Annotated in this window: 101 protein-coding genes and 2 tRNA genes (2 of these 103 cut by a window edge); 37 read left to right on the top strand and 66 right to left on the bottom strand. The window is 69.2% G+C overall.

What is annotated here, in order from left to right:
* The 4 genes from ABIE21_RS09205 to ABIE21_RS09220 form a co-directional block, all read left to right on the top strand.
* Positions 1–731: the 3' portion of a DNA cytosine methyltransferase gene (locus tag ABIE21_RS09205; RefSeq protein ID WP_354024527.1), read on the top strand. It extends 301 nt beyond the left edge of the window; the window shows 731 of its 1,032 coding nt (coding positions 302–1,032); its start codon lies beyond the left edge, outside the window; it ends in the stop codon at positions 729–731.
* A gap of 215 nt (positions 732–946) precedes the next feature.
* Positions 947–1,726, top strand: coding sequence for a CPBP family intramembrane glutamic endopeptidase (locus ABIE21_RS09210; RefSeq protein WP_354024528.1), 780 nt, complete (start codon positions 947–949; stop codon positions 1,724–1,726).
* A gap of 10 nt (positions 1,727–1,736) precedes the next feature.
* Positions 1,737–2,414 carry a hypothetical protein gene (locus tag ABIE21_RS09215; protein WP_354024529.1) on the top strand — a complete coding sequence of 226 codons (678 nt, stop codon included), beginning with the start codon at positions 1,737–1,739 and terminating at the stop codon, positions 2,412–2,414.
* On the top strand, positions 2,414–2,809 hold the full coding sequence (locus ABIE21_RS09220; protein WP_354024530.1) for a TIGR03618 family F420-dependent PPOX class oxidoreductase: 396 nt from the start codon (positions 2,414–2,416) through the stop codon (positions 2,807–2,809). The genes ABIE21_RS09215 and ABIE21_RS09220 overlap by 1 nt, the downstream gene beginning before the upstream one ends.
* Position 2,810: 1 nt before the next feature.
* Here the strand turns inward: ABIE21_RS09220 and ABIE21_RS09225 are convergent, their stop codons facing one another.
* From ABIE21_RS09225 to ABIE21_RS09245, 5 genes are all read right to left on the bottom strand, one after another.
* Positions 2,811–4,316 (bottom strand): alpha-N-arabinofuranosidase, encoded by a 1,506-nt coding sequence (locus ABIE21_RS09225; protein ID WP_354024531.1) that lies wholly within the window; start codon positions 4,314–4,316, stop codon positions 2,811–2,813.
* Between the two features lie 46 nt (positions 4,317–4,362).
* Positions 4,363–5,271, bottom strand: coding sequence for a carbohydrate ABC transporter permease (locus ABIE21_RS09230; RefSeq protein ID WP_354024532.1), 909 nt, complete (start codon positions 5,269–5,271; stop codon positions 4,363–4,365).
* Positions 5,271–6,194: a carbohydrate ABC transporter permease gene (locus ABIE21_RS09235; protein ID WP_354024533.1), complete on the bottom strand. Its 924-nt coding sequence runs from the start codon at positions 6,192–6,194 to the stop codon at positions 5,271–5,273. Before ABIE21_RS09235 ends, ABIE21_RS09230 begins: the two co-directional genes overlap by 1 nt.
* A 62-nt stretch (positions 6,195–6,256) precedes the next feature.
* Positions 6,257–7,609, bottom strand: a complete 1,353-nt coding sequence (locus ABIE21_RS09240) for an ABC transporter substrate-binding protein (RefSeq protein WP_354024534.1) — start codon at positions 7,607–7,609, stop codon at positions 6,257–6,259.
* Positions 7,610–7,887: 278 nt separating this feature from the next.
* Positions 7,888–8,907 (bottom strand): LacI family DNA-binding transcriptional regulator, encoded by a 1,020-nt coding sequence (locus tag ABIE21_RS09245; RefSeq protein ID WP_354024535.1) that lies wholly within the window; start codon positions 8,905–8,907, stop codon positions 7,888–7,890.
* 125 nt (positions 8,908–9,032) lie between these two features.
* Between ABIE21_RS09245 and ABIE21_RS09250 the strand changes: the two genes are divergently transcribed.
* On the top strand, positions 9,033–9,926 hold the full coding sequence (locus ABIE21_RS09250) for a DUF808 domain-containing protein (RefSeq protein WP_354024536.1): 894 nt from the start codon (positions 9,033–9,035) through the stop codon (positions 9,924–9,926).
* A gap of 75 nt (positions 9,927–10,001) precedes the next feature.
* Here the strand turns inward: ABIE21_RS09250 and ABIE21_RS09255 are convergent, their stop codons facing one another.
* Positions 10,002–12,461, bottom strand: a complete 2,460-nt coding sequence (locus ABIE21_RS09255) for a phosphoketolase family protein (protein WP_354024537.1) — start codon at positions 12,459–12,461, stop codon at positions 10,002–10,004.
* 95 nt (positions 12,462–12,556) lie between these two features.
* Positions 12,557–13,273 (bottom strand): hypothetical protein, encoded by a 717-nt coding sequence (locus ABIE21_RS09260; protein WP_354024538.1) that lies wholly within the window; start codon positions 13,271–13,273, stop codon positions 12,557–12,559.
* A 125-nt stretch (positions 13,274–13,398) separates the two neighbouring features.
* On the opposite strand from ABIE21_RS09260, the gene ABIE21_RS09265 reads away from it, so the two are divergent.
* The gene (locus ABIE21_RS09265; RefSeq protein ID WP_354024539.1) at positions 13,399–14,454 is read left to right on the top strand and encodes a 2,3-butanediol dehydrogenase; all 1,056 of its coding nucleotides are present in this window, start codon (positions 13,399–13,401) and stop codon (positions 14,452–14,454) included.
* Here ABIE21_RS09265 and ABIE21_RS09270 read toward each other — a convergent pair.
* From ABIE21_RS09270 to ABIE21_RS09340, 15 genes are all read right to left on the bottom strand, one after another.
* On the bottom strand, positions 14,451–15,395 hold the full coding sequence (locus ABIE21_RS09270) for a hypothetical protein (RefSeq protein ID WP_354024540.1): 945 nt from the start codon (positions 15,393–15,395) through the stop codon (positions 14,451–14,453). The genes ABIE21_RS09265 and ABIE21_RS09270 overlap by 4 nt on opposite strands.
* Before the next feature lie 73 nt (positions 15,396–15,468).
* A complete protein-coding gene (locus ABIE21_RS09275; protein ID WP_354024541.1) occupies positions 15,469–16,353 on the bottom strand; it encodes a hypothetical protein in 885 nt (294 codons plus the stop codon).
* A gap of 322 nt (positions 16,354–16,675) precedes the next feature.
* Positions 16,676–17,341: a pentapeptide repeat-containing protein gene (locus tag ABIE21_RS09280; protein WP_354024542.1), complete on the bottom strand. Its 666-nt coding sequence runs from the start codon at positions 17,339–17,341 to the stop codon at positions 16,676–16,678.
* A gap of 101 nt (positions 17,342–17,442) precedes the next feature.
* Positions 17,443–21,084: a transcription-repair coupling factor gene (gene mfd / locus ABIE21_RS09285; protein ID WP_354024543.1), complete on the bottom strand. Its 3,642-nt coding sequence runs from the start codon at positions 21,082–21,084 to the stop codon at positions 17,443–17,445.
* Between the two features lie 76 nt (positions 21,085–21,160).
* Positions 21,161–22,105 carry an NAD-dependent epimerase/dehydratase family protein gene (locus ABIE21_RS09290; RefSeq protein WP_354024544.1) on the bottom strand — a complete coding sequence of 315 codons (945 nt, stop codon included), beginning with the start codon at positions 22,103–22,105 and terminating at the stop codon, positions 21,161–21,163.
* Positions 22,106–22,319: 214 nt separating this feature from the next.
* On the bottom strand, positions 22,320–22,913 hold the full coding sequence (gene pth / locus ABIE21_RS09295; protein WP_354025147.1) for an aminoacyl-tRNA hydrolase: 594 nt from the start codon (positions 22,911–22,913) through the stop codon (positions 22,320–22,322).
* A 14-nt stretch (positions 22,914–22,927) separates the two neighbouring features.
* Positions 22,928–23,539: a 50S ribosomal protein L25/general stress protein Ctc gene (locus ABIE21_RS09300; RefSeq protein ID WP_354024545.1), complete on the bottom strand. Its 612-nt coding sequence runs from the start codon at positions 23,537–23,539 to the stop codon at positions 22,928–22,930.
* A gap of 180 nt (positions 23,540–23,719) precedes the next feature.
* A complete protein-coding gene (manD, locus tag ABIE21_RS09305) occupies positions 23,720–24,958 on the bottom strand; it encodes a D-mannonate dehydratase ManD (protein WP_354024546.1) in 1,239 nt (412 codons plus the stop codon).
* A gap of 41 nt (positions 24,959–24,999) precedes the next feature.
* A complete protein-coding gene (locus ABIE21_RS09310; RefSeq protein WP_354024547.1) occupies positions 25,000–25,950 on the bottom strand; it encodes a sugar kinase in 951 nt (316 codons plus the stop codon).
* A 1-nt stretch (position 25,951) separates the two neighbouring features.
* Positions 25,952–26,590 carry a bifunctional 4-hydroxy-2-oxoglutarate aldolase/2-dehydro-3-deoxy-phosphogluconate aldolase gene (locus tag ABIE21_RS09315; RefSeq protein WP_354024548.1) on the bottom strand — a complete coding sequence of 213 codons (639 nt, stop codon included), beginning with the start codon at positions 26,588–26,590 and terminating at the stop codon, positions 25,952–25,954.
* Positions 26,591–26,598: 8 nt separating this feature from the next.
* A complete protein-coding gene (gene dgoD / locus ABIE21_RS09320; protein ID WP_354024549.1) occupies positions 26,599–27,744 on the bottom strand; it encodes a galactonate dehydratase in 1,146 nt (381 codons plus the stop codon).
* Entirely contained in the window at positions 27,734–28,258 is a 525-nt protein-coding gene (locus ABIE21_RS09325; protein WP_354024550.1) for a gluconokinase, read from the bottom strand. Before ABIE21_RS09325 ends, dgoD begins: the two co-directional genes overlap by 11 nt.
* A gap of 5 nt (positions 28,259–28,263) precedes the next feature.
* Complete coding sequence (locus tag ABIE21_RS09330) at positions 28,264–29,136, bottom strand: carbohydrate ABC transporter permease (RefSeq protein WP_354024551.1); 873 nt, start codon at positions 29,134–29,136, stop codon at positions 28,264–28,266.
* Entirely contained in the window at positions 29,133–30,056 is a 924-nt protein-coding gene (locus tag ABIE21_RS09335) for a carbohydrate ABC transporter permease (protein WP_354024552.1), read from the bottom strand. The genes ABIE21_RS09330 and ABIE21_RS09335 overlap by 4 nt, the downstream gene beginning before the upstream one ends.
* Positions 30,057–30,136: 80 nt before the next feature.
* A complete protein-coding gene (locus ABIE21_RS09340) occupies positions 30,137–31,432 on the bottom strand; it encodes an ABC transporter substrate-binding protein (RefSeq protein WP_354024553.1) in 1,296 nt (431 codons plus the stop codon).
* Between the two features lie 135 nt (positions 31,433–31,567).
* Here ABIE21_RS09340 and ABIE21_RS09345 point away from each other — a divergent pair, with 135 nt between their 5' ends.
* Both ABIE21_RS09345 and gndA read left to right on the top strand, forming a co-directional pair.
* A complete protein-coding gene (locus ABIE21_RS09345; RefSeq protein WP_354024554.1) occupies positions 31,568–32,356 on the top strand; it encodes a FadR/GntR family transcriptional regulator in 789 nt (262 codons plus the stop codon).
* Between the two features lie 104 nt (positions 32,357–32,460).
* Entirely contained in the window at positions 32,461–33,918 is a 1,458-nt protein-coding gene (gene gndA, locus ABIE21_RS09350; protein WP_354024555.1) for an NADP-dependent phosphogluconate dehydrogenase, read from the top strand.
* A 10-nt stretch (positions 33,919–33,928) separates the two neighbouring features.
* On the opposite strand, the gene ABIE21_RS09355 is transcribed toward gndA, so the two are convergent.
* Complete coding sequence (locus tag ABIE21_RS09355) at positions 33,929–35,389, bottom strand: CoA transferase (RefSeq protein ID WP_354024556.1); 1,461 nt, start codon at positions 35,387–35,389, stop codon at positions 33,929–33,931.
* A gap of 56 nt (positions 35,390–35,445) precedes the next feature.
* On the opposite strand from ABIE21_RS09355, the gene ABIE21_RS09360 reads away from it, so the two are divergent.
* Complete coding sequence (locus ABIE21_RS09360) at positions 35,446–35,811, top strand: hypothetical protein (protein WP_354024557.1); 366 nt, start codon at positions 35,446–35,448, stop codon at positions 35,809–35,811.
* Between the two features lie 202 nt (positions 35,812–36,013).
* Here ABIE21_RS09360 and ABIE21_RS09365 read toward each other — a convergent pair whose 3' ends face one another.
* The 3 genes from ABIE21_RS09365 to ABIE21_RS09375 form a co-directional block, all read right to left on the bottom strand.
* Entirely contained in the window at positions 36,014–37,021 is a 1,008-nt protein-coding gene (locus ABIE21_RS09365) for a ribose-phosphate diphosphokinase (RefSeq protein ID WP_436232325.1), read from the bottom strand.
* Positions 37,022–37,054: 33 nt separating this feature from the next.
* On the bottom strand, positions 37,055–38,488 hold the full coding sequence (gene glmU / locus ABIE21_RS09370; RefSeq protein ID WP_354024558.1) for a bifunctional UDP-N-acetylglucosamine diphosphorylase/glucosamine-1-phosphate N-acetyltransferase GlmU: 1,434 nt from the start codon (positions 38,486–38,488) through the stop codon (positions 37,055–37,057).
* A 170-nt stretch (positions 38,489–38,658) separates the two neighbouring features.
* Positions 38,659–38,730 (bottom strand) — tRNA-Gln (locus ABIE21_RS09375).
* A gap of 91 nt (positions 38,731–38,821) precedes the next feature.
* On the opposite strand from ABIE21_RS09375, the gene ABIE21_RS09380 reads away from it, so the two are divergent.
* Positions 38,822–39,313 (top strand): MarR family winged helix-turn-helix transcriptional regulator, encoded by a 492-nt coding sequence (locus tag ABIE21_RS09380; RefSeq protein ID WP_354024559.1) that lies wholly within the window; start codon positions 38,822–38,824, stop codon positions 39,311–39,313.
* A gap of 84 nt (positions 39,314–39,397) precedes the next feature.
* Here the strand turns inward: ABIE21_RS09380 and ABIE21_RS09385 are convergent, their stop codons facing one another.
* On the bottom strand, positions 39,398–41,200 hold the full coding sequence (locus ABIE21_RS09385; protein WP_354024560.1) for an ABC-F family ATP-binding cassette domain-containing protein: 1,803 nt from the start codon (positions 41,198–41,200) through the stop codon (positions 39,398–39,400).
* A 53-nt stretch (positions 41,201–41,253) separates the two neighbouring features.
* Between ABIE21_RS09385 and ABIE21_RS09390 the strand changes: the two genes are divergently transcribed.
* Positions 41,254–41,820: a molybdenum cofactor biosysynthesis protein gene (locus ABIE21_RS09390; protein WP_354024561.1), complete on the top strand. Its 567-nt coding sequence runs from the start codon at positions 41,254–41,256 to the stop codon at positions 41,818–41,820.
* Between the two features lie 210 nt (positions 41,821–42,030).
* Here the strand turns inward: ABIE21_RS09390 and ABIE21_RS09395 are convergent, their stop codons facing one another.
* Complete coding sequence (locus ABIE21_RS09395; protein ID WP_354024562.1) at positions 42,031–42,981, bottom strand: hypothetical protein; 951 nt, start codon at positions 42,979–42,981, stop codon at positions 42,031–42,033.
* 232 nt (positions 42,982–43,213) lie between these two features.
* Here ABIE21_RS09395 and ABIE21_RS09400 point away from each other — a divergent pair, with 232 nt between their 5' ends.
* The 4 genes from ABIE21_RS09400 (at position 43,214) to ABIE21_RS09415 (ending at position 46,307) form a co-directional block, all read left to right on the top strand.
* The gene (locus ABIE21_RS09400) at positions 43,214–44,260 is read left to right on the top strand and encodes an NAD-dependent epimerase/dehydratase family protein (RefSeq protein WP_354024563.1); all 1,047 of its coding nucleotides are present in this window, start codon (positions 43,214–43,216) and stop codon (positions 44,258–44,260) included.
* Positions 44,261–44,271: 11 nt separating this feature from the next.
* A complete protein-coding gene (locus tag ABIE21_RS09405) occupies positions 44,272–44,961 on the top strand; it encodes a glycosyltransferase family 2 protein (RefSeq protein ID WP_354024564.1) in 690 nt (229 codons plus the stop codon).
* Positions 44,962–45,054: 93 nt separating this feature from the next.
* Positions 45,055–45,639, top strand: a complete 585-nt coding sequence (locus ABIE21_RS09410; protein ID WP_354024565.1) for a TIGR04282 family arsenosugar biosynthesis glycosyltransferase — start codon at positions 45,055–45,057, stop codon at positions 45,637–45,639.
* On the top strand, positions 45,636–46,307 hold the full coding sequence (locus tag ABIE21_RS09415) for a class I SAM-dependent methyltransferase (RefSeq protein WP_354024566.1): 672 nt from the start codon (positions 45,636–45,638) through the stop codon (positions 46,305–46,307). Before ABIE21_RS09410 ends, ABIE21_RS09415 begins: the two co-directional genes overlap by 4 nt.
* Before the next feature lie 55 nt (positions 46,308–46,362).
* Here ABIE21_RS09415 and ABIE21_RS09420 read toward each other — a convergent pair whose 3' ends face one another.
* Entirely contained in the window at positions 46,363–46,818 is a 456-nt protein-coding gene (locus tag ABIE21_RS09420; protein ID WP_354024567.1) for a hypothetical protein, read from the bottom strand.
* Positions 46,818–48,110: a molybdopterin-dependent oxidoreductase gene (locus ABIE21_RS09425; protein ID WP_354024568.1), complete on the bottom strand. Its 1,293-nt coding sequence runs from the start codon at positions 48,108–48,110 to the stop codon at positions 46,818–46,820. The genes ABIE21_RS09420 and ABIE21_RS09425 overlap by 1 nt, the downstream gene beginning before the upstream one ends.
* A gap of 92 nt (positions 48,111–48,202) precedes the next feature.
* Here ABIE21_RS09425 and ABIE21_RS09430 point away from each other — a divergent pair, with 92 nt between their 5' ends.
* From ABIE21_RS09430 to ABIE21_RS09440, 3 genes are all read left to right on the top strand, one after another.
* Positions 48,203–49,585 carry a glycosyltransferase family 87 protein gene (locus ABIE21_RS09430; RefSeq protein WP_354024569.1) on the top strand — a complete coding sequence of 461 codons (1,383 nt, stop codon included), beginning with the start codon at positions 48,203–48,205 and terminating at the stop codon, positions 49,583–49,585.
* A gap of 87 nt (positions 49,586–49,672) precedes the next feature.
* Positions 49,673–50,365 (top strand): hypothetical protein, encoded by a 693-nt coding sequence (locus tag ABIE21_RS09435; protein ID WP_354024570.1) that lies wholly within the window; start codon positions 49,673–49,675, stop codon positions 50,363–50,365.
* 112 nt (positions 50,366–50,477) lie between these two features.
* Positions 50,478–51,992: a glycosyltransferase family 39 protein gene (locus tag ABIE21_RS09440; RefSeq protein WP_354024571.1), complete on the top strand. Its 1,515-nt coding sequence runs from the start codon at positions 50,478–50,480 to the stop codon at positions 51,990–51,992.
* A 77-nt stretch (positions 51,993–52,069) separates the two neighbouring features.
* On the opposite strand, the gene ABIE21_RS09445 is transcribed toward ABIE21_RS09440, so the two are convergent.
* The 7 genes from ABIE21_RS09445 to rsmI all read right to left on the bottom strand — a co-directional run bounded on the left by ABIE21_RS09445 (position 52,070) and on the right by rsmI (position 60,044).
* A complete protein-coding gene (locus ABIE21_RS09445; protein WP_354024572.1) occupies positions 52,070–52,651 on the bottom strand; it encodes a hypothetical protein in 582 nt (193 codons plus the stop codon).
* 540 nt (positions 52,652–53,191) lie between these two features.
* On the bottom strand, positions 53,192–54,751 hold the full coding sequence (locus tag ABIE21_RS09450) for a molybdopterin-dependent oxidoreductase (protein ID WP_354024573.1): 1,560 nt from the start codon (positions 54,749–54,751) through the stop codon (positions 53,192–53,194).
* 25 nt (positions 54,752–54,776) lie between these two features.
* Positions 54,777–55,712, bottom strand: a complete 936-nt coding sequence (locus tag ABIE21_RS09455; protein WP_354024574.1) for a 4-(cytidine 5'-diphospho)-2-C-methyl-D-erythritol kinase — start codon at positions 55,710–55,712, stop codon at positions 54,777–54,779.
* 86 nt (positions 55,713–55,798) lie between these two features.
* Complete coding sequence (gene rsmA, locus ABIE21_RS09460; protein WP_354024575.1) at positions 55,799–56,635, bottom strand: 16S rRNA (adenine(1518)-N(6)/adenine(1519)-N(6))-dimethyltransferase RsmA; 837 nt, start codon at positions 56,633–56,635, stop codon at positions 55,799–55,801.
* The gene (locus ABIE21_RS09465; protein WP_354024576.1) at positions 56,635–57,591 is read right to left on the bottom strand and encodes a TatD family hydrolase; all 957 of its coding nucleotides are present in this window, start codon (positions 57,589–57,591) and stop codon (positions 56,635–56,637) included. Before ABIE21_RS09465 ends, rsmA begins: the two co-directional genes overlap by 1 nt.
* 16 nt (positions 57,592–57,607) lie before the next feature.
* Positions 57,608–59,197 carry a methionine--tRNA ligase gene (gene metG, locus ABIE21_RS09470; protein WP_354024577.1) on the bottom strand — a complete coding sequence of 530 codons (1,590 nt, stop codon included), beginning with the start codon at positions 59,195–59,197 and terminating at the stop codon, positions 57,608–57,610.
* A gap of 37 nt (positions 59,198–59,234) precedes the next feature.
* A complete protein-coding gene (gene rsmI, locus ABIE21_RS09475; RefSeq protein ID WP_354024578.1) occupies positions 59,235–60,044 on the bottom strand; it encodes a 16S rRNA (cytidine(1402)-2'-O)-methyltransferase in 810 nt (269 codons plus the stop codon).
* Positions 60,045–60,082: 38 nt separating this feature from the next.
* Here rsmI and ABIE21_RS09480 point away from each other — a divergent pair, with 38 nt between their 5' ends.
* Both ABIE21_RS09480 and ABIE21_RS09485 read left to right on the top strand, forming a co-directional pair.
* Positions 60,083–61,738, top strand: coding sequence for a dolichyl-phosphate-mannose--protein mannosyltransferase (locus ABIE21_RS09480; RefSeq protein ID WP_354024579.1), 1,656 nt, complete (start codon positions 60,083–60,085; stop codon positions 61,736–61,738).
* Positions 61,739–61,872: 134 nt separating this feature from the next.
* Positions 61,873–63,930 (top strand): hypothetical protein, encoded by a 2,058-nt coding sequence (locus ABIE21_RS09485; RefSeq protein WP_354024580.1) that lies wholly within the window; start codon positions 61,873–61,875, stop codon positions 63,928–63,930.
* A gap of 110 nt (positions 63,931–64,040) precedes the next feature.
* On the opposite strand, the gene ABIE21_RS09490 is transcribed toward ABIE21_RS09485, so the two are convergent.
* Positions 64,041–66,011 (bottom strand): thioredoxin domain-containing protein, encoded by a 1,971-nt coding sequence (locus ABIE21_RS09490; protein ID WP_436232326.1) that lies wholly within the window; start codon positions 66,009–66,011, stop codon positions 64,041–64,043.
* Between ABIE21_RS09490 and ABIE21_RS09495 the strand changes: the two genes are divergently transcribed.
* On the top strand, positions 65,989–66,753 hold the full coding sequence (locus ABIE21_RS09495) for an MBL fold metallo-hydrolase (protein WP_354024582.1): 765 nt from the start codon (positions 65,989–65,991) through the stop codon (positions 66,751–66,753). The two genes, ABIE21_RS09490 and ABIE21_RS09495, sit on opposite strands and share 23 nt — an antisense overlap.
* A 10-nt stretch (positions 66,754–66,763) precedes the next feature.
* Here the strand turns inward: ABIE21_RS09495 and ABIE21_RS09500 are convergent, their stop codons facing one another.
* The 8 genes from ABIE21_RS09500 to ABIE21_RS09535 form a co-directional block, all read right to left on the bottom strand.
* Complete coding sequence (locus ABIE21_RS09500; RefSeq protein WP_354024583.1) at positions 66,764–67,423, bottom strand: methionine ABC transporter permease; 660 nt, start codon at positions 67,421–67,423, stop codon at positions 66,764–66,766.
* Positions 67,423–68,451 carry a methionine ABC transporter ATP-binding protein gene (locus ABIE21_RS09505; protein ID WP_354024584.1) on the bottom strand — a complete coding sequence of 343 codons (1,029 nt, stop codon included), beginning with the start codon at positions 68,449–68,451 and terminating at the stop codon, positions 67,423–67,425. Before ABIE21_RS09505 ends, ABIE21_RS09500 begins: the two co-directional genes overlap by 1 nt.
* A gap of 69 nt (positions 68,452–68,520) precedes the next feature.
* Positions 68,521–69,492, bottom strand: coding sequence for a MetQ/NlpA family ABC transporter substrate-binding protein (locus tag ABIE21_RS09510; RefSeq protein WP_354024585.1), 972 nt, complete (start codon positions 69,490–69,492; stop codon positions 68,521–68,523).
* Between the two features lie 117 nt (positions 69,493–69,609).
* Positions 69,610–70,431: an aldo/keto reductase gene (locus tag ABIE21_RS09515; RefSeq protein ID WP_354024586.1), complete on the bottom strand. Its 822-nt coding sequence runs from the start codon at positions 70,429–70,431 to the stop codon at positions 69,610–69,612.
* Entirely contained in the window at positions 70,428–71,552 is a 1,125-nt protein-coding gene (locus ABIE21_RS09520) for a bifunctional 2-methylcitrate synthase/citrate synthase (protein ID WP_354024587.1), read from the bottom strand. The genes ABIE21_RS09515 and ABIE21_RS09520 overlap by 4 nt, the downstream gene beginning before the upstream one ends.
* A gap of 66 nt (positions 71,553–71,618) precedes the next feature.
* Entirely contained in the window at positions 71,619–72,527 is a 909-nt protein-coding gene (gene prpB / locus ABIE21_RS09525; RefSeq protein ID WP_354024588.1) for a methylisocitrate lyase, read from the bottom strand.
* Positions 72,527–74,035, bottom strand: coding sequence for an MmgE/PrpD family protein (locus tag ABIE21_RS09530; RefSeq protein ID WP_354024589.1), 1,509 nt, complete (start codon positions 74,033–74,035; stop codon positions 72,527–72,529). The genes prpB and ABIE21_RS09530 overlap by 1 nt, the downstream gene beginning before the upstream one ends.
* Positions 74,032–74,679 carry a GntR family transcriptional regulator gene (locus ABIE21_RS09535; protein ID WP_354024590.1) on the bottom strand — a complete coding sequence of 216 codons (648 nt, stop codon included), beginning with the start codon at positions 74,677–74,679 and terminating at the stop codon, positions 74,032–74,034. The genes ABIE21_RS09530 and ABIE21_RS09535 overlap by 4 nt, the downstream gene beginning before the upstream one ends.
* Positions 74,680–74,811: 132 nt before the next feature.
* On the opposite strand from ABIE21_RS09535, the gene ABIE21_RS09540 reads away from it, so the two are divergent.
* Entirely contained in the window at positions 74,812–75,654 is an 843-nt protein-coding gene (locus ABIE21_RS09540) for an MBL fold metallo-hydrolase (protein ID WP_354024591.1), read from the top strand.
* A 386-nt stretch (positions 75,655–76,040) separates the two neighbouring features.
* Here the strand turns inward: ABIE21_RS09540 and ABIE21_RS09545 are convergent, their stop codons facing one another.
* On the bottom strand, positions 76,041–78,050 hold the full coding sequence (locus ABIE21_RS09545; RefSeq protein WP_354024592.1) for an FAD/NAD(P)-binding protein: 2,010 nt from the start codon (positions 78,048–78,050) through the stop codon (positions 76,041–76,043).
* Between the two features lie 163 nt (positions 78,051–78,213).
* Between ABIE21_RS09545 and ABIE21_RS09550 the strand changes: the two genes are divergently transcribed.
* From ABIE21_RS09550 to mtnB, 9 genes are all read left to right on the top strand, one after another.
* Positions 78,214–79,365, top strand: coding sequence for an LLM class flavin-dependent oxidoreductase (locus ABIE21_RS09550; protein ID WP_354024593.1), 1,152 nt, complete (start codon positions 78,214–78,216; stop codon positions 79,363–79,365).
* Entirely contained in the window at positions 79,352–79,924 is a 573-nt protein-coding gene (locus ABIE21_RS09555) for a GNAT family N-acetyltransferase (protein WP_354024594.1), read from the top strand. Before ABIE21_RS09550 ends, ABIE21_RS09555 begins: the two co-directional genes overlap by 14 nt.
* Positions 79,921–80,982 carry an amino acid ABC transporter permease gene (locus tag ABIE21_RS09560; protein WP_354024595.1) on the top strand — a complete coding sequence of 354 codons (1,062 nt, stop codon included), beginning with the start codon at positions 79,921–79,923 and terminating at the stop codon, positions 80,980–80,982. The genes ABIE21_RS09555 and ABIE21_RS09560 overlap by 4 nt, the downstream gene beginning before the upstream one ends.
* Positions 80,979–81,761: an amino acid ABC transporter ATP-binding protein gene (locus ABIE21_RS09565; protein WP_354024596.1), complete on the top strand. Its 783-nt coding sequence runs from the start codon at positions 80,979–80,981 to the stop codon at positions 81,759–81,761. The genes ABIE21_RS09560 and ABIE21_RS09565 overlap by 4 nt, the downstream gene beginning before the upstream one ends.
* A gap of 26 nt (positions 81,762–81,787) precedes the next feature.
* Entirely contained in the window at positions 81,788–82,780 is a 993-nt protein-coding gene (locus ABIE21_RS09570) for an ABC transporter substrate-binding protein (RefSeq protein ID WP_354024597.1), read from the top strand.
* A 195-nt stretch (positions 82,781–82,975) separates the two neighbouring features.
* Positions 82,976–84,028, top strand: coding sequence for a hypothetical protein (locus ABIE21_RS09575; RefSeq protein ID WP_354024598.1), 1,053 nt, complete (start codon positions 82,976–82,978; stop codon positions 84,026–84,028).
* Positions 84,025–85,260 carry a phosphotransferase gene (locus ABIE21_RS09580; protein WP_354024599.1) on the top strand — a complete coding sequence of 412 codons (1,236 nt, stop codon included), beginning with the start codon at positions 84,025–84,027 and terminating at the stop codon, positions 85,258–85,260. The genes ABIE21_RS09575 and ABIE21_RS09580 overlap by 4 nt, the downstream gene beginning before the upstream one ends.
* A complete protein-coding gene (gene mtnC / locus ABIE21_RS09585) occupies positions 85,257–85,973 on the top strand; it encodes an acireductone synthase (protein WP_354024600.1) in 717 nt (238 codons plus the stop codon). The genes ABIE21_RS09580 and mtnC overlap by 4 nt, the downstream gene beginning before the upstream one ends.
* Positions 85,970–86,638 (top strand): methylthioribulose 1-phosphate dehydratase, encoded by a 669-nt coding sequence (gene mtnB / locus ABIE21_RS09590; RefSeq protein ID WP_354024601.1) that lies wholly within the window; start codon positions 85,970–85,972, stop codon positions 86,636–86,638. The genes mtnC and mtnB overlap by 4 nt, the downstream gene beginning before the upstream one ends.
* Here mtnB and ABIE21_RS09595 read toward each other — a convergent pair.
* From ABIE21_RS09595 to ABIE21_RS09605, 3 genes are read right to left on the bottom strand one after another with little or no spacing between them, the layout of a single operon-like run.
* On the bottom strand, positions 86,635–87,723 hold the full coding sequence (locus ABIE21_RS09595; RefSeq protein ID WP_354024602.1) for an ABC transporter permease: 1,089 nt from the start codon (positions 87,721–87,723) through the stop codon (positions 86,635–86,637). The two genes, mtnB and ABIE21_RS09595, sit on opposite strands and share 4 nt — an antisense overlap.
* Entirely contained in the window at positions 87,720–89,339 is a 1,620-nt protein-coding gene (locus ABIE21_RS09600; protein WP_354024603.1) for a sugar ABC transporter ATP-binding protein, read from the bottom strand. The genes ABIE21_RS09595 and ABIE21_RS09600 overlap by 4 nt, the downstream gene beginning before the upstream one ends.
* The gene (locus ABIE21_RS09605; protein ID WP_354024604.1) at positions 89,336–90,463 is read right to left on the bottom strand and encodes a substrate-binding domain-containing protein; all 1,128 of its coding nucleotides are present in this window, start codon (positions 90,461–90,463) and stop codon (positions 89,336–89,338) included. Before ABIE21_RS09605 ends, ABIE21_RS09600 begins: the two co-directional genes overlap by 4 nt.
* Positions 90,464–90,565: 102 nt before the next feature.
* Between ABIE21_RS09605 and ABIE21_RS09610 the strand changes: the two genes are divergently transcribed.
* Entirely contained in the window at positions 90,566–91,141 is a 576-nt protein-coding gene (locus tag ABIE21_RS09610) for a 1,2-dihydroxy-3-keto-5-methylthiopentene dioxygenase (RefSeq protein WP_354024605.1), read from the top strand.
* 59 nt (positions 91,142–91,200) lie between these two features.
* Here the strand turns inward: ABIE21_RS09610 and ABIE21_RS09615 are convergent, their stop codons facing one another.
* From ABIE21_RS09615 to ABIE21_RS09650, 8 genes are all read right to left on the bottom strand, one after another.
* A complete protein-coding gene (locus tag ABIE21_RS09615; protein WP_354024606.1) occupies positions 91,201–92,334 on the bottom strand; it encodes an FAD-dependent oxidoreductase in 1,134 nt (377 codons plus the stop codon).
* Positions 92,331–92,639, bottom strand: a complete 309-nt coding sequence (locus tag ABIE21_RS09620) for a rhodanese-like domain-containing protein (RefSeq protein ID WP_354024607.1) — start codon at positions 92,637–92,639, stop codon at positions 92,331–92,333. Before ABIE21_RS09620 ends, ABIE21_RS09615 begins: the two co-directional genes overlap by 4 nt.
* A 27-nt stretch (positions 92,640–92,666) precedes the next feature.
* Entirely contained in the window at positions 92,667–93,239 is a 573-nt protein-coding gene (gene msuE, locus ABIE21_RS09625; protein ID WP_354024608.1) for an FMN reductase, read from the bottom strand.
* Between the two features lie 19 nt (positions 93,240–93,258).
* Positions 93,259–94,701 (bottom strand): NtaA/DmoA family FMN-dependent monooxygenase, encoded by a 1,443-nt coding sequence (locus ABIE21_RS09630; protein ID WP_354024609.1) that lies wholly within the window; start codon positions 94,699–94,701, stop codon positions 93,259–93,261.
* An 87-nt stretch (positions 94,702–94,788) separates the two neighbouring features.
* Positions 94,789–95,541 (bottom strand): ABC transporter permease, encoded by a 753-nt coding sequence (locus ABIE21_RS09635; RefSeq protein ID WP_354024610.1) that lies wholly within the window; start codon positions 95,539–95,541, stop codon positions 94,789–94,791.
* Positions 95,541–96,431 (bottom strand): ABC transporter ATP-binding protein, encoded by an 891-nt coding sequence (locus ABIE21_RS09640; protein ID WP_354024611.1) that lies wholly within the window; start codon positions 96,429–96,431, stop codon positions 95,541–95,543. Before ABIE21_RS09640 ends, ABIE21_RS09635 begins: the two co-directional genes overlap by 1 nt.
* Positions 96,428–96,724: a transcriptional regulator gene (locus tag ABIE21_RS09645; RefSeq protein WP_354024612.1), complete on the bottom strand. Its 297-nt coding sequence runs from the start codon at positions 96,722–96,724 to the stop codon at positions 96,428–96,430. The genes ABIE21_RS09640 and ABIE21_RS09645 overlap by 4 nt, the downstream gene beginning before the upstream one ends.
* The gene (locus ABIE21_RS09650) at positions 96,717–97,439 is read right to left on the bottom strand and encodes a hypothetical protein (protein ID WP_354024613.1); all 723 of its coding nucleotides are present in this window, start codon (positions 97,437–97,439) and stop codon (positions 96,717–96,719) included. The genes ABIE21_RS09645 and ABIE21_RS09650 overlap by 8 nt, the downstream gene beginning before the upstream one ends.
* A gap of 100 nt (positions 97,440–97,539) precedes the next feature.
* Between ABIE21_RS09650 and hrpA the strand changes: the two genes are divergently transcribed.
* From hrpA to ABIE21_RS09665, 3 genes are all read left to right on the top strand, one after another.
* Positions 97,540–101,415, top strand: coding sequence for an ATP-dependent RNA helicase HrpA (hrpA, locus tag ABIE21_RS09655; RefSeq protein ID WP_354024614.1), 3,876 nt, complete (start codon positions 97,540–97,542; stop codon positions 101,413–101,415).
* 222 nt (positions 101,416–101,637) lie between these two features.
* The gene (locus ABIE21_RS09660) at positions 101,638–102,135 is read left to right on the top strand and encodes a GNAT family N-acetyltransferase (RefSeq protein ID WP_354024615.1); all 498 of its coding nucleotides are present in this window, start codon (positions 101,638–101,640) and stop codon (positions 102,133–102,135) included.
* 36 nt (positions 102,136–102,171) lie between these two features.
* Positions 102,172–102,603, top strand: coding sequence for a hypothetical protein (locus ABIE21_RS09665; RefSeq protein WP_354024616.1), 432 nt, complete (start codon positions 102,172–102,174; stop codon positions 102,601–102,603).
* On the opposite strand, the gene ABIE21_RS09670 is transcribed toward ABIE21_RS09665, so the two are convergent.
* The 4 genes from ABIE21_RS09670 to ABIE21_RS09685 all read right to left on the bottom strand — a co-directional run bounded on the left by ABIE21_RS09670 (position 102,596) and on the right by ABIE21_RS09685 (position 108,032).
* Positions 102,596–104,050, bottom strand: coding sequence for an aromatic amino acid lyase (locus ABIE21_RS09670; RefSeq protein ID WP_354024617.1), 1,455 nt, complete (start codon positions 104,048–104,050; stop codon positions 102,596–102,598). The two genes, ABIE21_RS09665 and ABIE21_RS09670, sit on opposite strands and share 8 nt — an antisense overlap.
* A 2-nt stretch (positions 104,051–104,052) precedes the next feature.
* Positions 104,053–105,354, bottom strand: coding sequence for an NtaA/DmoA family FMN-dependent monooxygenase (locus ABIE21_RS09675; RefSeq protein WP_354024618.1), 1,302 nt, complete (start codon positions 105,352–105,354; stop codon positions 104,053–104,055).
* Complete coding sequence (locus ABIE21_RS09680; RefSeq protein WP_354024619.1) at positions 105,354–106,394, bottom strand: PLP-dependent cysteine synthase family protein; 1,041 nt, start codon at positions 106,392–106,394, stop codon at positions 105,354–105,356. The genes ABIE21_RS09675 and ABIE21_RS09680 overlap by 1 nt, the downstream gene beginning before the upstream one ends.
* Positions 106,395–106,466: 72 nt before the next feature.
* The gene (locus ABIE21_RS09685) at positions 106,467–108,032 is read right to left on the bottom strand and encodes a long-chain-fatty-acid--CoA ligase (RefSeq protein ID WP_354024620.1); all 1,566 of its coding nucleotides are present in this window, start codon (positions 108,030–108,032) and stop codon (positions 106,467–106,469) included.
* Between the two features lie 107 nt (positions 108,033–108,139).
* Between ABIE21_RS09685 and ABIE21_RS09690 the strand changes: the two genes are divergently transcribed.
* Together ABIE21_RS09690 and ABIE21_RS09695 are read left to right on the top strand one after the other, a co-directional pair.
* A complete protein-coding gene (locus tag ABIE21_RS09690; RefSeq protein ID WP_354024621.1) occupies positions 108,140–109,294 on the top strand; it encodes a thiolase family protein in 1,155 nt (384 codons plus the stop codon).
* A gap of 95 nt (positions 109,295–109,389) precedes the next feature.
* Positions 109,390–109,464, top strand: a tRNA-Met gene (locus ABIE21_RS09695).
* Here the strand turns inward: ABIE21_RS09695 and ABIE21_RS09700 are convergent.
* From ABIE21_RS09700 to ABIE21_RS09715, 4 genes are all read right to left on the bottom strand, one after another.
* On the bottom strand, positions 109,465–110,478 hold the full coding sequence (locus tag ABIE21_RS09700) for a PHP domain-containing protein (protein ID WP_354025149.1): 1,014 nt from the start codon (positions 110,476–110,478) through the stop codon (positions 109,465–109,467).
* 2 nt (positions 110,479–110,480) lie between these two features.
* The gene (locus tag ABIE21_RS09705) at positions 110,481–110,798 is read right to left on the bottom strand and encodes a hypothetical protein (RefSeq protein ID WP_354024622.1); all 318 of its coding nucleotides are present in this window, start codon (positions 110,796–110,798) and stop codon (positions 110,481–110,483) included.
* Between the two features lie 114 nt (positions 110,799–110,912).
* A complete protein-coding gene (locus tag ABIE21_RS09710; protein WP_354024623.1) occupies positions 110,913–111,914 on the bottom strand; it encodes a ribonucleotide-diphosphate reductase subunit beta in 1,002 nt (333 codons plus the stop codon).
* Positions 111,915–111,997: 83 nt separating this feature from the next.
* Positions 111,998–113,710 carry the 3' portion of a ribonucleoside-diphosphate reductase subunit alpha gene (locus ABIE21_RS09715; RefSeq protein ID WP_354024624.1) on the bottom strand. 738 nt of this gene lie beyond the right edge of the window, so the window shows 1,713 of its 2,451 coding nt (coding positions 739–2,451); the start codon falls outside the window, past its right edge; the stop codon is at positions 111,998–112,000.

Here is a 113,710-nt window from a genome sequence, read left to right on the forward strand (position 1 = left end):
GAAAAGATGACGAGCGCGATCTGTTTCCAGAGGCGCTTCGCCTGGTGCGTGAGTCACGTCCAGCCGCCGTCTTGCTCGAAAATGTTAAGGGCCTCGCCTCAGCTCGTTTCGAGCCGTATCGTCGATCGATACTCGAAGAGTTGGATACTTTGGGTTATGACGCGGACTGGAAGCTAATCGAGTCAGCCTCGTATGGGGTCCCTCAGCTGCGGCCACGATTTATTCTTGTTGCCTTGAAACGTAGGCACTTCAAGAACTTCACGTGGGGAGTTCACGACGGCCGGATAACAACTGTCGGAGAAGCTCTTCATCCCTACATGGCAGCCGAGGGATGGTCCGGTGCCGATGCATGGGCGGCGCGCGCCAACCGTGTGGCCCCCACGATAGTGGGCGGGAGCAAGAAGCACGGTGGCGCGGATCTGGGCCCCACGCGAGCGAAGGCCGCTTGGCTGGCGCTCGGCGTTGACGGCAAGGGCATCGCGGACAATGCTCCCAACGCAGAAACTCCATTCGACCACGTCCCCCGCCTCACTATGCGCATGGCAGCAACGGTTCAGGGCTTCTCCCCCGATTGGCAATTCGCGGGTTTGAAGACAGCGACGTACAGGCAAATCGGGAACGCCTTTCCTCCACCGGTCGCCGAGGCCATCGGACTTAGAATTCAGCGAGCCTTGGTCGGCGCGGGCGATATCGGGAAAAGCCCGATGCACAGGATTTCCGCGATCGGTTGATGACCGATACCTTGCTACGACGCTGTCACGCATCGGCATCGTCCCGCGTGAAACAAAAACCATTTCCCTTGTTTTGACGGCGACCCTTAGTAAAGGGTTCGTTTTCACTCGCACGGCGCAGGCTAGCGACAGCTTCGGCACCTTTCAGTTACACGCGTCAGACTAGTCATGTGCTCTCACCCCACTCCGCGCTGACTCCCTACATCTTGGGCGTTGTGCTCGCGCTGCTGCTCGCCTTCATGGTGTTCAACGCCGTGCGCAAAGATCGCCGCGAGTACCGCGACTTCAAGCGACTGCGCTCCACGAAGCGGCGGCAGAAGATGTTCCGCAAGTGGGTGCGCCAGTCGTTCCTCAACTTTGGCGGCGCGGCCGTGGTCGTGTTGCTGCTGACGTGGCAGTATGTTCCACTGTTCCTCGACGCGGTGAACGAGTGGGGCTTCGTGGCGGATGCCCGCAGGGCGTTCGCCGAGAGCGGCTGGCTGGGGCCGGCGATCGTCGCGGCTTTTGTAGTTCTTCTCGCGGGCGGCGCGGTGCTCGGCATCGTGCTCGCCCGCAGTGAGACCGAAGTTCCGGCGATCGGTGACGTCCAGGCGCTTCTCCCCCGCAACCGCGCGGAGCTGAAGTATGGAGCGGCCCTGGCGATCAACGCGGGGGTGGTCGAGGAGCTGCTGTTCCGCCTGGCGCTGCCAGTGTTGATCTTCGCGGTCACCGGAAGCACCATTGCGGCGGTCGTCGCCAGCATCCTGATCTTCGGGATGCTGCACGTGTACCAAGGGGCCGCGGGCATTATCGGCGCGGTGATCATGGGCGCCGCGTTTATGACGATCTACCTGGCGACCGGGAGCATTGTCGTGGCGATCGTGGTGCACGCGCTGTTCGACCTGCGGTCGTTGGTGCTGATTCCGGTCGTGGTGTTCAAGGTGCACAAGGAGCTGGGCAGCGGAGCGCCGCGGCGAACAGCGACGAAGGTAGATGTGCCGCCGCTGGTTGCGTAGGTTGACTGGCATGCACTTCGCAGACATCGACCCGAAAGACATCCCGCCGCCTCCGACTGTCGATGAAGTGGCAGGCCTGTTCAGCGTCCCGATGATGTCGTTCGTCGCGCAGCCCTCGCTGCAGGAGCTGGCAGTCGGCACGACCGGGTCGTCGTTGAACGGGGGCGAGACGACCCTCGATTCCGTGTCTCTCACCTACACGCTCTGGCTAAATCCACTCGATCGCAACGATCCGGTGAACCTCGCCGACCTCAGCGACTCGGAACGTGAAGCGCTCGACGCCCCTCCCGTTCGGCCACTCCCCGACTGGATGATGGAGCGGCGTGAACTGATGCGGTACCCCATGCTGTGGGAGGCCGTCTTGACCACTCGCAAGTCCGACGCCGAGTGGCAGACTCCCGAGTCGACGCTCGTCAGGCACGTCAACCATGTGTTGATGAACGCATTCCGCGAACAGCGGGTGGTCGGCGGCATCCCGGGCGAGCTCGACTCCCCCGTCACCGAACGGCACATTCAGCGCGTCACCCTGCCGGTCGATGGAGTCGATGTGCCCTCCATGCAGATCGACTCCGACCCCAACGTCTATGCCGTCGGAGCCGACCTGGGCGATCGAATACTCACCGCGGTCGTCTCGCGCGACCACCTGTCGAGCGTCACCATGGCGTTCGTGACTCGCGGCCTGGCCTGATGGCGAAAGACGAACTTAGCGCTGAAGCAGCTTCCCGCGCTTCGGAGGCTCGGATCGGCTGGTTGACCACCCTTCGGCCCGACGGGTCGCCGCACACGACCCCGGTCTGGTTCGTCTTCGACGAAGAGTCCATCTGGATCGCGACGGGCCGCCGCAACGTCAAAGCGGCCAACGTGCGTGCCGACCCGCGGGTCAGCATCGCCGTCGACGGGTCGGCCGACGCGCCGCTCGTCGCCCAGGGCAACGCCGAGTCGATGGATGTCGCGGCGACGAGCCGCGCGGTCGTTGCAGCATTCGCCGAGAAGTACGACGGATGGGACATCGGCGACGAGTCGGTCGATGGCCCGCGGGTTGTTGTGAAGGTGACGGTGTCGCGGTGGTTGCTCGCTGGGTGAGCTATGCCAGGCGCAGCGCCGTCCAGGAGACCGGGGGCAGCTCGATCGTCAGGGTTCCGTTGGTGATGTCGGCCGTGGTGATCGTTCGGAGAGAGACCCGCGAAGGATCAGACACCGTGTTCGCCGCGTGGATGTCGTCGTCGAAGATGCTCACTGCCTCGACCACAGACACGTCGCCTAGAGCGGCGATGTCGAGCGTGACGGTCGACGCGTCCGTTGTGCTGCGGTTCACGAGGAACACCGATGTGCCCTCCGAGTCGGTGGTAACCGCGGCATCCACGATCTTCACCGTCCCGTAGGCGCTGGTCTCGTAGGTGTCCGACACCAGGCGCGAGGTGAGCGCGGTGGCGCCGGCGAGACGAGAGGTCACGGCGAACGGGAAGAAGGTGGTCTGCTTCCAGACGGCGCCGCCCGGCTCGGTCATGATGGGCGCGATCACGTTCACCAGCTGGGCGAGGCTCGCCGAGCTGACGCGGTCGGCGTGGTTGAGCAGCGAGATGAGCAGGCTGCCGACCACGACCGCGTCGACGACCGTGTACGAGTCCTCGAGCAGGCGCGGGGCCTTGGGCCAGGTGCCGACGCCGGTGACCGCGTCCTGCTCCTGGTAGCGGTTGATGTCCCACACGTTCCACTCGTCGAACGAGATGTTGATGGTCTTGTCGCTCTTGCGGGCGGCCTTCACACTGTCGGCGGTGGCGACGACCTCTTCGATCATCTGGTCCATGTCGTAGCCGGCGGCGAGGAAGCTGCCGAGGTCGATGTTGTTCTCGGCCCAGTAGGCGTGGCACGAGATCAGGTCGATGTCGTCGTAGGTGTGCTCGAGCACGGTGCGCTCCCACGCGCCGAAGGTGGGCATGGTGCGGTTCGAGCTGCCGCAGACGACGAGCTCGAGGCCGTCGTCGAGCTGGCGCATGGCCTTGGCGGTCATCGAGGCGAGCTTGCCGTAGTCGTCGGCGTTGCGGTGGCCGAGCTGCCACGGGCCGTCCATCTCGTTGCCGAGGCACCACATCTTCACGGCGAGCGGCTCGACCTGGCCGTTGGCGACGCGCTGGTCGCTGAGCGTCGACCCCGAGGGGACGTTCGTGTACTCCAGCAGGTCGAGCGCCTCCTCGACGCCGCGCGTGCCGAGGTTCACGGCGAGCATCAGCTCGCTCTCGGCCTTGCGCAGCCAGCTGGCGAACTCGTGCAGCCCCACCTCGTTGGTCTCGGTCGAGTGCCAGGCCAGGTCGAGGCGCGTGGGGCGCTGCTCGCGCGGGCCGACGCTGTCTTCCCATTTGAAGCCGGAGACGAAGTTGCCTCCGGGATAGCGGATGGTGCTCACCCCGAGCTCACGCACCAGCTCGAGCACGTCGCCGCGGAACCCTTCCTCGTCGGCGGTCGGGTGCCCCGGCTCGTAGATCCCGTCGTAGACGGCCCGGCCCAGGTGCTCGACGAACGATCCGAACAGTCGGCGGTCGACGGCGCCGATTGCGAAGTTGGGGTTGATGGTCAGGCTGGCCTTGGGCATGGTTCTCTTTCGATCTGTGACGAGTGAAGCGGGAGAGTTCTGAGGGCTACTTGAGGCTGCCAATGGCGAGTCCACCCTGCCAGTACTTCTGCAGGGAGAGGAACGCGATGATCAGCGGGATGATCGAGATGAGCGACCCGACGATGATCAGCGTCCAGAGCGACGGCCCTCCGCCGCCGCCGTTGTTCTGCGAGGCGAGCCCCTGCCACAGCCCGATGCCCACCGTGATCGGGTAGAGCTGGCTGTTCGAGAGCATCGCGAGCGGCAGGAAGTAGTTGTTCCACGTGCCGACCACCGAGAGCAGCAGCACGGTCACGACCGCGGGCCGCATGAGCGGCAGCGCCACCTGGAAGAACGAGCGGAACTCCCCCGCGCCGTCCATCCGCGCCGCGTCGAGCAGCTCGTCGGGCACGGCCTCCGCCGCGTAGACGCGCATCAGGTAGACGCCGAACGGGCTGAGCAGCGAGGGCAGGATGACCGCCCAGATCGTGTCGGTGAGCCCGAGCTCGGAGAACAGCACGAACGTGGGGATGACGAGCGCGGTGAGCGGCACCATGACCGAGCCGAGCAGGATCGCGAACGACAGGTCGCGGCCGCGGAAGTTGTATTTCGCGAAGCCGTAGCCCGCGAGCACGGCGAGCACCGTCGCGCCGAGGCCGCCGAGGAACGCGTAGAGGGCGGAGTTGCCGATCCAGCGCAGGTAGATGCCGTCGTTGTAGGTGACGAGGTTCGACAGGTTCGTGAAGAGGTTGAACTCTCCCGAGAACCAGAGCGCGCTGTCTCCGCTGAACAGGCTCGGGGCGTCCTTCGTGCTGGCGACGAACAAGAACCAGAGCGGCACGAGGAAGTAGACGACGAGGATGCCGAGAAACACGTAGGTGAGGATGTTGCGGGGTTTGCGAGTGCGTCGCCCCGAGTCATCCGTAAGCCTGCCGGTGATCCGTGTTGTTGTCATTAGAGGACGCTCCCGCGCTTGCGTGTGACGAAGAGGAAGATGTAGACGCCCACGAACACGATGGCTCCGAGCGAGAACGAGATCGCCGACGCGTAGTTGAACTGCGCGTACTTGAAGGCGAGGTTGAAGGCGTAGATGTTCGGGGTGAAGTCCGGGGTTATCGTGCCGTTCGCCACCGGACCGAGCACCTGCGGTTCGGTGAAGAACTGCAGCGTGCCGATGAGCGCGAAGACCAGGATCAGCACGAGCGCCGAACGCACCATCGGGATCTTGATGCGCAACGCCACCTGCCACGCGTTGGCACCGTCGATCTTCGCCGCCTCGTAGATGGTGGGGTCGATGCCCCGCAGCGCCGCGTAGATGATGATCATGTAGTAGCCGGCCCACTGCCAGGTGACCACGTTCATGAGCCCGTAGAAGATGTTGTCGGGGCTGAGCAGGAACGGCGCATCCGCCCCGAAGAGCTGCTCGAGCGGGCCGAAGCTGGGGCTGTAGAGGAAGCCCCACATGAGGGCGCCGATCACGGCCGGCACGGCGTAGGGCAGGAAGATCATGAGTCGGGCGAAGCGCGCGAACCGGTTGGTGAGGTTGTCGAGCACGAGCGCCGCGGCGAGCGATACGAGCATCTGCACCGGGATGAGCACGATCGAGAACCGCACCACGAACCAGACGCCCTTGAGGAACGACGGGTCGGTGAACGCGCGGATGTAGTTGTTGACGCCCGCGAACGCCGTGCCGGTGGCGAGGCCCTTCGAGAACAGGCTGAGGTAGAACGCGTAGACGAGCGGCGTCACCAGGAACACCACGAACACGACGCCGAACGGTGCCACGAACAGCCAGCCGGTGCGCGAGTGCTGCCGCTCCCTCGCCGTTCTCTTGCGGGTGGCGGGCTTCGTCGCCGGCGCCGTTGCTACGTCTGCCATTTTTCGATCCTTTAGATCAGTGGATGTCGCGGCCCCGGGTCACCCCGGAGCCGCGACAGCGCTTACTCGACGGTGAAGCCCTGCTCCTGGGCGTACTTCACGATGATGTCCTGCAGGTCGGTCGCCGCCTGAGCGCCTCCGACGTCGCCGGCGCTGATCTTCACGAGCTGCGCCTGCAGCTGCGCGTAGTAGTAGACGCTGAACGGGCTGTAGGTCGTGCCCTCGTAGGCGTCGGCCGCGGGCACGTACACGTCGCGGTTGGCCGTCTGCCCGCCGAAGAACTCGACCTCGTTGTTCACGAACTCGTCAGACGTGAGCACGTCTTTGTTGAGCGGGAAGATGGTCTGCGTCTTCCAACCGTCGGTGAGCGAGGGCTCGTCGGCGTAGAGCTCGATGGCGACCTTCGCCGCGAGCTCCTTGTCGCCGGCCTGGCTGGTCACCGCGAGCGTCGATCCGCCCCAGTTGACCGAGACGGGGTTGTCGACGTCCCACTGCGGAAGCGGTGCGACCGCGAACAGGCCCGCGTCGTCGCCCTGGCCGACGCCGGCGCCGGTGAGGTAGCCGGGCGCCCAGGCCGCCGAGACGTAGGTGGCGTACTTGCCGCCGACGACGCCGGAGATGTAGTCGGTGGTGAACTGGTCTTCGGTGCCGATGAGGCCCTTCTCGACGAGTCCGGCCCAGTAGTCCATGACCTTCTGAACCTCGGGGCTGTCGAGGTTGATCGAGATCTTCTGCGGGTCGGCGAGGTCGTACTCGAACGGCACTGCGCCGTTCTGCTGCATGAGAGCGGTGAGCGCGGCGGGCACGTTGCTGCCGAGGTTGCCGAAGAAGGGGCCGCCGGCGTCCTTCACGGTCTGGGCCGCTGCCTCGTACTCCTCCCACGTGGTGGGCGGGGTGATGCCGAACTGCTCGAAGATGTCCTTGCGGTAGATCATGGCCATCGGGCCGCCGTCGATCGGGATCGCATAGACGGCGTCGCCCTGCGACACGTCGCCCCATGCGCCCTCGGCGAAGTTGCCCTTCACGTCGTTGGCGCCGTACTCGCTGATGTCGACGAGCGCCTCCTGGATCTCGAAGCCGGTGAGCTGGTCGGTCTCGAGCATGACCACGTCGGGCGCGCCCTTGCCGGCCGAGACCGCGGTCTGCAGCTTGGCGTACTCGTCGGCGCCCTGGCCGGCGACGGTCCAGCAGACCTGCACGTCTTCGTGGGAGTTGTTGAAGTTGTCGACCACGGTCGCCATGTTCGGGTACCAGGCCCACACCGAGACGACGGGCGCGTCGGCGTTGACGATCTTGTTGGTGCAGTTGGTGGGCTTGGCGTTGGTGGTGCCGCCTTCGCCGCCGCCGCTGCAGGCGGCCAGGCTGGCGACGATGGCCACCGCGGACAGGCCCGCGATGAGTGCTTTCTTCTTCACTGTGATTCCTCTCGGTTGTGCATGGGACTTCGTTGTCATGAGGGGTGGATCAGCGTCGCGCGCGAGCGAGACGACAGGCTGCCGCGGATGCGGCCGAGGGGAGGAAGAGTCGGGATGCGGGTGCGGCGAACGGGCACGAAAGCATCGGAATCCTCCTCGATTCGACTGGCCGGTGTCATTTTCTGCCGGCGTTTACAACGTTGTATATAACGTTGTAGAAGACATCTTGCAGAGCGGATGCGGCCCGTGTCAAGCAGATCCGATCAATCGGGCCGAGATCAGGCCACTACGGCTGTCGACTCGCGCTCGACGAGCGCGAAAGCGGCCAGATGCTCGCGCGGCTCGATCACGGTGCCGGGGTTGGCGATGCGCTCGACGAGGAAGCGCACGGCCACCTCGGCGATCTCGTCTTTTCCCGGGTCGATCGTCGAGAGCGTCGGCAGGGTGTACCGGGTCTCGTCGATGTCGTCGTAGCCGATCACGGCCACGTCGTGCGGAATGCGCAGCCCGGCCTCCTGCATCACGCGCATCGCGCCGAGGGCCATCGAGTCGTTGAAGGCGACCACGCCGTCGAACTCGACGCCCGACTCGAGCAGCAGGCGCATCGCCTGCGCGCCTCCCGAGCGGAACCAGCCGCCGACCTCGGCGACGAGCCGGTCGTCGTACTCGATGCCCGCGTCGTCGAGGGCCTGCTTGTAGCCGACGAGACGCAGGCCGGCCGAGCCGATGACCTCTCCGCGGTGCGCTCCGACCACGGCGATGCGCCGTCGACCGAGCGCGATGAGGTGGGCGGTCGCCGCGCGGGCACCCTCGGTGTTGTGCATCGTGACGTGGTCGGTGGGGCCGTGGAAGATGCGCTCTCCCAGCAGCACCAGCGGGGTGTCGACGTCGTTGAGGATGTACGCGTCATCTTCGCCGAGGGCGAGCGCACTGTAGAGGATGCCGTCGACCTTCTGCTTCCGCTCGCCGCCGAGCAGCCCGATCTCGCGCTCTCGGTCGGCGCCCGACTGCTCGATGATCACCGACAGACCCTGCGCGTCGGCGGCGCGCATGACGGCGTCGGCGAGCTCGGCGAAGTAGGCGTTGCGCAGGTCGGGGATGATGAGGCTGATCACGCCGGTGCGACCGGAACGCAGTCCGCGGGCGGTGAGGTTCGGCCGGTAGCCGAGCTCTTCGATCGCCGCGGTGACCCGCTCGCGAGTCTCGGGGCGGATGTGCTGGTAGTCGTTGATGACGTTCGACACGGTCTTGATCGACACCCCGGCCAGGCGTGCCACGTCGTGCATAGTGATCGACATGTTGTCACATTACAACGTTGGAGGACTCCGCTGGTTGAGCAGGCCACTCTGGCGCGCACGTTACTCTTGTCTCTGTTGCCGCGGCCCGCACCGGGACGGCGCCCCCCGATCTATTGGAGAACTTAATGTCGGTCGGCCTGCTCGCCGTTGTGGATGACATACTCACCGTCGCAATCAAGGCGAGTGCGAAGACCGCAGGCGTCGTCATCGACGACGCGGCCGTCACGCCGCAGTATGTGCAGGGACTCTCGCCGGCGCGCGAGCTGCGCGTCGTGCTGCAGATCGCCCTCGGCAGCCTGTTCAACAAGTTCATCATCATCATCCCTCTTGCCCTGCTGCTCTCGGCGTTCGCGCCGTGGGTGCTGCCCTGGCTGCTGATCATCGGCGGAACCTACCTCTGCTTCGAGGGCGCCGAGAAGGTCACCGAGTGGTTCGGCGCGCACCACGGGCCCGCGGAGACCGAGGCGCGCGACGAACGCAAACTGGTCTTCGGCGCCATCCGCACCGACCTCATCCTCAGCACCGAGATCATGCTCATCTCGCTGGCGAGCATCGACCCCGACTTCGGCATCTGGATGACGCTCGGAGCCCTCGCGGTCATCGGCCTCGGCATGACGATCCTCGTCTACGGCGTGGTCGCCGCCCTGGTCAAGATCGACGACGTCGGACTCGCGCTGATGAAGCACTCCGTGCGCAAGGTGCGGCGTACCGGTGCCCGCATCGTGCGCGCGATGCCGGCCGTGTTCCGGGTGATCAGCATCGTCGGAACCGTCGCCATGCTCTGGGTCGGCGGGCACCTCGTGATCGCGAACCTGGCCGAGACGTTCTGGCATGGGCCGTACGACCTGCTGCACGCCGTGACGCACGCCATCGAGGGTGCGGGACCGGTCATCGTGTGGGTGACCGACACAGCCATCTCGGCGGTGGTCGGACTCGCTCTCGGGCTGGTCATCATCGGGATCATCATGGCGATCTCGCGGGTCGTCAAGAAGAAAGAGCCGGAGAGCGTTTCACACTGACGCGCGGTCGGCCGGGCGCTTCGACAGGCTCAGCGACCGCGGCGGGCGCTTCGACGGGCTCAGCGGCCGCGACGGCTAGACGTTGTCTCCGCCGGAGTCGCCGAACCCCGACGCCGACGAGGCGCCGCCCCACGACCACTGGGTGACCTCGGGGATGTCCTCGCCGTGCTCGCGCGTGTACGTGCGCGCACGCTGACGGGCGTCCTGCATCTCCTGCCGCAGCGACCCCTCGCGCACGGCGAGCTCGGGCACCCGGTCGAGCACGTCGATCACCAGCTTGTAGCGGTCGATGTCGTTGAGCATCACCATGTCGAACGGGGTGGTGGTGGTCCCCTCCTCCTTGAAACCGCGCACGTGAAGGTTCTCATGCCCGGTGCGGCGGTAGGTGAGACGGTGGATCAGCCACGGGTACCCGTGGTACGCGAAGATCACCGGCTTGTCGGTCGTGAAGATGGCGTCGTACTCGCTGTCGCTGAGCCCGTGCGGGTGCTCCCCCGCACTCTGCAGGCGCATCAGGTCGACGACGTTGACCACGCGCACTTTGAGATACGGCACCTTCTCGCGCAGGATCGACACGGCAGCCAGCATCTCGAGGGTCGGAACGTCCCCGGCCGACGCGAGCACGACATCCGGAGCCTCGCCCGCCTTCTCACTGCCGGCCCACTCGAAGAGCCCCAGCCCGCGGGTGCAGTGCGCGATCGCCTGCTCCATGGTGAGCCAGTTCGGCGCGGGCTGTTTGCCGGCGACCACGACGTTCACGTAGTCGACGCTGCGCAGGCAGTGGTCGTAGGTCGACAGCAGCGTGTTCGCGTCGAACGGCAGGTACACCCGCACGACGTCGGCCTTCTTGTTCACGACGTGGTCGATGAAACCGGGGTCCTGGTGCGAGGCGCCGTTGTGGTCCTGCCGCCAGACGTGCGACGACAGCAGGTAGTTGAGCGAGGCGACAGGTCGTCGCCACTCGATGTGCCGCGAGCTCTTCAGCCACTTGGCGTGCTGGTTGAACATCGAGTCGACGATGTGGATGAACGCCTCGTACGAGTTGATGATGCCGTGCCGCCCGGTGAGCAGATAGCCCTCGAGCCAGCCCTGGCACTGGTGCTCGCTGAGCATCTCGATCACACGTCCGGCCCGGGCGAGGTGGTTGTCGGAGTCGATCGGCAGGCTGCCGGCGTCCCACTGCTTGTCGGTCACCTCGAACACTGCCTGCAGCCGGTTCGAGGCGGTCTCGTCGGGGCCGAAGATACGAAAGTTGGTGGGATTCTTCGTGATCACGTCGCGCAGCCAGGTGCCGAGAACCGCGGTGGCTTCGCTGGTGGATGCGCCCGGGCTCTCCACGTCCACCGCGTAGTCGCGGAAGTCGGGCAGCTTCAGCGCCTGCCGCAACAGCCCGCCGTTCGCGACCGGGTTGGCGCTCATGCGCCGGTCGCCCTCCGGCGCGAGCGCAGTTGCCTCGACGGTCACGGCGCCGTCCTCGTCGAAGAGCTCCTCGGGCCGGTACGACCGCAGCCAGCTCTCGAGCAGACGGGTATGCGCCTCCGTGTCGCGCGCGTTCGCCAGCGGAACCTGGTGCGAACGCCAGTTGTCCTCGGCCGGGTGGCCGTCGATCTCCTTCGGGCAGGTCCACCCCTTGGGCGTGCGCAGGATGATCATGGGCCAGGCCGGGCGTCCGTCGAGGGTGCCGGCCGCGGCATCCGCCTTGATCTGCGCTATCTGGTTGAGAACGACGTCCATGGTCTCGGCGAGGCGGGCGTGAACGGCCATGGGGTCTTCGTCGTCGAAGCCGCCGCTGACGACGTAGGGCGTGTGGCCGTAGCCGCGCATGAGCTGCAGCAGCTCTTCCTCGGGGATGCGCGCCAGCAGGCTCGGGTTGGCGATCTTGTAGCCGTTGAGGTGCAGGATCGGCAGCACGACGCCGTCGTTCAACGGGTCGACGAACTTGTTCGAGTGCCAGCTCGTGGCGAGCGGCCCGGTCTCGGCCTCGCCGTCGCCGACGACCGTGGCGACGAGCAGGTCGGGGTTGTCGAACGCAGCGCCGTAGGCGTGGCTGAGCGAGTAGCCGAGCTCGCCGCCCTCGTGGATCGACCCGGGCGTCTCGGGGGCGACGTGGCTCGGGATGCCGCCGGGGAATGAGAACTGGCGGAACAGCCGGCGCACCCCGTCTTCGGTCTTCTCGATCGTGTTGTAGATCTCGCTGTAGGTGCCGTCGAGGTAGGCGTTCGCGACCATGCCCGGCCCGCCGTGGCCGGGGCCGGTGATGTAGATCGCGTTGAGGTCGCGCTCCTGGATCACGCGGTTCAGGTGCGCGTAGATGAAGTTAAGACCGGGGGTGGTTCCCCAGTGGCCGAGCAGGCGTGGCTTGATGTGCTCCTTGGTCAGCGGCACCCTGAGCAGCGGGTTGTCGAGCAGGTAGATCTGCCCGACCGAGAGGTAGTTGGCCGCCCGCCACCACGTGTTCAGCCGCTCGAGCGACTCCGCGTCGATCTCGCGCGGGTCGCGGTGCTGCCAGGGGGCGGAGACTGTCAGGGCGGTCATGACTACCTTTCGTCGAAGAATGGTGATGCCCTCAGGTTCGCACTAATCCGCCGCGGCTGGCTAGGGACGAACGTCCCTGTTCACGGCTTCGTCGCTCATCGCGCCGTCGCCGTCGTCGTGATCACGCTGGCGCCGTCCCAGGTGACCGAGAGATTGTCGCCCAGTCCGAGCTGGAGGCCGTACTGCAGGAAGTCGCTGCTGCTCGTGCACGAACCCCCGCTTCCGCCCTGCACGAGATCCTCGACGATCAGGCAGAAGCTCGCGTCGGAGTTCTTGGCCGCCCAGATATTCTCCGACTCGGTCGACTGCAGGAGCCGTGTTGAGGCGGCCTCGATCTGCATGCCGTCGACGAGATCGGCGGGGGCGCGGTCCCGGTCGGCCTGAGCGGAGCCGAGCAGTCGCTGGGCGGCGCCGAGATTGCCGGGAACGAGCACGGGCTGCACCGGCGTCTCGCCCTCCGCGCGCGTCGGCGCGGCGCCGTCGCCGTCGGCTGCCTTCGGCGACACGAGCGCAAGTCCGCCCGCGCCGACGAACACCCCGACGACGAGAGCCGCCAGAGACGGAACGACCCATCCGCGCGACCGCGTGACGGCGGGCGAGGGTTGGATATCGTCGGTCTGGGGCGGATGCGCCTCGCCGGCCACCGGCTCGTCGACCGGCGCGGATTCGAGGTCGCCGACGCCTTCGCGTTTCTCCAGCTCCCGTCGCGCGGCGGCGGCACGCCTCTCCTCCTCGACCGAGCCCGTGCGTCCGTAGCCGATGCGCCGCAGCTCGTCGAGGCGCGCGCTGTGATCGTCGTCGTCGGTCGTCATGCGCCGAGGTTATCGCAATCGAGGGTTTCTCGAACATGCGGGACCTTGTCCCCTGTCGCGCCTCGCGCGAGGCGGGGAGCATGGAAGTGCAGCGCGAAGCGCGTTCATCGACGAAGGAGCACCTCATGAAGGCAGCACGATTCCACGGCCCACAGGACATCCGCATCGAAGACATCGCCGAACCCGAACTGCGCGCGGGCGCCGTCGCGATCGATGTCGCGTGGTGCGGCATCTGCGGCACCGACCTGCACGAGTTTCTCGAGGGCCCGATCTTCATCCCGGCGGCCGGGCACCCGCATCCGCTCTCCCACGAGGAGGAACCCGTCACCCTCGGCCACGAGTTCTCGGGAACCGTCACCGCACTCGGCGAGGGCGTCGACGACCTGACCGTGGGCGAGAACGTCGTCGTCGAGCCGTACTTCGTCTGCAACGAGTGCGCCCCGTGCCTGGCCGGCAACTACCACCTGTGCGTGAAGATGGGCTTCATCGGGCTCGCGGGCGGTGGCGGCGGCCTCAGCGAGAAGGTCGTCGTCGACCGTCGCTGGGTGCACCCGATCGGCGACATCCCCCTCGACGAGGCAGCACTCATCGAGCCGCTCTCGGTCGGGCACCACGCCTTCGTACGCAGCGGCGCCGGAGCCGGCGACGTCGCGCTGATCGGCGGCGCGGGCCCGATCGGCCTGCTGCTGGCCGCGGTGCTCAAGGCCGAGGGCCTCACCGTGATCATGTCGGAGCTCAGCGCCGCCCGCAAAGAGAAGGCTCTCTCCACCGGCGTGGCCGACCACGTGATCGACCCGAGCACCGAGAACCTGGCCGAGCGGGTGCGAGAGCTCACCGGCGGCGTCGGCGCCGACGTGTGCTTCGAGTGCACGAGCGTGAACGTGGTGCTCGACCAGCTGTTCGACGCGGTCAAGCCGGCCGGAGTGATCGTGAACGTGTCGATCTGGAGCAAGCCGGCCGTGATCGACATGCAGAAGCTCGTGCTCAAGGAGATCGACCTGCGCGGCACCATCGCCTACGTGCGCGACCACGCGGCGACCATCAAGCTGGTGCAAGACGGCAAGGTCACGCTCGCGCCGTTCATCACCTCGCGCATCGGCCTCGACGACCTCATCGACTCGGGCTTCGACACGCTGATCAATCACAACGAGACCGCGGTGAAGATCGTCGTGCACCCCTAGGGACCCTCGGGCCCCACGGTGACGTAGACGTGCGCGCCGTCCCACGCCGCCTCGATGCTGGGGGTTCCCGCCACGCCCTGGTTGAGCGAGACCGTCGCCCCGTGCAATACGAACATGTCGGGTGGCGAGCAGGAGGCAGCGAACGAGTTCGCCGCGCCGATCGTGACGACGACGCACAGCCCGCCGTCGTCGTCGCGGGCCACCCACGTCGTTCCGGTGCCCGCCCCGCCCGCGGCGAGCCGCGTCGTCGAGGGGTCGATGTCTTCGAACTGCAGGTCGACGAGGTCGGTCTGCGTCTGCGGCTGGGCGAGCCAGCGCTCCGCCGCCTCGAGGTCTCCGGGTCGCAGCGCGCCGGCCTCGACGGGCTCGGGCGGCAGCAGGCCCTCGCCGGCGGCGAAGTCGGCGACAGGGTCGGGGGCGTCTTCGGTGAACAGCAGCGGAAGCGCGACCGCGGCGACCGCGATCCCCAGCGCGAACGCCCCGACGGGCAGCGCGAGTCGTCTCCAGAGCGAGGGCGGGCGGATGTCTCCCGCCGCGACCTCCACTCCGGGTTCCTGGCCTGAGACGGGCACGGGAGCGGCCGCGGTGGGCGCGGCCAGCACCGCGGTGACGGCGGCGGTCAGCGCGGCCTTGCGCGCATGGTGTGCCCGCTCGAGTGCGATGAGGGACGCGTGGGCCTCCGCCGCCCGCGCCTCGTCCTCGGGCGAGTTCGTGCGGTCGAAGGCCACCCGGCGCAGGTCGTCGAGCTCGCGGCGGCGGGCGGCGCGAGCCGCGGCATCCGGCAGCACCCGCCGACGCAACGCGGCCACGGCGTCGCCCTCGGCTGCGTCGCCGGCATCGACCCCGGCTGCGTAGGACTCCTCGAACACCCCGCGCGCCCGCGCATCCGACTCGACCAGTGCGAGCGCCCGTCGCGCGTCCTCGGCTGATGCTGCGCTCATCGCGACCCCCGTCTCGTCGTAGCGTTCACTCACTGTAGCGGCGCGTGCGGCTTTTCGAGCCGCGGGTTCCGCCCTATCGCTGGCTGAGCACGACGCGCACCTGGGGTCCGTTCCAGTCGGCGGTGAGCACGTTCGACGCGACCGACAACCCGCTCTGCTCGAAGTCGCCGGCGACGGCGCACGTGCCGTTGGTCACCTGCGAGAACGTGTCGGTGGTCTCGAGGCAGAGTTTTCCGTCGACCTGTTTGGCCACCCAGACCCGGGCGATCGGGCTGCTGTGCACGAGCCGCACGCTGCCGCGGTCGAACTCGGGACGCAGCTCGCCGACGCCCACGAGGTCTTCGTCGGTCTGCTCGCGCTCGAACCACACCTCGGCCGCCGACAGGTCGCCGGGCTCGGAGACGCCGTCGGGCCGGTCGCCCAAGAAGTACTCGATCGGCGACGGGCTGCGCGAGGCGGATACCGCGGCCGGCAGCTCGTCGGAGCCCTGCCAGGCCCAGACCGCGCTGGTCGCGGCGACGCCGACGACGAGCGCGACGGCGGCGGGGACGAGCCAGGGCGCCCGGCGTGGTCTCGCAGGCTCCTCCGGGTCGTCGCTCTGCACCGAGTCATCGGGATCGCTCGCGACCGGCGGATGCGCCCGCGGTTCGAGCGCGGCGTCGATCGCGCGGTCGAGGGCCGCGCGGCTCGCCCGGGTCTCCTCCTCGAGGGCCGCGAGGTCGCGGCGGGCCAGCTCGGCGGCGGCCTCCTCCTCCGCGGTGTTCGTGCGGTCGAAGGCGACCCGGCGCAGCCGCTCGACCTCGGCGTCGCGCGCGGCGTCGGCCGTGGCATCCGGCCGCACCTCCCGGCGCAGCACCGCGACCGGGTCGCCCGGCCGCCCGTAGGCGGCGGCGAAGCGGGCACGCGCCGCCGGGTCGCGGTCGACGGCCTCGAGTGCTCGGCTGGCGCGATCGGTCATGCGCGAAGCTTATTCGCGTGGGCCGCGCTCGCGCGAGAACCCGCCCCCGCCCCGGTGCGGAACCCGCACTGCCGCGCCGGCGCTGCCCGGACCGCGGGCCGGGCGCTGATCGCACGGCGCACCCCCACCGACTTGCGCCGTTTGGGGCACTTCTGTGGTCAATCTGCCCCAATTGACGCAGATCGATGGTTGGCCCGGCACTGGCGCCGCTGCACAAGCGGGCCGCGCCAGATGATCTGCGCCGAATGGGGCGTTCGACCGGCCGTACTGCCCCGATTGGCGCAGATCGCTGCGGGCGGCGGGGCGAGCCTGTTGCAGCGAGCTACTCGACGACGAGCCCGACGTAGGCGGCGAGCACGGGCGCGAGCAGGCTCAGCTGGTAGTCGTCGACGGTGACGCCGCGCAGCCCCTCGAGTCCGTTGATCGTGGAGAACTCCGAGCCGCGGATATCGACGTTGACGCTGCGCGCGCCGGTGAGGTCGAGGGTTCCGATGCGGCAGTTGCGGATCGCGACGCGGTCGCCGCGGATGCCTCCCAGATCGAGTTCGCCGAGCTGGGTGTCTTCGATCAGCACGTTCGTGAGGCGCGAGCTGCGCAGGTTGAGGTAGTCGATCTTGCCGCCGCGGATATGCACGGCGTTAAGGTCGGCGTCGAACAGCTCGGCCGAGCCCCAGCGCGGGCTCTGCACGAGCGTGTCGCGCCAGGTCGTGCGTCCCGCCGAGAGGGTTGGGGCGAAGGAGGCGGTCAGCTGGCTGTCGACGAACCGGGCTCCGCGCAGCCGGGTGCTCGTGAGGGTGACCGCGTCGAACGCGCACTGGATGAAGCTCACACCGCTGAGGTCGTAGTCGGAGAGGTCGGCGTCGGAGTAGCGCTCGCCCTCGCGCTCGTCGCTCGGCCGCAGTCCCGTCGCGTCGACGTCGACCAGGTTGCCGGGCTCGGTAAGCCCGAGAACGGGCGGCTGGGTGCCTGTGGGGCGGGGCTTGGCCATGGGGGTTTCCTTGGGTTTTCGGTCCCTGAGCCTGTCCGGCCCCTGAGCCTGTCGAAGGGACGTCACCCGCTCGGGCGCTTCGATAGGCTCAGCGACCGGGATCAGGCGGCGGGGGTCGCGTCGGCGAGCTCGGCGCCGAAGATGGCGACGAGCAGCGTGCTCGTCCAGGCGATGAGGTCGGCGTCGTCGAGCGGCTCGCCGTTGATGCGCGGCATCGGCACTGCGACGCTCGCGTTGGCCGCGAAGTACTTCGACCCCGGGTACATGCGCTGCAGGCGGATCTGGATCGAGTCGGCCAGGGCGACGCCCGCGATGCGGATGTTGCCGCCCATCGCGACGACCTCGCTGAGCCCGGCCTTGACCGCCATGCGTCGCAGCCGCGAGACGGCGATGAGGTTGGCGACCTGCTCGGGCGGCTCGCCGTAGCGGTCGGTCAGCTCTTCGAGCACCAGGTCGATCTGCTCGGGGCTCGACGCAGGCGCCGACGCGGTCGACAGCTTCTGGTACGCCTCGAGCCGCAGCCGCTCGCTCTCGACGTACTCTTCGGGAATATGCGCATCCACCGGCAGTTCGAGCCGCAGCTCGGTCTGCCCCTCGGCGACGTCTCCCCTGAAGGTCGACACGGCCTCGCCGATCATGCGCAGGTAGAGGTCGAAGCCGACGCCGGCGATGTGGCCGCTCTGCTCGCCGCCGAGCAGGTTTCCGGCACCGCGGATCTCGAGGTCGCGCAGTGCGATCTGCATGCCCGCACCGAGCTCGTTGTTCGCGGCGATCGTGGAGAGGCGCTCGTGCGCGGTCTCCGACAGCGGCTTCATCTCGTCGTAGAGGAAGTAGGCGTAGGCCCGCTCGCGGCCACGGCCGACCCGGCCACGCAGCTGGTGCAGCTGGCTGAGGCCGTACTTGTCGGCGCGGTCGATGATGAGCGTGTTGGCGTTGGCGATGTCGAGGCCGGTCTCGACGATCGTCGTCGAGACGAGCACGTCGAACTTGCGTTCCCAGAAGTCGACCATGACCTGCTCGAGCACCGACTCGGGAAGCTGCCCGTGGGCGATCGCGATGCGCGCCTCGGGAACGAGTTCGGCGAGCTGCGCCGCGACGCGGTTGATGGATGACACGCGGTTGTGAACGAAGAACACCTGGCCCTCGCGCAGAAGCTCGCGGCGGATCGCGGCCGACACCTGCTTGTCGCTGTACGGGCCGACGAAGGAGAGGATCGGGTGACGGTCTTCGGGCGGGGTGGCGAGCGTCGACATCTCGCGGATTCCGGTGACCGCCATCTCGAGCGTGCGCGGAATCGGTGTGGCCGTCATCGCGAGGATGTCGACGTTCATCTTGAGCTTCTTGAGGGCGTCTTTGTGCTCGACGCCGAACCGCTGCTCCTCGTCGATGATGACGAGTCCGAGGTCTTTAAAGGCGATACTCTGGCTGAGCAAGCGGTGCGTTCCGATGACCACGTCCACCGTGCCATCCGCCAGCCCGGCGATCGTCTCTTTCGATTCCTTGTCGGTCTGGAACCGGCTCAGCGCCCGCAGGTGAACCGGGAATCCGGCGAAGCGCTCGGCGAAGGTCTCGAGGTGCTGGCGCACGAGCAGCGTGGTCGGCACGATCATCGCAACCTGCTTGCCGTCTTGCACCGCCTTGAACGCGGCGCGCACCGCGACCTCGGTCTTGCCGTAGCCGACGTCGCCGGAGAGCAGGCGGTCCATCGGGATGGGCCGCTCCATGTCGGCCTTCACCTCGTCGATCGTGGTGAGCTGGTCGGCGGTCTCGGCGAACGGGAACGCGTCTTCGAGCTCGCGCTGCCAGGGTGTGTCCTTCGGGAAGGCGTGGCCCTTCGATGCCATGCGCGCCGAGTACAGCTTGACGAGCTCGACCGCGATGTCGCGCACGGCCTTGCGCGCCTTGTTCTTGGCATTCGACCAGTCGCTGCCGCCCATCTTGCTGAGGTTCGGCGCCTCGCCGCCGACGTAGCGGCTGAGCAGGTCGAGCTGGTCGGTGGGTACATACAGCTTGTCGCCGGGGAGTCCGCGCTTGTTGGGGGCGTACTCGATGACGAGGAACTCGCGGCTGCGCTTGACGGCGTTGCGTCCGCCGGAGCTGACCTCGCGCTGCACGAGCTCGACGAACTTACCGATTCCGTGGGTCTGGTGCACGACGAAGTCGCCGGTCTTGAGCTGCAGCGGGTCGACGACGTTCTTACGGCGGCTGGCGAGCTTCTTCACCTGGCGGGCGTCGTAGCCGACCGCACGTCCGTAGAACTCGCTCTCGTTGATCAGCGCGAACTTGATCTCGGGGATCTCGAAGCCGTGCTCGGCGGATGCCTTGAGCGCGTAGGCGACGCCGGGTTCGAGAGCGGTCCCTGAGCCTGTCGCGGTCCCTGAGCCTGTCGCGGTCCCTGAACCTGTCGAAGGGAACTCCTCCACGATCCGCCCCGACAGCTCGCGCTCGGCGAGCACGTCGACGGCTCGCTCGACGAGGCCCTGGCCGCGGGCGACGATCGTTACGGTCCACCCGTCGTGGAGCAGCTGCTCGACGTGGTCGATCGCTCCCGTGGGCTGGCCGGCGAAGCTCGGAACGCTCGTCGCGTCGATGCGCACGTAGGTGTCGTCGGCGTCGAGCGTGGCGGCGACCTGGGACTCGAGCGCGTCGGTGACGGCGCCGCTGTCGAACGAGCTCATCGTCCACCAGGCGCGCTTGCCGGCAGACTCGCGCAGCGCGTTGAGCGTGACGAAGTCTCCCGCGTTGAGGTCGATCGGTGCCTGGGCGCCGGCCGTCGCGGCGTTCCAGGCGGCGGCGAGAAACTCCTGGTTGGTCTCGACGAGACTCACGGCGCGCGTCGCGACCTTCTCGGGCGACAGCACGACGACCGCGGCCTCGGCGGGCAGGTAGTGGGTCAGCGGAACGAGCCGGTCGAGCAGCGCGGGCGCGAGCGACTCCATGCCGTCGACGGGGATGCCCTCGCTGATCTTCGCGAGCATCTGGGCGAGACCCGGAAACTCGTGCTGCATCTCGCGGGCCCTCTGGCGAACGGCGGGGCTGAGCAGCAGCTCGCGGCTCGGCGGCAGCTGCGCGTGGGTGACCGTCTCGGTGAGCGAGCGCTGGTCGGAGACGGAGAACGGTCGGATCTGCTCGAGTTCGTCGCCGAAGAACTCGAGGCGCAGCGGATGCTCGTCGGTGGGAGCGAACACGTCGAGGATGCCGCCGCGCACGGCGAACTCGCCGCGGCGGGTGACCATGTCGACGCGCGAGTAGGCGAGGTCGATGAGCTGCTGCGTGATTCCGGGCAGGCTGTACCCGCGACCGCCGGCGGCGAGGTCGACGGTGGGTGTGTCGATGAGGTTGTCGGCGAGGGGCTGCAGCGCGGCGCGCACGCTGGCGACCACGACGATGGGCGTGGTCTTGTCCCATGCGGCGAGGCGGCGCAGGGCGGCGATGCGCTTGCCCACGGTCTCGCTGCTGGGGCTGAGCCGCTCGTGCGGCAGCGTCTCCCACGCCGGGAACTCGATGATCTCGGCGGTCGGCATGACCGACGAGAGCGACTCGCGCAGGGCCTCGGACTCGCGCCCGGTCGACACGATGGCGAGCAGCGCCTGCGCGTCAGGACGGCGCGAGAGCAGCCCGGCGATGAGCGGTGCGCGGAGTCCGTCGACGAGCGAGAACTCGGCGTTGCGGGTGGCGTGCGAGAGTGCTTCCTCGAACGTGGAGGCGCGCGAAAGCGCCGAAATCAAACCTTCGAGTATCACCGCTTAAGTGTAGGCGGTGCCGCCGACACTTGGCCGGGCCGAGCGCTCAGGACCGCGGGCTTCAGGACCGGACGCCTCAGGCGGAACCGTGGGCGGCGCCGGAGGCGCGTGACGGGCCGGACTGCACAGCGCGCACCTGGGCCGCATCCGTCACTTCTGACCAGACGCCCTCACGGTAGGAGCCGTAGGCCGGCGCCCAGCCGAGCTCGGCGCGCGCGCGGGCGTTGGAGACACGCATCGACGTGGCGGTGAGCAGCTCGGCCGCGAACGGCGAGGTGCGGCGCATCACCCACGAGGGCAGGCGGGTGGGATCGGGCTGCTGGAACGCGTGGGCGCGCTCGAACTGCAGTTCGGTCCACGAGGCGGGGGTGTCGTCGACGACGTTGAAGACGGATCCGGGCTCGGCGTCGAGGGCGGACACGGTGGCGGATGCCGCGTCGTCGACGTGCACGAAGGGGAGGTCTCTGCGCCAGTCCGATGCCACGACCGCGGCGTCGCCCCGGCCGCGGTAGACGGCGCCGAAGCGCAGTGCCACTCCCCCGAAGGCGCGCGCCTGCTGCTCGTTGCTCAGGGCGCTGCGCTGGATGACGTCGATGGGTCCGCCGGGCTGTGCGCCGAACGCGGCCTCCTCGTCGAGCACCACGTCGTCGAAGTCCTCGAGGCCGTAGCCCGCGAAGTCGGACGCGGCCACAAATCGCGTGGCGCCGGTGGCGCGCGCGGCGGCGATGAGGGCGCTCGTGCCCTCGGTGCGCAGCCGGTTGATCTGGCGCATCCGCGTGTACCGGCGAGGGATGTGGGCGCGGGCGCTCGTGAGAGCGATGACGGCGTCGAACTCGGCGCCCTGCAGCGAGGCGAGCAGCGACGGCCGGTCGAGAATGTCGGCGACGACCTCGGGCGCGCCGAGGGCCGTGACGGATCCGCGGGTGCGGGTGATGCCCGTGACCGTGTGGCCAGCGCGCGTGAGGAAGGGGAGCAGAGTGCGCCCCAGAACGCCGGAGGCCCCGGCCAGTAATACGCGCATGACACCCACCATAGGTGAGCGTCGCTGGGAAAACAGTCCCCCTAAGGGATGATCTCGGGAGGCTTGACCGGCGGTGGGTGCAGGGTGCGCGAACGGGCGCAAACGATGGTTGCCAGAGGGCGGTAGCGGATGCCTCGAGCCGGACTTTGCGGCCGGAACCGAGTCATCTCGCCGAAGCCGCTCGCGAAGGTGGGCGGCCGCCCCGGCCGCGCGACTACTCGCCGCTGGGCGCCGTGTGGAAGCGCAACTGCGCCGCGGTGAGACTCTCGCGGGTGACCTGCTCGACCGCGTCCGCGGCATCCGACACCAGGTTCGCGAGCGTCTTCTTCTCCTCGCCGGAGAAGTCCTTGAGCACGAAGTCCGCGGCGGGCTGGCGTCCGGGAGGGCGGCCGATTCCGATGCGCACACGGACGAAGTCGGGGCTGCCGATCGCGGCGGCGATGTCGCGCACGCCGTTGTGTCCGCCGTGCCCTCCGCCGATCTTGAGCTTGATCGAGTCGAACGGGATGTCGAGCTCGTCATGCAGGACGATGAGGTTCGATACGTCGAGCTTGTAGAAACGCAGGAGGGCCGCGACCGGCCCGCCCGACACGTTCATGTACGTGTTGGGCTTCGCGAGGATGAGGCGAGGGCCGGGGCCGCTCAGCCTGCCTTCGGCGACCGTGGCGTTCGTCTTCTGCGACTTGAACGGCGCACCGATTCGGCGCGCCAGTTCGTCGAGGGCCATCTGGCCCACGTTGTGGCGGTTCCCGGCGTAGCCGGGCCCGGGGTTACCGAGCCCGACTACAAGCCAGGGGTACTCGTCCAGCAGTGACTGCCTGGTTACTCGGCGGCCGGGGCGGCTTCTTCGGCTGCGGGAGCCTCAGCCTCTTCGCCCAGGTCCTGCTCGGCGGCGATGGAGATCGCGACGATGAGGGTGTCCTCGTCGGTGATGAGCGACGAGCCCTTCGGGAGAACGAGGTCCTTGGCGTGGATCGAGGTGCCGTCTTCTGCGCCCTCGATCGAAACGACGACCGACTCGGGGATGTTGGTGGCCTCGGCCTCGAGCGAGATGGTGTTCGCGTCCTGGTTGACCGTGGTGCCGGGAGCGGCTTCGCCCTCGAGGTGGATCGGGACGTCGATGACGACCTTCTCGCCCTTGCGCACGACGATGAGGTCGATGTGCTCGATGATCTGGCGAACGGGGTCCTTCTGCACGTCCTTGACGAGCGCGAGCTGGATCTTGCCCTGGATGTCGAGCTCGAGGATCTGGTTCGACTTGCGCAGGATGAGGCCGACCTCGTGACCCGGGAGGGTCACGTGCTGGGGCTCGGTGCCATGGCCGTAGATGACGGCGGGGATCTTGCCGACGGCGCGGATCTTGCGAGCCGCACCCTTGCCGAAGCTCTCGCGGAGCTCCGTGACGAGGTGGTTGCTGATTTCGGCCTGAGCCATGATTTATCTCCTAAAGAAACGCGGCCAGAGGCCCACGTAGATTTTCAACTCGAACGCATATGTCAGCGTGAGGAAGACGTGAGGCCGAATGGCCGATGCCCGCTCCACCGCGTCGATCACGGAACCGCCTGGGTTCCCTCGCCGAAGTACAACTGATTACTTTACACGAGCCGCCGCAGGTCACCAGTCGTGGACGGTGCCGTCGGCGAGGCGGTTGTAGGGCAGGTACGCGGTCTCGTAGGGGTATCTGCCGGCCTCGTCGACGTCGAGGTCGACGCCGATGCCGGGCTTGTCCCCGGGGTGGAGCATGCCGTCGGTCCAGGTGAACGACTGCTGGAACACGGCGTTGGTCTTGTCGCCGTGGCGCATGTACTCCTGGATGCCGAAGTTGTGGATCGCGAGCCCTAAGTGCATGGCGGCGGCCATGCCGACGGGTGAGATGTCGGTGGGCCCGTGCATGCCCGACTTGATCTGGTACTGGGACGCGTAGTCGAGGATCTTCTTCAGATGGGTGATGCCGCCGGTGTGGGTGACGGCGCTCCTGACGTAGTCGATGAGCTGTTCGCGGATGATCTGCTGGTAGTCCCACACGGTGTTGAAGATCTCCCCGATCGCCAGCGGGGTGGTGGTGTGCTGGCGCACCAGGCGCAGCGCCTCCGGGTTCTCCGCCGGGGTGACGTCCTCGAGCCAGAACAGGTCGTACGGCTCCAGCGACTTGCCGAGCTTCGCTGCCTGGATCGGGGTCATCCGGTGGTGGCCGTCGTGCAGCAGCGGCAGCTCCGGCCCGAACTCGTTCCTGACCGCCTCGAACACCGTCGGCACATGCCTGAGGTAGCTCCGGGTGTCCCAGTCCTCCTCCGCGGGCCTCGCCCCGCGCTGGGCGGGCTCGTGGTCGTAGCGCACACCGGTGTTGGCCTCGAAGGTGGCGTTGGAGGCGATGCCGTAGATCGACTTCAGCCCCGGTACCCCGGTCTGCACCCGGATCGCCCTGTACCCCTGCTCCTGATGCTCCCGCACACTGTCGAACAGCTCCTCGTTGCTCTTGCCCGAGGCGTGCCCGTAGGCGAGCAGCCCGGTGCGCGACGCCCCGCCGAGCAGCTGGTACAGCGGCATCCCCGCCGCCTTCGCCTTGATGTCCCACAGCGCCACATCCACCGCCGCGATCGCCGCCATCGTCACCGGACCCCGCCGCCAGTACGCGCTGCGGTACAGGAACTGCCAGGTGTCCTCGATCCGGTGCGCGTCGATACCGATCAAAAGCGGCACCACATGCTCCCGCAGATACGCCACCACCGAAAGCTCCCGCCCGTTCAACGTCGCGTCCCCCAACCCGGTCAACCCGTCGTCGGTCGTCAGCTTCAAAGTCACGAAATTACGGTCCGGGCTGGTCACGATGACGTCGGCGGCGATGATCTTCACGGGGGTTCTCCTGTAGTTCGGTGTTCGTGTGTCGGATCCGCTCAGCGGATCGTGGCTCCGGCCACGTGGTCGATGAGGTCGAGCTCGTCGCGACGCGGGAGCGACTCCCAGTCGCCCGACGCGCTGACGGCGAAGGCACCGAGAACGGCACCGCGGTCGAGCCGTGCGGCGAGCGGCAGCCCGTCGAGCAGCGCGGAGAGGTAGCCGGCGGTAAACGCGTCTCCGGCGCCGATGGTGTCGACGACCCGCACCTCGCGCGCGGCGCAGGCGGCGGTCTCGTCGAGCGTCCAGGCGGATGCGCCGTCGCCGCCGCGGGTGACGACGACCTGCTGGGCGCCGGCGTCGAGCAGGGCGCGCACCGCAGCCTGCTCGTCGCCGCCTGATTCGGGCGCGACCATGTAGAGCTCGTCGTCGGAGGCGAACACCACGTCGGCGAGCGCGGCCAGCCGGCGCAGAGTGACGGCCGCGACATCCCGAGCCCACAGCGCCCCGCGGTAGTTGACGTCGAGACTCACGAGCACGCCCAGCTCGCGCGCCCGGCTCGCCGCCCAGAGCGTGGCCTCGGCGGCGGAGCGCGAGAGCGCAGGCGTGATGCCGGTGAGGTGGAGCACGCGCGTCGAGGCGTCGAACGAGCCGTCGACGTCGGAGACCGAGACGGCCGATCCGGCCGAGTTCGCACGGTAGTAGGCGACGCGGGAGATGTCGGCGACCCGGCGCTCGATGAGCAGTAGCCCCGTCGCACGGGCGGGGTCGAGGTTCACCGTCGCGGTGTCGACACCCTCGGAGCGGAGGGTACGCAGGGCGAACGCCCCCACGTCGTCTGAGCCGAGCCTGCCGCCCCAGCGCACGGAGTGCCCGAGCCTGGCCAGCCCGATGGCGACGTTGGTCTCGGCGCCGCCGAGCGACATCGACATGGCGCCGCCGTGACGCAGTAGCCCCGCGGCGCGGATCGACCCCATCGTCTCGCCGAAGGTGACGACATCGAAGCCCATGTCAGCGTCCGCGCCAGGGTGCCGCCGCGGCCTGGAACTCCCGCGCACGCTCGCGCAGTGCACCGAGGTCGCCGCCGGACGGCGCGTCGCCGAGCAGCGGGGAGCCGAGTCCCACCGCGATCGCGCCGACGGTGAAGTACTCCTCGACCGCGGCGACGTCCACGCCTCCGACAGCCACGAACGGCACGTCGGGCAACGGGTCGCGCAGCGCCTTCAGATACGACGGCCCGCCGATCGACGCGGGGAACAGCTTGATAGCGGTCGCGCCCTGCAGCATCGCGCTCACGCTCTCGGTCGGGGTCAGCGCCCCCGCGATCACCGGAAACCCGAGTCGGGCGCTCTCGGCGACGCTGGCCGCGACCGCCGGGGTGACGGCGAAGGAGGCCCCGGTGTCGCGCACCCGCCGAACGTCGTCGACGGTGAGCACCGTGCCCGCGCCGATGTGCACGTCGGCCGGCGCCTCGCGAACCACCCGCGCGATCACGTCGAGCGCGTTCTCGGTGTTGAGCGACACCTCCAGATAGCGGAATCCCTCGTCGATGAGTGTCAGGGCCGAGGCGACGGATGCTTCGGCGTTCTGCCCTCGGATGATGGCGAGCAGGCGGTCCGCCGCCAATCCGTCGAGAAAGCTCTGTGTCATGTCAGTGGTTACCATTCTGCGAAGGAGCCGTCGGAGTGACGCCACACGGGGGTACGCCAGGCGTTGCCCAGCAGGTCGGCCGCGCGAACGGCGGCCTCGTCGACCTCGATGCCGAGGCCGGGCGCCGTGAGCAGCTCGAAGTGCCCGTCGACGAACGCCAGCGGCTCGGTGTCGACGACGTAGTCGAGCACCTCGGCACCCTTGTTGTAGTGGATGCCGATGCTCTGCTCCTGGATCAGGTAGTTCGGCGTCGAGAAGCCGACCTGCAGGCAGGCGGCGAGCGCGATCGGGCCGAGCGGGCAGTGCGGTGCGAGCTGCACGTCGAAGACCTCGGCGAGCGCCGCGATGCGCTTCACCTCGGAGATGCCTCCGGCGTGCGACAGGTCGGGCTGCGCGATGGCGACGCCGGCCTGCAGCACCGGCAAGAACTCCTGCCGGCTGTACAGCCGCTCGCCCGTGGCCACCGGGATCGTGGTGGAGCGCACGAAGTCGCCGATGAGGTGCGAGTTCTCGGGCACGACCGGTTCTTCGAGGAAGAACGGGTGGAACGGCTCGAGCAGCGGCGCCACCCGGCGGGCGCTCGCGAGGGTGAACCGCCCGTGGAAGTCGACGGCGACGTCGCGGTCGGTGCCGAGCACGTCGCGGGCCGCGGCGACCCGCTGCACGACGGCGTCGATCTCCGACACGCTGCCATTGCGGGTCATCCGCCCGCTCGCGTTCATCTTCACCGCGGTGAGGCCGACGGCCATCTGCTCGGCGATGTGGTCGCGCACCTCGTTGGGGTCGTCGCCGCCCACCCAGCCGTAGGCGCGGATGCGGTCGCGCACCGCGCCGCCCAGCAGACGGTGCACGGGAACGCCGAGCGCCTTGCCCGCGATGTCCCACAGGGCCTGGTCGATGCCGGAGACGGCGCTCGCGAGCACCGCTCCCCCGCGGTAGAAGCCGCCCTTGGTGAGCACCTGCCAGTGGTCCTCGATACGCGACGGGTCTTTGCCCACCAGGTATTCGGCGAACTGCGCGATGGCGGTGCGCACGATGCCCGAGTTTCCCTCGAGCGAGCCCTCGCCCCAGCCCACGATCCCGTCGTCGGTCTCGATGCGCACGAACAGCCAGCGCGGTGCGACCGCGAACGTCTCGACCGTTCTAATGAGCATGACGCTCGGCCTTCGTGTCGAGCATCGCGACGACGGCGTCGATGATCTCGTCGGGCGACAGGGCGATGTCGACGGCGACGCCGAGCTCGTCTGCCTGCAGCGGCTCGAGCGTGTCGAACTGCGACCTCAGCAGCCCCGCGGGCATGAACTCGTGCTGTCTGGCTCCGATGCGGGCGGAGATCAGCTCGATCGAGCCCTCGGGGTAGACCACGAACAGGTCGGGGGCGTGCTCGCGCAGCAGATCCCGGTAGGAGCGCTTGAGCGCGGAGCAGGCGACGACGATGCCGGTGTCGCCGTTCTCGGCGAGCACGTGACCGACGGAGTTCAGCCACGGAACCCGTGCCTCGTCCGTCAGGGCGTTGCCCGCCGCCATCGTCGCAACGTTCTCGGGCGAATGCAGCCGGTCGCCGTCGACGAACGCGACGCCGAGCCTGCCCGCGAGCAACGTGCCGATGGTCGACTTGCCCGCGCCCTGCACGCCCATGACGACGATGGGCGGAATGGTGGTGCTCATAGCGGCTATCCCTTGGTGGCGCCGGCGGTGAGGCCGGAGACGATGTACTTCTGCGTGAACAGCGCGATCACCATGATGGGCACGGTGACGACCACGGCGGCGGCCATCAGACCGCCCCAGTCGATACTCGCGTAGGCGACGAAGTCGAAGATGGCCACCGGCAGTGTCTTCGTCTCGGCGCCGGAGAGCACGAGCGCGAACATGAAGTTGTTCCACGAGAAGATGAACGACAGGATCGCGGCGGTGGCGATGCCCGGCACCGAGAGGGGCAGGGAGATCCGTAGGAACGCGCCGATCGGTGTGAGCCCGTCGACCTGCGCCTGCTCCTCGAGCTCGAGGGGCAGCGAGTCGAAGAACGACATCATGATGTAGACCACGAGCGGCAGCGACACGAACATGTGCGAGAGGATCAGCACCTCGAAGCCGCCGACCATGCGCAGGTTCGAGAAGATGATGTACCACGGCACGAGCAGGCTGACCCCGGGGATGATGCGGGCCAGCAGCACGACCGCCGCCGACTTCTTCATCACGTAGCGGCTCATCGAGTAGGCGGCCGGTACCCCGAGGATCAGCGAGAGCCCCGTCGAGGCGAACCCGATCCAGAAGCTGTTGAGGATGTACTGGAAGTAGTTGGCGCGCCCGAAGACGGTGTCGTAGTTGTCGAGGGTCGGCGTGAAGATGAACGCCTTCGACGAGTCGTAGATGTCGACGTTGGTCTTCAGCGACGCCAGGAACATCCACACCAGCGGGGCGATGAACGTGAGCACGATGAGGGTCAGGGCGATGACGCGGAAGACGCTGTAGGGGCGCACCTTCGTCTTGCGGTGCATTGGAGCCATGGGGGCAGCCTGCTGCTCCCGCTCGAGTGTGGCGGTCACGAGTTGTCCTTCTTCCTGCGGGCGGTGAGCAGCCAGATGCAGCCGATGATCAACATGAAGAAGACGATCAGAACCGCGGATGACTCGCCGTACTTGTTGTAGTCGAAGCTGAGTCCGTAGGCGTAGACGTTGAGCGTCTCCACCTCGTGGAACGAGCCGCCGCCCTTGCCCTTGGTGGCGTAGAGGATGTCGAAGGTCTTGAGGGCGTCGATGCCGCGCAGCAGGATCGCCGTGATGAACGTCACGCGGATGAGCGGGAAGGTCACGAACCAGAAGCGCTGCCAGGCGTTCGCGCCGTCCATGCGGGCGGCTTCGTCGGGCTCGTCGCTGAGCGATGTGAGGCCGGCCAGCAGGATGAGCACGACCATGGGGGTCCACTGCCACACGTCGATGAACATCAGCGTGGTGAGCGCGGTGTCCTGGCCGGAGAGGAACGGCTGGGCGGGGATGCCGAACCATGCCAGCGCCTGGTTGGCGAAGCCGATGTTCGGCTCGAGGATGAGGCGCCACATCATGCCGACGGCGACCGGGGTCGCGACCAGCGGGAGGAGGATGGCGACGCGCACCCACTTCTCTCCGCGGAACGGACGCCAGAGCAGCAGGGCGATGATCATGCCGAGCGTGAGCTCGAGCAGCAGCGCACCCCCGGTGAAGTAGACCGTGCGGGCGACGGCCGGCCAGAACCGGTCAAAATCGGTGAGCACGTCGGCGTAGTTCTCGAGCCCGATGAAGTCGGACTCCGCCCGCACCGATCCGCGGGCGTCGGTGAGGCTGAGGTACAGCGTCCATCCCACCGGGAAGGCGATGAGGAGGGACACGAAGATCATGGATGGGGCGGCGAACACCCACTTGCGGTGCTTGTTGGCCCAGCGGGAGAACGACTCCCGGGGACCCTGCTTCTGGATGGCGACGGTGCTCATCGGCAAACCTTTCTGTGCTGCGGACGTGCCGACCCCTCGCGAGGCCGGCACACCCGATCAGCTAGTGCGAAACCGACGGACTACTTCTCGTCGTCGAGGAACGCCTGGAACTCGGCCTGGGCGTCGTCGATGGCCTGGTCGACGTCGCCGCCGGTGATGGCCACCACGATGGGCTTGCCGACGATCTCACGTGCCTCGGGAACCGAGACCACGAGCGGGCGGTCGTAGCCGACGCCGTTCTCGGCCGAGGCCTTGATCGCCTCGGCGAGGTCGGTCGGGTAGGTCTCGACTCCGGCCTCGTCGTCCCAGACCGACGCGCGGGGTCCCGGTACGCCTTCCTTCTGGATCTCGAGCACCTTCTCCTTGCTGGTGAAGTACTCGATGAACTTCCAGGCGTTGTCGCTGTTGGGCGACTCGGCCGAGATGCCGAGGGCCCACGACGGCACGTTGTACGGGCGCGCTCCGTCGTCGCCGGCGGGGAACGGCGCGAAGCCGACGGTCTCGGAGACGGTGGAGTTGGCCGGGTCGGTGGCGTTCTTGTAGAGGCTGTCGGCCTCGGTGTAGAAGGCCGATCCACCCTGCGTGAAGATCGCCATGGCCTCGGGCCAGCTCATGTCGGTCGAGACGTTCGCCGGTCCGTACTCGCGGATGAGCTTTCCGTACAGCTCGACGGCCGACTTGAACTCCTTGGTGTCGAGCGCGGCGTTGCCGTCGTCGTCGATCCACTCTCCGCCCTGGCTGTGCAGGAAGCTGGAGAACTGGGTCACGGCGGCGGCGACACCGGTGCGGGCGACGAAGCCGGCGGTGCCGGGATTCGCGTCTTTGATGGTCTTGGCCGCCGACTCGAGCTCCTCGAGCGTGGTCGGCACCTCGAGACCTGCGGCCTCGAGCAGGTCCTTGCGGTAGTAGAGCACCTCGCGCTCGGTGATGGTCGGAACGCCGACCACCTCGTCGTCGACGGTCGTGGATGCGACGGGGCCGCTCTGGAAGTCGCTCCAGTCCCACTCGTCGTTCGACTCGGTGTAGTCGGTAAGGTCGGCCAGCCAGCCGTTCTGCGCGAAGAGCTTGCCCTCCTGGAGGGGGCGGTACATCATCACGTCGATCTCGTCGCTGCCCGCGTTGAGCTTGACGTTGTACTGGTCGCTGAGCTGGTCTTCGCCGAGCTGCGTGAGGTTGACCTTGATGCCGGTCTCCTCCTCGAAGGCGGGGAGGGACGCCGTGACGATGTCCGTCCAGACGTGGTTGGCGAGCGTGACGTTGAGGGTCTTCGACCCTTCGTCTTCCTGCTCAGAGGAACTGCTGCACGAGACCAGTGTCGCGGCGAGAATCGCTGCGGTGGCGATACCGGCGACTCGCAATGTGCTGTGGCGCTGCATGTCGACTCCATTCCGGGCCGACGCGTCGTTACGAAAGGCCCAGCCAGATGCATCTTTACATCCGTCTTGTCAGAGAGATTATCTCCAAAGATCATACTTATGCAATAGCCGTGAATCCATGAGTATGATTTCTCCGTGAGCGACAGCGACGTGACCGGCCCTCCGCACCTGCACGGCTCCGTCGCGTCCCGCACTCACGACGCCCCCGGCCTACACTCGCAGGTGCTCGACGAACTCGGTCAGGCCATCTGCGAGGGGCGCATGCCCGCCGGTGCGACCTTCACGACCGAGGCCCTCGAGAACAAGTACCAGGTGTCGCGGTCGGTGATCCGCGAGAGCCTGCGCGCGCTCGAGGCGATGGGCATGGTCACGTCCAAGCGCCGGGTCGGCAACCGCGTGCTGCCGATGAGCGAGTGGAACGTCTACGACCTCAGCGTCATCCGCTGGCGCCTCGCCGGGCACGGCCGCATCGCGCAGCTGCGCTCGCTCACCCAGCTGCGCACCGCGATCGAGCCGGAGGCCGCGAAGCTCGCCGCCAGCCGGGGAGCCCTCACGCAGGCCAGCGACCTGATGGGTCTCGCCGGCCGGCTCTGGGCGGCGGGCCGCAGCGGCGACCAGGACGAATTCCTCACCCTCGACATCCAGTTCCACTCCCTGGTGATGGAGATGAGCGGCAACGAGATGTTCACGCGGCTCAACAACCTCGTCTCCGAGGTGCTGATCGGCCGCACCAACTACGGCCTTATGCCGCAGTTTCCGCACGACGAGGCCCTGCAGATGCACGTCGATGTCGCGAACGCGATTCAGAGCGGCAACGCGGATGCCGCTGGCGCATCCATGCTCGGGATCATGACCCGCACGATCCGCGAGATGGGCCAGATCTGGGACCAGAACCTGCAGCACGGCACGACCTCCACCGCCTGACGCCCCGGAGCATCGCCTGTGAGGTTTGTTACGTCGCCGGGCGGCTCCCGCGGCACGCGCACTAACCTTGGAGGGTTCCAGCCCAGATCTATCAAGGAGACATCGTGGCCAGCGAAAGCACCGCACAGGCAAATATCGGCGTAGTGGGTATGGCGGTGATGGGCTCGAACCTCGCCCGTAACCTGGCCTCCCGCGAGGGCAACACGGTGGCGATCTTCAACCGGTCGTTCGAGAAGACCCAGACGGTTCTCGACGAGCACCCCGAGGCCGAGTTCATCCCCGCGTCCTCCTACGAGGAGTTCGCCGCGTCGCTGTCGAAGCCGCGCACAGCGATCATCATGGTGCAGGCCGGCCGCGGCACCGACGCCGTGATCGACGCGCTGACCTCGGTCTTCGAGCCCGGCGACATCATCGTCGACGGCGGCAACGCGCTGTTCACCGACACCATCCGTCGCGAAAAGGCCGTGCGCGAGACCGGCATCAACTTCGTCGGCACCGGCATCTCCGGCGGCGAGGAGGGCGCACTGCTCGGCCCGTCGATCATGCCCGGCGGATCCGCCGAGGCCTACGAGACCCTCGGCCCGATCCTCTCCTCCATCGCCGCGGTCGTCGACGGCGTCCCCTGCGTGACCCACGTCGGCACCGACGGCGCCGGCCACTTCGTCAAGATGATCCACAACGGCATCGAGTACGCCGACATGCAGCTCATCGCCGAGGCCTACGACCTCATCCGCCGCGGCACCGGCTACTCCCCCGCGCAGATCGCCGACGTCTTCACCGAGTGGAACAAGGGCGAACTCGAGAGCTACCTGATCGAGATCACCGCTGAAGTGCTCAAGCAGGTGGATGCCTCGACCGGAACACCCCTCGTCGACCTGATCCTCGACCAGGCAGGCTCCAAGGGAACCGGCGTCTGGACCGTGCAGAACGCCCTCGACCTGGGCATCCCCGTCTCGGGCATCGCCGAGGCCGTGTTCGCCCGTTCCCTGTCGTCGAAGCCCGCGCAGCGCGCCGCGGCATCCGCCCTCCCCGGACCGGCCGAGCCCTGGGGCGTCGACAACAACGAGGCGTTCATCGAAGACGTGCGCCGCGCCCTCTACGCCTCGAAGATCGTGGCCTACAGCCAGGGCTTCGACGCCATCGTCGCCGGCGCCGAGCAGTACGGCTGGGACATCAAGAAGGGCGACATCGCCACTATCTGGCGCGGCGGCTGCATCATCCGCGCGCAGTTCCTCAACCGCATCACCGAGGCCTACGCCGAAGACCCGGGGCTGGTCGCCCTCATCACGGCGCCGTACTTCACCGCCGCCGTCACCGGCGCTCAGGAGTCGTGGCGCCAGGTCGTCGCGCACGCGGCCAAGGCCGGGATCCCGGCACCGGCGTTCTCGTCGTCGCTGTCGTACTACGACGGACTCCGCGCCGACCGCCTGCCGGCCGCGCTCGTGCAGGGCCAGCGCGACTTCTTCGGAGCGCACACCTACAAGCGCGTCGACAAGGAAGGCACGTTCCACACGCTGTGGAGCGGCGACCGCAGCGAGATCCAGGCGGTCGACAGCCACTGAGCGATTCGGTCTACCAGCGCGGCTCGTCGGAACCCAGTTCCGTCGGGCCGCGCTGCCAATTGAGCCGCGTGCCGCCGACAGCCAACGGAGACGGCAGCACATCGGCCGGGCCCCACGGGGTGTCGATGCGCGTCGACCCCGGTCGCCGAGCCGCTTGCGGTCGCTGAGCCTGTCGAAGCGCCCGCTCCGAGTGCGGCCCTTCGACGGGCTCAGTTTCTTCGACAGGCTCAGGCACCGCGGCCGCCAGCTCCACCGCCGTGCGCGCCAGCGACAGCCGCGCCGAGCTCGCGACGCCCTCGCGCCTCACCCGCCCCAGCGCGACGACCGCGGCCGCGGCCGCGAGATACCCGGTCGCGTGGTCGAGGGCCTGCACCGGCAACGGAGTGGGCTTCGAAGCATCCGCCCATCGCATGCCGGCCTCGGCGATGCCGCTCGACATCTGCACGAGGCTGTCGAAGCCACGGCGGCCGGCCCACGGTCCGCTCCAGCCGTAGGCGTCGAGCGACACCTCGACGAGCCCGGGGCGCAGCACACGACGGCGTGCGAGCGGCACGAGCGCCTCGAGCGCCCCCGGACGGTAGCCGTGCACGAGCAGGTCGGCGCCGGCGATCAACCGCTCGAGGGCGTCGCGCCCCACGGTGGTCGTCGCGTCGATGCGGGTCGCCCGTTTGCCGAGCGTCATGTCGGGGACGACCGCGGGCTCGTGCCAGTCGGGCGGGTCGACGCGCAGCACGTCGGCGCCGAGCCCCGCGAGGAACCGCGTCGCCACCGGGCCGGCGATCACCCGGGTCAGGTCGAGCACGCGCACGCCGTCGAGCGGTCGCCCCGGGCTCGTCCTCCAGTGCGGGCTGGGCTCGGCCGCATCCGTCGTCGTCCAGTGCACGAGCGGTTCGCTCGCCACGGCCGCGCCCTGCGGATGCCCCGCCCACTCCGCCGCGCTGCGCATGACGGCCGCGCATCCGCCCGCCGACACGACGGCGGCCTCGAGGTCTTCGCCCGACCAGCGGGCCACCTCCGCCGCCACGAGCTCGCGGTCGGCCGCGACGCCGAGCACCCCGAGCGCGGCCGCCTTGTGCCGTAGCGCGTTGGTGTGCAGCCGGATCCAGCCGTCGGCGCTCTGGTAGTCGCCCGCGACTGCGTCCCACGGCGACGGGACCTGCCAGCCCACCGGGGTGATCGCGCTCGCGAACCAGGCGTCGGCGAGGGCGCGGTCGACGGTGACCCCGGCCGTGCCGTCGGCGAGCGCCCCGACTTCGGTCGCCCCGTCCTCGGTCGCTCCCTCTTCGGCCGCCCGGCCTTCGATCGCCCCGTCGAGACCGCTGACGGCGACTCCCGCGGCGGCGATCGCGGCGGCCGCGAACTCGGAGACGGCGAACGCGGAGGTCAGCGTCGACTCGCCCGTGAACATCGCCGGAGCCGGTTCGGCGCCGAGCGCCGCGGTGAACGTCTCGAGCAGCGCGTCGTCGATCATGGGCCCACTGTAGGCAACGGCCGACCATCGGAACAGCGGCCTGCGAGAATTGCAGGATGACCGACGAACATCCCGAGCTGAACGGCTACGAGCCCGGCGACGGAAAGCCCCTGCGATCCAAGCGCACCGTCATGATGATGCGCGTCGTCGTCGTGCTGGCCCTGGTCGGCCTCGTGCTGCCCGGCATCGTGACGACCTTCAGCGTGGCCGCGTCGTCGGCGCAGTCCGCGTGCGGGGTGTGGGTCGCGTACTCGGTCGCCGGGCAGAGTGGGGCGGATGCTCGCTTCGAGGTGTTCGGACCGGGCGGCATCGGCTGGGAGTGCTACTCGGACGGCGCCTTCGGCGGCGACGAGCACATCGCCTCGCTCGGGCTGATCCCCGGACCGCCGCGGCTCCCCCTCGTGCCCGACATCGACGCGTAGGAGCGCGCGCCCGGGTCGCGCCTCCGGGTCATCCCCACGGCTCGTTTCCTCGGCTCGCGTGCAGCTATGCGCCACCCAAAACGAGTCATCTGGCCGAAAACGGCTCGCGTCGACAGGTCTCGATCGCGCGTCAGAGCGCGCAACGCGACCGGCGGGCGCGCGCCAGAGCGCGCCACTCAACCGGCGGACAGCGAAGCAGTGGCTACGCGGCGCCGTCGAACATCGAGGTGACCGAGCCGTCGTCGAAGACCTCGTAGATCGCGCGGGCCAGCAACGGAGCGATCGGCAGCACGGTCAGCGACGGGAAGCGCTTCTCGGGCGGCAGCGGCAGGGTGTCGGTGACAACTACGGAGTCGATGAACTCGCTCTGCAGCAGCTCGACCGCGGGGTCGGAGAACACGGCGTGCGTCGCGGCGACGATGACGCCGAGGGCGCCCGCCTCCTTGAGCGCCTGCGCGGCCTTGGCGATGGTGCGGCCGGTGTCGATCAGGTCGTCGACGATGAGGCAGACGCGGCCCTCGACCTCTCCGACGATCTCGTGCACCGAGACCTGGTTCGGAACCAGCGGGTCGCGGCGCTTGTGGATGATGGCGAGCGGGGCGCCGAGCTTGTCGCTCCAGATGTCGGCGACGCGCACGCGGCCCATGTCGGGAGAGACGACGGTGAGAGTGGTCGGGTCGAGTTTCTTGAAGTGCTCGAGCAGCACCGGCATCGCGAACAGGTGGTCGACGGGGCCGTCGAAGAAGCCTTGGATCTGCGCGGCGTGCAGGTCGACGCTCATGATGCGGTCGGCGCCGGCTGCCTTGTACAGGTCGGCCATCAGTCGAGCGCTGATCGGCTCGCGGCCGCGGCCCTTCTTGTCTTGGCGGCCGTACGGATAGAACGGCACGACGACGGTGATCCGCTTGACCGAGGCACGCTTGAGCGCGTCGACCATGATGAGCGACTCCATCACGTGCTCGTTGAGCGGTGCCGGCATCGACTGGATGACGAAGACGTCGGCGCCGCGCACGCTCTCGTCGTACCGCGCGTAGATCTCGCCGTTCGCGAAGGTGCGGGCGTCGGTGTGCACCACGTCCGTCTCGAGGTGGGACGCGACATCCAGAGCCAGCTGCGGGTGCGCTCGACCGGAGACGATGACGAGTCTCTTCTGTCCGGTTTGCTTGATCTCGGACACGGTTCCCGCTCTCTGTTCGGCTTGCACAGTCATGTTCGACCGGCTACTGGTTCTGCGAAGCCTGAACTACTCGTCGCGCTCTGACGCCGCCGCGGCCGCTGTGGCCGCTGCAGTACCCGCGCGATTCGCTTCGACCCAGCCCTCGATGTTGCGTTGCGGAGCCACGTTCAATCCCAGCGCACCGGCCGGGATGTCCTTGCGGACGACCGTGCCGGCACCCGAATAGGCTCCGTCGCCAATTGTAACCGGGGCGACGAACACGTTGTGCGACCCGGTGCGCACATGGGACCCAACGACGGTCTTGTGCTTGTTGACTCCGTCGTAGTTCGCGGTGATGGTTCCCGCGCCGACGTTGGACTCGACGCCCACCGTGGTGTCGCCGATGTAGCTGAGATGCGGCACCTTGCTGCCGTCGCCGATGGTGGAGTTCTTCGTCTCGACGAAGGTTCCGATCTTGCCCTTCACCCCGAGGATCGTGTTGGGGCGCAGATAGGCGAAGGGGCCGACGGATGCGCCCGCGCCGATCACGGCGAGAGTTCCGTCGGTGCGGGTGACGGTGGCGTTCTCGCCGATCTCGCAGTCGACGAGGGTGGTGTCCGGGCCGACGCGGGCGCCGGTGTCGATCTTGGTCGCGCCCTTGAGCTGGGTGCCGGGGAGGATCTCGACGTCGGGGGCGATCACGACGTCGCTGTCGATCCAGGTCGTCGCCGGGTCCTGGATGGTGACGCCGGCGCGCTGGTGGGCGGCGACGATGAGCTGGTTGAGGCGGATGCCGGCCTCGCCGAGCTGCACGCGGTCGTTGACCCCGGCGACGCGCCACGGCTCGGTCACGGCGAGGGCGCCCATGGTGGCGCCGGTGGCGCGCAGCAGGCCGACCACGTCGGTGAGGTACTTCTCGTTCTGTGCGTTGTCGGTGCCGACGAGTGCCAGCTGCTCGCGCAGGGCCGCGACACCGAAGACATAGGTGCCGGAGTTGATCTCGGTGATGGCGAGTTCGTCGGCCGAGGCATCCTTCTGCTCGGCGATGCGGTCGAGCGACCCGTTCACGTCGCGCACGACGCGCCCGTAGCCGGTGGCGTCGTCGAGGATCGCGGAGAGCAGTGTGGCGGCGGCGCGGTCGGCGCGGTGGGCGGCGAGCAGCTCGGCCAGCGTGTCGGCGTCGAGCAGCGGCACGTCGCCGCTGACGATCACGACGTCGCCGGCGAAGTCGGCGGGGAGGGCGTCGAGCGCGACCTCGACGGCGCGACCGGTGCCGGGCACGTCGTCCTGGTCGACGATCACGACGTCGGGGCTGAAGCCGGTGATCATGGCCGAGACGGCGTCGCGTTCGTGACGGACGACCGCGAGGATGTGCGCCGGCGCGAGCGCGTGCACCGTGCCGAGCACGTGCCCGATGAGCGGGCGGCCCGCGATCTCGTGCAGGATCTTCGGCCGGGAGGACTTCATGCGCGTTCCCTGACCGGCGGCGAGAACGATTACGGCGAGCTGGGCGTCAGTCATGCGTTTATTCTGCCGCATGCGGGCCGAGTGCCGGCGCTCGCCCGGCCGTCGGCGGAAGGGGTGCTTGCGCTCCAGTTCGGGACGACCGCTACAGCGCGCGCTGTAGCGGTTGTCCCGAGGTGTAGCGCAAGGCAGCGGAGATGCGCACCGAGGCGGATGGTCGGGCTGGGCTCCGCCTCCAGGATTCGAACCTAGACCGAACAGCTCCAAAGGCTGTCGTGCTGCCATTACACTAAGGCGGATCGCGCACGGCCAGACCGGCGCGCTCCCCAATTCTGCCAGATCGTGACGCCGCCAGAGACGCCCGCTGCCCGAACACCAGATAATAGGTCAATGCCCACTAGCGACGAAGTCGACCGGATCGTCGATGCGTGGACGAGGGAACGCCCGGACCTCGACTTCACCCCGCTGCAGGTGCTCAGCCGTGTCGGGCGCCTCGCCCGCCACCTCGACCGGGCCCGGCGCACGGCGTTCGCGGCATCCGATCTCGAGTCGTGGGAGTTCGACGTGCTCTCGGCGCTGCGCCGCGCGGGCGCCCCGTACCAGCTGAGCCCGAAGTCGCTGTTGCAGCAGACGCTCGTGTCGAGCGGCACCATGACGAACCGCATCGACCGGCTCGTTCAGCGCACCCTCGTCGAGCGCCGCACCGACCCCAACGACGGCCGAGGGATCCTGGTCGTGATGACCCCGCTGGGAACCGAGAGGGTGGATGCGGCGATCGCGCAACTCGTCACCGCGGAGGCCGAGCTGCTCGACGCCCTCTCGCCGCTCGACCAGGAGCGCCTCGCGATACTGCTGCGCAAGCTGAGCCTCGACTTCGACTGAGCGCGGTGGAGCTATGGAAATCGCGCCAGCGATTTCGCGACCCCAGCGCCGACTGAGCCTGCGAAGGGTAGATCACCCGCCGGCCTAGTTGAGCAGGTCCTCCAGCTCGAGCCAGCGCGTCTCGAGCGTCGCGATCTGCGACTCGAGCCCCTGGATCTCGGTCGTGATTCCGCCGAGCCCGGTGTAGTCGCTCTGGTCGTGAACCGCCATCTTCTCGTGCAGCGTCGCGATCTGGGCGTTCATCTTGGCGAGCTTGCGCTCTGCGGCGGCGAACTCCTTCTGGGCGTTGCGCAGCTCGGCGCCGCCCAGCTTGGGCGTCTTGGCCGGGGCCTTGCTGCTCGCCGCGGGGGCGGCATCCGCCTTCTGCTGCGCGAGCCTGATCTCGAGGTACTGGTCGACCCCGCGCGGGAGGTGTCGCATCCCGCCGTCGAGCACGGCGTACTGCTGGTCGGTGACGCGCTCGAGCAGGTACCGGTCGTGGCTCACGACGAGCAACGTGCCCGGGTAGGAGTCGAGCAGGTCCTCGATGGCGGCGAGCATGTCGGTGTCGAGGTCGTTGGTGGGCTCGTCGAGGATGAGCACGTTCGGCTCGTCGAGGATGATGAGCAGCAGCTGCAGGCGGCGCTTCTGACCTCCGGAGAGCTCGCGCACCCGGGTGGACAGCTGGGCGCTCGCGAAGCCGACGCGTTCGAGCAGCTGGGTCGGCGTCATCTCCTTGCCGCCGGCCACGTACGAGCTCTTCTGGCGCCCGAGGACCTCGCTGACTCGGTCTTCCCAGATGTCCTCGAGCTCGCCGAGCTGCTGCGTGAGGGTCGCGACCTTGATCGTCTTGCCGCGCTTGATCTTGCCCGCGGTGGGCTGCAGGCTTCCGGCGACGAGGCTGAGCAGCGTCGACTTTCCGGCGCCGTTGATGCCGAGGATGCCGGTGCGCTCTCCGGGGGCGATCCGCCACGTGACATCCTTCAGCACCTCTTTGGTGGTGCCGGTGGTCTTGTCGGGGTACGACACGTAGACGTTCTCGAGGTCGACGACGTCTTTGCCGAGGCGCTGCATAGCCATCGACGCGAGGGTGACCTTGTCGCGGGGCGGCGGCTCGTTGGCGATGAGCTCGTTCGCGGCGTCGATGCGGAACTTGGGCTTCGTGCTGCGGGCCGGGGCGCCGCGGCCGAGCCAGGCGAGCTCCTTGCGCATGAGGTTCTGGCGCTTCGACTCGGAGGCGGCCGCCGAGCGGTCGCGTTCGACGCGTTGCAGGATGTACGCCGCGTATCCGCCCTCGAAGGGCTCGATGATCCTGTCGTGCACCTCCCAGGTGTCGGTGCAGACCTCGTCGAGGAACCACCGGTCGTGAGTCACGACCATGAGCCCGCCGGAGTTCGTCGCCCAGCGGCGCTTGAGGTGCTCGGCGAGCCAGGCGATGCCCTCGACGTCGAGGTGGTTGGTGGGCTCGTCGAGGAAGATGATGTCCCAGTCGCCGACGAGCAGGGCCGCGAGTCCGACGCGGCGGCGCTGCCCACCGGAGAGCTCGCCCATGCGGGCCTCCCAGGGGATGCCGCCGACGAGTCCGGAGATGACGTCGCGCACGCGAGGGTCGCCCGCCCACTCGTACTCGGGACGGTCGCCGACGATGGCCTCGGCCACGGTCAGCTCGTCGGGAAGCGTGTCGGCCTGGTCGAGCATGCCGAGCGTGATGCCGCCGCGGCGCGTGACGCGGCCCTCGTCGGGTTCGATGCGGCCGGCGAGCAGGCGCAGCAGTGTGGACTTGCCGTCACCGTTGCGGCCGACGACGCCGATTCGCTGGCCCTCGTCGATTCCGATGGTTACGTCGTCGAAGATGACGCGGGTCGGATATTCGAGATGGAGGGATTCTGCTCCGAGAAGATGGGCCATTCGACCTAGTTTATCGGTAGCGCACGTAGCCTTTCTGTGTGGACGGTGGAGCTATGGAAATCGCGTCAGCGATTTCGCGACCCCAGTCCCGACCGAGCCTGCGAGGGAGGACGTTCGAGGTCTCCGTCGAGCTGCTGCTGGCCTCGCCGCTCTCGCGTTACGAGGGCCGGCCGGCCGACGGCCCGCTGCCCTCCACGGTGCCCGAGACGCACGCGCGCATCGAGATCCGCGCCGGGCTCGGCGTGGTCGGCGACCGTTACTACGCGAAGGTCGCACACCGACAGGCATCCGTCACTCTGATGGCGACGGGGTCTCTCGACCACGTGGCGTCGGTTCTCGAGCTGGGGCGGATTCCGGATGCCGCGGCCACACGTCGCAACGTCATGCTGCGCGGTTTCCCGGTCGACGAGCTGCGCGGCAGGCGGTTCAGCCTCGACAGCGGCGACGGGCCCGTGGAGTTTCAGGGCCACAGGCCGGCGAGCCCGTGCGCGTGGATGAACGTAGTTCTCGCGCCCGGCGCGCACCAGGCGCTGCGCGGACGCGGCGGTGTGCGGTGCGAGCCGCTGAGCTCGGGGTTCCTGGCGCTCGGGCCGGCGACGCTCGTCGTCGCGGAGGCCTGACCGGCGGCGACGCCGCCTCGACGCTGGGTGGCCACTTATGGCGGCAATCCCGTCCCGGAGGGGTGCCGAACTGGCCACCCACAGTGCGGCCGGCAAGCGCGTCAACCTGAGTGGCCAGTTGTGGTCTCATTCGCACAGTCGAACCCTGCTGAACTGGCCACCCAGCCAACCCAAGTCCCCGAGGGCGCCCGGCTGTTCAGCATCGTCGACTCACCCTCCCGGCGAACGCACCCTCAGATAGTGGGCAATTCGTCCCAGCAGGGTGCCGGGAGACTTCAAGTGGTTCTTTGCCACGCGCACGTACCTCCACTCTGCGTCTTCGAATCGCTCGCGACGCTCGATGTCGTCGAGGAACACGCTCTCATCGGTTCGGTGAACCTCCCCGTCGTAGTCGATCGCGATGCGCTCCTCGACGTAGGCGAGGTCGGGCACGCCGACGAAGTAGCCGTCCGCGTCCGCGATTCGATGGCCGATGACCGGCTCGGGGAGGCCGGCACGCACGATGAGCAGCCGAAGTTCCGTCTCCTTCGGCGAGTCCGTGCCAGCACGAATGTCTCGAAGGGCAAGCCGAGCCAGCTTGGTGCCATGGTTTCCCGTTGAGATCGCCACCTCCGCCACGAGTCGCTCGACCGAGGTGTCCGCCCGCTTCCGTCGCACCAGATAGTCGCCCGCGATGATGAGCTCGTCGAGCGTAAGCACACCGGCCAGCTGCAGCCAGACCTGTTCGGGCGGCAGAAGGGGAAGTCCGTGACGGACGACCGGTGGTGGCACGACCGCCAGTCGACGCCCGACGATGCCACGACGGCGGGGGCGCTGTGCACCAGCGGCGACAGCGACCTCTAGAGTCTCGATCCGGCTGATCGCCCGCGGGAGCGGGACCCCGTAGACCATGGCCGCGGTGACACCGGAGAACCGGAATCGCGTCGGTGCGACCGGGAGGTAGTCGCGGCACCGTTGGAGCAGTTCCTCCCGTTGCCGAGCGAAGAAATCTGCGCCGGATTCGTTCGACGGTGACGTGGCGCGTGCGATCGAACGGGCACCGCGAAACGAGCTGCGGAGGTCGGATGCGCGCAGCCTGCTCCGGGAGACCCCGGCCCCGCGCGCCTCGCGCACGCTGAACTCCGGGCCGAGCCCGCTGGGAAGCCGAGACCTTCGTCGCATCCGTTCATCTGAACAGAAAGCGGTCGATCGAGCGGAGATCGTCCACAGGCGGAACCTCGCTGGCCACTTGGACACGGATGCTCCGGCCTGGGGCGTGCGCAACTGGCCAGCTGGCGCGTGTGAACGGCGGCGGGTTCGCTCGGGCCGGCGACCGGTTCGCTCGGGCCGGCGACCCTGGTCGTCGCGGACGCCCGACGGCGGCGACGCCCGACCGGGCGGCTACGCTTGCCCCATGAGACTGCTCGTCACCGGTGGCGCCGGATTCATCGGTACGGCTGTCGTCGAAGCGGCTCTGGATGCCGGGCACACGGTGCGCGTGCTCGACTCCCTCCGGTCCGACGTGCACGGCGGCGAACCCGCGGTCGACGGGCGGGTCGAGTTCGTGCGCGGCGACGTGCGCGACTCCGACACGGTCACGGCCGCCCTCGACGGCATCGACGCGGTGTGCCACCAGGCCGCGAAGGTCGGACTGGGCGTCGACTTCTCCGACGCGCCCGACTACGTGAGCTCGAACGAGCTCGGCACCGCGGTTCTGTTGGCCGCGATGGCGCAGACCGGCATCCGTCGTCTGGTGCAGGCGAGCTCGATGGTCGTCTACGGCGAGGGGGCGTACCTCGGCGCGGGCGGCCCGACCCGGCCGGCGGCCCGCCTGGAGCGCGACCTCCGAGCCGGACGGTTCGACCCGCTCGACGCCCACGGCGGAATGCTCGAGCCGCTGCTCATCGACGAGGACGCCCCGCTCGACCCGCGCAACGTCTACGCGAGCTCCAAGCTGGGCCAGGAGTACCTCGCCACGACCTGGGCCCGCAGCACCGGCGGCGCCGCTGCCGCCCTGCGGTACCACAACGTCTACGGGCCGGGCATGCCGCAGAACACCCCGTACGCCGGGGTCGCGTCGCTGTTCCGTTCGGCGCTCGAACGCGGCGAGGCGCCCCGGGTGTTCGAAGACGGCCGGCAGCGCCGCGACTTCGTGCACGTACGCGACGTCGCCGCGGCCAACCTCGCGGCGATCGAGTGGACCGCCCGCGCCACGGGTTCGCGCGCGTTCAACGTCGGCAGCGGCAACGTGCACACGATCGGCGAGGTCGCCGAACAGCTCAGCGCCCACTCGGCGGGCCCGGCACCGGTGATCACGGGCGAATACCGGCTCGGCGACGTGCGGCACATCACCGCGTCATCCGAACGCCTGAAGAGCGAGCTCGGCTGGGCGCCGACCATGACGTTCGAGGCCGGGATGCGCGAGTTCGCGACGGCGCCGCTGCGCGCGGCGGTGCTGTGAACGACGGCCGCGTGAGCGGCGGCCCTGTGAACGCCGCCGCCGCGCGGGTCGACGTCGTCTTCCCCTGCCTCAACGAGGAGGGCGCCCTGCCCTGGATCCTCGGCCGCCTGCCCCGGGGCTACCGCGCGATCGTGGTCGACAACGGGTCGACCGACCGCTCGGCCGAGGTCGCCCGCGAACACGGCGCGCTGGTCGTCACCGAACCGCGCCGCGGCTTCGGATCGGCCGCACACGCCGGGCTGCTCGCGGCCACCGCGCCCATCGTGGCCTTCTGCGATGCGGATGCCTCGATGGACCCGCGTGATCTCCCCCGCGTCGTCGACCCGGTGGCCTCCGGTGCAGCCGACCTCGTGCTCGGGCGACGACGTCCGACGAGCCGCGGCGCGTGGCCGCTGCACGCCCGCGTGGCGAACCGGGCGCTCGCCTCCCTGATGCGTGGGGCGACGAAGCTGCCGCTGCACGACCTCGGCCCGATGCGCGCCGTGCGTCGCGAGGCCATGATCGCGCTCGACCTCGAGGACCGCCGCAGCGGCTACCCGCTCGAGCTGGTGCTGCGCGGGCACGAGGAAGGCTGGCGCATCCTCGAGGTCGACTCGCCGTACTCGCCGCGCATCGGGCGCTCGAAGGTGACGGGCACGATCCGCGGCACCTACATCGCCGTGCTCGACATGAGCAGGCTGCTGCGCGCGCAGCGGCGGTAGCGGAGACATCCGTTTGGGGCTCGGCTCCGAACCCTAGGTGTGACTCCTCAAACGACCATCATTCTGATTGCCAAGGAAACGATCCCCGGCAAGGTGAAGACCCGCCTGCATCCCGCGGTGAGCCTCGAGCAGGCGGCGATGCTCGCGGCCGCGTCGATCAGGGACACGCTCGCGACGATCGCGCAGCTGCCCGCCTCGCGCAGGATCCTGCTGTTCGACGGAGCCCGCGTGCCGGCCGGCGCCGAGCACTTCGAGGTCATCCCGCAGGTCGCCGGAGACCTGGACGAGCGCCTCGCCGCGATCTTCGACGAGTGCACCGGGCCGACCGTGCTCATCGGCATGGACACCCCGCAGGTCACCGTGCGCGACCTCGCACCCGCGTTCGAGGACTGGAACTGCGACGCCTTCTTCGGCCCGGCCAACGACGGTGGATTCTGGGCGCTCGGCATGGCAGAACCGCGCGGCGACCTGATTCGCGGGGTGCCGATGTCGCGCAACGACACGGGGCGCATCCAGCTCGAACGTCTCCTCGCCGCCGGACTCGACGTGCACCTGCTGCCCGAGCTCACCGATGTCGACACGATCGACGACGCCCGCGCCGTCGCCGCGGCCGCCCCGTCGACCGAGTTCGCCTCGACCCTGTCGTTCGTCACCGCCCGCGAGCTGGTCGCCGCGTGAGCGTCACGACACTCGCCCCGACGTTCGGCGCCGGCGGGTCCGAGCCGTACGCGCACGCGCTGCGTCGCAACGACCCTGTGACCCTGCTGTTGAACGACGAGCGTCACGGATCCAGCGTGCGCTCGGTCATGGACGTCGCCCGTTGGAACGCGGGGGCGGATGACGCGGACCTGACTCTTCTGCGGTCGGTCACCGGCCCGGTGCTCGACATCGGGTGCGGACCGGGACGCATGGTGCGCGCCGCCCTCGACCTCGGCCTGGAGGTTCTCGGCGTCGACGTCTCCCCCACCGCGATCGACATCGCGACCGAGGCGGGTCTGCCCGTGCTCGAGCGCTCGGTGTTCGACCGGCTGCCCGGCGAGGGCCGCTGGCAGACGGCGCTGCTCGTCGACGGCAACATCGGCATCGGCGGCGACGTGCGGGCGATGCTCGCGCGCTGCGTGCGATTGCTCGCGCCGTCGGGCGAGATCGTGGCCGAGGTGCACGCCGATGCGTCGCGCGACAACACCTACACCGGTCGCCTCGTCGACGCCCGCGGCGGCGAGAGCGGGTTCTTCCCCTGGGCCGAGATCGGCCTGCTGCCGATGAACCGCGTCGCCGGCTCCCTCGGCCTCGCGGTCGTCCAGTCGTGGACGATCGGCGAGCGCACCTTCTGCCGCCTGGCGTAGCGCGGCGCTGGGCGCCCTCTTATCGGGAGCCGCTTTCGGACAAATGAGCCCGCCGCTATGCCGAGCGCACGGGGCGGCGCCGGCGGCGGACCACGGCGTAGACCGCGAGCGACAGCGCCGTGACCACGGCGAGCGCCGCGTAGAAGACCACGAGGTGCAGCCCGTAGTCGAGCGGGAGCAGCGTGTCGTTGCCCGTTCCGATCGACTTCTTGAGCGCGGCGGGCACGACGATGAGCGTCATGATCCCGGCGACGACGAGTGCGCCCTGCAGGATGAGCAGCGCGGGCAGCGGAATCCGCAGCCGCCCGCCTGTCTTCCGCATCGCGACGTTGGCGCCGAAGACGGTGAGCGAGATGATCCCGTCGTGGATGACGAGCGCTCCGAGCAGCCAGGCGGCGAGGCCGAGGTAGCGCTTCGGGTTGACGTCGTTGATCAGCGTCAGACCTCCGAGCAGAAGCAGCAGCACGCCGACCGCGACGAGCGCGATCTGCCAGCGACGGATCGCGGTCATCACAGCACCTCCAGAGTGCTCAGCCACTTGGTCTGCAGCACGCCGGGGCGTCCGGGCGCGATCATGCGGGCGGGGTAGCCGTGGTCGAGGTCGAGGGTCTCGCCGTTGAGCTCGAGCGCCACGAGCGTGAGGTCGTCGCGCACGTACTCCGGCCCCATGTGCATGATCGCGTACGAGCTGTTCTGCTCGAGGCTGGTCGCTCTGATGGAGGACCCGCCCCGGCCCCCGACGGAGTCGACGAGGTCGCCGAGGCGCACGCCCCGCCAGGTTGCGGTCTGGCTCCAGCCCTCCACACAGGCGATCGGAAGCTCGACTTCGCGCTGCGGCAGGGCGAGCAGTTCGGCGCGCGTGAAGGTCGCGGACGTCGCGCCGTTGGACACGGTGAGCGCCCAGGCGGGGTCGGATGCCGCGTCCCGCACCTTTGCGGCGGTCGCGGTTCTGTTCACGGGGAGGGAGTTGGGCCCGACGCCCTGCTTCCGCGCCCCGAACAGGTTGGCGCCGTCGAGCAGGCGGAACGACTGGCCCGCGGTGAGGGCGACGACCGCGGCGCTGGCGACTCCCACGATCGCGAGGAAGCCGCGCCGACTGGTGCGCAGCTCGGGTCGCGGGGTGGAGTCGATCCACGCGAACAGCCGTCCGGTGACCCCCTCGACCCGGATCACGGCGTTGCGGGTGTGCGACGAGGTGAGCGTGGGGCGCGTGGCCAGCCCGGTGATTGAGCGTGCCGAGATCCCGGGCGCTTCGACAGGCTCAGCGACCGCGCCCGCCGAACTGCGCCAGTGCTTCGCGATCACGTCGAGCTTCACCGCGATGTGGATCGCGAGCGACCCGACGATCACGAACGACAGCGCGTAGTGCGTCTGCCGGAACGGGAAGGGGAACAGCGCGTACCACTGGTAGGTGTTGAGCAGCCCGGTGACGATTTGCACGATCGAGGTCGACACGAAGACGGCGATGGATGCGCGCTCGAGAAAATGCGGGAACGACCGAACGGCGGGCGTCTGGAACAGCTCGGGGAAGACGATGTACAGCTTCGCGAACAGCAGCGGGAAGCAGAGGATCCCGGCGGTGATGTGGATGCCCTGCGTCACCTGGTAGAGGAACACCGGCCGGGTGGGGAAGACCATCCATGGCAGGGGGTCCTGCAGGAAGTGGCTGAACAGGCCGGTGCCGAAGCAGAGCAGAAACGCGATCCCGAGGAGGCGTCCGATCACGACCGCCATACGCGGGGTACGCGACGGCGCGGCCAGCGAGCGGCGCAGGCCGTTCAGCACCGTCTGCAGCGATTCCATGATCATGCCGGTGGTTCGGAGCCCTCCCCCGATACGACAGGTCGAACCGGCAGTCGATCCGACAGGCCGCACCGATGAGACAGGATGGTGCCATGCGAATCGTCGTCACCTCTGTTCTGCTCGCCCTGAGCGCGGTGGCCACGGCGCTGTCGGTCGCCGTGCTTCCCTTCTACGGCTACGAGAAGGGCAGGGTCGAGCCGCTGGTCTGGGCGACCCTCGGCCTGTGGGTACTGTTCGCGCTGTCGCTCGTGTCACTCCGCAGGGTGTCGACGAAGTCATCCGTCGTCCTCGTGTTGGTCGGCTCGCTCGCGATCGGCGCCGCCGCCATGTTCGGCCCGCCCAACACGAGCACCGACTCCGCGAGGTACGCGTGGGACGGCATCGTGCAGAACGCAGGCATCAGCCCGTACAGCTATGTGCCGAGCGATCCGGCACTGCGGGAGCTGCGCACCGACTGGCTGTTCCCCGCCCCGGTCGACGGCGAGTGCGTCGGCGAACGCATCATGAGCGTCGACGAGCCGGGCACCGGCGACCTGGTCTGCACGGCGATCAACCGGGCGACGGTGCCGACGATCTACCCGCCGACGAGCGAGATCGTGTTCGCCGGCGTGCGCCTGCTCACAGGACCTGCCCCGGAGTACTGGCCGATGCAGCTGCTCGGCCTGCTCACGAGCCTCGGGGTGACCGTGCTGCTGCTCGGGTCGCTGCGCAAGGCGGGCAAAGACCCGCGCTGGGCGGCGATCTGGGGTTGGTGCCCGCTGGTGGCGACCGAGGGCGTCACCAATTCGCACATCGACATCGTCAGCGCGCTGCTGCTGCTGGTGGCGACGCTGCTCGTCGCCTCCGGTCGGCGGTGGGCGGGGGGTGTCGCGCTCGGCGCGTCCATCGCGACCAAGCTCATCCCGGTGATCGGCGCGCCCGCACTCCTCGGCCGTCGCCCCGGCACGGTCATCGTCGCGTCGGTCGTCACCTTCTTCGCGCTCTACCTTCCCTACGTGATCGCGAACGGCCCCGAGGTGCTCGGCTACCTCCCCGGCTACCTCACGGAGGAGGGCTACGAGAGCGGCACCCGGTTCATCATGCTGTCGCTCGTCGCGCCCGGATCGGCGTCCCTCGTGCTCGCCGCACTTCTCGTCGCTGCGACCGGCGTCATCGTCTGGTGGCGCACCGACCCCGCCGACCCGTGGATCGGCCAGCTGGTGATGATCGGAGTGACCCTGCTCGTGGTGACACCGCGCTACCCCTGGTACGCGCTGCTGCTGATCCCGATGATCGCCATGACCGGGCGCTGGGAATGGCTCGCCGTGCCCCTCGCCCTCACCGAGCGGCTGCTCATCCCCTCGGTCGATCTGGCCAGGCTCACGGTGTCCGTCGCGATCGTGTTCATCATCGTGATGAGCATCAGGCGGGCCGGTTGGGTGATCATCACGCCGAGACAACCCCGGAAACACGCGGAAGTCGTACCCCGAATGTAACGGAATGGTAACGCACCAATCCGCTTTGACGAGGAGACCGAACTCTCATTACCACCGAAAGTTCACCCTCGATCAAAAGGAAACACAATGCGCAAGTTCTACAAGGCAGCCGTAGGCATCGCCACCGCAACGCTTCTCGTCGGTGGCCTCGCGGCCTGCTCGACCCCCGCCGAGACCGACTCCGGCACAACCGACGACACGTCGTCGTCCGAGCCGGCCGGCGACCCCGAGCCCCTCGCCTCGATCCCCGCCCTCGACGGTGTCGACACCCAGGTCACGCTCGACGCAGGCTTCCTCGAGGCCCTCACCACGCTCGGACTGACCCCCGGCGTCACCGGCACCGCGACGCTCGACGCCGCGACCGGCACCCTCGCCTTCCCGATCACGGGCGGCAACGTGGACTACTACGACCCCGAGGCCGACTACCGCCCGTACGTCCAGGGCGAGATCGACCACGACGGCTCCGGCATCACCCTCACGGGCGGCGACATCGTCGTCGGACTCTCCGACTTCAAGATCGACCCGGGCACCTCGCGTCTCACGGGCACCGTCACTGCCAACGGCGAAGAGGTCGGACAGGATGTCTTCATCTTCAACCTCGACGGTTCGACCCTGAACCCGCTCGAGACCGACGCCGACGGAAACGCCGTCCTCGAGGGCACGACCGTCCTGGTCAGCTCCGACGCCGCCGCTCTGCTGAACGAGACCTTCGGCACCGACGCTGTCACCGACGAGCTCGTCGTCGGCATCGCGAAGATCACCGCGAAGGCCGCTGCGTAATAACGCACCGCGATTCGAAGAGGCCCGCCCCGCTCACGCGCGGCGGGCCTCTTCACGTTCGCCCACACACGGTTCAGACTTGAAGCACCGACAGACGGAAGGGGGCGCGGCCGTGACCAGCCTCATCGACAGCGCCCGCCGCACCCGGACACCGGCCCGAGGCATCCACAGCCTGCAGCCCCTCGCCGCCCCCGGCCTCGTCGGCCTCCTCGGCCTCGCGATCTCCCTCGTCGGCATCGGCACCCCCTCCGTCTGGTACGACGAGGCCGCCACCCTGACCGCGGCGACCCGCGACTGGGACCAGCTCTGGGCGATGACCGCCAACGTCGACGCCGTGCACGCCGCCTACTACGCGGTGATGCACGTGGTCTTCGACCTCTTCGGCTACTCGCCGCTCACCCTGCGCGTACCGAGTGCGATCGCCGTCGGCGTCGCCGCCGCGCTCACCGTCGTTCTCGGCCGCACGCTCGACCGCGCGCGGCTCGGCCGCATCGCGGGCATCGTGTTCTGCCTGCTCCCCCGCACGACCTGGGCCGGCACCGAGGGTCGCTCCTACGCCCTGACGGCCGTGCTCGCCCTCACGATGACGATCCTGCTCGTGCTCGCCGCACGGTCGAGCCGTCGCATCCTCTGGGCGCTGTACGCGCTCGCCGTCGTCGTCTCCTGCCTCGTCTTCGTCTACCTCGCGCTCGTGGTGGCCGCGCACGCCGTGACCATGGCCTGGTGGTTCGCATCCAGCCGGTCGCGCGCCTGGCCGCCCGCAGCGCGCTGGGTGCGCTGGACCGCGCTCGCCACCGCGCTCGTCGTGCCGTTCGGCATCGCCGTGATCGGCCAGAGCGGGCAGGTGCACTGGCTGAAGGCGCCCGGGCTGCGCACGGTGCGGGAGGTGTTCGAGAACCAGTGGTTCTATTCGAGCACCCCCTTCGCGGTCGTCGGGTGGGCGCTTATCGTGGCCGGAGCGATCGTGCTGCTGCGCTCGGCGCGCGGCCTGTCGCCCGCCTCGGTGCTGCTGCCGGCGCTCCTGCTTCCGACCGTGGCGCTGCTCGTGCTGAGCGTCGCCGTCACCCCCGTCTACACGCCCCGCTACCTCACGATGTGCGTGCCGTTCGTGGCCCTCGTCATGGCCGCGGCGATCGAGCGGATGCGACCCACACCGCTCGCGACCGCCGCCGTGCTCGTGCTGGCCCTGCTCGCCGTGCCGCAGATCGCGGCTCAGCGTCAGCCCGAGGCGAAAGAGCGCGCGTCGTGGGCCGCGGTCGCCGACCTTATCGCCGAGCAGCGGGCGCTCGACGGGCCCCGGTCGAGCACGGCGATCGTCTACGGGGCGGTGCAGCGGCACCCGATCGCGACCTCCCGCGTGATGGCCCTCGCCTACCCTGAGGCGTTCGCGGGCACCGTAGACGTGACCCTCGGCACCCCGGCCGCCGAGACGGGGCAGCTCTGGGAGACGCGCATCCCGCTTTCGGAGGGCCTGCACCGCCTGCGCGGCGTCGACGCGGTCTACCTGGTCACGAGCGTCGCCCGCGACCAACGGCCGGCCACCACCGACACCCTCGCGGCCGCCGGCTGGCACGTCGCCGACTCGTGGAGCCTGACAGCGGTCAACGTCGTGAAGTACGAGCGCTGATTCGTCCCCCGGGTCACGAGAGTGCAGTTGTGTCCCCTTTTTTCGGCGCTACCAGGGCGATAAGTGCACTTCGGGCGTCAGCCCCGCTCGGAAAGGAGCCGCTCCAGCCGCGCGAGGAAGCTGCGGGGCACATGGAGGTGATTCTTCGTGATGGTGAGGTAGCGCCAGTCGGCGTCCTCGAAGAGTGCGCGCCGTTCCACGTCGTCGACGTAGACGCGTTCCTCGGTGAGGTGCAGCTTTCCGTCGAAGTCGAGCGCCACGCGTTCTCGCACGTACGCGAGATCGGGGGTGCCGACGAAATACCCCTCGAAGTACACCGTGTGGCGAATCGCGGGTTCGGGAAGACCGGCTCGAACAATCGTCAGGCGCATCCGCGACTCCATGGGCGAGTCGGTGCCGGGACGAATCTCGAGCAGCGCGTCACGAGCGCGCTTGATCCCGGGCACGCCGGTTGCCTCGGCGACGGCCGCCTCGAGCTTCGCCATCGAGCTGACGGGGCGCTTTCTCCGCACCAAGTGGTCGCCCGCGACGATCAGGTCGTCGAGGTCGAGCACCGACGCGAGTTGCAACCAGACCTGCTCGGCCGGGAGCACGGGCATCATCTCGCGCACCACGATCGCGTGTTGCAGCGTCGCGCGGTGACCGAGGATCCCCTTCATCCTGGGCGGATACGAGCCCGACACCGTCACATCGAGTTCGGCGCGAAGGACGTAGTGCGACGGTAGGGGAATGCCGTACAGGCGTGCCGCTGTGATGTGGCTGAAGCGAAACCCCGTCGGAGCCACGGCAAGTAGGCACGACATCGCCGCAGGAGGTCTGCGTATTGAGCCTCGAAGAAGTCGTCGGGTGGGCGTTCCTCGGCAGACGTGACCGACCGCGACCCGCGAAATTCGGAGTGCACGTCCGACCCGGCGAGGCGCTTCTGCGAGACTCCGAGGGCGCGAGCCTCTCTCACTGCGAAGACGGGACCGAGTTCGGGCGGAAGAGGCCGAGGCATCCGCCCAGTCTCCCCAATTCGTCGCTTCCCTGCCGCCGCTCATCCACACCCGTCGCCGAGAGTGCACTTGTGCCCCCTTTCCGCAACGGAAAAGGGGCACAAGTGCACTCTCGAGTGTGGGCGGCGGGGCGCTCGGGGCCGGCGGGGCCGGCGGGCGCGGGAGCGCGCCGCCCACTAAGCGCACGGCGCGCAGCGAGCGCGACTAGCCGACCCGCACCTGGATCGTGTGCCAGCCCTCTGCGCCGTTCGGAACGACGTCGACCCGCTCCTCGGTCTGAGTGAAGCCCGTGACATCCGTCGCCCGCACCTCGAGGGTGTGGTCGCCGCTCGTGGCGACCCACTCGAAGAACCACTGGCGCCAGGTGTCGGCCGAGATCGCCTCGGCGAGCGTCGCCTCCTGCCACGGATCGTTGTCGACCCGCACCTCGACCCGTTCGATGCCCACGTGCTGCGCCCAGGCGACCCCCGCGATCGCCACGGGGCCGGGCTCGAGCGAGACGCCGAACGACGGCACGTCGATGCGCGACGACGTCTTCACCGGACCCTTGGCCGACCAGCCGCGGTCGGTCCAGTAGGCAGACTCCTTCGCGAAGGTGGAGACCTTGAGCTCGACGACCCACTTGGTCGCCGACACATAGCCGTACAGCCCCGGGACGACCATGCGCACCGGGTAGCCGTGCTCGAGCGGCAGCGCCTCGCCGTTCATGCCGACCGCGAGCAGGCTGTCGCGCTCGGTGTCCTGCAGAACCTCGAGCGGAGTGGTCGCGGTGAAGCCGTCCTGGCTCGTGGAGAGCACGACGTCGGCGCCCTTCGCCGGCTTGGCGCGGGCGAGCAGGTCGCGGATCGGATAGCCCAGCCACTTCGCGTTGCCGGTGAGCGAGCCGCCCACCTCGTTCGAGACGCACATCAGCGTGACGTAGGTCTCGACGAGCGGCAGCGCGAGCAGCTCGTCGAAGCCGATCTCGATCTCGTTCTCGACCATGCCGGTGATGCGCAGCCGCCACTGGGCCGGGTCGATCACCGGCACCTGCAGCGCCGTGTCGATGCGGTAGAAGTCCTTGTTCGGGGTCACGAGCGGCGCGAGCCCGTCGATGGCGAGCGAGGCGCCCGCGGGGATCGGCGCGGCGGCGACGGCGGGCTTCGGCAGTTTCAGGGCCATGCGCACGGCGTTGACGGCGGTGGTGCCGGCGTTCATGGTGCGGGCGGCGACACCGACCACGGCGGACGCCGCGGCGGCGCCGACCAGGAGTGTGAGAAACCCGCGTCGGCTGACGGCCGCCGGGGTGCCCGTGCCCACAGGGCCGGCGGATGCCGCGTCCCGCGACCAGCGGTGCAGCGCGACCACGGCCAGCCGCAGCACGATCACGCCGCCGACCATGCCGGCGACGGTGGGCACCGCCCACACGGCGGTGGACTCGGCGCGGGTGGTGACGGCGAGGGTGGCGATGCCGCCGACGACGACGAGGCCTGCGATGCCGAACGGGGGCCGGCGGTATTCGAGGATGCCGATGCCGGCCGCGAGCGCCACGACGAGCACGGCGAGCGTGATCAGCAGCACGGCCTTGTCGTCGGTACCGAAGAGGGAGATGACGAGCGACTTGACCCACGCCGGAACGAGGTCGATCACGAGCGAGCCGACGGCGAGCAGGGGGCTGCTGGCGGGTGCCAGCAGGAGCGCGCCCAGTTCGGCGATCGCGAGGGTGACTCCCGCGGCGAGCAGGCCGACGAGCGCGGCCCACAGGTTCTCTCGGCGCCTCGTCATAGTGCCCTCCCGGTTCGTGGGCAGTTTACGCGCTGAGGATGCGCGCGCCGTGAACCGGCCCGGTGGCCCGCACGACGGTCAGCTGCGCTGCGCTGAGCGCGATCTGCAGCTCGAGTGCGCCGTCGAGGTCGGCGGCGAGGAAGGCGACGGTGGGTCCCGAGCCGGAGATGACTCCGGCGAGGGCGCCGTTGCGTTCGCCGAGCTCGAGCACGTCGGTCAGACGTGGCTGCAGGTGCAGCGCCGGGGCCTGCAGGTCGTTGTACAGGGTGTCGGCGAGCATGTGCGGGTCGCCGGCGCGCAGAGCCTGCAGCACGTTGGTGTCGACCGTCGGCGCGACAGAGGCGGGGAAGATGTCCTGGGCGTGACGGTCGCGGTGACGGTCGAGCTCCTGGTAGACGGCGGGTGTGCTCAGGCCGTAGTCGGCGAGGGCGAGCACCCACTGGAACTGGCCCTTCGCGAGGGCCGGGCTGAGCTGGTCGCCGCGGCCGGTGCCGATCGCGGTGCCGCCGGTGAGCGCGAAAGGCACGTCGGCGCCCAGCTGGCCGGCGAGTTCGAGCATGCGCTCGCGCGGGAGCTGCGTGCCCCAGAGGGTGTCGCAGGCGAGCAGGGTGGCCGCGGCGTCGGCAGACCCGCCGCCCATGCCGCCGGTGACGGGAACGTGCTTGTCGATGTGCAGGTGCACGCCTCCCCGGTAGCCGGTGGTGCGTGCGAGCAGCCTGGCGGCCTTGATCGCGATGTTCGAGGCATCCGTCGGCACTCTGGAGAGGTCGACGGTGCCGCTCAGCTCCACCGAGAAGTCGTCCGCGGCGGTGGCGCGCACGTCTTCGTACAGCGACACGGCCTGGTACGCGATGGCGACGTCGTGGTAGCCGTCGTCGAGCAGAGCGCCGACCTTGAGGAAGACGTTGATTTTTCCTGGGGCGCGCGCGTGCACCGCGGTTGGGGAGGCCGTGGTGGTCATGAGTCCAACCTAGTCGAGCGATTTGGCGACTTCTGACCGCCCTGCGAGCCGGGTATCCTGTGCGTCCGCCGTCGCCGCGGCGAGCGCTAGCCGGCGGCGGTGCGCGCGATGGCGAGGAAGTCGAGGACGGTGAGTTCCTCACCGCGGCTGGTGGGGGCGAGGCCCGCCTGCTCCAGACGGGCGGATGCCACGGTGGAATCGCCGAGCACGACCGACAGTGACTGGCGCAGCATCTTGCGGCGCTGCTGGAACGCTGCGTCGATGATGGCGAAGGTCGCGAGCCGCTCCTGCTCGGTGCCGGGAAGCTCGGCGCGGTCGAAGCCGACCAGGATCGAGTCGACGTTCGGCACCGGCCAGAACACCTGGCGGCTCACCTTGCCGTGGGTGCGCCAGGTGCCGTACCAGGCGGCCTTCGCGCTCGGGGCGCCGTAGACCTTCGAGCCGGGAGGCGCGGCGAGGCGTTCGCCGACCTCGGCCTGCACCATGACGAGGCCGCGCGAGAGTGACGGGAAGTGCTCGAGGAAGTGCAGCAGCACGGGCACGGACACGTTGTAGGGCAGGTTGGCGACGAGCACGCTGGGGGCGTCGGGCAGCGCTGTGACCTTCATCGCGTCTTCGGTGATGACGGTGAGCCTGGCGTCGGGCTGCATCTCGGCGACGGTGATCGGCAGCTGGGCGGCGAGGCGCTTGTCGATCTCGACGGCGACGACGTCGGCGCCGGTCTCGAGCAGTCCCAGGGTGAGCGAGCCGAGGCCCGGACCGATCTCGACCGCGGTCTCGCCCTTCACCACTCCGGCGACGCGTACGATGCGGCGCACCGTGTTGGCGTCGATGACGAAGTTCTGGCCGAGTTTCTTGGTGGGCTGGATGTCGAGCAGGGCCGCGAGGTCGCGGATTTCGGCTGGGCCGAGGAGTGTCGACACTAGGGAGTGCTCTCTGGGTCGTCGTCGAGGTAGGGCAGACGGATCGAGCCGGTCATCGGCGGCATCTCGAACGTCGCGTCGGTGTACGCGTCGCGGGGAGCCGTGACGGGCTCCGCGTCCCAGAGGCCGTAGACCTCCTCGGTGTTGGAGGTGATCAGCGCGGCGAGCATCGAGACGTCGGTGCCGAGGTGGGCGGCCATGGCGCGCAGGGTGTGCGGCAGCATGTACGGCGAGTTGAGGCGGCCTCGTGCGGGCTCGGGCGTCAGGTACGGGGCATCCGTCTCGACCAGCAGAAGGTGACGGGGCGCGACCTCGAGGGCTTCGCGCAGGTCGTGCGCGTTCTTGAACGTGACGGTTCCAGAGAACGAGAGGTACCAGCCGTTCTGCACCGCGATGCGGGCGAGGTCGGCGTCGCCGCTGAAGCAGTGGAAGACCGTCTTCTCGGGGGCGCCGACGCGCAGCAGCGTCTCGATCACGTCGTGGTGGGCGTCGCGGTCGTGGATCTGCAGCGCGAGGCTGTGGCGCTTGGCGATCTCGATGTGGGCCTCGAACGAGCGCTGCTGGGCGCCGCGTCCGTCTTCTCCGGTGCGGAAGTAGTCGAGCCCGGTCTCGCCGATCGCGCGCACGCGTGGGCGGCTGGCGAGTTCGTCGATGACGGCGAGGGCCTCGTCGAGGGTGCCGGCGGCCTCGAGCCGCGGCGCCTCGTTGGGGTGGATGGCGACGGATGCGAGAACGCGCGGCTCGATCGCCGCGAGCTCGGCCGACCAGATGGACGAGTCGACGTCGGTGCCGACCTGCACGACCCCGCGCACGCCTACGCTCGACCCCTTGTCGAGGTGGGCGTGATAGTCGAGGACCTCGCTGCCCGGCACCCCGGACGGGTCGAGGTGCGTGTGGTTGTCGAAGACTCCGACTACGAGTGCCTCGGGCATCGATGCGTACGTCTGGTCAGTCATCACGCGCTCCTTGTCACTATCCGGCGACCTCGCTCGGTTCGATGCGAGGGAAGAGGGCTTCGAGGGAGCCGAGTCTGCTGCCGACGGGCAGCTGGCCCCAGTGGCCAGCGTCGACGATGACCTGGTCGGTCAGGTCGCCGAGACCGGCGGATGCGCCGAGCGCGGTCCACAGTTTGGCGGTCGCGTCGGGGATGACCGGCGACAGCAGCACGGCGAGGGCGCGGAGTCCCTCGGTGGCCGTGTAGAGCACGGTGCCGAGGCGCTCGCGCGTCTCGTCCTTCTTGGCCAGCACCCAGGGCTCCTGGATGGTGATGTAGCCGTTGAGCTCGTCGACGATCGTCCAGATCGCCGCGATGGCCTCGTGGACCGCGAGCTTCTGGATCGAGGCATCCGCGGTCTCTGCCGCGCTCTTCGTGATGGCCTGCACCGCGAGGTCGTCGGCCGTGTACGCGCCGGGGGCGGGAACGACGCCGTCGTAGTAGCGGTTGACCATGGCGATGACGCGGGACGCCAGGTTGCCGAAGCCGTTCGCGAGCTCGCTCTGGTAGCGGGCGGCGAGGTCTTCCCAGCTGAATGAGCCGTCCTGGCCGAAGTGGATGGCGCTCATGAAGTAGTAGCGGAACGCGTCGACGCCGAAGGTGTCGGTGATCTGGCTCGGCGCGATTCCGGTGAGCTTGGACTTCGACATCTTCTCGCCGCCGACGAGCAGCCAGCCGTGGCCGAAGACCTGCTTGGGCGGCTGGAGTCCGGCGGCCATGAGCATCGCAGGCCAGATGACGGCATGGAAGCGGGCGATGTCCTTGCCGACGAGCTGCGTCGCGGGCCAGCGGCGCTGGAACTCCTCGTCGTCGACGCCGTAGCCGATGGCGGTGATGTAGTTGAGCAGCGCGTCGAACCACACGTAGAGAACGTGCGAGTCGTCCCACGGGATCTTGATGCCCCAGTCGAAACTCGACCGCGAGATCGACAGGTCGGACAGCCCCTGCTTCACGAACTGCAGGATCTCGTTGCGCACGCTCTCCGGCTGGATGAAGTCGGGGCGCTCCTCGTAGAGGTCGAGCAGGCGCTGCTGGAAGTCGCTCATGCGGAAGAAGTAGTTCTTCTCCTTGAGCACCTCGATGGGGCGGGAGTGGATCTTGCAGACGAGCTGGCCGGCGTAGTCGCCGGTCTCGGTCTCCATGAGGTCGTCGAGCTGCTTGTACTCCTCGCAGCCGACGCAGTAGTAGCCCTCGTACTCGCCCGAGTAGATGTAGCCGTCGTCGTAGAGCTTCTTGAGGAAGATCGTGACGGCCTCCTCGTGACGCTTGTCCGTCGTGCGGATGAAGTCGTCGTTGCGGATGTTGATCGTCTCGAGCAGGGGAAGCCAGGCTTCCTCGACGAGCTTGTCGGCCCAGGCCTGCGGGGTGGTGTCGTTGGCGACCGCGGTGCGCAGGATCTTCTGGCCGTGCTCGTCGGTGCCGGTCAGCAGCCAGGTGTCGTCGCCGCTCTGGCGGTGCCATCGAGCGAGTACGTCGGCCGCAACTTCGGTGTACGCGTGGCCGATGTGGGGCACGTCGTTGACATAGAAGATGGGCGTCGCAATGTAAAAGGAATCACCGGCGGCCATGAGTTACATCCTAGGCCGCGCGCCCGAGTGTTACGGCTCAGCGCGCGGCGAGCGCGCCCTCGTACAGGTCGCGCTTGCTGAGACCGGTCTGCTCGGCGACCTCGGAGGCCGCCTCCTTGAGCCGCGAACCCTCGGTGACGAGCTTGAGTACCTGCGCGATGCCGGTGGGCAGGTCGGATGTCGCGGGCTGGGCGCCCTCGACGACGATGCAGATCTCGCCGCGGGCTCCGGGTGCGAAATAGTCGGCCAGCTCGCGGGCGGTGCCGCGTTTGACCTCCTCGTGCAGCTTGGTGAGCTCGCGGCACACCACGACCCGGCGGTCGTCGCCGAACGCGGTGGCCAGATCGGCGAGCGAGTCGCCGAGCCGGTTGGGGCTCTCGAAGAACACCATGGTGCGCTCCTCGCGCACGAGGGCGGTGAAGTAGGCGACGCGGCTCTTGCGCGGCAGGAATCCCTCGAAGCTGAACCGGTCGGTAGGGAGCCCGGAGACCGCGAGGGCGGTGAGCACGGCGCTCGGGCCGGGCAGCGCGGTGACGGTCACCCCGGCAGCGGCCGCGGCGGCCACGAGCGGGAAGCCGGGGTCGCTGATCGCGGGCATTCCGGCGTCGGATAGCACGAGCACGTCGGTCGCGCGCGCCAGCTCGGCGATCTCGGCCGCCTTCTCGGTCTCGTTATGTTCGTGCAGCGCGATCAGGCGCGGGCGGTTCTCGATGCCGAGCGCGCGCATCAGGTGGATCGTGGTGCGCGTGTCTTCGCTGGCGATGATCTCGGCGTTGGTGAGCGCCTCGATGAGTCGCTTCGACGCGTCGCCGAGGTTGCCGATCGGGGTCGCCGCAAGAATGATCACGCACCATTCTCGCACTGGCGGGTAAGTACGATTGCGGGGTGACAACGCCAGCGCCCGACGACACACGCACGAGCGACACACGCACGAGCGATTTCGACGCGATCGTCAGCGGCACGGCGGCAGGAGCCCGCTCGACCGGGTCTCGTCTCGACGCGTGGTTCGCCCGGATGATGTCGACCCCGCTGCGGCGCCGGCTGTACCACTGGGGTGCGCCCGCAATCGTGGTGATCGTGGCATCCGTCACCCGCCTCTGGAATCTGGGGTCGCCGAACACGCTGGTTTTCGACGAGACCTTCTACGTGAAGGACTCCTGGACGCTCTGGAACCTCGGCTACTCCGCGGCCTGGCCCGCCGAGGCCGACGCGAGCTTCAACGTCGGCATCACCGACATCTTCAGCACCGACCCGTCGTTCGTCGTGCACCCGCCGCTCGGCAAGTGGATCATCGGGCTGGGCATGGCGGTCTTCGGCGCAGACTCGAGCGTCGGCTGGCGCGTCGGCACCGCCGTCGTCGGCATCCTCGCGGTCGTGCTGCTGATGCTCATCGCCAAGAAGCTGTTCGACTCGACCCTGCTGGCCGTGATCGCCGGCGGCCTGTTCGCGATCGAGGGCAACGCGATCGTGATGAGCCGGGTCGCCCTGCTCGACAACCACGTGATGTTCTTCGCCCTGCTCGGCTTCGGCGCCGTGCTGCTCGACCGGGCGTGGGCCGAGCGGCGGCTGAACGGGTGGCTGCGACGGCGGGCGGACGCCGGCCTGAGCACCGACTGGGGGCCGTCGCTGTGGTGGCGTCCCTGGCTGATGGCCGCGGGCCTGGCGTTCGGCCTCGCCTCGGCGGTCAAGTGGAGCGGCTTCTACTTTCTCGCCGCCTTCGCCGTCTACACGCTCGTCGTCGACGCCCTGGCTCGGCGGCGCGCCGGGGTGTTCTTCTGGGGGTCCGGCACGCTGATCCGGCAGGCGCCGGTGAGCTTCCTGCTGACGGTTCCGATCGCGGCGGCCGCACACCTTGCGAGCTGGGCGACCTGGTTCACGAGCGGCAACGGCTATTACCGCGACTGGGCGCAGATCGCGGGCAACGCCTGGACGGGTGCGCTGTCGTGGGTCCCGCTCTCGGTGCAGAGCTGGTGGCACTACCAGTCGACGATCTACGCGTACCACGTGGGCGAGATGCGTCCCCACAGCTACCAGGCCAACCCGCTGACCTGGCTGTTCATGGTGCGGCCGACGAGCATGTACTTCGAGTCGTCGGCCCTGGGCGAGAACGGCTGCGCCGCGACGGCGTGCGGCGCCTCGATAACCGGACTCGCCAACCCGCTCATCTGGTGGGCGGCGACCGCGGCGATCCTCTACCTCGTCTACCGCCTCGTGCGGTTGCGCGAGTGGCGCGTCGGTCTCATCCTGATGGGCATGGTCGCGGGCTACCTGCCGTGGCTGATGTACCTGAACCGCACCGTCTTCCAGTTCTACACGATCGCCTTCGAGCCATACATGCTGCTCGGCCTGACGTTCGTGATCGGGCTGATCCTGGGGTCGAGGACCGACCCGACGTGGCGACGCACTCAGGGCATCCGGGTCGTGGCGATCTTCGTCGGGGCAGCGGTGCTGCTCAGCGTCTTCTTCTGGCCGTTGTGGACGGGCATGCAGCTCGACATGCGTTGGATCGCCGCCCACTGGTGGCTGCCGACCTGGCGCTGACACCCGCACTGGGGGTGACCCAATCGGCTACAGACAGTAGCGGATGCCGCGTGCTGAGGGAGACTGGATGAGGCCTGTCGACGCGCCATCGGTCGTGATGCCGGCGCGTGCGCCCGGCGGGTAAGGGGATAGTCGTGGGTCGCATATCCGCTCGCGCTCGGACCGGCTCCGCCGCCCTCGCTCTGACGCTGGTCGTCGTCACTCTCGTGTCCCTCGGCTTCGGGGCGACAGCGGCGAGCGCGGCCCCGCTGCCGCCAGAGATCACGAGCCCGACCGAGGGTTCATACGTCACCCCGGCCGAGCTCGTCACCGTCACGGGTGTCGGCGCCACCCCGGGCTACGGGGTCGAGGTGCTCGTCGACGGCGGCTTCGGCTGCTCCACCGAGTCGCTCGACGACGGAGCCTGGTCGTGCGCGACGGAGGCCGGCCTCGCCGAAGGTGCGCACACCGTCGTCGCACGGCAGACGGTCGACGAGGAGCTCACCGGCACGCTCGTGAACTACACGATCGGCGTCGCGCCGGAACCTCCCGTCGAAGAGCCCGTCGATCCGCCCGTCGTGATCCCCGCCGAGCCGCCCGTCGAGGCGCCGGCCGAGACACCGGTCGAGGCGCCGGCCCCGCCGCCCGTGGTCGAGCCCGTCGAGACCCCGGTGGCCGTTCCCGACGCCCCCGTCGTGCCCCCGGCCCCGAGCGCCGCGCCCCTTCCCGCCCCGGCAGCGACGCCTGCTTCAGCGCCAGCCACAGCGCCCGCCGTCACGCCGCCGTCGACCCTCACCCCGATCACGATCCGCGCGCCCCTCGTCTGGATCCTCACCGTCGACGGCATCACCGGCCCGGTGCGGCCCGGCCAGTCGGTGACGCTGAGCAGCAGCGGGCTGCCGGCCGGCAGCGTCGTCACGGCAGAGCTCCACTCGACCCCGATCGCACTCGGATCGACGACGGTCGCCGCCGACGGAACCTTCCTGCTCACCGCGACCATCCCGCTCACCGTCGAGGCGGGCGATCATCACTTCGTCGTCGCGGTGACCGAGCCGGGCGAGGCCGCATCGGTCACCGAGACAGCCGTGACGATCGATGCCGTCGACGAGACCGTCGCCGCCTCGGCCGGGCCTGCGACGACGGATGCAACGCAGGCCGCGACCTCCAGGGCGCTGACCGGCGGCGGCAGCCCAGCCGTCGACCGCGACGAGCCGGGCGCGCCGAACTCGCTGACCACCTCGCTCGCCCCGGCCTGGGAGGTGCTGTCGAGTCCCGTCGCGATCGGGTCGTCCGTCATCGCCGGTTTCGCCTTCCTGCTGCTCGTGGCGTTCCCCTCCGAGCTTCTGGGCTCGGTGATCCAGCGCCGCTACCGGCTCGTGCACCGCGCGGGCCGGATCATCCCGCCCGGCGTCGGCGCGTGGTTCTCACGCCGGCCGGTGCTCTCGGGCGTGGGTCTGATCGCGGTGGCCACGGGCCTCACGGGGTTCTCGGATCCCAGGTTCGGCGCGGACGCCGCATCCGCCCGCCTGCTGATCGCCTGTTTTCTCGCGGCCCTGATCGTCAGCTACGGAACCTACGCTCTGCTCGGCTGGTTCCTGAACCGCCGCTGGTCGCTGCCGACGTCGCTCAACCTCCGGCCGTTCACCCTCCTGATCACGGTGGCCGGCATCGTGCTCTCGCGAGTGCTCGACTTCTCGCCTGGATTCCTGTTCGGGCTCATGCTCGGGCTGACCTTTCCGGCGGCGACGCCGCACGCGCTGCGGTCGCACGCGCGTCTGCTGCGCTCCTGCCTCATCGTCACGATGGCGGTGACGTCGTGGTTCGCGTACAGCGGGCTGGTCGCGGTCACCGGCGGCGCCCCCACCGATTTCGGCACCGCCCTGCTCCAGGACACCCTCGCGGCCCTCTCGACGGAGGGCCTCACCGGCATGCTCGTCGCGATGCTGCCGTTCCTCTACCTCGACGGGCGCGAGATCTGGCAGCACTCGAAGCGTTCGTGGGCGGCGACGTACGCGGCGATCGTTCTCGTGTTCTTCCTCGTCGTCGCGCCGAAGCCCGACAGCTGGGCCGACCTCGGCGACAAGTACGGCGCCTGGGCGCTCGGCCTCGGCGCATACGCGGGCGTCGCCCTCGCCGTGTACTACGCGCTGCACCGCTCGGAGCTGCGCGCCGCGGCGCGGATGGCCGCAGCCGTCGAGCTGCAGGACGCCTGAGCCGCACCGGATTGCGCCGATTGGGGCGGCTTCAGTATTCCTCAGCCCCAGACGGCGAAGATCGTCGGGCGGATGGCGCGGCCCCGGTCGGCCGTAGCGCGACCGGCGGACTACGGCAGCAGCGCGAGCAGGCTGGCCGCGTCGGTGACGGGCAGCGTGCACACGAAGTCGCGGCAGAGGTAGGCGGTCGACTCGCCGTCGCGCGTGGTTCGCCCCTCGAACAGCTCGAACCCCGCGTCGGAGAAGGCCCGAGCCTGCTCCGCGGTGACGACGGCGACGACCGCGCCCGACCGTTGCCAGGCGAGGGCGACGGATGCCACGTCGGTGCCGTCGTGCGCCGCGCCCGTCACCACGACCAGCTGGCTCGACTCGGTGCCGAGCGCGCTCATCACGCCCAGCGCCGCTCCGAAGGCGATCGGGCGTTTCACGGCCAATGGCGCGAACCCGCGCATCGCGGCGGTGGCCGCGGCCAGATAGCGCGCATCGGCGGTGAGCGCGTAGAGGCGCTGGGCGGCGCGGGCCATCGCGCTGATGCCGTTCGGGTAAGCGCCCTCGCTCGGGTCGCTCTCGAGTGCGAGGCCGTGCGCGGCGAGCACCGGGTCTGCGCCGCCGGGCACGGCGAAGACGGGCCGCGCGGGCGCTGAGCCTGTCGAAGGGTCGGTCCCTGAGCCTGTCGAAGGGTCGACAGGCTCAGCGACCGCAGGCGGCTCAGCGACCGTCGCAGCCAGCGCAGCATCCACGAGTCTCCGCGCCTCGATCGCGTATCGAACCTCGCCCGTCGCGAGCGCCAGCTCGATCAGCGCGCCGGCGAACATTCCGTAGTCTTCGAGCGTCGCTCGTGCGGCCGAGACCGTGCCGTCGATCGACGCGCGCACCAGCCGGTCGTCGAGCACGTGCTCCGCGAGCAAGAAGTCGGCCGCCCGGCGCGCGGCGGCGATCCACTCCGGGTGTCCGAGGCGCGCACCCGCGGCTGCGAGCGCCTCTATCGCGAGCCCGTTCCACCCGGTGAGGATCTTGCGGTCGAGCGCGGGCGGCGTCTGCGCCGCGCGTTCGTCGGCGTCGAGCGCGTAGTACCCGCCCTCGACACGCTCCCCGTCGACGGTGCTCTCGCTGTCCTGCGCCGACGCGAAGCCGCCGCCGTCCTGCTGCATCACCTGGATGAGGAACGACGCGATGCCCTCGGCGACGCCGTGCTGGCCGACCCTGGCGTACACCCCGAGCAGCAGCGCGTTGTCGTAGAGCATGCGCTCGTAGTGCGGGTCGCTCCAGTCGCGCATCGTCGAGTAGCGGAAGAAGCCGCCCTCGATCCTGTCGCGCAGGTCGGAGCCGGCCATGGCGGTGAGGGTGCGTTCGGCGAGCGCCTGAGCCGTGGCATCCCCGACGCTGCCCCGTTCCAGCAGCAGATCGATCACCGTGGCCACCGGGAACTTGGGAGCCCCGCCGAAGCCTCCGTACTCCGTGTCTTCGTACTCGCGCAACTCTGCGACGACGGCGGCGAACTCCGCCTCGCCCGGGAGGTCGCCCGGGGCGCGGTCGCCGAGCGCCCGCAGCGCCGTCGCGATGTGGAGCGCGTTGCCCTCGGCCTCCGCGCGGCGATCGGTCCACGCGTCGACGACGGCCTCGAGCACCTGGCGGAATGCCGGATGCGGTTGAACCGGTACCGGGGGAAAGTACGTGCCCGCGAAGAACGCCTGCCCTTCCGGGGTGACGAACACGTTGAGGGGCCAGCCGAGGTTCGAGGTGAACGCGCTGGCCGAGGCGAGGTAGGTGGCGTCGACGTCGGGGTACTCCTCACGGTCGACCTTGATCGCCACGAAGTTGTCGTTGAGGTACGCGGCGAGCACGGGATCGCTGAAACTCTCGCGCGCCATGACGTGGCACCAGTGGCAGGTGGAGTACCCGATCGACACGAGAACGGGCACCTGCCTCGCTCGCGCGGCCTCGAACGCCTCGGCTCCCCACTCGAACCAGTCGACGGGGTTGTCGGCGTGGGAACGCAGGTACGGACTCACAGCGGAAGCTAGTCGATTCGCCATACCTAAAGCGTAGGCTCGCACTGTGTCTACGACAGCCATTGCCATCACCTACGTCGGCGGACCGACGGCGATTCTCGAGTACGCGGGACTGACGATCGTGACCGATCCGACCTTCGATCCCCCCGGAGCCTACGCGGAACCGGGCTCGACCACTCTCGTGAAGACGACCGGCCCCGCGATCGCCCGGGTCGACCTGCCGTCGGTCGATCTGGTGCTGCTGTCGCACCACTCGCACCGCGACAACCTCGACTACGAGGGGCTCGAGCTGATCGCATCCGGGGTCCCCACCCTCAGCACGACGCAGGCGGCGAGCGACCTCTTCGGCGGCTCGATCGTGGGCCTCGACTCGTGGGAGGAGCACACGATCGGCGACGTGACGATCACAGCGCTGCCCGCCCTGCACGGACCAGCCGGCAGCGAGCCGCTGGTCGGGCCGGTCACCGGTTTCGCCCTGCAGGCGCCGGGCCAGCCGAACGTCTACGTGAGCGGCGACAACGCGTCGCTGCCGCTCGTGCGGCAGATCGTCGATCACTTCGGCGGGTTCGACATCGCCCTGCTCTCCGCCGGCGCGGCGCGGGTGCCGGGCATAGACGGGCAGCTGACGTTGACATCGGCGGATGCAGCGGAGGCGGCACGCATCCTCGGCGCGACCCACGTCGTCGGTCTGCACACCGAGCACTGGGATCACTTCAGCGAGACGCGCGCCCAGCTCGAGCGGGCCTTCGCCGGGAGCGCCCGACTGATCGCGACGCCGCCCGGCGAACGTGTGGTGCTGATCGCCGGTTGAGCAATACTGCCTACCGCCGCATCACCGCGCGGGCGAGACGGTTGCCGACGAGCTGCACCACCTGGATGAGCACGATGATGAGGATCACCGCCGCCCAGGTCACCGCCGGGTTGAACAGCCGGTAGCCGTACTGGATCGCGAAGTTTCCCAACCCGCCGCCGCCGATCAAGCCGGCGACCGCCGACATGTCGGTGACCGCCACGAAGATGAACGTGTAGCCGAGGATCAGCGGTCCGAGCGCCTCGGGCAACAGGATCGTCGTGATGATGCGCAGCGGTCCCGCGCCGACCGACCTCGCCGCCTCAATCACGCCGGGCTGCACGGTGAGCAGGTTCTGCTCGACGATGCGGCTGATCGCGAACGTCGCGGCGAGCGCGAGCCCGAAGGTGAGCGCGTTGTTGCCGATGCCCGTGCCGACCACGACCCGGGCGAGCGGCTGCACCGCGGCGATGAAGATGATGAACGGGATCGGCCGGAACGTGTTGACGACGAAGTTCAGCGTGCCGAACACCCACCTGTTGTCGAGGATGCTCCCCCGCCGTGTCACGTACAGTCCGAGGCCGAGCAGCAGCCCGGCGAGGCCGCCGAACAGCATGGCCAGTCCGACGATGTAGAGGGTCTCGCCCGTCGCCGCCCAGAAGTCGGGCAGCAGTTCGATCAGGCGGTCCATCACTTCACCTCCGTGACGGTCGCGACCGAGCGGATGCTGGCGAGCGCCGAGTCGATCGCGTCGTCGGTGCCGGTGAGGGCGAGGGTGAGGTGCCCGAAGGTGCGCGCCTGCACCTCGTTGATGCCGCCGTATACCAGCTCGAAGCCGACCTTCGCCTCACCGAGGGTGAGGAACACCGCCGACTGCGACGTGTTGCCGTCGGCGAACGAGAAGGTGACGATGCGGCCCGGATGCTTCGACCGCAGCACCTCGAGGGCCGCGCCCTCGGGCACCGACGTCACGATCGTCGACACGAACCGCTTCGTCGCCTCGGCCTGGGGCGCGGCGAAGATGTCGAACACGTCGCCGGTCTCGACGATGCGCCCGTTCTCCATCACGGCGACTTTATGCGCGATGGAGCGTATGACCTCCATCTCGTGGGTGATCACCACGATGGTCACGCCGAACTCCTCGTTGACCCGCTTGAGCAGCGCGAGCACCTCGCGTGTGGTCTCGGGGTCGAGGGCGCTGGTGGCCTCGTCGGCCAGCAGGATCGCGGGCGACGTCGCAAGCGCGCGGGCGATGCCGACACGCTGCTTCTGCCCGCCGGAGAGCTGGTCGGGGTAGGCGTGCGCCTGGTCGACGAGCCCGACGAAGTGCAGCAGCTCGGAGATGCGCGCCTGATGCTGCTCCTTCGGCACCCCTGCGACCTTGAGCGGGTACTCGATGTTGCCCCACACGGTGCGGGAGTTGAACAGGTTGAACTGCTGGAACACCATCCCGATGCCGAGCCGCACCTCACGCAGCTGCGACTCGCGCAGGGCGCTCACCTCGACGTCGTTCACGTGCACGCTACCGCTCGTCGGCTTCTCGAGCGCGTTAATGAGCCGCACGAGGGTGCTCTTGCCCGCGCCCGAATAGCCGATGATCCCGAAGACGTCGCCGCGTTCGATGTCGAGGCTGACACCGTCGAGGGCGGCGGATGGCGCTTCCCCTCTGCCGCGCGCGGCGAACACCTTCGTGACATCCGCGATCTGGATTATTGCCATGTTCTCTGCCTCCCTGGGCGAACAGCGAAATGCCGACGGACCGGAGTCCGTCGGCATCTCCGCGTGATGCTACTGGGCTGCGTACGCGTCCTGCACCGTTGCCAGCGACTCTTCGAGCTCGGCGATCGGGGTGGTGACGAGCACGGCGGTGCCGCCGGAGGTCTCGAGCAGGGCGTCGGTGACCGTCTTCGTGTTCTGGAAGATGTCGACGAGCTCGAGCAACGTCTTGTCGTCCTTGTCCTCGGCGCGGGCCGCGAAGATGTTGATGTACGGCTGCGCGCTCTCGTCGGCGGGGTCGTCGGTCGCGATGGCGTCGTCGAAGGTGAGGCCCGCGTCGATGACGAAGTCGTTGTTGATGATCGCGGCGGCGACGTCGGGGAGCGAGGTGGGGGTGAGGGCGGCCTCGAGCGAGATGACCTTCACCTTGGAGCTCGGGAGCACGTCGTCGAGGGTGGAGAAGGGGCTGCCTCCGTCGGCGAGCTCGATGAGCCCGGCGGACTGCAGCACGAGGAGGCCGCGGGCGAGGTTGCTCGCGTCGCTCGGAACCGCGACGGTCTCGCCCGCCGGGATGTCGTCGACCGACGTGAACTTGCTGGAGTACAGCGACAGCGGGTAGATCGCGGTGGCGCCGATCGGGGCGACGTCTTCACCGGCCGACTCGTTGTACTGCGCCAGGTAGATGATGTGCTGGAACTGGTTGAGGTCGAGGTCGCCCTCGGTGAGCGCGGGGTTCGGCTGGGCGTAGTCGGTGAAGTCGACGATCTCGATCGAGATGCCCGCCTCGGCGGCCGCCTCGGTGTAGGCGTCCCAATGCGGGTCGCTCGCGCCGACCACGCCGACGACGATCGGGTCTCCCGGCGAGCCCTTGCCCTCGGTGATGGCGTTGTCGCCTGCCGCGGTCTCCTCCGGTGCGTTGCCGGATGACACGGCGAGCGAGATCCCGACGACGAGAGCTACGACGACCACCACGGCCAGTGCGATCAGGGCGTACAGTCGACCGCGCTTCTTGGGCGGGGCGACGAGGGGTGTCTGGTCAGACATGAGTGGATCCTTTGGAAAGTGAAGAGAGCTGCTGTGTGCTCTCAACACTGTCAAGGATGCGAAATCGCCGTCGGAATGTTCCGCCGCGTTACGCTCCGTCGCCTGGCGGGCGCCGGCTCAGCTGACGACGTCGGGGTCGCTGCCGAGGCGGCCGCCGCGGTCGAGCGCGTCGATGATCCCGATCTCGGCCTGCGTCAGTTCGAAGTCGAACACGTCGAAGTTCTCGGCCATGCGCTCGCGTCGGTTCGACTTCGGGATCACGACGTTGCCGTTCTGGATGTGCCAGCGCAGGATGACCTGCGCGAGCGACTTGCCGTACGCGTCGGCGATCGCCTGCACGCCCGCCTCGTCGACGAGGGTTCCCTGTCCGAGCGGGCTCCACGCCTCGGTGACGACACCGTGCGAGCGCCCGAACTCCGAGGCCTCGCGCTGCTGGAAGTACGGGTGCAGCTCGATCTGGTTCACCGCCGGAACCACTGTCGTCTCGTCCAACAGAGTCTGCAGGTGGTGCGGCAGGAAGTTGGAGACCCCTATCGCGCGGGCACGCCCCGACTCGAAGATCTGCTCGAGGCTGCGCCACGACTCGACGAACAGGCCGCGCGCGGGGCACGGCCAGTGGATGAGATACAGGTCGACGTAGTCGAGCCCGAGCTTCGCGAGGCTCAGGTCGAAGGCGTCGAGAGCCGACTGGCCGCCCTGGTCGGAGTTGAACAGCTTCGTGGTGACGAACAGCTCCTCGCGCGGGATCGCGGATGCCGCGATCGCGGCACCGACGCCCGGCTCGTTGTCGTAGGCCTTGGCCGTGTCGATGTGCCGGTAGCCGACCTCGAGCGCGTCGCTGACGATGCGCTCGGTCTGGGCGGGGTCGACCTTGAAGACGCCGAAGCCGAGCTGCGGGATCGTCGTGCCGGAGTTCAGGGCGATGTCGGGGACGCTCACAGCACACCACCCTCGATGTGGCGCTCCTCGGGCCCGACGTACAGGCTGAGCGGGCGGATGAGGCTGTTGGCCGAGAGCTGCTCCATGATGTGCGCCGTCCATCCCGTGATGCGTGCCGCCACGAAGAGCGGCGTGAAGGTGAGTGTGTCGAACCCCATGAGGTGGTACGCGGGCCCGCTCGGGTAGTCGAGGTTCGGCTTGATGCTCTTGCGCTCCCCCATCGCCGCCTCGAGGGTGTCGTAGAGATTGCCCAGCTCTGGCCGGTCGTACTCGGCGACGAGGGTGTCGAGCGCGGCCTTCATAGTGGGCACCCGCGAGTCGCCGTTCTTGTAGACGCGGTGGCCGAAGCCCATGATCTTGCGCTTCTCGGCGAGCGCGGTGTCGAGCCACTCCTCGGCCCTGTCGGCGGTGCCGATCTCGTCGAAGACGTGCATCACGGCCTCGTTGGCGCCGCCGTGCAGGGCGCCCTTGAGTGCGCCGACCGCGCCGGTGACGGCGGAGTACAGGTCGGAGAGGGTGGACGTGATGACGCGGGCGGTGAACGTCGACGCGTTGAACGAGTGCTCGGCGTAGAGGATCATCGACACGTCGAATGCGTTGACGACCACGAGGTCGGGCACGTCGCCGAACGTCATGTGCAGGAAGTTGGCGGAGTAGCCCAGGTCGTCGCGCGGCTCCACGAGATGCTCGCCGCGGCGGCGTCGCTGGTCATAGGCGACGACGGCCGGCAGCTGGGCGAACAACGACACCGACTTACGCAGGTTCGCCTCGGTGGTCGACTCCGAGGCATCCGGGTCCCGCGCCCCGATGACGCTCACGGCGGTGCGCACGACGTCCATCGGGTGCGCGGTGGTGGGGATCTCGTCGATGACGCGTTTGACGACGGGGTCGAGCGCGCGCAGCGATCGTTCGAGCGTCTCGAACTCGGCGAGCTGCTGTGCCGTGGGGAGTTCGCCGTGCCAGAGCAGGTAGGCGACCTCTTCGAAGGTGCACTTCTCGGCGAGCTCCTGCACGGGGTATCCGCGGTAGAGCAGAGAGTTGGTCTCGGGATTGACCTTGGAGATGGTGGTCGTGTCGACGACGACCCCGGCCAGGCCCTTGTAGATCTCGGTCTCGCTCATAACGCTCCTTCGCGATTGGTGTGCATTTCTAAAGCTAGGCCACGCGGCAGACGCGTGGCGAGAACATCAGCCCCGGTTGGTGTCGAGCGAGAAGTTGAACACCGAGGTGTCGAAGCTGCCGTAGCTCTCGTAGTCGAGCAGCTCGTAGAGCCGCGCGCGGGTCTGCATCTCGGGCACGCGGCTGGTGAGCGAGCCCTCGGAGACGATCGTGTCGAGCCCGCGTTCGGCGGCCCCCATCGCGAGGCGGAGCAGGGAGACGGGGTAGATCACGATGTTGACGCCGACGTCGGCGAGCTGCCGGTTGGTGAACAGCTCGCTCTTGCCGAACTCGGTCATGTTGGCGAGGATCGGCACGTCGACGGCCGCGCGCACAGCCTCGAACTCGGAGAGGTCGACCATAGCCTCGGGGAAGATCGCGTCGGCCCCCGCGTCGACCAGCGCCTTGGCGCGGTCGATGGCCGAGTTCAGTCCGTCGAGGGCGCGGATATCGGTGCGCGCCATGATCAGCAGGTTCGGGTCGCGTCTGGCCGCCACCGCCGCGCGGATGCGCTTGACGGCGGTGTCCTCGTCGACGACCGCCTTGCCGTCGAGGTGGCCGCAGCGCTTCGGGTTGACCTGGTCTTCGATGTGCAAGCCGGCGACCCCGGCGTCTTCGAGCTGCTGCACGGTGCGGGCGACGTTCATCGGCTCGCCGAAGCCGGTGTCGGCGTCGACGATCGAGGGCAGGTCGGTCATGCGCGAGATCTGCGCGGCCCGGCCGGCAACCTCGGAGAGGGTCGTGAGCCCGATGTCGGGCAGCCCGAGGTCGGCGCTGATGACGGCGCCGGAGATGTAGACGCCCTCGAGCCCCTTGTCTTGGATCAGCCGCGCGCTGAGCGGGTTGAACGCGCCGGGGAAGCGCAGCAGCTCGCCGCTCGCGAGCGCCGTTCTGAGGGCGGCGCGCTTGTCGGCTGGGGTGACGTGGGAGTACAGCATCAGAAGAGTCCCTTCGGCCCGGCGGGCAGGGCGGTCGCGGTGACGGTGAGGCCGCCGAGCTCCTCGGCGGTGAGCTCGGGCAGTCGCTGCACGAGGTCGAGGAAACGCTCGATCTCGGCGGGCTCGAGCACGCCGTCGGCGAGCGCGCGGAACTTCGCGACGTACTGCTCGCGGGCGAAGGGGCGGGCCCCCAGCGGATGCGCGTCGGCTACGGCGATCTCGTCGACGATCACGGTGCCGTCGGTCAGCTCGATCTCGACGCGGCCGCCGAACGCCTTCTCGGCGGGATCGTTGGAATGATACCGGCGGGTCCACTCGGCGTCCTCCTGGGTGGTGACCCGGTTCCACAGCTCGACCGTGTCGGGGCGGGCGGCGCGCTCCGGCGCGTACGAGCGTTCGTGGTGCCACTCGCCGTCCTGCAGCGCGACCGTGAAGATGTACGGGATCGAGTGGTCGAGCGTCTCGCGGCTGGCGGTCGGGTCGTACTTCTGCGGATCGTTCGCGCCCGAGCCGATCACGTAGTGGGTGTGGTGGCTGGTGTGCAGAACGACCTTCTTGATCGCCGCGGGGTCCCGTCGAAGGGCCGGATGCTTCGTTCCTAGCGCCCTCGCGAGGTCGATCCATGCCTGCGCCTGGTACTCGGCGGAGTGCTCCTTCGTGTAGCTGTCGAGGATCGCGCGCTTGGCCTCCCCCGCCTCCGGCAGCGGCACCTCGTAGTGCGCGTCCTTGCCGTCGAGCAGCCAGGCGATCACGCCGTCTTCGCCCTCGTAGATCGGGGTGGGGCTGGTCTGACCGCGCATGGCACGGTCGACGGCCTCGACGGCCATCTTCCCGGCGAAGGCCGGTGCATGCGCCTTCCACGTGGAGATCTCGCCCTTGCGCGACTGGCGGGTGGCCGTCGTGGTGTGCAGCGCCTGGCCGACGGCCTGGAAGATCGTCTCGGGTGCGAGTCCGAGCAGGGTGCCGATTCCGGCGGCGGCGCTCGGGCCGAGGTGGGCGACGTGGTCGATCTTGTGGGCGTGCAGGCTGATCGCCTTGACCAGGTCGATCTGGATCTCGTAGCCGGTGGCGATGGCGCGCACCAGGTCCGCTCCGGTGGATCCGGCGTGCTGGGCGACCGCGAGGATCGGCGGGATGTTGTCGCCGGGGTGCGAGTACTCAGCCGCGAGGAAGGTGTCGTGGTAGTCGAGCTCGCGCACGGCGACGCCGTTCGCCCACGCAGCCCACTCTGGCTGGAAGCGGCCCTCGACGCCGAATACCGTCGAGCCGGTCGCTGAGCCTGTCGAAGCGCGGTCCTGCGCCTGCGCGCGCGCCGCGACGGCGGGCGCGCGGGTCAGGCTCGCGGTGGCGACCGCCGCGTTGTCGATGATGCGGTTGATCACCATGTCGACGACCTCGGGGGTCACGGCGACCGGGTCGGCCGCGATCTGGGCGATCTTCCAGGCGAGCTGCTCCTCGCGCGGCAGGTTCTCGTCGCTCGCGTACACGCGCACGGGGTGGAGTTTCATTGCGGGTTCCTTTCCATCGAACCGAGGATGTTTTTGAGGCTGCGGTACAGGTGCAGCTGGGTGGCGTGGGCGGCGAGCGACTCCGAGCCGTCGACGATCGCATCGACGATCATGAGGTGCTCGCGGGCGGCTTCGCGGAGTCGCTCCGGGTCGTCGTGCGAGAGGCGGCGGATTCGAGCGACGTGCGTGCGCACCCCGGCGAGGGTCGAGACCAGGAGGGGGTTCTGCACCGCGTCGTCGATGGCAGCGTCGAGGCGCGCGACGAGCTCGTAGTACTCGTGCCGCACGGGGTCGCCGTTGTCGAGAAGCTCGTGCGCCTGCCGCAGTTCGCGCTGGAGGCCCTCGAACACCGCGGGGTCGCGGCGTCGCGCTGCGAGGCGGGCGGCCTGCTCTTCGAGCGCGCTGCGCACCTCGAACAGCTCGGCGATGCGCGTCAACGGAACGTCGGTCACGACGAGGCCGCGCCCCGAGTGCGCTGCGACGAGCCCGTCGGCGGCGAGGCGCGAGAGGGCCTCGCGCAAGGGTGTGCGGGAGACGCCGAGCCGGCTGGACTGCTCCACCTCGGCGAGCAGCGTGCCCGGCGCTAGCTCGCCGTCGATGATCTGCTCGCGCAGAACGGAGTAGGCCCGGTCGCTAGCGCGCATCCACGTCCCTCCGTCGGTTTGTATACACAGGCTATCCCCTTTGTCTCGTTTTACCCAAGAATCGCGCTCTGTGTATGCAATGACGGCGGCTGGCGGGTGGGTTTGCCGCCCACGCGGGGGTACGCTCGGGCCATGGCCCCTGTCACGACGATGTTCCTGGGCACGTCGACCGTCCTGGTGAGCGACGGCACGACGTCGCTCCTCGTCGACGGCTATTTCACCCGGCCGCCGCTGCGCCGCCTGCTCACCAACGCGCGACCGGACGGGCGGCTGATCGACTGGGCGCTGCAGCGCGCCGGCATCGACCGGCTCGATCTCGTGCTGGTCTCGCACTCGCACATCGACCACGCCCTCGACGCGCCGGTCGTCGCCGACGTGACCGGCGCGCGCCTTGCGGGATCCCCGTCGACTCGCATGATCGCAACCGGCTACGGCCTCGGCATCGACGGCTTCGTGCCATTGGAAGCGGGCGAGGCGATCGCGGTCGGCGCGTTCACGCTCACGCCGGTGCACGCGGTGCATTCTCCCGGCGACCGCTACCCTGGCACCATCGACGCGCCCGTGACGCTGCCCGCGCGTGCCTCGCAGTTTCGCACTGGCGACTGCTACTCGTTCCACTTCGACCATCCCGAGGGGCGTGTGCTCGTGCACGCCTCGGCGAACTTCGTCCCGGGCGCGCTCGACGACTACCCGAGCGACGTGTTCTACCTCGGCGCGGCCGGCGCCGGCAGGCAGGACAACGCGTGGCGCGACCACTACTGGACAGAGACCGTCGTCGCCACCGGCGCGCAGACGGTCTTCCCCGTGCACTTCGACCGCTTCTGGCGCCCGCTGTCCAAGCCGCTCGCGCCCATGCCGAAATCGGCCGACGACCTGTCGCTGGCCCTCGCCGGCTGGACGGCCCGCGCCCACGGCGAGCGGATCGACTTTCGGATGCCCGAGCTCTGGAGACGCGAGACGGTCGAACGGGCATAGCGTTCGCGGCCGCGCATCTGACCGGCTGGCTGGCTGGCTGGCTGGCCACTTCGCGCTGTTTCACGGCGCTCCAAACCGCACAAAGTGGCCGGTCAGGTGGTGATTGCGGCCGTCGGACCGTCCGAGCGTTCGCGGCCGCCCACCTGGCCGGCTCGCTGGCTGGCTGGCTGGCTGGCTGGCCACTTCGCGCTGTTTCACGGCGCTCCAAACCGCACAAAGTGGCCGGTCAGGTGGTGATTGCGGCCGTCGGACCGTCCGAGCGTTCGCGGCCGCCCACCTGGCCGGCTCGCTGGCTGGCTGGCTGGCTGGCTGGCTGGCTGGCCACTTCGCGCTGTTTCACGGCGCTCCAAACCGCACAAAGTGGCCAGTCAGGTGGTGGGTGCGCGTCAGCCGAGCTGCGCAGTCTCCGCCATGGCGCTAGCAAGGGCGCCAGCAAGGGCGGGCGGCTGCGCCGGTGCGGCGGCGCGCTCGACGGCCAGCGCAAGCACGGCCCGCGCCACGCGGTCGTTCTCGCGGAAGGCGACGGCGTTCGTGCCCGGGCGGGCGAAGGCTCCGGCGAAGGGGGCGTTCGTGTACGGTCCGATCGCGAAGGCGCCGGGGTGCGGGTCGCCGTCGGCGCGGATCAGCCGTGAGTCCGCCGGGCGCACGAGGAGCCGCCCGGTCGACCCGGTGAAGTCGGCGTCGGAGACCAGCTCCTCGCACGCCGCTCCGGTGTCGATCAGCGACCGCAGCGCCGCGTTGTCGCTCCTGCGCACGTGCGCGTCGGGCAGGCGCGCGTCGACGAGGACACGGGCGGTGACCTCGCCCGGCGCGCTCGACGAGCTCGCCGCGAAGTGGCCGGCGCGGCCGGCCCCGTCGGCGCGGCCGACGTCGCCGACGTCGTCCTCGCCGGAGACGACGGCACGCACGGCGGTGTCCGCACCCAGAAACTCGACCACTCCGGCACGCGAGAGCGCCAGCAGCTCGTCCAGCCGGTGCGCCGGGGGCCCGCTCGCGATGAAGCTGAAGTAGTTCGGCCACCAGACGGCGAGGTCGTGCGCCCGGGATCGCGCGGTCCACTTGGGCGAGTCGATGATCGACCCCAGGTCGAACAGCGCGTAGAGCAGCGAGGTGAACAGGCCGAGCGTCGCGCTGTGCTCGGGCGCGCTGCGGGCGTGCAGGTCGAGCCCGATGTAGTAGCGCAGGGTCTCCTGCAGCTCGGCGCGCGACTCGGCCCGCACGCCGGCGAGCGGGCGGTCGAGCGCCTCAAGGTCGAGCCGGTCGACCGGGTTCGGAACCGCGGCCGCGATCGCGGCGTGCAGCTGCGGGCTGTTCCAGCGGTAGCGCTCGAGAAACGGCACGAACCTCTCCCACGGCACCCGCACCCGGTCGGGGTGGCCCACGAACAGCTCGTGGTAGTAGCCCCACTGCAGCTCGGCGGCGATGAGCGGCCAGACGTCGCGCGTGAACGACAGCGTCTCGCTCGACGCCTCGAGCGCGGCCGCGATTCGCGCGGTGAAGAACCGCGGCTCGGCCCGCGGTGCCGCGAGCGCCGAGCTGATCTTCGAGTGGTACGGAACGCCGCGGCGCGACCCGAGCAGCAGCAGGGGCTCCTCACCGCTCGGCAGATAGTCGAGCTGGCCGGGCAGCGAGGCCGATGGCACGAAGCGTCCTCCGCGCCCCTCGGTGAGCAGCACGGTGAGGTCGACCGCGGCGAGCCCCATCCCCCGCACGATGACGGGCTCTCCGGCTCGGATCGCCGAGAGGTCGGCGTCGGCGGTGAAGTCGGGAGCGACGTAGTGCAGGCCGTGGAGTTCGGCGAATTCGAGCAGCTCGACGTGCTCGGGTTCCGGAGTGGAGCCCGAGTGACCGAGGGCGTAGAGCACGATGTCGGCGGCGACGACCACGCCGTTGTCGAGCGCGACGAGCTGAGTGCCGTCCGGGGCATCCGTCACCGTCGTCGCGCTCGCGGCGTATTCCACGACGGTCGCCGGCAGCGCGGCGATCGCCCGGCGGTAGAACCACGCCAGGTACTCGCTCTGCAGCCGCCTGGTCGGAAAGGAGTCGCCGGCGAGATGCTCGAGCTCGTGGGCGACGAGCGGGTCGTCGACCTGCAGCTCGATCTGCCCCGACCGCGCCTGCACCGCCCACTCGATGAGCGACGGCCCCTCCCACACCGGGCCGTCGACCGTGGACGACACGTCGGTGAACATCGTCACGTCGCGCGCCATCGAGTTGAGTTTGAGCAGGGGCGACTGGGCGCTGCGCCAGATGCGCCCGGCGCCCGGCGGGTGCGGATCGACGAGGTGCACCACGAGGGGCAGTCCGTTCGCGATCTCCGGCAGATTCGCCGCGAGTCGCTCGAGAAAACCGACCCCGCGGGGTCCGGCGCCGATCACGGCGAGCTGGATTGACATGGCACAACAGTCACCGCGCAATCCATCGGAAGCGTCGAACATGACGCCGCGTGACGGTGTGACGAAGTGTGAACGGCGATTGTTGTGGCCTCGAGAAATCGCCGCATACCGTCGGGAAATCGCGGCGCACTCGGCACCGCAACGAACGAAGGCGGACGCAGACATGGGCATCGAATTTCTCGGCATCGCGGGTCTGAACGACGGCGGCGAGACCCAGGCGCGCTCGGGCGCCAGTTTCGACAAGGACTACACGCTGCGTTTCGCCCGAGCCCACGAAGACAACGGCTGGGACCGCATCCTGTTCGCCTACCACTCCGGCGCCCCCGACCCGTCGACCGCCGCCGCGTTCATCGCGAGCAAGCTCGACCACCTGAAGATCCTGCTCGCGCACCGCCCCAACGTCTCCTATCCGACCTACGCCGCCAAGGTGTTCGCGACTCTGGACCAGATCAGCGACGGCCGCCTCAACGTGCACTTCATCACCGGCGGGTCGACCGCCGACCAGGCGGCCGAGGGCGACTTCCTCACCAAGGACGAGCGGTACGCGCGCACCGGCGAGTACATCCGCATCGTCAAGCAGGCATGGACGAGCCGTGAGCCGTTCAGCTTCGACGGGGAGCACTACCGGTTCGAGAACTTCGTCTCCGACATCTGGCCGCACGGCGACCGCCCGGAGGTCAGCTTCGGAGGGTCGTCGCCGGCCGCGTACGCGATCGGCGGGGCCGAGGCCGACATCTACGCGGTCTGGGGAGAGCCGCTCGCCGACACCGCGGAGCAGATACAGACGATAACGGATGCGGCAGCCGCCGCCGGCCGCGAGCAGCGCCCGAAGATCCAGGTCGCGTTCCGCCCGATCCTCGGCGCGACGGAGGAACTCGCGTGGGAGAAGGCCCAGAGCATCCTGCACAGGATCGAGCAGCGCACGGCCGGAGCGGCTCCCAGCTCGTTCGTCGGCGACCTGAAGAACCCGGAGAACGCGGGCTCGCAGCGCCTGCTCTCCATCGCCGAGGCCGGCGACCGCTACGACCGCGCGCTCTGGACGAAGCCCGCGGCCGTCAGCGGCGGACGCGGCAACTCGAACGCGCTCGTCGGCACGCCCGAGACGGTCGCGGCGGCCCTGCTCGACTACGTCGACCTCGGCGTCGACATCCTCTCCGCCCGCGGCTATGACTTCGTCAACGACACCATCGACTTCGGCCGCTACGTGATCCCGATCGTCCGCGAGGAGGTCGCGCGGCGCGACGCCGCACTGGCGAAGGCCTCGGCCGAGGCATCCGACGAGCTGAAGCGGCGGGCGCACCATGACGCAGCGTGAGGCCCCGGTCGCTGAGCCTGTCGAAGCGTCTGAGCCTGTCGCCCTTCGACAAGCTCAGGGACCGGTGTCGGCTCAGGGAACGAGCGTCGCCTACCGCCACACCACGCCGCTCGACCCGCAGGCGCAACTCGTACTGCGCGACCTCGAACGCGAGTACGACGCCCGCTACGGCAACCTGTTCGGCGAGCCGGCCTCGGTCGAGATCGCGCGCTACCCGGCCGACGCGTTCTCGGCGCCGGGCGGCACGTTCCTGCTGCTCGAGATCGATGCCGCCCCGGTTTCGGCCGGCGCGTTCATGACCATCGACGCGACAACGGTCGAGTTCAAACGCATGTGGACGCACGCCGACCACCGCGGGCGAGGCCTCGCGAAGCTCGCGCTCGCCGAGCTCGAGGTCGAGGCCAGGCGCCGCGGGTTCACGCGCGTCGTGCTGAGCACGGGGCCGCGGCAGCCGGAGGCGGTGCGGCTGTACCTGTCCACCGGCTACACGCCGTTGTTCGACCGGGCGCAGGACGCCGAGCAGATCGTGATCCATCACTTCGAGAAGGAGCTGTCATGACGCAGGTAGAGAACCGGAGGGCGGCGGCGGCTGAGCCTGTCGACGGGGCGCTTCGACAGGCTCAGCGACCGGAGGCGGCTGCGCTTCGACAGGCACAGCGACCGGAGGCGGCTCAGCGACCAGGGGCGGTCGACTTCGGCGCCCTGCCCGTCGTGCGCACGAAGCACTGGATCCGCTGGATCCTCGGCGCCGTCGTGATCTTCGTCGTCGCCCAGTTGGTCTGGACCCTGTTCACCAACGCCGGCTACGGCTGGCCGACAGTGGCGAGGTACTTCTTCTCCGACGCGATCCTGCGCGGGCTCGGCATGACCCTCACCCTCACCGTCGTCGCCGGCGCGCTCGGCTTCGTGGTCGGCAGCCTGCTGGCGCTCATGCGGCTGTCGAAGTCGCCGCTGCTGAACTCGTTCGCGTGGAGCTTCATCTGGTTCTTCCGGTCGGTGCCGCTGCTCGTGCAGATCCTCGTCTGGTTCAACCTCGGCTACCTCTACCCGACGATCGGCCTCGGTGTCCCGTTCACGACCGACTACTTCGTCGAGACGCAGACCGTCACCCTCGTCAGCGCGTTCGCGGCGGCCGTGCTCGGCCTGTCGCTCAACCAGGCGGCCTACTCCGCGGAGATCATCCGCGGCGGCATCCTCTCGGTCGACGCCGGCCAACTCGAGGCGGCTGCGGCGCTCGGCATCCCGCAGCACCGGCGCATCACGCGCATCATCCTGCCGCAGGCGGCACGCTCGATCATCCCGAACGCGTTCAACGAGATCATCGGACTGCTCAAGGGCACCTCGATCATCTCGGTGATCGCGCTGGCCGAGCTGTTCTACGTGTCGCAGGTCATCTACAACCGCAACCAGCAGGTGATCCCGCTGCTGCTCGTCGCCGTGCTCTGGTACATGATCCTCACCACGGTGCTGAGCATCGCGCAGTTCTATGTGGAGCGCTACTACTCCCGAGGCTCGGCCCGGGTGCTGCCGCCCACGCCGATCCAGCGCGCGAGAGCGTGGGCCGCCGTGCAGTGGAACCGGCTCGACGACGAGCCCAAGAAGGAGGTCGCGGCATGACGACGTCGACTTTGACCACGCAGGGGCACGTCGAGATCCGCGACGTCACCAAGAGCTACAACGGCGTCGAGGTTCTGAGCGGCGTATCGCTCACCCTCGAGCCGGGCGAGGTCGTGACGATCCTCGGGCCGAGCGGCTCGGGCAAGTCGACGCTACTGCGCACCATCAACCACCTCGAGACGGTCGACTCCGGCTGGGTCGCGATCGACGGCGAGCTCATCGGCTACGAGCACCGCGGCGGCAAGCTCTACGAGCTCAAGGAACGCCACGTGCTGCGCCGCCGCACCCAGGTCGGCATGGTGTTCCAGAACTTCAACCTGTTTCCCCACCTCACCGCGCTCGAGAACATCGTCGAGGCGCCCGTCGGACTGAAGAGGCTGAACAGGGCGGATGCACGCGAGCTGGCGCTCGGACTGCTCGAGAAGGTGGGTCTCGCCGACAAGGCCGACGCCTACCCCCGCCAGCTCTCCGGCGGGCAGCAGCAGCGCGTCGCCATCGCACGCGCGCTCGCCCTGCAGCCGAAGGTGCTGCTGTTCGACGAGCCCACCTCGGCTCTCGACCCGGAGCTCGTCGGCGAGGTGCTCGACGTCATCCGCGAGCTCGCCGGTCTCGGCACGACGCTCGTCATCGTGACGCATGAGATCGGCTTCGCCCGCGAGGTCTCCGACCGTGTGATCTTCATCGACCACGGGGTGGTGCTCGAACAGGGCGGCCCCGGCGAGGTGCTCGGCGATCCGCAGCATCCGCGAACCCGCGAGTTTCTCGCGACCGTCCTCTAATCCACCCACAGCAAAGGAAACAGACCATGGCAATCAGAAAGAAGACAGCGGCCGTCATCGCCGGAGTCGCGGCCCTCGCCCTCGTCGGCGGCGGCGTCACCGCCCTCGCGCTCACCTCCGGCGGCGACGCCGAGGCCAGCGGCTCGCAGGAGAACGCAGCATCCCGGTTCAACCTCACTGCCGACCAGGACCGGGTGCGTCTCGACGCGGTCTCCGAGGCGGTCGCCTCGCTCGCGGCCGGCGGCTTCGAGCCGATCGAGGCCGGCAAGCTCACGGTCGTCACCTCCCCGTACGCCGCGCCGCTCGGGCTGTACGCCGACGACGACACGACGCTGATCGGCAACGAGGTCGACCTCGCCCAGCTGGTCGCCGACGGTCTCGACCTCGAGCTGAACATCCAGGCGGCCGCGTGGGCCGACTGGCCGCTCGGCATCCAGTCGGGAAAGTACGACCTGATCCTCTCCAACGTGACCGTCACCGACGAGCGCAAGGAGCTCTACGACTTCGCGAGCTACCGCCAAGATCTGCTCGGCTTCTACGTGAAGGCCGACTCCCCGATCGACTCGATAGAGGAGGCGGCGGATGTCGCGGGGCTCAAGATCATCGTCGGCTCAGGCACGAACCAGGAGAAGATCCTCCAGGCGTGGGACGAGGAGAACATCGCCGCCGGCCTCGACCCGGTGGAGTACCTCTACTTCGACGACACGGCGAGCGGCGCACTCGCCCTGAAGTCGGGACGCGCAGACGCCAACTTCGGCCCGAACGCCACCTCGGCGTACGCCGCGGCCGTCGACGGTGAGACCAAGCTCGTCGGAACCGTCAACGGCGGCTGGCCCCTCACGGCCGACATCGCCGCAGCGACCGCGAAGGGCAACGGGCTCATCGAGTCGGTCGGCATCGTGCTGAACGCCGCGATCGAGGGCGGCGAGTACGCCGAGGTCCTCGAGCGCTGGGGACTCACCTCCGAGTCGCTCGCCACGTCGGAGATCAACCCGCCCGGCCTGCCGAAGAGCGAGTAGCCGTCGGCGCCGCCGCCCGCGCCGCACCGGCCGGGCGGCCGCGCCGTCACACGGGTTAACAATCCGCGACGCGACCGCCGCGAGACTCCGCGGCTGCGGCCCGCACACCGCGTTCTCCACCCGGAGGGCCCACCGAACCCGGGTATTCTCGTGGGGTCGGCGCCACCCGGAGCCCGGCGCACATCGGAGGAACGAGTGATCGATCGCGGCATCGCGTTACCGGCGCTCGACGACTCCGTGGTGCTGGCCGACGGCGCCGTCTTCATCCTCGACCGCCGTGTCTTCCCGTCGAGCATCGCGTGGGTACGCGCCGACACCGCGCAGGAGGTCGCCGCGGCGATCACCGCCATGGTCACCCAGAGCTCCGGCCCGACCTTCGCGGCCTGTGCCGGCCTCGAGCTCGCCGCGCTCCAGGCGCAGCGCCTCCCGCTCGACGACGCCCGCGCCAGCCTCGCCGCGGCCGCCGAAGCCCTCGCCAATGCTCGCCCCACCAACAACCACCCGCGTGAGGCCGCCGAGAGCGTCATCGCCGCGACCGCCGGTGCGACCTCCACGTCCGAGCTCCTCGAGGCCGCGGTCGACGCCGCTCGCGCCTTCGCCCTGCGCTACCGAGCACGCAGTCGCGCCCTCGGCGAGCACACGGTCGCCCTGCTCGACGACGGCGCCCGGCTGCTCACCCACTGCTGGATGGACACCTATCTGATCGAGCTGGTGCGGGCGGCGGATGCCGCGGGCAAGACCTTCGAGTGGGTGGCGACCGAGACCCGCCCCTACCTGCAGGGCGCGCGACTGACCGCGCACACCCTGCGCGAGATGGACCAGCGCGTCACCCTCATCACAGACGGCATGGCCGCCGCGGCCCTCGCCCCCGGGTCGCGCCTCGGCGCGATCACCGCCCTCGTCACCGCCGCCGACCGGGTCAGCCTCGACGGCAGCGTCGCCAACAAGGTCGGCACGCTCGGCCTCGCCGTAGCGGCGAACGCCTTCGACGTGCCGTACTACGCGCTCGTGCAGTCGCCGGACGCATCCGTGCCCACCGGTGCCGACATCGTCATCGAAGACCGCGACCCCGCAGAGGTGCTGTCCATGCTGGGCGCCCGCACGGCATCCGCCCTCGTCACCGACGCCTGGTACCCGGCGTTCGACGTGACCCCTCCCCGCTTCGTCACGGCTGTGGTCACCGACCGCGGCGCCTTCGCCCCCGGCTCCCTCGCGGAGTACTCCACAACCAGAATCGATGCCCGGTGACCGAGACCACGAACGCTGAAACCACCGAATACGAGCTGCTCGTCGACCGCGACGACGTCGTGCGCTACTTGGACGGGGCGGGTCTGCTGCCTCGACTGGCTTCCTCCCCCGGCGAGGTCGACGTCGTCGAGGTGACCGCCGGCAACATGAACCGCGTGTTCATCGCCCGCGGCCCGCTCGGCAGCGTCGCCGTGAAGCAGGCGCCGCCGTGGGTGCAGGCCGTCGGTCCCGACTGGCCGATCGATCCGGTGCGCATCGCCTCGGAGGCGCGCGCCTACGAGATGCTCTCGGCGCTGGTGCCGGCGAGTGTTCCTACCGTGGAGCCCGTCGACCTCGACCGCTACGTGCTCGTGATGGAAGACCTCTCCGACCTCGACGTGCTGCGCGACGTGCTCGTGCGCCAGGTGGCCGACGTCGTCGCGGGCCGCGAACCCGCCTCGATCGACTTCGACTCCCTCGGCCGCGTCGTCGGCCGGTTCAGCGCGGAGCTGTCGCTCGCCACGAGCGTCATCGCCCTCGACCCGGCGGCTCACGCCGAGCTCGTCGTCACCGCCGCGAACCCCGAGCTGTGCGCCCTCACCGAGACGGCGGTGCTCGACGAGCCGTACCGCCTCAACGACCACAACCACTGGATTCCCGAGATGGATGCCGCGGTGCGTGCCCTCTACGTCGACACCGAGCTGCTCGCCGCGGTCGCGACCGTGCGCGAGGTGTTCGCGACCCGCGCCGAGGCGCTCATCCACGGCGACCTGCACTCCGGCTCGGTCATGATCGGCGAGCGCGACGGCGTGCAGGCGATCAAGATCTTCGACCCCGAGTTCAGCTTCGTGGGCCCCGTCGGAATGGACCTCGGACTGTTCTGGGCCAACCTCTCCATCGCCGCGATCGCCGCAGAGCGAGTCGGCGCAACTGAGCTCGCCGCCGCCCGCGCGTCGGCGATCGACGCGAGCTGGGACGAGTTCATCGCCGCTGTCTCGGAACGCTGGCCGGAGCGCGCCGGCACTCCTGACGGGCTCGACCTCGAGGCCTGGCTCGCCCGCATCCGCAGCGATGCCTGGCTGTTCGCCGGAGTCGAGTCGATCCGCCGCACCGCCGGCTTCTCACACGCCGCCGACTTCACCACCCTGCCGGCCGAGCAGATCCCCGCCGCCTACCGCGAGCTGCTCGCCCGCGCCCGCACCTGGGTCGTCACCGGTGCCGACGTGACCACCACCATCGAAGGAACCCCGTGACCCTGCGCATCACCGCGACCACGCTCGTGCTCGACCTCGAGGGCACCACGAGCGCCGCCGGCTTCATCCTCGGCGACCTGTACGACTACGCGCGGCCCCGTCTCGGCGCCTGGCTCGACGACCACGCCGCAGACCCAGCGATCGCCGCCGCCCGCGAGCAGGTCGTCGCCGACGCGGGCCTGTCCGAAGACGCCGCGACCGAGCAGATCGTCGCCGTGCTCGTGCGGTGGATGGCCGACGACGTGAAGGCCACACCGCTCAAGACGATCCAGGGGCAGATCTGGGCCGAGGGCTTCGCGCGCGGCGAGATCAGCTCCCATTTCTTCGACGACGTGATCCCACGCCTGCGCGCCTGGCACGCCGCCGGTGTGCGGCTGGCCGTATTCTCCTCCGGCTCGGTCGCGAGCCAGGTGCCGTGGTTCCGCCACTCCCCCGACGGCGACCTGACGCCGCTCATCGTCGACTACTTCGACACCGTCAGCGCGGGTTCCAAAAAGGACCCCGCGTCGTACACCGCCATCCGCACCGCTCTCGGCGACGACGCCGGCTCCCTCGTGTTCTTCACCGACCACCCCGACGAGGTCTCCGCGGCCGTCGACGCCGGCTGGCAGGTCGTCGCGTTCTCCCGCCCCGGCGAACCGTGGTTCGAGGCCGACTTCGGCGACGTGCCCGTCGTGGCGTCGTTCGACGACGTCGAGGTGGTCGCGGCATGAACCAGTTCTCCCCCCAGGGCATCACCGACGAGACCCTCGTCGCCGCCGGCACCGCCCTCGCCGCGGAGGCCGCCCGGTTCGCCGGCCTCGGCTGGATGCGCGGAACCTCGGGCAACCTGTCGGTGACGCTCGAACGCGACCCGCTGCTGCTCGCCGTCACCGGGTCGGGCCTCGACAAGGGCGAGCTGACCGCCGCCGACTTCGTGGTCGTCGACCGCGACGGAGAACGGGTCGAGGGCCGCGGCGGCTCCGGCCACCGCCCGTCGGCCGAGGCCGGGCTGCACGCCCGAATCGCCCGGATCACCGGCGCGGGCGCCGTCGTGCACGTGCACGCGCTGCCCGCCGTGGTCGCCGCGCACCACTGGCCCGACGGCGTCGTGCTTCGCGACCTCGAGATGCTCAAGGGGCTCGGGCATCTGGCCCACGACGAGACCGTGGTCATCCCCGTCGTGCAGAACAGCCAGGATATGACGGAGCTCGGCGACGCGTTCGAGAGCCGTTACCTTCCGGCGACCGCCGACGTCGCCGAGGTGCCCGTCGTGCTCGTCGCGAAACACGGCATGTACGCGTGGGGCGCCGACCTGAAGCAGGCCCGCTGGCACGCGGAGCTCATCGAGTGGATGCTGCGCTTCGCCATCGAGACCCGCGAGCTCGAGACCCGCTAGTTGGTCATGCTCCCGGCCACCACGACGGTGCGCTTGCGGGAGAACGTGAAGCTGAACAGCAGGGCCACGAGAAGCACGAGGCCCTTGCCGAAGTCCTGCGCGTAATAGGGCAGACCCACCATCGTGAAGCCTGTCACCATCACCGCGATGAGCACGGCCCCGAGGGCGGTCCCCCACGCGTTGGGGCGGCCGATGCCGAGCACCGAGACGCCGACGAGCGACACGGCGACGGCGTCGAGCAGCAGCGAGTTGCCGGCGCTCACGTCGCCCTGGCCGATGCGGGCGGCGAGGAGCAGGCCGGCGACCGAGGCGAGCAGCCCGCAGCCGACGTAGGCGGCGGTGCGGTACAGCTGCACGCGGATGCCGGCCAGCCGGGCCGCCTCCGAGTTCGCACCCACGGCGTACAGGGCGCGTCCCCACCGGGTGCGTTCGAGCAAGAACCAGAGCAGCGCCGTGAGCAGCACGAAGATCACGACCGGTACGGGCACCGGGCCGATGCTGCCGCGGTCGAGCCAGAGGAAGTCGTCGGTGAACTTGCCCGGCGCCGTCGAGCCGTCGGCGAGGGTCATCCGTGACGAGATCGACTTGCCGTCGACGATGAGCAGTTTCAGCCCGACGATCACGAACATGGTGGTGAGTGTGGCGAGCAGGTCGGGGATGCGCGCGACGACGATGAGCAGCGCGTTGAGCGCCCCGATGAGGGCGCCGCAGAGCAGCACCACCCCGACGGCGACGCCGCCGACCTGGTTGCCGACGACCATGGTCCAGGCGGCGATAGAGACGGCGAAGCCGGCGGATGCCCCGACCGACAGGTCGATGCCGCCGACAGTCATCGCGATCATCACGCCGAGTCCGGCGATCGCGGTGGGGGCGATGAACTTGAGCATGCCGAAGGCGTTGTCGACCGTGCGGAAGTTCGGCTCGGTGATGGCGAAGAACGCGATCAGCAGCACGGTGACCGCGACGAAGCCCCAGCGCACGACACCGGCGGAGACCCGTTCGCCGACGCTCGCACGAACGCGGTCGATGGCGGCCTCCACGCGGGGCGGCGCAGAGAAGCCCTGGCCGGTGGGGAGCTGGCTCATGTCGTGATTCCTTCTGCTGGTGCCGGTGAGGTCTGTACTGATGCGGGCTGGGTCTCGCCCAGGAACGCCTCGACGATGCGCGCCCGGTCGAGTTCGTCGGCATAGCCGTCGAGGGCGACGACGCCGGCGACGAGAACGACGATGCGGTCGGAGACCTCGAGGATCTCGTCGACGTCGCTCGACAGCACGACCGCGGCGCCGCCGGAGCGGGCGAGGTCGGTGAGCCGGTCGCCGATGCCGCGACGGGCGGCGATGTCGACGCCGCGGAACGGCTCGTCGAGCACCGCGAGGCGCGGCGACGCCGACAGCCAGCGACCGACGACGACCTTCTGCTGGTTGCCGCCGGACAGGTCGTCGATCGGGGTGTCGACCGACTCGGTCACGACGTCGAGGTCTGCGACGACGGCGGCGGCGCGGGCCGTCTCGCGTCCGGTACGCAGGGTGCCCCACCGCGACGCCTCGGCGAGGAAGGGCACGGTGATGGTGTGGGCGACCGACCAGCCGGGAAGGATCGCCTGCCGCTGGCGGTCCTCCGGAACGAGCACGACCCCGGAGCGGATGGCGTCGCCGGGGCGACGCGGGGCGTAGGGCTCGCCGCCCAGCGTGAGGGTGCCCGCCGCGGGCCGCGCGAGACCGCCGAGGATCTCGGCGAGCTCGGTCTTACCTGCGCCGATGAGGCCGAGGATGCCGAGCACCTCGCCGCCGCGGATCGTGAGCGATACGGGAGCGGCGCCCGGCAACAGGGGAACGCTGTCGACCTCGGCGACGACGGTGGCCCCGCGGTCGGCGCTCACCCGCTGCTGCGACAACTCGGTCGCGCGGCCGAGCATGTCGTGCAGGATGCCGTTCCAGGCGAAGGGGCGGTCGCTGTGGCTCTGCACCGTGCCGTCGCGCAGCACGACGACGCTGTCGGCGAGCGCCTCGATCTCGCCGAACCGGTGCGAGACGTAGACGATGGCGAGCCCGTCGGCGCGCAGCGCCCGCAGCACCTCGAACAGGCGGTCGGCCTCGGCCGAGGTGAGCGCCGACGTGGGCTCGTCGAGGATGAGCAGGCGGGGCGTGCTGCGCAGTGCGCGAGCCAGTGTCACCAGCTGGGCATCCGAGATCCTCAGGTCTCTGGCGTCCTGGCCGAGCACACGGTCCGACCAGTGCAGTCCGAGCACGGCGAGGGCGGTCCGGGCGTTCGCGAGGTCGCGGCGCCGGTTGCGCAGCGCACCGCGGAGCCCGCCGGCGAGGTCGTCGAGCAGCACGTTCTCGGCGACGGTGAGCCCCGGAACGATGCCGTCGGCCACTTTCTGGTGCACGGCGGAGATGCCGAGGTGGCGGGCGACGGTGGGGCTCGAGAGCGCGGCCTCCTCTCCCGCGACGGAGATCAACCCGGTGTAGCGGGGGTTGGCGCCCGAGAGCGCCTTGATCAGTGTGGACTTGCCCGCGCCGTTCGCCCCGAGCAGCGCGGTGATGCTTCCCGGCGCGAAGTCGAGGTTCACGTCGCGCAGCACGACGTTCGTACCGTAGGAGAACGAGACCCCGCGGAGCGACACCACGCCGAGGGAGACGTCCGCGGGGCGGGCGTCTCCCTCGGCGGGATTCGGCGGTGCGAGTGGAACCGAGGTCACGAGGTGGCGGGCAGCCAGTCTGCGACGACGGTCGTGTCGAGGGTCAGGCTCGGCTCTGCCTCGCGCAGGGAGTCGACGTTGTCGACCTCGTTCTCGGCGAGGAAGTCTTGCGTGATGACGATGGCGGGGAACTGCACGTCGTCCTGGTCGAGCTGGCCGGCGAGGTGCAGTGCGAGCGAGCGCACGACGGCCGCGCCGACGGCCGCGGGATCGGTGGCGGATGTCGCGACCCAGGGGCTGTCGGCCTGGTTGATGACCTCGAGGTCGGCGTTGGAGATGTCGATGCCGTACACCTTGACCTTCGACTGCAGGTTGTTCTGGATGACGGCCTGCACGGCGCCCTTGGTGATCTCGTCGTAGGGGGCGAAGATGGCCTCGACGTCGGGGTTCTGCTTCAGGGCGGCGTCGACGAGGGGGATGTTGTCGCTCGCGGTGGACTCGCTCACCTTGCCGGTGGAGAAGACGACGTCGAGGTCGTGGTCGGCGACGAAGGAGTCCCAGACGACGGCGCGGCGGTCGAGCGCGGCGAAACCGGTCGCCGACACGTAGCCGACCTTGGCGCCGTCGCCGACGTCGGCGATCAGCTGGTCGAGCACGCCACTGGCCATCGACTCGTCGGACTGCGAGGTGGTGATGACGCCGGTCGCGTCGGTGAGGGCGAGGTCGTAGACGACGACGGGGATGCCCGCATCGACGGCCTTCGTGATGAGGGGCTGCAGCGTGTCGGTCTGGCCGTGGTCGACGATGATCGCGTCGGGCTCCGACGCGATGGCCTGCTCGAGGTCGCTCGCGTGCTTCGCGTTGTCGTTGCGGGCGTCGGTGATGGTGAGGTCGATGTTCGCGGCGGCGGCCTGCGACTTCGCCCCGGCCCCCCAGGCCTCGAAGTAGTCGCCGGCGCCGCTCTGGCGCACGAGCGCCACACTGACCGGGTCGCCGTCGAACGGGGCGGGCAGCGGCGCGCTCGCGGCCGTCGTGGTCTTCGTCGACCCCTCGGCGGCGTCGCCGCTGGACTGCGCGCAGCCGGTGAGCGCGATGATGGCTGTCGCCGCGAGGGCGGCGAACGTGATGCTGCGTGAGTGGGCCATGTGTCGGATCTCCGTGGGGTCGGGGTGTGGTTCGCTCATGCAACCAACTGCCGCGTGCTATCGCCCAATTCTGTGACCCCGTATTACGCCCGCTGGGGCTTCGGGGCGCGTGCCGGAGGGGTGCGGAAATAGCATGGGCACATGACTCTATTGACCGTGTGGGACGAAACCGACGAGACCACCCCCGTACTGCAGACCCGCGACGCCGCCCTCATCGGCGACACCCTCTCGCCGCTCGGCGTGCGCTTCTCCCGCTGGGAGCTCAAGGAGCTCTCGGCGACCCCGACGCAGGACGAGGTGCTTGCGGCATACCGCACCGAGATCGACGCGGTGAACGCCGCGCAGGGCTACACCCTCGTCGATGTCGTATCGATCGCGCCATCCGACGATCCGGCCTATGCCGAGCTCGCCGCCACCGCGCGCCAGAAGTTCCTCAGCGAGCACCAGCACGACGACGACGAGGACCGCTTCTTCGCCCGCGGCTCCGGCGTCTTCTACCTGCGCGTCGAGGGCAAGGTCTACGCGGTCTTCTGCGAGGCCGGCGACGTTATCTCGGTGCCCGAGAACACCACCCACTGGTTCGACATGGGAACCCGCCCCGAGTACGTGTCGGTGCGCTTCTTCCACGACGACGACGGCTGGGTCGGAAACTTCACCGGCAGCGACATCGCCACGAAGTTCGCCACCTACGACGAGCTGGCAGCGGTACCGGCCTAGCGGCTGCGCGGGTCTCGCGAGCCCCTTCCTAGCGCGGCACGGTCGCCCCGTGCGGCCGATCAGCGCGGCGCGGTCAGCGAGAAGAGAGCCGGCGCGGGCCGTCCGTCGACGAGGTCGGCGAGGATGCGGCCCACCGTCGGCGTGAACTTGAAGCCGTGCCCGGAGAAACCCGCCCCGACCGCGATCGGTCCGGCGCGGTCGATGACGAAGTTCGAGTCGGGCGTCGTCGTGTAGGTGCAGCTGATCGGCACGAGCGCGTCGGCGTCGACGCCGGGCAGCCACTCCCGGGCGTAGCGCTGCAGGGCGGCGAGTTGCACCGGTTCCGGGGTGTAGGTGCGAGCGTCGGGATCGAGCACGGGCCCGACGCCGTGCCATCCGGCCTTGACGCCCTCCCCCGGCGTGAACATGCCGTAGACGGCGGTGTACCAGTAGTCATAACGGGCATCCCCGGCCGACGGGGCGTGGTTGAACCCCGGCCACTGCAGCTCCGGGTCGCGAACGGCGAAGTGCGCCGGCTGTTCCTGGCTGACGACCAGCCGCGGGTGTGCGGTGACGCCGGCGAGCAGCTTCTCGGTCCAGGCGCCCGCGGTGACGACGACCCGGCGGGCGACGACCGTGTGCTCGGAATCAGCGGTGGTGTACGTGACGCGCACCTCGTCGTCGCCGAGAACTCGCAGCGAGGTGACGCGCGCGCCGTGGCGCACCTCCGCGCCGGACTCGGCCGCCGCCCCCTGAAGGGCTGTGACCGCGCGGTCGGCGTTCAACTGCCCGGCCTGGGCGTTGAACAGCACCCGCGAGTCGAACCGGATGCCGGGCCACCGCCGCTGGGCCTCGTCGACGGGGAGGAATTCGCTCGGTATCCCGGCCGCGGCGAGGGCGGCGTGCACGGCGTCGAAGGCCGGGTTGTCGCCGTGGTTGGCGACGCCGACAGACGAGAGCAGCCTCTGACTGCTCGACGCCTCCAGCTCGCGCCACAGCGGCAGCGCCTCGACGAGCATGCTCACGTAGGTGGGGTCGGCGTACGACTGGTTGAAGTTGCGCGTCGCGCCGTGGGAGGCGCCGTTCTTGTGCAGGGGCTGGAATCGCTCGAGCAGCAGCACGTCGCGACCGCGGGAGGCGAGCTGCCAGGCCGCGGCACTGCCCATCGCGCCGCCGCCGATCACGACGACGTCGGCCGACTCGCTCGAGGTCACGAACCGGTGGCGTCGCGCAGTGCCTCGAAGCCGCCGTCGACGTGCGAGACGGCCTTGAAGCCGTGCTCGTCGAGGTAGTCGGCGACGGGGCCGGAACCGGCTGTCGTCCCGCAGAAGATCACGACCTCGCGGTCCTTGTCGAGTGTCTCCGCGAACGCGGCGACATCCGCCTTGGCAACGACGGTCGCTCCCTCGATCGCGCCGTTGGCCTCGCGTCCGGCGTCGCTGCGCACGTCGATGAGCAGGGCACCCCGCTCGATGCGGTCGCGGGCGTCGGCGGCTGTGCTGGGGGCGATCTCGGTCATTCGGTGATCCTATCTGCGGGTCGGAGTCTAGATCTGGTGCGAGATCGCCGCGGTCTCGACGACGCTGCGTCGGATGAGCGGCAGCGCGCGGGCGATCGCGAGGTCGATGCGCTCCTGCAGTTGCAGCGACGAGACTTTGTAGTTGTCGAAGTCGGAGTTGTTGGCGTACACGCCGATCGGCAGTGTCAGCGCCTGGAAGAAGCCGAACAGCGGGCGGAACTGGTGCTCGAGGATGAGCGCGTGCCGGTCGCTTCCGCCGGTCGCGACGAGCAGCACGGGCGTGTCGACGAGGGCGTACTGGCCGACGAAGTCGAACAGGTGCTTGAACAGTCCCGTGAACGACGCGCGGTAGACGGGGCTCGCGACGATCAGCAGGTCGGCCCCCTCGATGCGCAGCAGCTCCTGCTCGACCGAGTCGGGCAGCTGGTCGCGGCGCAGCGCGCCGGCGAACTCCGGGCCGATGTCCGCCACCTCGATCACGTGCGCGTCGATCGGTACGGTCGACCCGAGCGACGCGAGGATCTCCCGCACCAGGGCGGTGGTCTTGGATGGCGCGTGGAGACTGCCTGAGACGGCGACGACTTTCAACGGCTGGGTCATGATGGTCCTTTGCGGAGATCTAAAGGGGCTGGAGTTGTACGCGGAGCCGGGTGTTGGGCACGGCGGGGAGGCCGAGGTGCTCGCGCAGCGTCGCCCCCGCGTAGTCGGTGCGGAAAAGCCCGCGGCGCTGCAGTTCGGGCACCACCAGTGTGGCGAAGGCGTCGAACGAGTCACCAGTGCCGCTCGCTGCGGCGGAGAACGCGGAGAGGATCGTGAAGCCGTCGACGGCCCGCGCCCTGAACCAGGTCTCGAAGTGGTCGGCGATGTCGGCGCCCGACCCGACGAGCACGGGCGCGGTCACCGCGTGCGCGACGAGCAGCTGACGGTAGGTGGTCGGGCGTGGCCCGCCGACGGTTCGACCCGACCGGGACCGGACGACCTCGACGAGCTGCGTGCCGAGCGAGCTGAACCGCGCGGCGATGCGCACCGGCACCGCGTCGTCGAGGCTGACGCCCGCGAGCGGCACGCCGAGCACACTCGCCAGGGTGCGCACGCTGCGGTTGGCGGGCAGGGCGAGCGGCTCGCGGGCCGGCTGCTCGTCGGGGAGGGGAACCAGGTCGACGAGTTCGTCGTAGGCGTCCCACGCCTCCTCGCGGGTCGGCGCGACGACGGGCATGATCGGCATCACGATGCGGAACTCGTGAGCCCGCCTGCCCTCACGGGCCACCTGCTGCTTCGCGACCACGTACTGCTCGACGGCCTCGTCGAAGGTGCGCGGGCTGGCGAACAGCAGGTCGGCGTCGCGCGCGGCGAGGTGCCGGGCACCCAGCGAGCCGCCGACGACGGCGATCGGCGGGTGGCCCTGCGGCGGGCGCACGGCGTTGAGCGGTCCGGTCGACGCCCGGTAGGCGCCGACGAAGTTGAGCGGATGCAGCTTGGACTGGTCGATGAGACGCCCGGTCGAGGCATCCGACACGAAGGCGTCGTCTTCCCAGCTGTCCCAGAGTCCGCGCAGGATCTCGATGAACTCGCCCGCGGCGGCGAAACGGTCGGCGTCGCTGTGCACGGTGTCCCAGCCGAAGTTGCTCGCCGATCGCGCCTCGGCGCCGGTCGCGACGCACAGGGCGACCCGTCCGCCGCTGAGCAGGTCGATCGACGCCGACGAGCGCGCAGTCGTGTACGGCTCCGAGTGCGCGGAGCTGACCGTGGCGACGAGCCCGATGCGCTCGGTCAGCGCCGCGAGGTAGGAGATCGCGGCGAACGGCTCGACACGCGCCAGAAGATACGGATCGGTGTGCTCGAACTCCGGCGCGGTCGCCAGCCAGTCGCCGAAGAAGAGGAAGTCGAGCCCGGCCGCCTCGGCCGTCTCGGCGAGGCGCCGCAGCACCGCGCGGTCTTCGCGGGGGTCGCGGTGCGCGCCGTCCCGCCGCCAGCCCGACGGCCACGCTCCGAGGGTGCGCACGGTCGCCCCGAGAACGAGGTGTCCCTCGCGTCTGGGTAGCTGCTGGCCGTTTATCGTCACGCTTCGACGCTAGGCACGCGACGGCCCGCGGTCGAGTGCGCCGGACACACGAGGTAAAGAGCTGACCCACTTCGTAACAGTCAGCGGTCAGCGGTAGCGGCGCCCCTCGTCGCGGCGGAAGAGCACGAGGGCCGCCGTGAGCGTGACCGCGGTCCAGCACAGCCAGCCGACCCACGCCCAGGTCTCGAGGTCGCCGCCCTGCACCGCCCAGACGACGATCTCGCGGGCGTGACGGGAGGGCAGGAACCGCGAGATCGACTCGAGCCAGTCGGGAAAGATCTCCGGCGGCAGGAACAGCCCGCCGCCGAATGCGAGGCCGAACATCACGACCTGCACGACGGCGATGGCCGCTTTCGCCGGCATCGAGTAGCCGATGCAGATGCCGAGAAGCATAAAGGGCAGGGCGGATGCCGCGAGCGCGACCAGTCCGAGAAGAACACGCCACCACGACGCCTCCGCCGCGGTGAACAGGGCTCCGAGCACCACGACGGGAATGATCGCGGCGATCGCGATCGCGCCGGTGGAGAAGAGATGCCCGAGCACGCGGGAGATGCCGGGCGCGGGTAGCGTGCGCAGGTAGGGGTCCCAGGGCTTCTCGCGGTTCTCCGCGATGCCGAGGCCGAAGCTGAAGAGGGAGTTCGCGAGCACCGCGAACACGCTCAGCGAGATGACGGCCTGCGTGGCCCAGAGCGGGTTCTCGGCGACGGCGCGTTGCGGCACCACGAAGAAGAGCAGCGACAGCGCCGGGAAGGCCAGGGCGCTGATGACCGCGATCGGCACTCGCGCGGTCTCGAGAAGCGAGTACTTGGCGTGGACGAAGGTCAGGTTCACGGCGCTCATCAGACGGTCTCCCGTTCGGTCAGGGTGAGGAAGGCTTCTTCGAGGGTCGCGCCGCGCACCGACAGGTTGCGGAACGGGATGCCGGAGGTCACGAGCCTGGCGACGAGGGCGTCGGAGTCTTGCGAGTAGAGGGTCGAGAGCCCGGCCGGACCGGTCTCGAGCCCGACGACGCCCGGCAGTTCGCCGATCGCCGCGGTGAAGTCAGACTCGAGGGTGAGCCGGCGCAGGCTCACGCGGCCCAGCACGTTGCCGAGGCTGTCGTCTTCGAGCACCCGTCCGCGGTCGATCACGACGACGCGCTCGGCGAGCTGCTCGATCTCCTCGAGGTAGTGGCTGGTGATGACGACGGTCGCCCCGCGGTCGTGCTGGGAGCGGATGGCGTCCCAGAGCACCCGTCGCGCGTCGACGTCGAGTCCGGTGGTCGGCTCGTCGAGCAGCACGAGCTTCGGCCGGCCGACGAAGGCGAGCGCGACGCTCAGCCGCCGCTTCTGCCCGCCGGAGAGCGCGCCGGTCTGCTTACGCGCGAGCTCGGTGAGCCCGAACTCGGCGAGCAGCTCGGCCCGCGGAACCGGCGACTCGAAGTGCGCCCCGACGAAGTCGACGACCTCACCCACCTTCAGCGTCTCGGGCAGCGCGGTGGCCTGCGGTGTGCAGCCGAGCAGCCTGCGGTTGCGGGCGTCCTGCGGCGAACCGCCGAACAGTTCGACGGTTCCGCTCGAGGCGCGGCGCAGGCCCTGCACGAGCGTGAGCAGAGTGGACTTGCCGGCGCCGTTCGGGCCGAGCATGCCCATGATCTGGCCGGGGCGGATGTCGAGGCTGACGTCGTCGAGAGCCGTCACGTCGCCGAAGCGGCGCGTCACGTGATCGAGCCGGGCGAGGAGGTCGTTCATCTCTGTTCCCCTAACACTGTGCGTAGGTTGTCCATGTAGTCCTCGAACGCGCGGCGGCCCTTCTTGCTGAGGCCGAGGTAGGTGATCGGGGTGCGGCCCTTGTGGGCCTTGGTGATGTCGACGTAGCTGGCGTCCTCCAGCTTGCGCAGGTGGGTGGATAGGTTGCCGGCGGTCATGTCGAGCAGCTCCTGCAGGCGCGGGAACGAGATGCTCTCGTCGAGTTCGAGCGTCGAGAGCGCGGCCATGATGCGCAGTCTCGCCTGAGCGTGGATGACGGGATCGAGCTCATCCACGGCGCGCGCTCCCCGACGCAGCCGCGCGCAGTCGGCGCAGTCGCACGAGCGAGAGAACGGCGAGCGCGATGAACGCGAGCCCGCCGGCGAGGGCGAGGAAGAGGTAGTGGTTCGGATATCCGAAGTAGGGCGCCGCCGCGGCGATCGCGACGAGCCAGATGCCGGCGACGAGAGACGGCACCGTGCGCCAGATGGCTCCCGCGATCATGTACATGATGCCCGCGAAGAACACGTAGGCGCTCGGGTAGTAGAAGTTCGCCATCTCGGCCGTCATGCCCGCCGAACGAAGAGCTCCGCCGAGCACTCCGAGCGCCGTAGCGCCGACTCCCCAGGTGACCCCGTACGCGGTGCCCGTGAACGCGGCCGCGGTGCTGCCTCGCAGGCCACGGCCGCTGCGGATGCCGAGCCACGCGGAGAGCGCCGATGTCACCGCGACGCAGGCGACGAAGATCCCGATCGCGACCGGCATCGCCAGCGCGAAGCCGGGCCGTGCGCCGTCGATCAGCCACAGCGCGCCGAACCCGAGAAGCCACGTCAGCCCCCACGCCATGGTGATCACCGGCACGAATCCGTTCACCTGACTCTCGATGCTGCGCTGCTGGTTCTGCATCAGCGCGTACATCGCGGCGGGATCGAGGGGCGCGTCGTCGTCGACGTTCGGCGTCCGCTCGGCGTGCGCCGCGGCATCCGAGGGTCTCTGCTTTGAATTGCTCATGAGTACTTTGTAACGCAAACCACTCTGCGGTGTCAACGATTTTGTGGATCAGGGCGGATGTCGGCGACGCCCGACCCACTGGCCGTACGATTGAGGGCCGATGTCTGACGAACCCCTTGTGATTTCCTTCCCCGCCGACCTCCCCGTGAGCCAGCGCCGGGAGGACATCGAGCGCGCCATCAGCGAGAACCAGGTCGTGATCATCGCGGGCGCGACGGGATCGGGCAAGACGACCCAGATTCCGAAGATGCTGCTGTCGATGGGCTACACGAGCATCGGGCACACGCAGCCCCGGCGCATCGCCGCCCGCACGATCTCGGAGCGGATCGCCGAGGAGCTCGGCCAGGAGGTCGGCGACCTCGTCGGCTACCAGGTGCGCTTCACCGACCGCGTGGGCGCGGACACCAAGATCAAGCTGATGACCGACGGCATCCTGCTCAATCAGATCCACCGCGACCGCGATCTCAAGAAGTACGACGCGATCATCATCGACGAGGCGCACGAGCGCAGCCTCACCGTCGACTTCCTGCTCGGCTACCTCAAGCAGCTGATGCCCAGGCGTCCCGACCTCAAGATCATCATCACGAGCGCGACGATCGACCCGGGAAGCTTCTCGCGGCACTTCGACGACGCCCCGATCATCGAGGTGTCCGGACGCACGTACCCGGTCGAGGTGCGGTTCCGGCCGCTGGTCGCCGACGCCGAACCCAGCCGGTCGAGGAGGAGCGCCAGCGACGTATCGAGACCCGAGGACGAGGGTTTCGATACGGTCGCGGAGCGACCTACTCAACCAGCGGACGCGCCCGCCGTCGACCGCGATCCCATCGAAGGCATCAACGCCGCGCTCGACGAGCTCGCCCGCGAGGGCACCGGCGACGTTCTCGTCTTCCTCTCCGGCGAGGCCGAGATCCGCGACGCCGAAGACGCCATCCGCGGGCGCAACCTGCCGAACACGGAGGTGCTGCCCCTGTACGGCCGGCTGTCGAGCGCCGACCAGCACAAGGTCTTCCAGCCGTCGACTCAGGCCGGCACCCGCCGCCGCATCGTGCTCGCCACCAACGTCGCCGAGACGAGCCTCACCGTGCCCGGTATCAAGTACGTCATCGACGCCGGCACCGCCCGCATCTCGCGCTACAGCGTGCGCTCGAAGATCCAGCGGCTGCCGATCGAGGCGATCTCGCAGGCCTCCGCCAACCAGCGCTCGGGCCGCTCCGGCCGCACGAGCGACGGCATCGCGATCCGCCTGTACAGCGAAGAGGACTTCACCAAGCGCCCGGAGTTCACCGAACCCGAGATCCTGCGCACCAACCTCGCGGCGGTCATACTCCAGATGATCTCGCTCGGCCTCGGCGACATCGCGAGCTTCCCCTTCCTGCAGCCGCCCGACTCCCGCGGCATCAAGGACGGCCTCGACCTGCTGCGCGAGCTCGGCGCCGTCGACGGCGCGGGCGAGACACCCCGCCTGACCCAGGTCGGCAAGCAGCTCTCGCAGCTGCCGATCGACCCGCGCCTGGCGCGCATGATCATCGAGTCGAAGAAGCACGGCACGACGCGCGAGGTCATGGCGATCGTCGCCGGCCTCTCGATCCAGGACCCGCGCGAGCGCCCGCTCGAGAAGCGTCCGCAGGCCGACCAGTCGCACGCGCGCTTCACCGACCCGACGAGCGACTTCCTCTCCCTGCTCAAACTCTGGGACTACCTGAAAACGAAGGAGAAAGAGCTCAGCGGCAACCAGTTCCGCCGGATGTGCCGCTCGGAGTACCTCAACTACCTTCGTATTCGCGAGTGGGAAGACGTCTACAAGCAGCTCACCCGCCTCGCCAAGCAGCTCGGCCTGCACGTCGGCGAACCGCACACCAACCCCGACGGCATCCACCGGTCGCTGCTCGCGGGTCTGCTCAGCCAGATAGGGCTGAAGGATGTCGCCAAGCGCGACTACGTCGGAGCCCGCCAGAGCCGGTTCGTGATCTTCCCCGGCTCCGCGCTCGCCAAGAAGCAGCCCCACGCGATCATGAGCGCCGAGCTCGTCGAGACGTCGCGCCTGTTCGCGCGCGTCAACGGCGCGATCGACCCGGCCTGGGCCGAACCGATCGCCGGCGACCTGGTCAAGCGCTCCTACTCGGAGCCGCACTGGGAGAAGCGGCAGGGCGCCATCGTCGCCTACGAACGGGTCACCCTGTACGGCGTGCCCATCGTGCTCAAGCGTCGCGTGCAGTTCTCCCGCATCGACCCCGGCTACGCGCGCGAGCTGTTCATCCGGCACGCGCTCGTCGAGGGCGACCTCGTCGCCGAGACGCTCAAGGGCCGCGACTGGGACTTCGACCGCGCCAATCGCGCGCTGCGCAAGGAACTCGCCGAGCTCGAGGAGCGCACGCGCCGTCGCGACATCCTGTTCGACGACGAGGCGATCTTCGAGTTCTACAACCGGCGCATCCCCGCCGACGTCGCCTCGACCAAGAGCTTCGAGGGCTGGTGGAAGAAGGAACGCGCCACCCGTCCCGACTTGCTCACCATGACCGCCGAGAACCTCGTCGACGAGCCGGAGGCGACGGTCGACGAGAACGCCTTCCCGAGCGTCTGGCACCAGGGCGACCAGCGCCTCGCGCTCACCTACCGGTTCGAGCCGGGCTCGGACGACGACGGCGTGACCGTGAACATCCCGATCGCGCTGCTCGCGTCGCTGAAGCCGGAGGGCTTCGACTGGCAGGTGCCCGGGTTCCGCGAGGAGCTGGTGACCGCGCTGATCAAGAGCCTGCCTAAGGAGATCCGCCGCAACGTGGTGCCCGCCGGCGACTGGGCCAGAAAGCTGCTGAGTTCGGTCCCTGAGCCCGCTTCGGTCCCTGAGCCTGTCGAAGGGCCCGCTGCCGGAACCTCCCTCACCCAGTTCCTTGCCGACGAGATCCGCCGCCAGACGTACACCCCCGTCGACCCGTCCGACTTCGACGTCGAACGCGTGCCCGCGCACCTTCGGGTCACCTTCGCCGCGATCGACGAGCGCGGCAAGGTCAGCGCCTCGTCGAAAGTGCTCAGCTCGCTGCAGCTGCAGCTCAAGTCGACGGTGCGGGCGAGCGTCGCGAAGGCCTCGATCACCCCGAAGAGCGATCTCGAACGCGGCGGCCTCACCACGTGGGACTTCGACGAGCTGCCGAGAGTGCTCGACACGAAACACGGCAGTGGAATCATCCGCGCCTATCCGTCCCTCGTCGACGAGGGGAAGACCGTCGCCATCCGGCTGCAGAGCACGCCCGAAGACCAGGCGCGCGCCATGAGAGCCGGGGTGCGGCGGATGATTCTGCTCGCCATTCCCGCACCGACCGCGTATGTGCAGCAGCACCTCACCGCCGCCGAGAAGCTGTCGCTCGCCACCAGCCCCTACGCCTCGACCGCGGCGCTCTTCGCCGACTGCATGGCGGCGTGCATCGACGACGTGCTCGGCGACGATGCTCTCGGCAACGGCGACATCTTCACCCGCACGCAGTTCGAGGCGGCGCGCGACCGCGTGTCGGCCACGATCGTCGACGCGATGTTCACGACGGTCGCGCAGGTGAGCGCGATCCTGCTCGCGGCCCGCGCCGCCGAGAAGCTCATCTCGAAGACCTCGAGCATGGCGCTGCTCGGCCCGCTCGCCGACGCGCGGGAGCAGCTCGGCAACCTGGTCTACCCCGGCTTCGTCGCGGCGACCGGCACCACGCAACTGCGCCGCCTGCCCGTCTACCTCTCCGCCCTCGGGCACCGCATCGAGCGTCTCGCCGAGAACCTCGGGCGCGACCGCGCGTGGCTGACCGAGGTGCAGCAGGCGACCGAGCGCTACGTCTCGGCCGGCGGCGACCTGCCGCTGCAGCCCGACGCGCCCGAGCATCTGCGTCACGCCCGCTGGATGCTCGAGGAGCTGCGCGTCTCGCTCTTCGCCCAGCACCTCCCGACGGCCGAGCCGGTGTCGCTGCAGCGCATCACGAAGGTGCTCGGCGGCGGCTGAGGCCGTCGCGCCCGATCAGGCGTCGCCCCTGCTGCCAAATGAAGGAGATCTCGCTCGTCGGGCCCCTCGATCCGCGACAACGTGTGACTCGCCCCGGGTATCTCCTTCATTTGGCAGAAAAGCCGGCACAGAGACCGGCGCAGAGCGAACCGGCGCGGCCGACGTGTGACGCCGGGTTGCACGCATCGTGCACCGCCCGCGCGACGCAGCTAGCGTCGAGGGGTGACCGGCACTCGATTCGTCTATACGCGCTCCGACGACCCACGCGCGCAGCCGCTCGTCGACGAGCTGTCGCGCGAATACGACGAGCGCTACGGGCTCAACGACGGCATCCCCTCGTCGGCCGAGCTCAGCCGCTACCCCGCCGAGCGGTTCGCGCCCGAGACGGGCGGCGCGTTCCTGCTCGTTGAGCGCGACGGGGAGGTTGTCGCCGGCGGCGCCTTCAAGCGCGAGAACGAGTCGACCGTCGAGATCAAGCGCGTCTGGACCTCGAGCGCGCACCGCCGGCAGGGCCTCGCCCGCGTCGTTATGGCCGAGCTGGAGCGCGAGGCCGCCGCCCGCGGTTACACGACCGTCGAACTCACGACGGGGGCGCGCCAGCCCGAGGCCGTCGCCCTGTACCTGAGCCTCGGATACCGTCCGCTCTACGACACCGCGGGCGACCTCGAGGCGATCGGGTACCTGCCGTTCACCAAGCGCCTGCCCGAGCTCGACGACTAGCGGGGCCCCTACACTTCTCGAAAGAGGAGGACACCCATGGAACGCACCGACAAAAACGTCGACGACTATCTCGCCGGGCTGACCGGCGAGCGGGCCGACTCGATGCGCGCCCTCGACGCCGTGATCGCCGAGGAGCTTCCGGGTCTCGAACGCGTCCTCTGGGAGGGCGTCTTCTGGGGCGGCACCGAGCAGCAGATCATCGGCTACGGCGGCACCGCGACGCCGCGCCCCCGCGGCGAGGTCGTCGAGTGGTTCTTGATCGGGCTCGCCGACCAGAAGAAGCACATCAGCCTCTATGTCAACGCGAACTCCGAGGGCAAGCACCTCGTGCAGCTCTGGAAAGACCGGCTCGGCAAGGTCAATGTCGGCACCGCGGCGGCGACCCTCACGTCGTTCGAGGGCGTCGACGTCGACGGGCTGCGAGGGATGATCCGCGAGGCCCGGCGCCTCACACCCGAGGTCACGTAGCGAGCAGGGTCTCCAGCACACGACGCACCCGGTCGTCGAGCGGCTCTGCCGCGCGCACGATCCCGCCGACGGCCGCTACGACCGGCGTCAGCAGCTGCCCCGCATCCGCATCGCCGACCTCGACCAGCTCGACGGCGCACGCGGCCTCGATCGCGAGGATCGACCCGAGAAGTTCCACGCTCCTCTCGAGCGCCTGCAACGCGAGCACGGCGTTCGACGAGTGGTCTTCGACGCCCTCCGAGAGCGACGATCCCGACAGCGTGATCGCCCCGGCGAGGTGCCGCAGCTCTGCCAGCTCGGCGGCGGCCGAGTACCAGAGCAGCCCGGGCACGACGGCGCCGCCCGAGCGCCGCAGCGAGGCGCCGAGGGTCGACAGCTGCGAGATGCGCCGCTCGCTCATCGCGGCGACGTGCGCCACGACGACGCGCAGGTTCTCGAGCGCGAGCGCCAGTTCCAGGGCGAAGAAGTTGCCGCCGGACACCATCGAATTCGACGCGACGTCGACGAGCGGGTTCTCGGTGCGCGAGTTGAGCTCGAGCTCGAGCACCTGGGCGAGCCGGGCGATCGACACCCCGAGCGAGCCGTGAACCTGAGGCACCGATCGGAACGAGATCGCGTCCTGCGTCGACACCACCCCCGAGGAGAGCGACGACGAGGCGAGCAGCGAGCGGATGCGCCCCGCCGACACCCCCTGCGGGCCGACCGCGTGAGCGGCCTGCACACGCTCGTCGAACGGCGAGAGGCTGCCGCCGGCGCCGTGCCCAGCGATCGCCACGAGCGACAGCGCCGCGGTGAGGTCGGCGGCACGGGCGAGCCCGGTCAGGTCGGCGAGCACGAGCGACCCCACGCCGATGCTGTAGCTGTTGGCGCTGAGCGCGGCGATGGCCTCGTGCGGCTGCAGGGTGATCGGCGCGAGCCCCACGGCGGCGAGCGCGGTGGTGCCGTCGACGACGGCGCCGTCGAGAAACGCGAAGCCCGTGCCGGTGGCGACGGCGGCGACCGCGGCGAGCTGGGTGAGGTCGGCGGCACCCACCGACCCGGTGCGCGGGATCAGGGGGTGGACGTCGCGGTTGAGCAGCTCGCGGTACTGGGCGGCGAGCGCGACGGTGACGCCGGCTCCTCCGCGGCTGAAGCCGGCGAGCCGCGCGAAGATCACGGCGCGCGTCTGCTCGACGCTGAGCGCCGCCCCGATGCCGCCGGCGCTGTTGCGGATGGTGCGCCGCTGGTACTCCTCGAGCGTGTCGTTCGACACGACGACGTTGCGTCCGGCCCCGAGCTCGGTATTGAGCCCGTACACCGGAAGCCCCGCCGCCAGCACGTTCTCCACGACGTCACGCGACGCCTGCAGGTCTCGTTCGAGAATCGAGGCGAAACCGACACGGGCGTTGTCGCGGGCGACGGCGACGACATCCGCGGTAGAGACGGCCTGACGGGAGAGGATCGGCACGGCTAGAAGTCCGTCAGGTTGGCGCGGAGCCCGCCGTCGCCGAGCTCGTCGCGTAGCAGGCCCCGGCGGCGCAGCGCGGGAACGAGCGGGTCGAGCGTGCGATGCACGTGCGCGGGGTGCACCTGCCCGGTGAACAGGAACCCGTCGCCACCGACCGCGTCGGAGAGCTCGCCGAGGTGGTCGGCGATCTGCTCGGCGGTGCCGATGACCGCGAGGCCGTCTTTGTTCGCCCTGGCCTGTAGGATCTCGCGCAGGGTCGATCCGGCGGGGGCCGACTTCACGAAGTTGTCGAGGGTGCCCTGGTTGCTGTTCGTGGTCAGAGGCGGCAGCGGCTCGTCGAGGTCGAACGTCTTGAAGTCGACGCCCGACAGGTACGAGACCCCCTGCAGGGCCTCGTCGATCGCGGCCTGCGTCAGCTCGGCGCGGCGGGCGCGCACGGTGGCGGTCTCCTCGTCGTTCGCGGTGACGACGGGGTTGACGACGAAGAGCACCTTCACGTCGTCGGGGTTGCGCCCCGCGGCGGCCGCCACGTCGCGGATCGCATTCCGGTAGGCCGACATCCGTTCGGGCGTCGACGCGAGCTGCAGTATGACGTCGGAGTTCTGCCCGGCGAACTGCTGGCCACGACCGGATGCCCCGGCCTGCACCATCACCGGCTCCGAGTCGAGCGGCGCCGTGTTGAGCGGGCCGCGCACCTGGAAGAACTCGCCCCTATGGTCGATCGTGTGCACCTTCTCGAAGTCGGCGAACACCCCGCGGGCGGTGTCTTCGAGAATCGCGTCGGGCTCCCAGCTGCGCCAGAGCTTCCGCACCACGTCGACCCACTCCTGGGCGCGGTCGTAGCGCAGGTCGTGCTCGATCTGCTTGTCGAGCCCGTAGTTCTGCGCGGCGATGTCGCTGCCGCTCGTCACTACGTTGAAGCCGAGCCGTCCGCCCGCGAAGTGCTGCAGGGTGGCGAGCAGGCGGGCGGCGGTGAACGGCTCGTAGAACGACGCGCTCAGCGTCGGCACGATGCCGAGGCGTTCGGTCGCAGACAGCAGGTAGGGCACGAGTGGCAGCGGGTCGTGCTTCGGCACGAACCGGGCGTCGCGCAGGTTGACCTCTGCGGTGCCGCCGTAGGTGTCGGGAACGGTGACGCCGTCCTCGATGATGAACAGGTCGAGGCCGCTCGCCTCGAACAGGCGGGCCGCGTCCTGGTAGACGGGCGGCTGCTTCCAGTCGTAGCCGATGCCGTAGGTCGGGTCGCCCCATCCCTGCACGCCGAATCCCGCGCCCAGGAACCATCCGAAGTGCTGCAGTGCCATCAGTCGCTCGATCCGTCGGCGAAACCGTCGGCGTTCACACCCGCGGTCTCGAGCCAGCTGTTGTTGAATGCCTTGCTCAGGTAGTTGCCGCCCCCGTCGGGCGCGATCACCACGATAACCGAGCCGGCCGGCGCGGTGCGCGCCACCTCGAGCGCGGCGGCGACGGCGAGCCCCGACGACGGCCCGAGCAGCAGCGACTCCTCGACGGCCAGCCGGCGCACGGTCTCGTACACGTCGGCGTCGGGGATGGTGAGGATCTCGTCGGTCACGCCCTTGTCGAAGATCGACGGCCAGTTCGACTCCGGCCAGCGGGTTCCGACGCCGTCGACGATGATCGTCGCGGCCTCCGCTCCCCCGTAGGTCGAGCCGACCGGGTTCGCGCCGACGACGGTCACGCTGCCGTCGCTGATGCTCTTGAGAAAACGGCCGGTGCCGGTGACGGTGCCGCCGGTGCCGATGCCCGCGACGAAGTGGGTGACCTGGCCCGCGGTCTGGTCCCAGATCTCCGGGCCGGTGGTGGCGAAGTGCGCCTGCGGGTTCGCCTCGTTCACGTACTGCGACGAACGCCACGCGTTGGGGATCTCGGCCGCGATGCGGTCGGCGATCGCCCGCGCGTTCTGCGGGTTCTCGGGGCCGGCCTCCCAGTCGGCCTCGACGAGCTCGGCGCCGTACGCGGTGAGCAGAGCGCGCTTCTCACTCGAGATGAACGCGCTGTGGATGATGATGACCGGATGACCCGTCAGCTGGCCGACGAGGGCGAGACCGATGCCGGTGTTGCCCGAGCTCGACTCCACGATCGTCGCGCCGGGCAGCAGCGACCCGTCGGCCTCCGCGGTGCGGATGAGGTTCAGGGCGATGCGGTCCTTCGACGAGCCGCCGGGATTGCGGCTCTCGAGCTTGACCAGCACGCGACAGTCCAGACCGGAGGTGAGGTTGTGCAACTCGACGATCGGGGTGTTTCCGATGAGGTCGGTCACGGAGGAGAGGATGCCGACGCCTGTCGCGCGTCGCACCCCCGTGGGCTCTCCGATAATGGTCATCCGATGACACTAGGTCACCGTCGCCGCCGCCGGATTACTGTTGCCCACTGTGACGGCGCGCGACATCCCGCGTCACATTCGGGCGTCGGACTCCTGCCGTTCGTAGGTCGCGACGAGCTCCCGCTTGAGCACCTTGCCGCTCGGTCCGAGCGGCAGCGACTCGACGATCTCGATGCGCCGCGGGTACTTGTAGGCGGCCAGCTTCTCCTTCGCGAACTCGAGCAGCGCGTCGGTCGCGGTGTCGGCGCCTCCGGTGAGCACGACGCACGCCATGACCTCCTGGCCGTGGGTGTCGTGGGCGACTCCGAAGACCGCCACGCTCGCGACATCCGGATGTCCGCTCAGAACCTCCTCGACCTCGCGGGGGTACACGTTGTAGCCGTTGCGCGTGATCATGTCCTTCTTGCGGTCGACGATCCACAGGTAGCCGTCGGCGTCCTTGGTGCCGAGGTCTCCGGTGCGGAACCAGCCGTCGACGACGGCCGCCGCCGTGTCCTCTGGGCGTCCGAGGTAGCCCGTCATGAGATTGTGGCCGCGGATGACGATCTCGCCGAGCTCGTCGGTGGGCAGCAGCTCGATGTGGTCGTCGACGTCGGCCTTCGCGATCTCGAGGTCAACTCCCCAGATGGCCTGGCCGATACTGCCGGCGCGGGGCTCGCGTCCGACGTGGTTGAAGCTCGCGACCGGCGACGTCTCGGTGAGGCCGTAACCCTCGTAGATCTCGACGCCGAATTCCTGCCTGAAACGCTCGATGACCGCGAGCGGCAGGGATGCGCCCCCGGAGACCGCGTACCGCAGTCTCGGGCGTTCGTCGGTGTTCTTCGCCGCTTCGAGCAGCGCTATGTACATCGTCGGAACGCCCATCATGATGGTGCACTCGCTGTCGATCAGGGCGCGCAGGGCGCTCTCGCCGCTGAACTTCGGCAGCAGCACGACTTTCGCGCCGGTACGCAGAGCGGTGTTGAGCGCGCAGGTCTGGCCGAAGGTGTGGAACAGCGGAAGGCAGCCGAGGATCGTGTCGGACGAACCGAGGTCGAAGGTGTTGAGCAGCAGCGTGTGGGTCTGCTCGACGAGCGCAAGGTGACTGCCGATCGCTCCCTTGGGCCGCCCGGTGGTGCCGCTCGTGTACAGGATCGTGGCGGGGTCGCCCGGTGCGCACGGCACGTAGCCGTCGATCGGCACGGCGTCGCGGGCGAGCACCTCGAGCTGCGGCACCCCCTCTATCGGTCCCGGCGCGAGGACCGAGAACACGGGCACCCCGGCGAGCGCCCCTCCCCACTCGCCCTCGCCGAGCAGCGGGGCGGCGCAGACCAGGATCGTCGCGCCCGAGTCGCGCAGCACGTACTCGATCTCGTCGGCCTTGAGCAGCGCGTGCACGGGCACCACGACCGCGCCGAGGCTGAGGATCGCGTAGTAGAGGCGCGGGAAGTCGGCGACGTTCGGCACGAGCATCGCCACGGCGTCGCCACGCTTCACACCGCGGCTGCGCAGCGCTCCGGCGTACTCCCGGGTCTGCCGCCACAGGTCGGCGTAGCTGATCTGCTCGTCGCCGACGACGATCGCGATCGCGTCGGGGGTTCGGTCGGCGGACTCCTTGAGAATCGCGGCGACGGAGAGCGTCTGCGTGCTGGGGTTCATCTGGATCTCCTGTCAGCGATGACCGGCTCGTGCTTTCGACTCACTCGCACCGTACGCCGCCCCACAAGCGCCGGTCAACCGACGGGGTGCGGGGTTACAGTGGATATATGACGACCGCAGTCATCGTTGACGCCATTCGTACTCCCTCCGGTCGAGGCAAGCCGGGGGGCCAGCTCGCGGGGTATCACCCCGTCGATCTGCTCGCCCACGTGCTCGAGACCCTCGTCGCCCGGTCGTCGCTCGATCCGGCCCTCGTCGACGACGTGATCGGCGGCTGCCTCTCCCAGGTGGGCACGCAGGCGGTGAACATCACCCGCAACGCGGTGCTCGCCGCCGGCTTCCCCGAGACGGTGCCCGGCACCACGATCGACCGGCAGTGCGGCTCGAGCCAGCAGGCCGCGACGTTCGCGGCGCAGGGGGTGATCGCCGGCGCCTACGACGTCGTGATCGCGTGCGGTGTCGAGCTGATGAGCAGCCACCCGATCAACGTCGCCACGCTCGGCGAAGACCCGTTCGGCCCGCGGATGCAGGCTCGCTACCCCGAGGGGCTGATCGGGCAGGGGCTGTCGGCCGAGCTCATCTCGGCCAAGTGGTCGCTGACCAGGGAGGCGCTCGACGAGTTCGCGGAGCGATCGCATCGGCTCGCGGCATCCGCCGATTTCACCCGTGAGGTGATCTTCGTCGACGGCTCGACGACCGACGAGACGGTGCGCCCCGGAACCACTCTCGAATCCCTCGCCGGGCTGAAGCCCGCCTTCAACACCGCGGATGCCGCCGCGCGCTTTCCTCAGATCGACTGGCGGATCACGGCGGGCAATTCGTCGCCGCTGACCGACGGTGCCTCAGCCGTGCTGATCATGAGCGAGGAGAAGGCGGTCGCACTCGGACTCACGCCGCGGGCGCGGTTCCACAGCTTCGCCGTCACCGGTTCCGACCCGATCGAGATGCTGATGGGCGTCGTCCCGGCCACCGCGAAGGTGCTCGACCGCGCCGGTCTCTCGATCGGCGACATCGACACGTTCGAGGTCAACGAGGCGTTCGCCTGCGTGCCGCTGGCCTGGCAGGCGGAGACCGGCGCCGACCCGGCGCGGGTCAACCCGCGGGGCGGCGCGATCGCCCTGGGTCACGCCCTCGGGTCGAGCGGGACCCGCCTGCTCACCACCATGCTCTCCACGCTCGAGCAGTCGGGCGACCGCCTCGGCCTGCAGGTCATGTGCGAGGGCGGCGGCATGGCGAACGCGACGATCATCGAGCGCTTCTAGCCGGTCCCTGAGCCTGTCGAAGGGCGGCGTCATCCGGGGTAAGCAAACGTCACACTTAACCCTCGCGACCCGGACCCGCGTAGCGTTGTCCACATCGCGGCGTGCCCAAGTGGACTAAGGGAACGGACTCATAACCCGTCATTTCGCAGGTTCGAATCCTGCCGTCGCGTCTACACCTTCAGCCACTCGGCGAGCTTCTCGACCGGCCACGTCGTCACGATGCGCTCGGCCGGCACACCGTTGGCCTCCGCCCGCGCCGCCCCGTAGGGCAGAAAGTCGAGCTGCCCCGGCGCGTGCGCGTCGGTGTCGATGCTGAACAGGCATCCGGCGTCGAGGGCGAGCTGGATCAGCCTGCTCGGCGGGTCGCGGCGCTCGGGCCGGGAGTTGATCTCCACCGCGACGCCCTCCTCGGCGCAGGCCTCGAACACCGCGCGGGCGTCGAACGTCGACTCGCCGCGGGTGCCGCGAGAGCCCTGCACGAGTCGGCCCGTCACGTGACCGAGCACGTTGGACTGCGGGTGACGGATGGCACGGATCATCCGTTCAGTCATCTGCTCGCTCTCCATCTTGAGTTTGGAATGCGCGCTCGCGACCACCACGTCGAGCCGCTCGAGCATCGCGTCGGTCTGGTCGAGCGCGCCGTCCTCGAGGATGTCGACCTCGATTCCGGCGAGCAGGGTGAAGCTGTCGGATGCCGCGTTGAGGTCGGCGACCACGTCCAGCTGCTCGGAGAGACGCTCGGCGGTGAGCCCGTTCGCCACCTTCAGGTTCGGCGAGTGGTCGGTGAGCGCCAGGTAGTGGCGGCCGAGCGAGCGTGCCGTGGCGACCATGTCGGTGATGGGCGTCGTTCCGTCGGACCACTCGCTGTGGCTGTGCAGGTCGCCGCGCAGTTGTGCGAGCAGCTCCTCGCCGCCCTCGGCCAGCGGCACCGCGCCCTTCGCGCGAAGGTCCGCGAGGTAGTCGGGCACCTGGCCGTCGATCGCCTGCCGGATGACCTCGAAGGTGCGTCCGCCGATGCCCTTGGTGTCTTTCAGCCGGCCGTCGTCGGCACGGGCCGCCAGTTCGTCCGGCGAGAGCTCGGCGATCGTCGCAGCGGCCGACCGGAAGGCACGCACCTTAAAAACGGGGGCGAGGTCGCGTTCCAGCCAGAATGCGATCTCGGTGAGGGCGGCGGTGGCATCCATGGTCACGCACTCCTGCCTCTGCCGAGGCGCTCGGCGTGCAGTCGCATCTCGATGTCGCTACGCGGGGTGTCGGAGAGGTCGGAGCCGACAAGCCAGATCAGTCCGGGCTTGCCGCCGGCGTCCGTCGAGCGCAGCGCGATCGAGAATGCTCCTGCGGCCGGCTGGTGGCGAGCCGCCCACTCCGTGGCCTCGTGGAGCGTCGCCCCGTCGATGTCGAACGCCTGCGTCGCCATTCCGGGAACCTCGTAGAGGAAGACCCGCAGCGGCAGATCGTACGACTCCCACGTCGTGTCGCGTTCGTCGACCGGTCTCGCGTCCATGGCCCAAGGCTAGGGGCCAGCCCCGTCACCGACAACAGGGCCGCCGACAGGAAACGGGGACCACCCCGTCGATCTCTCGACGGTGCGGTCCCCGTTCAGCTGCTGCCGTTTCGGCTACGCGTGCGACGGTGCCTTCGCGGTGGCGGAGGCGTTCGACTCGTACGACGTGTTGGTCGACTCGAAGAAGTTGACCAGCTGCAGGGTGTCGTTCGCGGCGGCCATCCACTTGGCGGGGTTCGAAACGTTGTAGTGCGCGTCGAATCCGAGCTCCTCGAGGCGGCGGTCGGCGAGGTACTTGACGTACTGGTTGATGTACGTCGCGTTGAGCCCGAGGATTCCGTTGGGGAGCAGGTCGCGGTTGTACTCCTCCTCCATCTCCACGGCGTCGAGGATCATCTGCTTGATCTCGGCGGCGAACTCCTCGGTGCCGACCTCGGGGTTCTCCTCGAGCACGGTGAGGATGAGGTTGATGCCGAACTTGAGGTGGAGGCTCTCGTCGCGCACGACCCAGTCCATGAGCGAACCGAAGTTACGCAGGAGGTTGCGCTGACGGAAGCTCAGGGCGACCATAAAGCCCGAGTAGAACCAGACGCCCTCGAGGATCACGTTGTACGCCACGAGGTTGCGCACGAAGTCCTGCTTGCCCTCGACGGTCGAGATGTCGAGAGTCTGCTCCGTCATGCGACGGATGTACTTCATCTCGAACTCTTCCTTGCGCGCCATCGAGGGGATGTCGACGTGCGAGTTGTACGCGGCCTCCCGGTCGATGGGGAAGGTCTCGAGCACGTACTCGAAGCTCATGCAGTGGTTGGCCTCTTCCCACATCTGCTTCGCGAGGTAGATGCTGCACTCCGCCGCCGAAACGTAGGGGTACACGCCGAAGGCCAAGGCCTTGTTGACGAGCAGCTCGTTCGGGTTGAAGTAGCTCATGAGGAACGTCACCGCGTGGCGCTCTTCGTCGCTCATCTTCTTGAAGTCGGCGATGTCCTCGCCGAGCTGGATCTCGTTCGGGAACCAGGTATTGGCGACGGCCTGGTCGTACAGGTCCATTGCCCACTGGTACTTGATCGGTTTGAGGAGGAGGCCGTCTTGCAGGCCTGTTCCGAGAATTCCCATGATTACTTCAAATCCTTACTGGCAGCTTTCGCACTGCAGTTCGTCCATCGGGTCGGTGGGTACGTAGTAGTCGTCGGGTCCCATTACTTCGCGCCTCCGAAGCCGAAGCCCTTGCGAGGTGCCGAGGGTGCCGAGGCATCCGTCGTTCCGCCGACCGCCGCCGGGGCGCCGAAGCCCTTCTTGGCACCCGACTCGATGTCCTCGCTCTTGTTCACCTTGACGGTGGACTGCTCGGCGGTGTGACGCGGCTTCATGTGCAGGTAGTACGTCGTCTTCACGCCGCGCTCCCACGCACCCATGTAGATGTCCATCATGTCGCCGATGTCGCGCGTCTCGAGGTACATGTTGCGGCTGATCGCCTGGTCGATCCACTTCTGGGCACGAGCCGCGACCTCGAGGAACGAGTACGGCGACAGCTGGAAGCTCGTCTTGTAGGTGGCCTTGACCGAGTCGGGGATCGACGCGATGTTCTGGATGTCGCCCTGGCTGCGCAGGATGGTCTCCTTGGTCGACTCCCAGAGGCCGAGGCCCTGCAGGGTGGTGACCAGGTTGCGGTTGACCTCGAGGAACTTGCCGTTCGAGGTGGCGCGGCTGAAGATCTGCGAGAACTGCGGGTCGAGGCCGGGCGTGGTGCCGGCGACGAGACCGATGGATGCGGTGGGCGCGATCGCCATGAGCGTCGCGTTGCGCATTCCACCCTTGACCTTGAGACGCAGGGCGTCCCAGTCGAGGCGCGTCTTGCGGTTGACCTTGATCTCCTGGCCCCGGTCGGCCTCGGTCAGCGCGATCGAGTCGATGGGGACGAGTCCCTGCGACCAGCGCGAGCCCTCGAAGTTCTTGTAGGCGCCGCGCTCCTTGGCGAGGTTGGCGCTCTCGTCGATCGCCGCGTAGGAGACGTGCTCCATGATCTCGTCGATCAGGTCGTAGGCCTCTTCGCTCTCGTAGCTGATGCCCATGCGCTCGATGATGTCGGTGAAGCCCATGACTCCCAGGCCGACGGCACGGTTCTGCTCGTTGGAGAAGTCGGCCTCTTTCACGCTGGAGCGCGTGATGTCGATGAGGTTGTCGAGCTGACGGACTGCGAGGCGGGCGCTCTCCTCGATCTTGGAGAAGTCGAGCTTCGAGGCGTCGTCGAGGTGACGCGACAGGTTGATCGACGCGAGGTTGCAGACGGAGACGTTGTCTTCGTCCTGCGGCAGCGTGATCTCGGTGCACAGGTTGGAGAGGTGGATCGTTCCCGTGTTGTTGTTGAGGGCACGGTTGTTGATCGTGTCCTTCCAGGTGAGCCACGGGTGAGCGGTGCTCTGCAGCGAGAGCAGGATCGACTTGAACTGCTCGCGGGCGCCCATCTTCTTGAACATGCGCATCTCGCCGGCCTCGGCCTTGGCCACGTACTCGTTGTAGCGAGTCGAGAACTCCTGACCGTAGAGCTCGTTGAGGTCTGCGACCTCGAGCGGGTCGAAGAGGTACCAGAAGTCGTCGTTCTGCACGCGCTTCATGAACTCGTCGCTGATCCAGACCGCGGTGTTGGCGGTGCGGGTGCGGCGGTACGGGTCGCCGGAGTTCTGGCGCAGGTCGAGGAACTCCGGGAAGTCGAGGTGCCAGTTCTCCATGTAGAACGCGAGGGCGCCGAACTTCTTGCCACCGCGGCTGACCGCGCGCAGGATCGAGTCGATGGTGTGCATGAACGGGATCGGGCCCGTGGAGGTCGTGTTGTTGGAGCGGATGGGCGAGCCCTGCGCGCGCAGCTTGGTCACCGAGAGGCCGATGCCGCCGGTGCCCTTGGTGAGCCACAT

Origin of the sequence: Conyzicola nivalis, from assembly GCF_040548875.1 — a bacterium.
Lineage (GTDB): Bacteria > Actinomycetota > Actinomycetes > Actinomycetales > Microbacteriaceae > Conyzicola > Conyzicola nivalis_A.

Excerpts from the sequence above, each read along its gene's own strand:
- ABIE21_RS09680 (WP_354024619.1), bottom strand. The coding sequence starts at position 106,394 with ATGACCATTATCGGAGAGCCCACGGGGGTGCGACGCGCGACAGGCGTC.
- ABIE21_RS09640 (WP_354024611.1), bottom strand. The coding sequence starts at position 96,431 with ATGAACGACCTCCTCGCCCGGCTCGATCACGTGACGCGCCGCTTCGGC.
- ABIE21_RS09620 (WP_354024607.1), bottom strand. The coding sequence starts at position 92,639 with ATGACCGAGATCGCCCCCAGCACAGCCGCCGACGCCCGCGACCGCATC.
- ABIE21_RS09455 (WP_354024574.1), bottom strand. The coding sequence starts at position 55,712 with ATGACCACCACGGCCTCCCCAACCGCGGTGCACGCGCGCGCCCCAGGA.
- ABIE21_RS09570 (WP_354024597.1), top strand. The coding sequence starts at position 81,788 with ATGGCAATCAGAAAGAAGACAGCGGCCGTCATCGCCGGAGTCGCGGCC.
- ABIE21_RS09280 (WP_354024542.1), bottom strand. The coding sequence starts at position 17,341 with ATGGCCAAGCCCCGCCCCACAGGCACCCAGCCGCCCGTTCTCGGGCTT.
- ABIE21_RS09365 (WP_436232325.1), bottom strand. The coding sequence starts at position 37,021 with ATGACTGTGCAAGCCGAACAGAGAGCGGGAACCGTGTCCGAGATCAAG.
- ABIE21_RS09390 (WP_354024561.1), top strand. The coding sequence starts at position 41,254 with ATGGAAATCGCGTCAGCGATTTCGCGACCCCAGTCCCGACCGAGCCTG.
- ABIE21_RS09215 (WP_354024529.1), top strand. The coding sequence starts at position 1,737 with ATGCACTTCGCAGACATCGACCCGAAAGACATCCCGCCGCCTCCGACT.
- ABIE21_RS09565 (WP_354024596.1), top strand. The coding sequence starts at position 80,979 with ATGACGACGTCGACTTTGACCACGCAGGGGCACGTCGAGATCCGCGAC.
- ABIE21_RS09430 (WP_354024569.1), top strand. The coding sequence starts at position 48,203 with ATGCGAATCGTCGTCACCTCTGTTCTGCTCGCCCTGAGCGCGGTGGCC.
- glmU (WP_354024558.1), bottom strand. The coding sequence starts at position 38,488 with ATGACTGACGCCCAGCTCGCCGTAATCGTTCTCGCCGCCGGTCAGGGA.
- ABIE21_RS09650 (WP_354024613.1), bottom strand. The coding sequence starts at position 97,439 with ATGAGCAATTCAAAGCAGAGACCCTCGGATGCCGCGGCGCACGCCGAG.
- ABIE21_RS09555 (WP_354024594.1), top strand. The coding sequence starts at position 79,352 with ATGACGCAGCGTGAGGCCCCGGTCGCTGAGCCTGTCGAAGCGTCTGAG.
- ABIE21_RS09235 (WP_354024533.1), bottom strand. The coding sequence starts at position 6,194 with ATGGCAGACGTAGCAACGGCGCCGGCGACGAAGCCCGCCACCCGCAAG.
- ABIE21_RS09400 (WP_354024563.1), top strand. The coding sequence starts at position 43,214 with ATGAGACTGCTCGTCACCGGTGGCGCCGGATTCATCGGTACGGCTGTC.
- ABIE21_RS09500 (WP_354024583.1), bottom strand. The coding sequence starts at position 67,423 with ATGGACCGCCTGATCGAACTGCTGCCCGACTTCTGGGCGGCGACGGGC.
- ABIE21_RS09610 (WP_354024605.1), top strand. The coding sequence starts at position 90,566 with ATGACTCTATTGACCGTGTGGGACGAAACCGACGAGACCACCCCCGTA.
- ABIE21_RS09595 (WP_354024602.1), bottom strand. The coding sequence starts at position 87,723 with ATGAGCCAGCTCCCCACCGGCCAGGGCTTCTCTGCGCCGCCCCGCGTG.
- ABIE21_RS09700 (WP_354025149.1), bottom strand. The coding sequence starts at position 110,478 with ATGGATGCCACCGCCGCCCTCACCGAGATCGCATTCTGGCTGGAACGC.
- ABIE21_RS09275 (WP_354024541.1), bottom strand. The coding sequence starts at position 16,353 with ATGACCGATCGCGCCAGCCGAGCACTCGAGGCCGTCGACCGCGACCCG.
- ABIE21_RS09220 (WP_354024530.1), top strand. The coding sequence starts at position 2,414 with ATGGCGAAAGACGAACTTAGCGCTGAAGCAGCTTCCCGCGCTTCGGAG.
- ABIE21_RS09300 (WP_354024545.1), bottom strand. The coding sequence starts at position 23,539 with ATGGCTCAGGCCGAAATCAGCAACCACCTCGTCACGGAGCTCCGCGAG.
- metG (WP_354024577.1), bottom strand. The coding sequence starts at position 59,197 with ATGGCCGCCGGTGATTCCTTTTACATTGCGACGCCCATCTTCTATGTC.
- msuE (WP_354024608.1), bottom strand. The coding sequence starts at position 93,239 with ATGACCCAGCCGTTGAAAGTCGTCGCCGTCTCAGGCAGTCTCCACGCG.
- ABIE21_RS09705 (WP_354024622.1), bottom strand. The coding sequence starts at position 110,798 with ATGGACGCGAGACCGGTCGACGAACGCGACACGACGTGGGAGTCGTAC.
- ABIE21_RS09245 (WP_354024535.1), bottom strand. The coding sequence starts at position 8,907 with ATGTCGATCACTATGCACGACGTGGCACGCCTGGCCGGGGTGTCGATC.
- ABIE21_RS09560 (WP_354024595.1), top strand. The coding sequence starts at position 79,921 with ATGACGCAGGTAGAGAACCGGAGGGCGGCGGCGGCTGAGCCTGTCGAC.
- ABIE21_RS09520 (WP_354024587.1), bottom strand. The coding sequence starts at position 71,552 with ATGAGCGAGACCGAGATCTACAAGGGCCTGGCCGGGGTCGTCGTCGAC.
- ABIE21_RS09540 (WP_354024591.1), top strand. The coding sequence starts at position 74,812 with ATGGCCCCTGTCACGACGATGTTCCTGGGCACGTCGACCGTCCTGGTG.
- ABIE21_RS09535 (WP_354024590.1), bottom strand. The coding sequence starts at position 74,679 with ATGCGCGCTAGCGACCGGGCCTACTCCGTTCTGCGCGAGCAGATCATC.
- ABIE21_RS09335 (WP_354024552.1), bottom strand. The coding sequence starts at position 30,056 with ATGAGCACCGTCGCCATCCAGAAGCAGGGTCCCCGGGAGTCGTTCTCC.
- ABIE21_RS09545 (WP_354024592.1), bottom strand. The coding sequence starts at position 78,050 with ATGTCAATCCAGCTCGCCGTGATCGGCGCCGGACCCCGCGGGGTCGGT.
- ABIE21_RS09450 (WP_354024573.1), bottom strand. The coding sequence starts at position 54,751 with ATGACGAGGCGCCGAGAGAACCTGTGGGCCGCGCTCGTCGGCCTGCTC.
- ABIE21_RS09250 (WP_354024536.1), top strand. The coding sequence starts at position 9,033 with ATGTCGGTCGGCCTGCTCGCCGTTGTGGATGACATACTCACCGTCGCA.
- ABIE21_RS09550 (WP_354024593.1), top strand. The coding sequence starts at position 78,214 with ATGGGCATCGAATTTCTCGGCATCGCGGGTCTGAACGACGGCGGCGAG.
- ABIE21_RS09465 (WP_354024576.1), bottom strand. The coding sequence starts at position 57,591 with ATGACTGACCAGACGTACGCATCGATGCCCGAGGCACTCGTAGTCGGA.
- ABIE21_RS09685 (WP_354024620.1), bottom strand. The coding sequence starts at position 108,032 with ATGAACCCCAGCACGCAGACGCTCTCCGTCGCCGCGATTCTCAAGGAG.
- ABIE21_RS09255 (WP_354024537.1), bottom strand. The coding sequence starts at position 12,461 with ATGACCGCCCTGACAGTCTCCGCCCCCTGGCAGCACCGCGACCCGCGC.
- ABIE21_RS09490 (WP_436232326.1), bottom strand. The coding sequence starts at position 66,011 with ATGGCAATGGCTGTCGTAGACACAGTGCGAGCCTACGCTTTAGGTATG.
- ABIE21_RS09445 (WP_354024572.1), bottom strand. The coding sequence starts at position 52,651 with ATGAAGGGGATCCTCGGTCACCGCGCGACGCTGCAACACGCGATCGTG.
- ABIE21_RS09385 (WP_354024560.1), bottom strand. The coding sequence starts at position 41,200 with ATGGCCCATCTTCTCGGAGCAGAATCCCTCCATCTCGAATATCCGACC.
- ABIE21_RS09690 (WP_354024621.1), top strand. The coding sequence starts at position 108,140 with ATGACGACCGCAGTCATCGTTGACGCCATTCGTACTCCCTCCGGTCGA.
- ABIE21_RS09425 (WP_354024568.1), bottom strand. The coding sequence starts at position 48,110 with ATGGAATCGCTGCAGACGGTGCTGAACGGCCTGCGCCGCTCGCTGGCC.
- dgoD (WP_354024549.1), bottom strand. The coding sequence starts at position 27,744 with ATGCTCATTAGAACGGTCGAGACGTTCGCGGTCGCACCGCGCTGGCTG.
- ABIE21_RS09355 (WP_354024556.1), bottom strand. The coding sequence starts at position 35,389 with ATGATCGACGACGCGCTGCTCGAGACGTTCACCGCGGCGCTCGGCGCC.
- ABIE21_RS09340 (WP_354024553.1), bottom strand. The coding sequence starts at position 31,432 with ATGCAGCGCCACAGCACATTGCGAGTCGCCGGTATCGCCACCGCAGCG.
- mtnB (WP_354024601.1), top strand. The coding sequence starts at position 85,970 with ATGAACCAGTTCTCCCCCCAGGGCATCACCGACGAGACCCTCGTCGCC.
- ABIE21_RS09290 (WP_354024544.1), bottom strand. The coding sequence starts at position 22,105 with ATGCGCGTATTACTGGCCGGGGCCTCCGGCGTTCTGGGGCGCACTCTG.
- ABIE21_RS09360 (WP_354024557.1), top strand. The coding sequence starts at position 35,446 with ATGACCGACGAACATCCCGAGCTGAACGGCTACGAGCCCGGCGACGGA.
- ABIE21_RS09530 (WP_354024589.1), bottom strand. The coding sequence starts at position 74,035 with ATGAAACTCCACCCCGTGCGCGTGTACGCGAGCGACGAGAACCTGCCG.
- ABIE21_RS09605 (WP_354024604.1), bottom strand. The coding sequence starts at position 90,463 with ATGAGCGAACCACACCCCGACCCCACGGAGATCCGACACATGGCCCAC.
- ABIE21_RS09395 (WP_354024562.1), bottom strand. The coding sequence starts at position 42,981 with ATGCGACGAAGGTCTCGGCTTCCCAGCGGGCTCGGCCCGGAGTTCAGC.
- hrpA (WP_354024614.1), top strand. The coding sequence starts at position 97,540 with ATGTCTGACGAACCCCTTGTGATTTCCTTCCCCGCCGACCTCCCCGTG.
- ABIE21_RS09505 (WP_354024584.1), bottom strand. The coding sequence starts at position 68,451 with ATGGCAATAATCCAGATCGCGGATGTCACGAAGGTGTTCGCCGCGCGC.
- ABIE21_RS09380 (WP_354024559.1), top strand. The coding sequence starts at position 38,822 with ATGCCCACTAGCGACGAAGTCGACCGGATCGTCGATGCGTGGACGAGG.
- ABIE21_RS09675 (WP_354024618.1), bottom strand. The coding sequence starts at position 105,354 with ATGGCACTGCAGCACTTCGGATGGTTCCTGGGCGCGGGATTCGGCGTG.
- ABIE21_RS09260 (WP_354024538.1), bottom strand. The coding sequence starts at position 13,273 with ATGACGACCGACGACGACGATCACAGCGCGCGCCTCGACGAGCTGCGG.
- ABIE21_RS09325 (WP_354024550.1), bottom strand. The coding sequence starts at position 28,258 with ATGAGCACCACCATTCCGCCCATCGTCGTCATGGGCGTGCAGGGCGCG.
- ABIE21_RS09420 (WP_354024567.1), bottom strand. The coding sequence starts at position 46,818 with ATGACCGCGATCCGTCGCTGGCAGATCGCGCTCGTCGCGGTCGGCGTG.
- ABIE21_RS09665 (WP_354024616.1), top strand. The coding sequence starts at position 102,172 with ATGGAACGCACCGACAAAAACGTCGACGACTATCTCGCCGGGCTGACC.
- ABIE21_RS09435 (WP_354024570.1), top strand. The coding sequence starts at position 49,673 with ATGCGCAAGTTCTACAAGGCAGCCGTAGGCATCGCCACCGCAACGCTT.
- ABIE21_RS09710 (WP_354024623.1), bottom strand. The coding sequence starts at position 111,914 with ATGGGAATTCTCGGAACAGGCCTGCAAGACGGCCTCCTCCTCAAACCG.
- ABIE21_RS09230 (WP_354024532.1), bottom strand. The coding sequence starts at position 5,271 with ATGACAACAACACGGATCACCGGCAGGCTTACGGATGACTCGGGGCGA.
- ABIE21_RS09635 (WP_354024610.1), bottom strand. The coding sequence starts at position 95,541 with ATGAGCGCCGTGAACCTGACCTTCGTCCACGCCAAGTACTCGCTTCTC.
- ABIE21_RS09310 (WP_354024547.1), bottom strand. The coding sequence starts at position 25,950 with ATGGGCTTCGATGTCGTCACCTTCGGCGAGACGATGGGGTCGATCCGC.
- prpB (WP_354024588.1), bottom strand. The coding sequence starts at position 72,527 with ATGCTGTACTCCCACGTCACCCCAGCCGACAAGCGCGCCGCCCTCAGA.
- ABIE21_RS09510 (WP_354024585.1), bottom strand. The coding sequence starts at position 69,492 with ATGTCTGACCAGACACCCCTCGTCGCCCCGCCCAAGAAGCGCGGTCGA.
- ABIE21_RS09265 (WP_354024539.1), top strand. The coding sequence starts at position 13,399 with ATGAAGGCAGCACGATTCCACGGCCCACAGGACATCCGCATCGAAGAC.
- ABIE21_RS09225 (WP_354024531.1), bottom strand. The coding sequence starts at position 4,316 with ATGCCCAAGGCCAGCCTGACCATCAACCCCAACTTCGCAATCGGCGCC.
- ABIE21_RS09315 (WP_354024548.1), bottom strand. The coding sequence starts at position 26,590 with ATGACACAGAGCTTTCTCGACGGATTGGCGGCGGACCGCCTGCTCGCC.
- ABIE21_RS09270 (WP_354024540.1), bottom strand. The coding sequence starts at position 15,395 with ATGAGCGCAGCATCAGCCGAGGACGCGCGACGGGCGCTCGCACTGGTC.